The sequence below is a fragment of the Salmonella sp. SAL00653 genome (genome assembly GCF_046552515.1).
In the GTDB taxonomy this organism is placed as follows: domain Bacteria; phylum Pseudomonadota; class Gammaproteobacteria; order Enterobacterales; family Enterobacteriaceae; genus Salmonella; species Salmonella enterica.
The window spans coordinates 57,672-157,876 of the sequence record NZ_JBGDTY010000013.1 but is presented as its reverse complement, the minus strand read 5'-3'; the positions used below and the strand labels follow the sequence as shown (position 1 = coordinate 157,876).

General features: G+C 52.1%; 84 protein-coding genes, 1 tRNA gene and 7 pseudogenes (1 of these 92 only partly in view). 43 read left to right on the top strand and 49 right to left on the bottom strand.

The annotated features are described in order from the left end of the window. Positions 1–252: 252 nt before the first annotated feature. From ACLJRU_RS15985 to ACLJRU_RS15955, 7 genes and pseudogenes are all read right to left on the bottom strand, one after another. Positions 253–738 carry a GNAT family N-acetyltransferase gene (locus ACLJRU_RS15985; RefSeq protein ID WP_000533909.1) on the bottom strand — a complete coding sequence of 162 codons (486 nt, stop codon included), beginning with the start codon at positions 736–738 and terminating at the stop codon, positions 253–255. Then, complete coding sequence (locus ACLJRU_RS15980) at positions 726–1,013, bottom strand: DUF1778 domain-containing protein (RefSeq protein WP_000965886.1); 288 nt, start codon at positions 1,011–1,013, stop codon at positions 726–728. Before ACLJRU_RS15980 ends, ACLJRU_RS15985 begins: the two co-directional genes overlap by 13 nt. Before the next feature lie 177 nt (positions 1,014–1,190). Continuing rightward, entirely contained in the window at positions 1,191–1,658 is a 468-nt protein-coding gene (locus tag ACLJRU_RS15975) for a GNAT family N-acetyltransferase (protein ID WP_000702450.1), read from the bottom strand. Positions 1,659–1,829: 171 nt separating this feature from the next. Further along, positions 1,830–2,231 (bottom strand): annotated as a pseudogene (locus ACLJRU_RS15970) (transposase); the annotation flags it as partial. A gap of 261 nt (positions 2,232–2,492) precedes the next feature. Beyond that, on the bottom strand, positions 2,493–4,562 hold the full coding sequence (gene glyS / locus ACLJRU_RS15965) for a glycine--tRNA ligase subunit beta (RefSeq protein WP_001291737.1): 2,070 nt from the start codon (positions 4,560–4,562) through the stop codon (positions 2,493–2,495). Between the two features lie 9 nt (positions 4,563–4,571). Next, a complete protein-coding gene (gene glyQ, locus ACLJRU_RS15960; RefSeq protein WP_001168551.1) occupies positions 4,572–5,483 on the bottom strand; it encodes a glycine--tRNA ligase subunit alpha in 912 nt (303 codons plus the stop codon). 138 nt (positions 5,484–5,621) lie between these two features. Next, positions 5,622–5,924 carry a YsaB family lipoprotein gene (locus ACLJRU_RS15955; protein WP_000605590.1) on the bottom strand — a complete coding sequence of 101 codons (303 nt, stop codon included), beginning with the start codon at positions 5,922–5,924 and terminating at the stop codon, positions 5,622–5,624. A 165-nt stretch (positions 5,925–6,089) separates the two neighbouring features. Here ACLJRU_RS15955 and ACLJRU_RS15950 point away from each other — a divergent pair, with 165 nt between their 5' ends. Continuing rightward, on the top strand, positions 6,090–7,085 hold the full coding sequence (locus ACLJRU_RS15950; protein WP_001541101.1) for an acyltransferase: 996 nt from the start codon (positions 6,090–6,092) through the stop codon (positions 7,083–7,085). A 22-nt stretch (positions 7,086–7,107) separates the two neighbouring features. Here the strand turns inward: ACLJRU_RS15950 and ACLJRU_RS15945 are convergent, their stop codons facing one another. The 3 genes from ACLJRU_RS15945 to xylA all read right to left on the bottom strand — a co-directional run bounded on the left by ACLJRU_RS15945 (position 7,108) and on the right by xylA (position 10,512). Continuing rightward, positions 7,108–7,461 carry a YiaA/YiaB family protein gene (locus tag ACLJRU_RS15945; protein WP_000340932.1) on the bottom strand — a complete coding sequence of 118 codons (354 nt, stop codon included), beginning with the start codon at positions 7,459–7,461 and terminating at the stop codon, positions 7,108–7,110. Positions 7,462–7,635: 174 nt separating this feature from the next. Further along, the gene (xylB, locus tag ACLJRU_RS15940; protein WP_000275328.1) at positions 7,636–9,090 is read right to left on the bottom strand and encodes a xylulokinase; all 1,455 of its coding nucleotides are present in this window, start codon (positions 9,088–9,090) and stop codon (positions 7,636–7,638) included. A gap of 99 nt (positions 9,091–9,189) precedes the next feature. Beyond that, positions 9,190–10,512 (bottom strand): xylose isomerase, encoded by a 1,323-nt coding sequence (gene xylA, locus ACLJRU_RS15935; RefSeq protein WP_001149561.1) that lies wholly within the window; start codon positions 10,510–10,512, stop codon positions 9,190–9,192. A 362-nt stretch (positions 10,513–10,874) separates the two neighbouring features. Here xylA and xylR point away from each other — a divergent pair, with 362 nt between their 5' ends. After that, positions 10,875–12,053 carry a D-xylose utilization transcriptional activator XylR gene (gene xylR, locus ACLJRU_RS15930; RefSeq protein ID WP_001541102.1) on the top strand — a complete coding sequence of 393 codons (1,179 nt, stop codon included), beginning with the start codon at positions 10,875–10,877 and terminating at the stop codon, positions 12,051–12,053. 60 nt (positions 12,054–12,113) lie between these two features. On the opposite strand, the gene ACLJRU_RS15925 is transcribed toward xylR, so the two are convergent. Beyond that, complete coding sequence (locus ACLJRU_RS15925) at positions 12,114–12,938, bottom strand: protein bax (protein WP_001541103.1); 825 nt, start codon at positions 12,936–12,938, stop codon at positions 12,114–12,116. Between the two features lie 315 nt (positions 12,939–13,253). Between ACLJRU_RS15925 and ACLJRU_RS15920 the strand changes: the two are divergent. The 4 genes and pseudogenes from ACLJRU_RS15920 to araD all read left to right on the top strand — a co-directional run. Next, positions 13,254–13,850, top strand: a pseudogene (locus ACLJRU_RS15920) (alpha-amylase); the annotation flags it as partial. Positions 13,851–13,882: 32 nt separating this feature from the next. Then, positions 13,883–14,539: a 3-keto-L-gulonate-6-phosphate decarboxylase UlaD gene (gene ulaD, locus ACLJRU_RS15915; RefSeq protein WP_038394058.1), complete on the top strand. Its 657-nt coding sequence runs from the start codon at positions 13,883–13,885 to the stop codon at positions 14,537–14,539. After that, positions 14,532–15,392, top strand: a complete 861-nt coding sequence (locus ACLJRU_RS15910) for an L-ribulose-5-phosphate 3-epimerase (RefSeq protein ID WP_001244035.1) — start codon at positions 14,532–14,534, stop codon at positions 15,390–15,392. The genes ulaD and ACLJRU_RS15910 overlap by 8 nt, the downstream gene beginning before the upstream one ends. After that, positions 15,386–16,081, top strand: a pseudogene (gene araD / locus ACLJRU_RS15905) (L-ribulose-5-phosphate 4-epimerase). The gene ACLJRU_RS15910 and the pseudogene araD overlap by 7 nt, the downstream one beginning before the upstream one ends. A 160-nt stretch (positions 16,082–16,241) precedes the next feature. Here the strand turns inward: araD and ACLJRU_RS15900 are convergent. After that, complete coding sequence (locus ACLJRU_RS15900; RefSeq protein WP_000891803.1) at positions 16,242–17,057, bottom strand: helix-turn-helix domain-containing protein; 816 nt, start codon at positions 17,055–17,057, stop codon at positions 16,242–16,244. Between the two features lie 263 nt (positions 17,058–17,320). Here ACLJRU_RS15900 and ACLJRU_RS15895 point away from each other — a divergent pair. Then, positions 17,321–19,276: pseudogene (locus ACLJRU_RS15895) on the top strand (glycoside hydrolase family 127 protein). Positions 19,277–19,449: 173 nt separating this feature from the next. Here the strand turns inward: ACLJRU_RS15895 and aldB are convergent. Continuing rightward, the gene (gene aldB / locus ACLJRU_RS15890) at positions 19,450–20,988 is read right to left on the bottom strand and encodes an aldehyde dehydrogenase AldB (RefSeq protein WP_001541108.1); all 1,539 of its coding nucleotides are present in this window, start codon (positions 20,986–20,988) and stop codon (positions 19,450–19,452) included. Between the two features lie 168 nt (positions 20,989–21,156). Here aldB and ACLJRU_RS15885 point away from each other — a divergent pair, with 168 nt between their 5' ends. Continuing rightward, entirely contained in the window at positions 21,157–22,038 is an 882-nt protein-coding gene (locus ACLJRU_RS15885) for an ROK family protein (RefSeq protein ID WP_001188271.1), read from the top strand. 247 nt (positions 22,039–22,285) lie between these two features. On the opposite strand, the gene selB is transcribed toward ACLJRU_RS15885, so the two are convergent. From selB to ACLJRU_RS15870, 3 genes are all read right to left on the bottom strand, one after another. After that, positions 22,286–24,136: a selenocysteine-specific translation elongation factor gene (gene selB, locus ACLJRU_RS15880; protein ID WP_001541109.1), complete on the bottom strand. Its 1,851-nt coding sequence runs from the start codon at positions 24,134–24,136 to the stop codon at positions 22,286–22,288. Beyond that, positions 24,133–25,524 carry an L-seryl-tRNA(Sec) selenium transferase gene (gene selA / locus ACLJRU_RS15875; RefSeq protein ID WP_000200188.1) on the bottom strand — a complete coding sequence of 464 codons (1,392 nt, stop codon included), beginning with the start codon at positions 25,522–25,524 and terminating at the stop codon, positions 24,133–24,135. The genes selB and selA overlap by 4 nt, the downstream gene beginning before the upstream one ends. A 98-nt stretch (positions 25,525–25,622) precedes the next feature. After that, on the bottom strand, positions 25,623–26,231 hold the full coding sequence (locus tag ACLJRU_RS15870; protein ID WP_000766688.1) for a glutathione S-transferase: 609 nt from the start codon (positions 26,229–26,231) through the stop codon (positions 25,623–25,625). 475 nt (positions 26,232–26,706) lie between these two features. Here ACLJRU_RS15870 and mtlA point away from each other — a divergent pair, with 475 nt between their 5' ends. From mtlA to mtlR, 3 genes are all read left to right on the top strand, one after another. Further along, a complete protein-coding gene (gene mtlA / locus ACLJRU_RS15865; RefSeq protein ID WP_000093287.1) occupies positions 26,707–28,623 on the top strand; it encodes a PTS mannitol transporter subunit IICBA in 1,917 nt (638 codons plus the stop codon). A 220-nt stretch (positions 28,624–28,843) separates the two neighbouring features. Then, entirely contained in the window at positions 28,844–29,992 is a 1,149-nt protein-coding gene (gene mtlD, locus ACLJRU_RS15860) for a mannitol-1-phosphate 5-dehydrogenase (protein WP_023235377.1), read from the top strand. After that, complete coding sequence (gene mtlR, locus ACLJRU_RS15855) at positions 29,989–30,579, top strand: mannitol operon repressor MtlR (RefSeq protein WP_001541112.1); 591 nt, start codon at positions 29,989–29,991, stop codon at positions 30,577–30,579. The genes mtlD and mtlR overlap by 4 nt, the downstream gene beginning before the upstream one ends. 9 nt (positions 30,580–30,588) lie before the next feature. On the opposite strand, the gene ACLJRU_RS15850 is transcribed toward mtlR, so the two are convergent. Beyond that, positions 30,589–30,798 carry a hypothetical protein gene (locus ACLJRU_RS15850; RefSeq protein ID WP_001062558.1) on the bottom strand — a complete coding sequence of 70 codons (210 nt, stop codon included), beginning with the start codon at positions 30,796–30,798 and terminating at the stop codon, positions 30,589–30,591. A gap of 290 nt (positions 30,799–31,088) precedes the next feature. Between ACLJRU_RS15850 and ACLJRU_RS15845 the strand changes: the two genes are divergently transcribed. From ACLJRU_RS15845 to trmL, 7 genes are all read left to right on the top strand, one after another. Then, positions 31,089–31,451, top strand: a complete 363-nt coding sequence (locus ACLJRU_RS15845) for a YibL family ribosome-associated protein (protein ID WP_000665687.1) — start codon at positions 31,089–31,091, stop codon at positions 31,449–31,451. 487 nt (positions 31,452–31,938) lie between these two features. Next, positions 31,939–32,622 carry a DUF3251 domain-containing protein gene (locus tag ACLJRU_RS15840; RefSeq protein WP_001541113.1) on the top strand — a complete coding sequence of 228 codons (684 nt, stop codon included), beginning with the start codon at positions 31,939–31,941 and terminating at the stop codon, positions 32,620–32,622. A 43-nt stretch (positions 32,623–32,665) separates the two neighbouring features. After that, entirely contained in the window at positions 32,666–37,012 is a 4,347-nt protein-coding gene (gene sadA / locus ACLJRU_RS15835; protein WP_038394059.1) for a trimeric autotransporter adhesin SadA, read from the top strand. Positions 37,013–37,310: 298 nt separating this feature from the next. Then, complete coding sequence (gene lldP, locus ACLJRU_RS15830) at positions 37,311–38,966, top strand: L-lactate permease (protein ID WP_001055308.1); 1,656 nt, start codon at positions 37,311–37,313, stop codon at positions 38,964–38,966. Then, positions 38,963–39,739: a transcriptional regulator LldR gene (lldR, locus tag ACLJRU_RS15825; RefSeq protein ID WP_000636696.1), complete on the top strand. Its 777-nt coding sequence runs from the start codon at positions 38,963–38,965 to the stop codon at positions 39,737–39,739. The genes lldP and lldR overlap by 4 nt, the downstream gene beginning before the upstream one ends. After that, positions 39,736–40,926 carry an FMN-dependent L-lactate dehydrogenase LldD gene (lldD, locus tag ACLJRU_RS15820; protein ID WP_001541116.1) on the top strand — a complete coding sequence of 397 codons (1,191 nt, stop codon included), beginning with the start codon at positions 39,736–39,738 and terminating at the stop codon, positions 40,924–40,926. Before lldR ends, lldD begins: the two co-directional genes overlap by 4 nt. Positions 40,927–40,990: 64 nt before the next feature. Beyond that, on the top strand, positions 40,991–41,464 hold the full coding sequence (gene trmL, locus ACLJRU_RS15815; RefSeq protein ID WP_000932336.1) for a tRNA (uridine(34)/cytosine(34)/5-carboxymethylaminomethyluridine(34)-2'-O)-methyltransferase TrmL: 474 nt from the start codon (positions 40,991–40,993) through the stop codon (positions 41,462–41,464). 67 nt (positions 41,465–41,531) lie between these two features. Here trmL and ACLJRU_RS15810 read toward each other — a convergent pair whose 3' ends face one another. Next, a complete protein-coding gene (locus ACLJRU_RS15810) occupies positions 41,532–42,536 on the bottom strand; it encodes a LacI family DNA-binding transcriptional regulator (RefSeq protein ID WP_023235379.1) in 1,005 nt (334 codons plus the stop codon). Positions 42,537–42,854: 318 nt separating this feature from the next. On the opposite strand from ACLJRU_RS15810, the gene ACLJRU_RS15805 reads away from it, so the two are divergent. After that, a complete protein-coding gene (locus tag ACLJRU_RS15805) occupies positions 42,855–44,051 on the top strand; it encodes an L-talarate/galactarate dehydratase (RefSeq protein WP_001218249.1) in 1,197 nt (398 codons plus the stop codon). A 73-nt stretch (positions 44,052–44,124) separates the two neighbouring features. Further along, complete coding sequence (locus tag ACLJRU_RS15800) at positions 44,125–45,435, top strand: MFS transporter (protein ID WP_001092102.1); 1,311 nt, start codon at positions 44,125–44,127, stop codon at positions 45,433–45,435. An 82-nt stretch (positions 45,436–45,517) separates the two neighbouring features. On the opposite strand, the gene cysE is transcribed toward ACLJRU_RS15800, so the two are convergent. The 5 genes from cysE to ACLJRU_RS15775 all read right to left on the bottom strand — a co-directional run bounded on the left by cysE (position 45,518) and on the right by ACLJRU_RS15775 (position 48,715). Further along, entirely contained in the window at positions 45,518–46,339 is an 822-nt protein-coding gene (cysE, locus tag ACLJRU_RS15795) for a serine O-acetyltransferase (RefSeq protein WP_001112113.1), read from the bottom strand. A gap of 77 nt (positions 46,340–46,416) precedes the next feature. After that, on the bottom strand, positions 46,417–47,436 hold the full coding sequence (gene gpsA, locus ACLJRU_RS15790; protein ID WP_001076596.1) for an NAD(P)H-dependent glycerol-3-phosphate dehydrogenase: 1,020 nt from the start codon (positions 47,434–47,436) through the stop codon (positions 46,417–46,419). Further along, the gene (secB, locus tag ACLJRU_RS15785) at positions 47,436–47,903 is read right to left on the bottom strand and encodes a protein-export chaperone SecB (protein WP_000003370.1); all 468 of its coding nucleotides are present in this window, start codon (positions 47,901–47,903) and stop codon (positions 47,436–47,438) included. Before secB ends, gpsA begins: the two co-directional genes overlap by 1 nt. A gap of 43 nt (positions 47,904–47,946) precedes the next feature. Continuing rightward, positions 47,947–48,198: a glutaredoxin 3 gene (gene grxC / locus ACLJRU_RS15780; RefSeq protein ID WP_001273795.1), complete on the bottom strand. Its 252-nt coding sequence runs from the start codon at positions 48,196–48,198 to the stop codon at positions 47,947–47,949. Between the two features lie 85 nt (positions 48,199–48,283). Then, on the bottom strand, positions 48,284–48,715 hold the full coding sequence (locus ACLJRU_RS15775) for a rhodanese-like domain-containing protein (RefSeq protein ID WP_001156179.1): 432 nt from the start codon (positions 48,713–48,715) through the stop codon (positions 48,284–48,286). Positions 48,716–48,962: 247 nt separating this feature from the next. Between ACLJRU_RS15775 and gpmM the strand changes: the two genes are divergently transcribed. The 3 genes from gpmM to ACLJRU_RS15760 are packed head-to-tail and all read left to right on the top strand — an operon-like array spanning position 48,963 to position 52,766. Next, on the top strand, positions 48,963–50,507 hold the full coding sequence (gene gpmM, locus ACLJRU_RS15770) for a 2,3-bisphosphoglycerate-independent phosphoglycerate mutase (RefSeq protein ID WP_011264410.1): 1,545 nt from the start codon (positions 48,963–48,965) through the stop codon (positions 50,505–50,507). Between the two features lie 33 nt (positions 50,508–50,540). Next, positions 50,541–51,800, top strand: coding sequence for a murein hydrolase activator EnvC (envC, locus tag ACLJRU_RS15765; RefSeq protein WP_058814511.1), 1,260 nt, complete (start codon positions 50,541–50,543; stop codon positions 51,798–51,800). Between the two features lie 3 nt (positions 51,801–51,803). Further along, complete coding sequence (locus ACLJRU_RS15760; RefSeq protein ID WP_001135521.1) at positions 51,804–52,766, top strand: divergent polysaccharide deacetylase family protein; 963 nt, start codon at positions 51,804–51,806, stop codon at positions 52,764–52,766. Here ACLJRU_RS15760 and ACLJRU_RS15755 read toward each other — a convergent pair. The 3 genes from ACLJRU_RS15755 to kbl form a co-directional block, all read right to left on the bottom strand. Beyond that, positions 52,753–53,787, bottom strand: coding sequence for a glycosyltransferase (locus ACLJRU_RS15755; RefSeq protein WP_000798200.1), 1,035 nt, complete (start codon positions 53,785–53,787; stop codon positions 52,753–52,755). The genes ACLJRU_RS15760 and ACLJRU_RS15755 overlap by 14 nt on opposite strands. A 292-nt stretch (positions 53,788–54,079) precedes the next feature. Then, a complete protein-coding gene (tdh, locus tag ACLJRU_RS15750) occupies positions 54,080–55,105 on the bottom strand; it encodes an L-threonine 3-dehydrogenase (RefSeq protein WP_000645990.1) in 1,026 nt (341 codons plus the stop codon). A gap of 9 nt (positions 55,106–55,114) precedes the next feature. Then, complete coding sequence (gene kbl / locus ACLJRU_RS15745) at positions 55,115–56,311, bottom strand: glycine C-acetyltransferase (protein WP_001213790.1); 1,197 nt, start codon at positions 56,309–56,311, stop codon at positions 55,115–55,117. A gap of 202 nt (positions 56,312–56,513) precedes the next feature. Here kbl and rfaD point away from each other — a divergent pair, with 202 nt between their 5' ends. The 4 genes from rfaD to rfaL are packed head-to-tail and all read left to right on the top strand — an operon-like array spanning position 56,514 to position 60,702. Next, positions 56,514–57,446, top strand: coding sequence for an ADP-glyceromanno-heptose 6-epimerase (gene rfaD, locus ACLJRU_RS15740; protein WP_000587778.1), 933 nt, complete (start codon positions 56,514–56,516; stop codon positions 57,444–57,446). Between the two features lie 2 nt (positions 57,447–57,448). Continuing rightward, complete coding sequence (gene rfaF / locus ACLJRU_RS15735; RefSeq protein WP_000699197.1) at positions 57,449–58,495, top strand: ADP-heptose--LPS heptosyltransferase RfaF; 1,047 nt, start codon at positions 57,449–57,451, stop codon at positions 58,493–58,495. Further along, positions 58,495–59,448 carry a lipopolysaccharide heptosyltransferase RfaC gene (gene rfaC, locus ACLJRU_RS15730; RefSeq protein ID WP_001264611.1) on the top strand — a complete coding sequence of 318 codons (954 nt, stop codon included), beginning with the start codon at positions 58,495–58,497 and terminating at the stop codon, positions 59,446–59,448. Before rfaF ends, rfaC begins: the two co-directional genes overlap by 1 nt. Before the next feature lie 39 nt (positions 59,449–59,487). Further along, a complete protein-coding gene (gene rfaL / locus ACLJRU_RS15725; RefSeq protein ID WP_000958473.1) occupies positions 59,488–60,702 on the top strand; it encodes an O-antigen ligase RfaL in 1,215 nt (404 codons plus the stop codon). 57 nt (positions 60,703–60,759) lie between these two features. On the opposite strand, the gene ACLJRU_RS15720 is transcribed toward rfaL, so the two are convergent. The 10 genes and pseudogenes from ACLJRU_RS15720 to rfaQ all read right to left on the bottom strand — a co-directional run bounded on the left by ACLJRU_RS15720 (position 60,760) and on the right by rfaQ (position 70,127). After that, positions 60,760–61,905, bottom strand: coding sequence for a lipopolysaccharide N-acetylglucosaminyltransferase (locus tag ACLJRU_RS15720; RefSeq protein ID WP_001541120.1), 1,146 nt, complete (start codon positions 61,903–61,905; stop codon positions 60,760–60,762). A 99-nt stretch (positions 61,906–62,004) separates the two neighbouring features. Continuing rightward, positions 62,005–62,814, bottom strand: coding sequence for a 3-deoxy-D-manno-oct-2-ulosonate III transferase WaaZ (gene waaZ, locus ACLJRU_RS15715; protein WP_000536019.1), 810 nt, complete (start codon positions 62,812–62,814; stop codon positions 62,005–62,007). A 149-nt stretch (positions 62,815–62,963) separates the two neighbouring features. After that, on the bottom strand, positions 62,964–63,662 hold the full coding sequence (rfaY, locus tag ACLJRU_RS15710) for a lipopolysaccharide core heptose(II) kinase RfaY (protein WP_000582811.1): 699 nt from the start codon (positions 63,660–63,662) through the stop codon (positions 62,964–62,966). A 22-nt stretch (positions 63,663–63,684) separates the two neighbouring features. Next, positions 63,685–64,695 (bottom strand): lipopolysaccharide 1,2-glucosyltransferase RfaJ, encoded by a 1,011-nt coding sequence (rfaJ, locus tag ACLJRU_RS15705; RefSeq protein ID WP_000376861.1) that lies wholly within the window; start codon positions 64,693–64,695, stop codon positions 63,685–63,687. Positions 64,696–64,712: 17 nt separating this feature from the next. Next, complete coding sequence (gene waaO, locus ACLJRU_RS15700; protein ID WP_000088475.1) at positions 64,713–65,726, bottom strand: lipopolysaccharide 3-alpha-galactosyltransferase; 1,014 nt, start codon at positions 65,724–65,726, stop codon at positions 64,713–64,715. 5 nt (positions 65,727–65,731) lie between these two features. Beyond that, complete coding sequence (gene waaB, locus ACLJRU_RS15695; protein ID WP_000683982.1) at positions 65,732–66,811, bottom strand: lipopolysaccharide 1,6-galactosyltransferase; 1,080 nt, start codon at positions 66,809–66,811, stop codon at positions 65,732–65,734. 117 nt (positions 66,812–66,928) lie between these two features. Then, positions 66,929–67,090 (bottom strand): annotated as a pseudogene (locus ACLJRU_RS15690) (glycosyltransferase family 8 protein); the annotation flags it as partial. Positions 67,091–67,145: 55 nt separating this feature from the next. Next, a complete protein-coding gene (gene rfaP, locus ACLJRU_RS15685; RefSeq protein ID WP_000229825.1) occupies positions 67,146–67,943 on the bottom strand; it encodes a lipopolysaccharide core heptose(I) kinase RfaP in 798 nt (265 codons plus the stop codon). Then, a complete protein-coding gene (locus tag ACLJRU_RS15680) occupies positions 67,936–69,060 on the bottom strand; it encodes a glycosyltransferase family 4 protein (protein WP_001541122.1) in 1,125 nt (374 codons plus the stop codon). Before ACLJRU_RS15680 ends, rfaP begins: the two co-directional genes overlap by 8 nt. Next, positions 69,057–70,127 (bottom strand): lipopolysaccharide core heptosyltransferase RfaQ, encoded by a 1,071-nt coding sequence (gene rfaQ, locus ACLJRU_RS15675; protein ID WP_001541123.1) that lies wholly within the window; start codon positions 70,125–70,127, stop codon positions 69,057–69,059. The genes ACLJRU_RS15680 and rfaQ overlap by 4 nt, the downstream gene beginning before the upstream one ends. 408 nt (positions 70,128–70,535) lie before the next feature. Here rfaQ and waaA point away from each other — a divergent pair, with 408 nt between their 5' ends. Beyond that, on the top strand, positions 70,536–71,813 hold the full coding sequence (gene waaA, locus ACLJRU_RS15670; RefSeq protein WP_000891582.1) for a lipid IV(A) 3-deoxy-D-manno-octulosonic acid transferase: 1,278 nt from the start codon (positions 70,536–70,538) through the stop codon (positions 71,811–71,813). 8 nt (positions 71,814–71,821) lie between these two features. Continuing rightward, entirely contained in the window at positions 71,822–72,301 is a 480-nt protein-coding gene (coaD, locus tag ACLJRU_RS15665; protein WP_001171883.1) for a pantetheine-phosphate adenylyltransferase, read from the top strand. A gap of 26 nt (positions 72,302–72,327) precedes the next feature. Here the strand turns inward: coaD and mutM are convergent, their stop codons facing one another. The 4 genes from mutM to radC form a co-directional block, all read right to left on the bottom strand. Continuing rightward, positions 72,328–73,137 carry a bifunctional DNA-formamidopyrimidine glycosylase/DNA-(apurinic or apyrimidinic site) lyase gene (gene mutM / locus ACLJRU_RS15660; RefSeq protein WP_001114508.1) on the bottom strand — a complete coding sequence of 270 codons (810 nt, stop codon included), beginning with the start codon at positions 73,135–73,137 and terminating at the stop codon, positions 72,328–72,330. Between the two features lie 97 nt (positions 73,138–73,234). Beyond that, positions 73,235–73,402: a 50S ribosomal protein L33 gene (gene rpmG / locus ACLJRU_RS15655; RefSeq protein WP_001051798.1), complete on the bottom strand. Its 168-nt coding sequence runs from the start codon at positions 73,400–73,402 to the stop codon at positions 73,235–73,237. Positions 73,403–73,422: 20 nt separating this feature from the next. Continuing rightward, positions 73,423–73,659: a 50S ribosomal protein L28 gene (gene rpmB / locus ACLJRU_RS15650; RefSeq protein WP_001519051.1), complete on the bottom strand. Its 237-nt coding sequence runs from the start codon at positions 73,657–73,659 to the stop codon at positions 73,423–73,425. Between the two features lie 217 nt (positions 73,660–73,876). Beyond that, entirely contained in the window at positions 73,877–74,542 is a 666-nt protein-coding gene (radC, locus tag ACLJRU_RS15645) for a RadC family protein (RefSeq protein WP_000380129.1), read from the bottom strand. A gap of 175 nt (positions 74,543–74,717) precedes the next feature. On the opposite strand from radC, the gene coaBC reads away from it, so the two are divergent. The 3 genes from coaBC (at position 74,718) to slmA (ending at position 77,078) form a co-directional block, all read left to right on the top strand. After that, positions 74,718–75,938 (top strand): bifunctional phosphopantothenoylcysteine decarboxylase/phosphopantothenate--cysteine ligase CoaBC, encoded by a 1,221-nt coding sequence (gene coaBC, locus ACLJRU_RS15640; RefSeq protein ID WP_001541125.1) that lies wholly within the window; start codon positions 74,718–74,720, stop codon positions 75,936–75,938. Beyond that, on the top strand, positions 75,916–76,374 hold the full coding sequence (gene dut / locus ACLJRU_RS15635; protein ID WP_000976078.1) for a dUTP diphosphatase: 459 nt from the start codon (positions 75,916–75,918) through the stop codon (positions 76,372–76,374). Before coaBC ends, dut begins: the two co-directional genes overlap by 23 nt. A gap of 107 nt (positions 76,375–76,481) precedes the next feature. Then, positions 76,482–77,078 (top strand): nucleoid occlusion factor SlmA, encoded by a 597-nt coding sequence (slmA, locus tag ACLJRU_RS15630; protein WP_000818607.1) that lies wholly within the window; start codon positions 76,482–76,484, stop codon positions 77,076–77,078. A 77-nt stretch (positions 77,079–77,155) separates the two neighbouring features. Here the strand turns inward: slmA and pyrE are convergent, their stop codons facing one another. Further along, the gene (gene pyrE, locus ACLJRU_RS15625) at positions 77,156–77,797 is read right to left on the bottom strand and encodes an orotate phosphoribosyltransferase (protein ID WP_000806167.1); all 642 of its coding nucleotides are present in this window, start codon (positions 77,795–77,797) and stop codon (positions 77,156–77,158) included. A 77-nt stretch (positions 77,798–77,874) separates the two neighbouring features. Next, on the bottom strand, positions 77,875–78,591 hold the full coding sequence (rph, locus tag ACLJRU_RS15620) for a ribonuclease PH (protein WP_001247081.1): 717 nt from the start codon (positions 78,589–78,591) through the stop codon (positions 77,875–77,877). Between the two features lie 125 nt (positions 78,592–78,716). On the opposite strand from rph, the gene ACLJRU_RS15615 reads away from it, so the two are divergent. Then, positions 78,717–79,580 carry a YicC/YloC family endoribonuclease gene (locus ACLJRU_RS15615; RefSeq protein WP_000621352.1) on the top strand — a complete coding sequence of 288 codons (864 nt, stop codon included), beginning with the start codon at positions 78,717–78,719 and terminating at the stop codon, positions 79,578–79,580. Between the two features lie 49 nt (positions 79,581–79,629). Here ACLJRU_RS15615 and ACLJRU_RS15610 read toward each other — a convergent pair whose 3' ends face one another. Further along, the gene (locus ACLJRU_RS15610; RefSeq protein ID WP_001541126.1) at positions 79,630–80,532 is read right to left on the bottom strand and encodes a LysR family transcriptional regulator; all 903 of its coding nucleotides are present in this window, start codon (positions 80,530–80,532) and stop codon (positions 79,630–79,632) included. A 73-nt stretch (positions 80,533–80,605) separates the two neighbouring features. On the opposite strand from ACLJRU_RS15610, the gene ACLJRU_RS15605 reads away from it, so the two are divergent. Together ACLJRU_RS15605 and ACLJRU_RS15600 are read left to right on the top strand one after the other, a co-directional pair. Continuing rightward, positions 80,606–81,487, top strand: a complete 882-nt coding sequence (locus tag ACLJRU_RS15605; protein ID WP_001082962.1) for an HARLDQ motif MBL-fold protein — start codon at positions 80,606–80,608, stop codon at positions 81,485–81,487. A 250-nt stretch (positions 81,488–81,737) separates the two neighbouring features. Further along, a complete protein-coding gene (locus ACLJRU_RS15600) occupies positions 81,738–82,355 on the top strand; it encodes a trimeric intracellular cation channel family protein (protein WP_000924334.1) in 618 nt (205 codons plus the stop codon). Here the strand turns inward: ACLJRU_RS15600 and ligB are convergent. Next, positions 82,352–84,037, bottom strand: a complete 1,686-nt coding sequence (gene ligB / locus ACLJRU_RS15595) for an NAD-dependent DNA ligase LigB (RefSeq protein WP_001241849.1) — start codon at positions 84,035–84,037, stop codon at positions 82,352–82,354. The genes ACLJRU_RS15600 and ligB overlap by 4 nt on opposite strands. A gap of 256 nt (positions 84,038–84,293) precedes the next feature. Here ligB and gmk point away from each other — a divergent pair, with 256 nt between their 5' ends. The 5 genes from gmk to recG are packed head-to-tail and all read left to right on the top strand — an operon-like array spanning position 84,294 to position 90,158. Continuing rightward, on the top strand, positions 84,294–84,917 hold the full coding sequence (gmk, locus tag ACLJRU_RS15590) for a guanylate kinase (RefSeq protein WP_000046966.1): 624 nt from the start codon (positions 84,294–84,296) through the stop codon (positions 84,915–84,917). A 54-nt stretch (positions 84,918–84,971) separates the two neighbouring features. Continuing rightward, positions 84,972–85,247, top strand: a complete 276-nt coding sequence (gene rpoZ / locus ACLJRU_RS15585) for a DNA-directed RNA polymerase subunit omega (protein WP_000135058.1) — start codon at positions 84,972–84,974, stop codon at positions 85,245–85,247. Between the two features lie 18 nt (positions 85,248–85,265). After that, positions 85,266–87,377 carry a bifunctional GTP diphosphokinase/guanosine-3',5'-bis pyrophosphate 3'-pyrophosphohydrolase gene (spoT, locus tag ACLJRU_RS15580; protein ID WP_023235381.1) on the top strand — a complete coding sequence of 704 codons (2,112 nt, stop codon included), beginning with the start codon at positions 85,266–85,268 and terminating at the stop codon, positions 87,375–87,377. A 4-nt stretch (positions 87,378–87,381) separates the two neighbouring features. Next, positions 87,382–88,071 (top strand): tRNA (guanosine(18)-2'-O)-methyltransferase TrmH, encoded by a 690-nt coding sequence (gene trmH, locus ACLJRU_RS15575; protein ID WP_001068436.1) that lies wholly within the window; start codon positions 87,382–87,384, stop codon positions 88,069–88,071. Positions 88,072–88,076: 5 nt separating this feature from the next. Beyond that, positions 88,077–90,158 (top strand): ATP-dependent DNA helicase RecG, encoded by a 2,082-nt coding sequence (gene recG, locus ACLJRU_RS15570; protein ID WP_023235382.1) that lies wholly within the window; start codon positions 88,077–88,079, stop codon positions 90,156–90,158. A gap of 2 nt (positions 90,159–90,160) precedes the next feature. Here the strand turns inward: recG and ACLJRU_RS15565 are convergent, their stop codons facing one another. Together ACLJRU_RS15565 and gltS are read right to left on the bottom strand one after the other, a co-directional pair. Next, the gene (locus ACLJRU_RS15565) at positions 90,161–91,012 is read right to left on the bottom strand and encodes a hypothetical protein (RefSeq protein WP_000745466.1); all 852 of its coding nucleotides are present in this window, start codon (positions 91,010–91,012) and stop codon (positions 90,161–90,163) included. A gap of 2 nt (positions 91,013–91,014) precedes the next feature. After that, positions 91,015–92,220: a sodium/glutamate symporter gene (gene gltS / locus ACLJRU_RS15560; RefSeq protein ID WP_000462251.1), complete on the bottom strand. Its 1,206-nt coding sequence runs from the start codon at positions 92,218–92,220 to the stop codon at positions 91,015–91,017. Positions 92,221–92,447: 227 nt separating this feature from the next. Here gltS and xanP point away from each other — a divergent pair, with 227 nt between their 5' ends. Together xanP and ACLJRU_RS15550 are read left to right on the top strand one after the other, a co-directional pair. Beyond that, complete coding sequence (xanP, locus tag ACLJRU_RS15555) at positions 92,448–93,839, top strand: xanthine/proton symporter XanP (RefSeq protein WP_023235383.1); 1,392 nt, start codon at positions 92,448–92,450, stop codon at positions 93,837–93,839. 120 nt (positions 93,840–93,959) lie between these two features. Continuing rightward, entirely contained in the window at positions 93,960–95,669 is a 1,710-nt protein-coding gene (locus ACLJRU_RS15550; protein WP_000766652.1) for an AsmA family protein, read from the top strand. A 102-nt stretch (positions 95,670–95,771) separates the two neighbouring features. Here the strand turns inward: ACLJRU_RS15550 and yicI are convergent, their stop codons facing one another. Beyond that, on the bottom strand, positions 95,772–98,090 hold the full coding sequence (gene yicI / locus ACLJRU_RS15545) for an alpha-xylosidase (RefSeq protein WP_001541130.1): 2,319 nt from the start codon (positions 98,088–98,090) through the stop codon (positions 95,772–95,774). 11 nt (positions 98,091–98,101) lie between these two features. Next, positions 98,102–99,475, bottom strand: a pseudogene (locus tag ACLJRU_RS15540) (glycoside-pentoside-hexuronide family transporter). Between the two features lie 287 nt (positions 99,476–99,762). On the opposite strand from ACLJRU_RS15540, the gene ACLJRU_RS15535 reads away from it, so the two are divergent. Next, positions 99,763–99,857: transfer RNA gene (locus tag ACLJRU_RS15535), tRNA-Sec, on the top strand. Between the two features lie 35 nt (positions 99,858–99,892). Here ACLJRU_RS15535 and ACLJRU_RS15530 read toward each other — a convergent pair. Further along, positions 99,893–100,205: pseudogene (locus ACLJRU_RS15530) on the bottom strand (transposase) (its annotated part continues 27 nt past the right edge of the window); the annotation flags it as partial.

Genomic DNA, 100,205 nt, shown 5'->3' with positions numbered 1-100,205 from the left:
TGAAATACAAAACGCCCGATGATGTTCATCAGGCGTTTTACAGACAAAAAACTGTCAACCTATATCAGGACTAGTCACTGGCTATAACTAAATAACATTGTCCGCAATCGGATTATCCATTCCGTTGCTTTCTTGCATCACGCGGATTCCTGTCTCATCAATATTTTGTTCGTCGTATTCTTCCTGAATTTAACCTTAGACGTTCTATCAAATTATCGCTTATAGCGATTTGAACATAACAGTCTTTGCATTCTATTGAGGGAGCCTAAGGAACAATGTTCGCTGCTGAGTTTGTGATGATTTGAAACCATGGTGAATGTAGAAATTTTTGGCTTCTTCGGTAAGTGCATGAACCATGATTGCACGTACACCAATATTCTCGGCAACCCGATAGCAACGAAGCACTGCATCATGAAGTAAATCAGCACCAAGCCCTTTTCCATGGAATGAGAGATCGACAGCAAGACGGGCAAGTATAATGACAGGGATGGGATCTGGCATGTTACGCCGAAGGTTGCCTGTCGCTTCTGTATGGTTGACGCTACCGGTGGCCAGAGAGTAAAAACCGGCTACTTGCTTCGTGTCTTTCTTGCACACCACAAATGTTCTGGCCGCTCCGAGAGCCTGGTTTTTGAGGCCCTTTTGCTTCAACCAGTCATCGAGCACAGCTTCACCGCTGACGAACTCAGCGACCTGATGAAAAGCGGACAAAGGTTCTGGTGCTGTTACACGTCCCACTGAGGTTTCCTTGCCAGCAGTTTTTCGATAACGGGATCATCTGCGACCGGTGCATCAAGCAGATTGATGAACTCCTCATATTGCTCATCGTTAAAGTTAAATACACGGCGGTCAAGGATCACTTTCTCGGCTGCCTGGCAGGCCGTTTCCAGAATGAAATCTGTACGTGACTTGTGAAGGATTTCCGCAGCTGCATCAATGAGCGCCCGCTGCGATTCCTTAGCTCTAAGGTTAAGTTGAACATCTGATTTCATGAGACACCCTTTGTATAGCATTTGCTTTACAAGAATAGCACAACCACCATGTATAGCAAACGGTATACATCAAGTCGTCGTTTTTCATTTTTTGAATACTGATGTTCGCTTTGTGCCAGAAGCGGAAATTGCTCATTGTAGCGGTTTACTGAGTTCAACAAGGCAAAAGAACAATGCTGCCTTTCTGCAGGCTGACTATTATTTCGCCAAACATTTCCTCATCAGAGCATTTTGTAATGTCACTCCACGGCAAATAGGAAAGCCTCGCTCCACTATATGAAAGCCGTGTCGTAGAAAGAACACTTCCGCAGCCTTACTTACATTTGAAGTAAGTTCACTAATTCCACGCTGTCTGGCTTCCTCATGAATGCAATTCATCAGTAGTATCCCTACCCCCTGTCTTGAATAGGTTCCTGATACAAAGAAATGATCAATGTATCCATTTGGTTGAAAATCTGCATATCCAGCTATTTCACCATCCAGCTCTACAACAAAAGGTTGTAATTCCTTAATGTGATTGGCCCATCGCTCCAGGTCGATATCTGCTGGGGCCCAAGCATCAATTTGTTCACGTGTGTAGTAGTGTGATGCGATCGTATGTACAGATGAGAAAAAAACTCTGAATAACGATATTTCATCCCCATTACTGAACCTTCTGATTTTCATAAAACCTCATTGTGAGAGTTACTTGTAGAACAATACTAATTTTTGTGAAATAGGGCGTCCGTTCCTCGCTCATAGCAGACATTTACGTGAGCGTATCCACCAACGTTCAGGTTTCCTGATAGCATCCCTGTACAGACCTTGTTAATTTCTGCCTGGATAGCTCTTTAGGCGCTATTCAACCGGGCTGAGTCCGTTAAATTTAAGGCTAATTCGTCGGGTATTGTAGTATCGTATGTAATCCTCAATAGCTATCTTAAGTTCATCAATATCCTTAAATTTACTGGTGTAAAAACTTTCTGATTTTAAAGTCCCGAAAAAACATTCTGCACAGGCATTATCAAGGCAGTTGCCTTTGCGGGACATACTTTGGATGATGCCAAACTCTCGTAACTGATACTGGTACCATCAATGACGGTATTGCCAGCCCTGATCTGAATGAAGAACCGGATTGGTACCCGCATCAAGTCTGGCAAATGCCTTCATGAGTATGTCATCGATCATCGGCATGGTTGGACGTTCTGAAATACTGTAGGGGATAGCTTCGTTATTGAAGAGATCAATAATGGGTGCAATGCACTTTTGATTTATAGTCAGGTGGGGCTTTTCTCTCTCTGCCTTTTGGTGAATACCTGAGACAAACAGTCTCAAGCACCCGCAGCTATTCTAACGCCAATATCCGTACCGCCAGCGTTAATGTATTCCTGAAATAATTCTTGCCAATCAATAGAGATAACCGCGTCTATGAGTTACAGAATTATTAGCGAATCAACTAATACTATTTATGTTATAAAAAAACCTGCCCGAGAGCAGGTTTTTGTTTATTTAACTGAACGCTTATTGCAGTAACGAAATATCCGCAACCTGCAGGAACAGTTCGCGAAGTTTCGACAACAGCGTCAGGCGGTTGATACGGATATCTTTCTCTTTCGCGTTAACCATGACATTTTCGAAGAATTCATCCACCGGAGCGCGCAGAGCAGCCAGCTCAATCAACGCTTCCTGATAACGACCATCGGCAAAGTACGGCTGAAGCTTATCACGCAGCACAACCAGATGTCTGGCCAACTCAATTTCCGCCGCTTCTTTCAGTACGGAGGCGTGGACGATATCGTTCAGCGGCTCAGTGGCTTTCGCCAGGATGTTGGAGACGCGCTTGTTCGCCGCCGCCAGCGCAGAGGCTTCTTCCAGGGTGCGGAAATGAGACACCGCCTTCATGCGGGCATCAAAATCTGCCGGACGGGTCGGACGACGCGCCAGTACCGCCTGGATAGTGTCGACGGTGTAACCTTCATCCTGATACCAGGCGCGGAAGCGACCCAGCATAAAATCGATCACATCATCGACTACATTGGCATTGGTCAGCTTGTCGCCATACAGACGCACCGCTTCTTCGGTCAGCGTTTGCAGATCAAGAGCGAGGTTCTTCTCAACGATGATGCGCAGCACGCCCAGCGCGGCACGACGCAGCGCAAACGGGTCTTTGTCGCCTTTCGGATGCTGACCAATACCGAAGATACCCGCCAGAGTATCCATCTTATCGGCGATCGCCAGCGCGCAGGCCACCGGGTTAGACGGCAGGTCATCACCGGCAAAGCGTGGCTGATACTGTTCGTTCAGCGCCACGGCCACATCTTCCGCTTCACCATCATGGCGCGCGTAGTGCATCCCCATCACGCCCTGGGTGTCGGTGAACTCGAAGACCATGTTGGTCATCAGGTCGCACTTGGAGAGCAGGCCCGCACGAGTGGCGTGGTTGACGTCAGCGCCAATCTGACCGGCAATCCAGCCCGCCAGCGCCTGAATACGGTCGGTCTTGTCGCGCAGCGTGCCCAGCTGTTGCTGGAACAGCACGGTTTGTAGACGCGGCAGATGGTCTTCCAGACGTTTTTTACGGTCGGTATTGAAGAAGAATTCAGCATCTGCCAGACGCGGACGCACCACTTTCTCGTTACCGGAGATAATCTGGGTCGGATCTTTCGACTCGATGTTGGCGACGAAGATAAAGTTCGGCAGCAGCTTGCCCGCGTTGTCATAAACCGGGAAATACTTCTGGTCGCCCTTCATGGTGTACACCAGCGCTTCGGCAGGCACGGCGAGGAATTTCTCTTCGAATTTCGCCGTCAATACCACCGGCCATTCCACCAGCGAGGCCACTTCTTCCAGCAGGCTTTCGCTCAGGTCGGCATTACCGCCAATCTTGCGTGCCGCTTCTTCGGCGTCCGCTTTGATTTTGGCTTTACGCGCTTCGTAGTCGGCAATGACTTTACCGCGCTCCAGCAGAATTTGCGGGTACTGGTCAGCATTGTCGATAGTGAACTCCGGCTCACCCATAAAGCGGTGGCCGCGAATGACGCGGTCAGACTGAATACCCAGAATAGTCGCCGGAATGACCTTATCGCCCAACAGCAGGGTCACGGTGTGCACCGGACGCACGAAGTGTACGTCAGACGCGCCCCAGCGCATCAGTTTCGGGATCGGTAGTTTCGCCAGCGAGGTGGCTACCATGTTCGGCACCAGCGCTTCGGTACTTTCGCCCTTCACGTGGGCACGATACAGCAGCCATTCGCCTTTGTCGGTCTTCAGACGCTCGGCCTGATCAACGGTGATCCCGCAGCCGCGCGCCCAGCCTTCTGCCGCTTTGCTCGGTTTGCCTTCGGCGTCAAACGCCTGAGCAATCGCCGGACCACGTTTTTCGACTTCGCGATCGGGCTGAGATTCAGCAAGATTCGCCACTTTCAGCGCCAGACGGCGCGGGGCGGCAAACCATTCAACGTTACCGTGCGCGAGGCCGGCGTTATCCAGCTCCGCAGTGAAGTTCGCAGCAAAGGACTCAGCCAAACTGCGCAGTGCTTTTGGTGGCAGCTCTTCAGTGCCGATTTCCACCAGAAAAGTTTTCTCAGACATGGCCGCCTCTTACTTGTCTTTGTTGCACATCGGGAAGCCGAGGGCTTCACGGGAAGCATAATAAGCTTCTGCCACTGCTTTGGTCAGGGTGCGAATACGCAAAATGTAGCGCTGACGTTCGGTGACGGAGATAGCTTTACGCGCATCCAGCAGGTTGAAGCTATGGGCGGCTTTCAGAATACGCTCGTAGGCCGGCAGCGGCAGCGGGTTTTCCAGCGCCAGCAGCTGCTGGGCTTCTTTTTCATACTGCTCGAAGCAGGTGAATAAGAAATCCACATCGGCGTATTCAAAGTTATAGGTGGACTGCTCCACTTCGTTTTGATGGAACACGTCGCCGTAGGTGGTTTTACCCAGCGGGCCATCGCTCCAGACCAGGTCGTAAACGCTGTCCACGCCCTGGATATACATCGCCAGACGTTCCAGACCGTAGGTGATTTCACCGGTCACCGGCTTGCACTCCAGGCCGCCGACCTGCTGGAAGTAGGTGAACTGCGTCACTTCCATGCCATTCAGCCACACTTCCCAGCCGAGTCCCCAGGCGCCCAGAGTCGGGTTTTCCCAGTTATCTTCCACGAAACGGATGTCGTGAATGGTCGGGTCCATACCCAGCTCTTTCAGAGAACCGAGGTACAGCTCCTGAATGTTGTCCGGAGACGGCTTAATCACTACCTGGAACTGATAGTAGTGCTGTAAGCGGTTCGGGTTTTCGCCGTAGCGGCCATCGGTCGGACGACGAGAAGGCTGCACATAGGCAGTCGCCATCGGCTCTGGCCCCAGCGCGCGCAGGCAGGTCATTGGATGAGAAGTTCCCGCGCCGACTTCCATGTCCAATGGTTGAACAATGGTGCAGCCCTGGCGAGCCCAGTAATCCTGTAAGGTCAGGATCAAGCCCTGGAAGGTCCTGGTATCAAACTTTTGCATATTATTTCGTGCTGGATACGTGTGGATTTAAAGGAAGGAGCCAGTATACCCGCTGGATGCGAGATATACAGTATGAAACCGGTTTGTTTAGCGAAAATTGCCGGATTTCGCGGCATCACACCTCACCAGGCGCGGCTTTTACCGCATAGAAAGATGTAAAAACTGCCCATCTGCATCAAAAGAGCAGACAAAACTCTCTTTACGGAAGGTATTACCCCGCATCTCATAGCTCCCCTGAAACTGTTCGAAACCGGTAACAGCAATTTTCTGTGCGCCAGTATTGTAACGCTGCGCCGCCTGAGCTTTACACAATGCTTCCATATCCAGCGTGCGTGTTGGGCTCACTTTACTCTGCTGGGCTTTTTGCGTCGGTGGCGGTGTCGCTGTGCATCCCACCAGAGCGATGGCTATCATCACAGAACAGAAATACTTCATTATCATTTTTATTACCGTCTGGTTTGCTGGTCAGTCTTATTATTAAGGTTTGTGGGTAGCAGACACATTGTGCGAATCTCCTTACGCCATCACAAGATGTAGCGTAGAAAGTCGGATTTTTCCAGTGAGCCACCGCGCTGGAACTCTATTGAAACGGAAGCTGAGGAACTGATGCAGCCTAAAATTAACTGGATTGATAACCTGCGAGGGATCGCCTGTTTAATGGTAGTGATGATCCATACTACAACGTGGTACATCACCAACGCCCACAGCGTCAGCCCGCTAAACTGGGATATTGCGAATGTCCTGAATTCGGCTTCGCGCGTTAGCGTTCCCCTGTTTTTTATGATTTCAGGCTATCTTTTTTTTGGCGAGCGCTGCGCGCAACCGCGGCATTTTTTACGTATCGCCCTGTGCCTTATCTTTTACAGCGTTGTCGCCCTAGCTTACATTTCACTTTTTACTTCGATCAACGTCGAGCTTTCGCTAAAAAATGTGCTGCAAAAACCCGTGTTTTACCACCTGTGGTTTTTCTTTGCGATTGCGGTGATCTACCTGGTATCGCCATTAATCCAGGTAAAAAACGTGAGCGGCAAAATGCTCCTGATGCTGATGGTGATCATTGGTATTATTGCTAACCCAAATACTGTGCCGCAAAAAATCGGCGGCGTTGAATGGTTGCCCATCAATCTGTATATCAGCGGCGACACGTTCTACTACATTCTCTACGGTATCCTGGGCCGCTCCATTGGAATGATGGAGACGCAAAAGCCATCGCTGACGCTTATCTGCGCTGCCCTGTTCATCATCGCGGTATTTGTTATTTCTCGCGGCACATTGCATGAATTACGCTGGCGCGGAAATTTTGCCGACACCTGGTATCTGTATTGCGGTCCCATGGTGTTTATTTGCGCCGTCTCACTGTTCACGGTAGTTAAAAATAAGCTGAATGCGCGGACATTACCTGGACTGGGGCTTATCTCCCGCCACTCGCTGGGTATTTATGGTTTCCACGCGCTGATTATCCATGCGCTACGTACTAATGGTCTGGAGTTAAAACGTTGGCCGCCGTTAGACATCGCGTGGGTTTTTGCCGCGACGGTGACAGGAAGCCTACTACTTTCCATGCTGTTACAGCGTATTGATAAACGGAAATGGGTTAGCTAAACGACAATGATGGCTCCGGCCATCATTCATCATCACTGTAGGAAGCGTAAAGATCGGTTCCATATATACTGACCCCCAGCGCCACCAGACACAGTATTTTCAGCGCGCCCGCCAGCGCCAGGTTAAATACGCCGACCGCGACCATGCCGATGCCAAGCAACAGCAAAGATTTGCAACGAGAAAGCAAACGGTCATTCCCCGTGTGTTCCTGGCGAATTAAGACTGGAAAACCACACATGACGATTGCCGCAAAAAAATATCCCTTTTCGCTTAATGTATGACAGCCTGGCCACAGTCCCACCAGGTATACCACTGCACCGACAACTAACATTCCCAGGCCGAATATCCGTTTCCTGCGCGCAACGTGATCGTCCATCTCACTCTCCTTGTGGTTGTGTGAGACACATTAAGCGAAGAAATAGCGATGAAAAAGGCGCCTGCTCAGCAATAATATAAAAATCAGAAAACACACATACTTACTTCGATATAATTCAATAGAATTAATATTTACGGGAAATGCCTTTCAGCCAAAACTGAAAGGCATTCTGACTTATGACATCAACGGCAACAGCTGCTGATAAAGTCGACGGAAGGTTTCACGACGTTGTTGATAAACCGCATGACGCTGCGCATCAGGATAATGCGCCTGCTCCAGCGGCAACTGCGGCAATACATCGGCGAGCGGGGTCTGTTTATTCACCGCAATTTGCGCCAGACGCGCCGCGCCCAGCGCTGGCCCTACATCGCCGCCAGTACGATAATCAAGCTGTAGCCCGCTAATATCAGATAGCATCTGACGCCAATATTCGCTGCGCGCCCCGCCGCCGATAAGCGTCACGCTGGCGGGTTTGACGCCGCAGGCGTGAACCACATCCATACCGTCCGCCAGAGCATATCCCACGCCCTCCAGTACCGCCCGCGCCAGTTCCGCCGGGCCATGCTGATGGGTTAAACCAAAGAAAACGCCTTTTGCCTGCGGATTATTGTGCGGCGTGCGCTCGCCGGACAGGTACGGCAAAAACCAGATCGAATCGGCATGCTCATCCGCCTGCTGTGCGGCGGCAATCAGCGCCGGGACGTTCTCCTGCCCGGTGAGTTTAGCCGCCCAGTCCAGACAAGAGGCGGCGCTCAACATCACAGACATTAAATGCCAGCGTTCCGGCAGCGCATGGCAAAAACTGTGTACTGCGCTCTCCGGTTTACTCAGAAAGCCGTCGCTGACGGCAAAATAGACGCCCGATGTTCCGAGCGAGAGCATCGCCTGTCCGGCATCGATCATTCCTACGCCGACCGCGCCTGCCGCATTGTCGCCGCCGCCCGCCACCACGGGTACTGTTGGCATTCCCCATGCGCTGGCTACCTCCGGCAGCAACGTTCCGGTAATGTCACTACCTTCAAATAACGCTGGCATCTGCTGTCGGGTTAAATGACAGGCGTTGAGCATAACGTCGCTCCAGTCGCGCTTTTTCACGTCCAGCCACATCGTTCCCGCCGCATCCGACATATCGCTGGCAAAGACGCCTGTCATTCGCAGCCGCAGAAAATCTTTCGGCAGCAGAACCTTGTCTATCTGGTAGAAAATATCCGGTTCGTGGCGCTGCACCCAGACTAATTTGGGCGCGGTAAAACCGGGCATCATCAGATTACCGGTTATCGCACGCGACTGCGGCACCTGTTTTTCCAGCCAGGCGCACTCTTCGCTACAGCGTCCGTCATTCCATAAAATCGCTGGTCGCAGAACCTGCTGACGGCTATCAAGCAATGTCGCGCCATGCATTTGTCCGGCGATGCCCAACGCCCGGACGCCGCTTAACGACTGTTGCCGACCTAAACCTTTAACCGCACGATCCGTCGCCTGCCACCACTGCTCTGGTTCCTGTTCCGACCATAAGGGATGCGGACGCGATACGGTCAGTTTTTCAGTATGCGTAGCCAGCACATCGCCCTGCTCATTCAACAGGATAGCTTTTACACCCGATGTACCAAGATCGATCCCGATATACATAGTGTGGGTTCCTTTACTGAAAGCGCCCGGCAGCGCTACGCTTACCGGGCTAATCACGACTACAGGCCGGGCTAACGCGGAGTCGCCCGGTAGATAGGGTTATTTATCAAACAGATAACGGTTAACCAGATTTTCTAACAGCTCCTGATGACCGCTTTGATGTACTGGCGCCAGATTATGCTGCTCCGCATACTGCGCCAGTTCGCCTAAGGAGAGTTGTCCTTTCAGAATCTGCTGCCCCAGCTCGCCATTCCAGCCGGCATAGCGCTTCGCCACGCGTTTATCCAGCTCGCCGTCTTCAACCATTCGCGCGGCGATTTTCAGCGACAACGCCATCGTATCCATCGCGCCGATGTGACCGTAGAACAGATCGTATTTATCGGTGCTCTGGCGACGAACTTTGGCGTCGAAGTTGAGACCGCCCGTCGTGAATCCGCCCGCTTTCAGGATTTCGTACATCACCAGCGCGTTCTCTTCAACGCTAATCGGGAACTGATCGGTATCCCAGCCCAGTTGCGCATCGCCGCGGTTGGCGTCAACGGAGCCAAAAATACCCAGCGCGATAGCGGTCGCGATTTCATGGTGGAACGAATGGCCCGCCAGCGTCGCGTGGTTCGCCTCAATGTTCACTTTGATCTCTTTTTCCAGGCCAAACTGTTTGAGGAAGCCATAGACCGTTGCAACGTCATAATCATACTGATGTTTTGTCGGTTCCTGCGGTTTCGGTTCAATCAGCAGCGTGCCCTGGAAACCCATTTTATGTTTGTGCTCGACCACCATTTGCATAAAGCGGCCAATCTGTTCGCGCTCCTGGCGCAGATCGGTATTCAGCAACGTTTCATAACCTTCGCGCCCGCCCCACAGGACGTAATTTTCGCCGCCCAGTTTATGCGTGGCGTTCATTGCCGTAACCACTTGCGTCGCTGCCCAGCTAAAGACTTCCGGATCCGGGTTAGTGGCGGCGCCTGCGCCATAGCGCGGGTTGGTAAAGCAGTTCGCCGTTCCCCACAGCAGTTTTACGCCGCTCTGCTCCTGTTTCGCCGCCAGCACATCCACCATCTGCGCGAAGTTGTTTTTATATTCTTTCAACGACGCGCCTTCCGGCGACACATCCACGTCATGGAAGCAATAAAAAGGCACATTCAGTTTGTGGAAAAATTCAAACGCCACGTCCGCTTTGCGTTTCGCCAGCTCCAGCGCTTCGCCCGGTTGCTGCCACGGACGATTAAACGCGCCTACACCAAACATATCCGCGCCGTTCCAGCAGAAGGTATGCCAGTAACAGGCCGCGAAACGCAGGTGATCTTCCATACGTTTACCTAAAACCAGCTCGTCGGGATTGTAATGACGAAATGCCAGCGGGTTAGTCGATTGAGGGCCTTCATAGCGAACACGATCGAGTTGGTCAAAATAAGCCTGCATAGTGAGCTCCATAATCAGATAAGACGGCAAGTAAACGACATAACGTCATACTGGAATTTCCTGATTTATTGCTCAATTACGTTATTTCACACCGCTATTAAGAGAATCCCCAAATGTGCTCTGGCTCTCAAAAAAACGCTGGAAACCACAGAAGAAAAAAGCGATCGCGATCGAATCCTGGCAAATAAACAAAAAACCGTAATATATAGATAAGAAATGACAATTGTCATCCGCCGTTTGCTGTGATGAATTTCGCATAACGTTTCAGGCGCAAAATAATTTGTCATCATTCGCCAGACCGTTATGTCAGCCGTTTTGATAGTATCCATGAGTCCAGGTTCACTTTTGCAGGATATATCCTCATGTTTGATAAACGTCACCGTATCACTCTGTTATTTAACGCGAATAAAGCCTATGACCGTCAGGTAGTGGAGGGGGTGGGTGAATATTTACAAGCCTCGCAATCCGAATGGGATATATTTATTGAGGAAGATTTCCGTGCCCGTATCGATAACATTAAAGAGTGGTTAGGCGACGGCGTTATTGCCGATTACGATGATGACGATATCGCGCAATTATTGGCCGATGTCGACGTACCCATTGTCGGGGTCGGCGGTTCTTACCATCTTGCTGAAAATTATCCCGCCGTTCATTACATCGCCACCGATAATCATGCGCTCGTTGAAAGCGCTTTCCTGCATTTAAAAGAAAAAGGCGTTAACCGCTTCGCGTTTTACGGTTTGCCCGACTCCAGCCGCAAACATTGGGCGGCGGAACGGGAATACGCCTTTCGCCAGCTGGTCGCCGAGGAAAAATACCGCGGCGTAGTCTATCAGGGACTGGAAACCGCGCCGGAAAACTGGCAGCACGCGCAAAATCGCCTCGCCGACTGGCTTCAGACGCTGCCGCCGCAAACCGGCATCATTGCCGTAACGGATGCCCGCGCCCGTCACGTATTGCAGGCCTGTGAACACCTGCATATTCCGGTGCCGGAAAAACTTTGCGTTATCGGTATTGATAACGAAGAGTTAACCCGTTACCTGTCGCGCGTCGCGCTTTCCTCCGTCGCGCAGGGGGCGCGGCAAATGGGTTATCAGGCGGCGAAACTGCTGCACCGTTTGCTGGCGCGCGAAGAGATGCCGTTACAGCGCATTCTGGTGCCTCCGGTGCGCGTCATTGCGCGCCGCTCGACAGACTATCGCTCCCTGACCGATCCGGCGGTTATCCAGGCGATGCACTTTATTCGTAACCATGCCTGTAAGGGCATTAAAGTCGAGCAAGTGCTGGACGCGGTTGGGATTTCACGTTCAAACCTGGAAAAACGTTTTAAGGAAGAAGTTGGCGAGACGATACATGCGCTGATCCACGCCGAAAAGCTGGACAAAGCGCGTAGTTTGTTGATTTCCACCACGTTGGCGATAAACGAAATTTCGCAAATGTGCGGCTACCCGTCACTGCAATATTTCTATTCGGTGTTTAAAAAGGAGTACGTCGCTACGCCTAAGGAGTATCGCGACCAGCATAGTGAAGCGTTGTTGTAGTTTATCCAGCCTACAGACGCCTTGTAAGCCGGATAGCGTAGCGCCATCCGGCACACAGAATTACATATGCGCGGCGATCAGACGCTGGTTGTCCTGGTACATCGCGAACAAGTAGTTGTTATAGCGCGCCCCCTGGGTAGAGTAACCCTTCAGCTTATGAATCATCGCCGTGGCGGTGACTTCCTGATCCGCCTTACGCAGTTGGGCGCGCGACTTGCGGAAAGAGGAATAAGCCGGATGCGTGTTCAGGTTAGCGACATACGCGCTCACCGACTCCTCAACCGACGCGAATTGCGAGTAACCTTTCACCTTACCCGGCGTATTGGTACAACGCCCTTTCGTGCACTTCATGCCGAACAGGTTATTGTTGCTACGCGCCAGTTTAGAGGTTCCCCAGCCGCTTTCCGCCGCCGCCATCGTCGCCACCATGCTGGTTGGGATAATGTCGACGCGCTCCAGCAACGTATTCCACGGAATACGACGCGTGTTGCCGGACCAGCTCACTTTATAGCGCTTCGCGATATCTTTCATACGCGCGCGTTCAGACGGCGACCAGCGGTTCTGGTACTGTTTTGAGATCAGCCAATTACGGTCCGCGGTAATCGCGGCATTTTGGCTGGTGATGTAAGGCATAACGGTCCGGAGAAACGCTTTTTTTCTGGGGGTTCCGGAAGGGTATTTTCGCAAATCAGGAAGTGAACTGCTCTTTGCACTATTGCGAGAATACTCTTGTTTACTGCTAACCTGTTTATAACTTGTCTCAGTTATGTGGGACTTTTGACTCGTTTGTGTTGCGTGCGTCTTTGCCAGCACCTCACCCGAAAATGCGATGGTGAGTAACATAAGAATCATTGCCCCATATCGTCGCATGGGAGTCAATATCATTAGGTCTCCTGGTCGGATTGATACATTCCAACACCTTTTATTTTTCACGAAGTTGAGGTTTGAACCCCAAATTCTAGCAAAAATAGGCTTAAAAAGCACCTCAGGGAATAGTCTTAATCCGAAACTATGTCAAGTATTAACGATAACAGGCAGAAATAATGCCAATAAAATGTGGTGCTTATCGCAAATAGAGGCGTTTTTTTGCGCCTCGTCGCTCACCCTCGCGCCTCCTCCTGCGCGACTCTCTGCTGAGGAGGAGTTCATTCGCCTAAAAACCAGGCAAGCTGATGAATATTGCCCACAAAGGATAGCGTGATGAAACTTGCCGCCTTCGCTCTGACGCTGATACCCGGTATCGCGATCGCCTCATCATGGACCTCACCCGGTTTTCCGACGTTCTCGACGCAGGAAACCGGGCGCTTTACCAGCCATGCTGCATTAACAAAAGGTACACGCGCGTTAATGCTCCATATTGACCAGCAGTGCTGGCAGCCCTCCGGCGCCATAAAACTCAACCAGATGTTGTCGTTAAAACCCTGCGAAGGCGCGCCGCCGCAATGGCGTTTGTTTAAAGATGGCGACTATACGATAACGGTAGATACCCGCTCCGGTACGCCGACCCTGTTGTTATCGATAAAAACTGAACCTGAGCGCACCGCGCAGCTCGCCTACCAGTGTCCCGTCTGGGATGGTTCGCCGCTCACGCTGGATGTTCGCCAGACCTTTCCGGAAGGGACGGTAGTGCGCGATTATTACAGTGGTCAAACCGATACCGTCCAAAACGGGCAAATCACGCTGCAACCTGCCGACAGCCACGGGCTTTTATTGCTGGAACGCGCGGAAACCCATGCGTCAGCGCCTTTTAACTGGCGCAACGCCACCGTTTATTTTGTGCTTACGGATCGCTTTCGCAGGTGGAGGAGACCGGCTGCTTCGGCGCGGCGCTGGCTGCCCGCGTCGGCACCGGCGTATATCGCGATTTCCGCGAGGCCCAACGCGATGTCGCCCTGCTACAGGATCATGTCGATATCGTTGAGGCCGGAACCATCCTTTGTTTAACCGAAGGCCTTAGCGCGGTGAAAGCCCTGCGAGCGCAGTGCCCGGAAAAAATCATCGTCGCCGACTGGAAAGTGGCCGATGCCGGAGAAACCCTGGCGCAGCAGGCGTTTGGCGCTGGCGCTAACTGGATGACTATCATCTGCGCTGCGCCGCTCGCCACGGTCGAGAAAGGCCATGCCGTCGCGCCATCCTGCGGCGGTGAAATTCAAATGGAACTGTTCGGCAACTGGACGCTGGACGACGCCCGAGACTGGTATCGCGTCGGGGTTCGCCAGGCGATTTACCACCGCGGACGCGATGCTCAGGCCAGCGGGCAGCAGTGGGGAGAAGCGGACCTGGCGCGTATGAAGGCGTTGTCCGACATCGGCCTTGAACTGTCAATTACCGGCGGCATTACCCCAGCGGATCTGCCGCTGTTCCGCAACATTAACGTTAAGGCATTTATCGCCGGACGCGCGCTGGCAGGTGCCGCCCATCCGGCGCAGGTCGCAGCCGAATTCCACGCCCAAATTGACGCCATTTGGGGAGAAAAGCATGCGTAATCATCCATTAGGTATTTACGAGAAAGCGCTGGCGAAAGACCTCAGTTGGCCGGAGCGGCTGGTGCTGGCAAAAAGCTGCGGTTTTGATTTTGTTGAGATGTCGGTGGATGAAACCGACGAACGTCTCTCACGCCTGGAGTGGACCTCGGCCCAACGCGCTTCGCTGGTGAACGCGATGCTGGAAAGCGGCGTCGCCATCCCGTCGATGTGCCTCTCCGCCCATCGTCGCTTCCCTTTTGGCAGCCGCGACGAAGCGGTACGCCAGCGGGCGCGTGAAATCATGACCAAAGCCATTCGCCTGGCGCGCGATCTCGGTATCCGCACCATCCAGTTGGCAGGTTACGACGTCTATTACGAAGAGCACGACGAAGGCACCCAGCAACGTTTCGCCGAAGGGCTGGCGTGGGCGGTGGAACAGGCCGCAGCGGCGCAGGTGATGCTGGCGGTGGAGATCATGGATACCGCGTTTATGAACTCCATCAGCAAGTGGAAAAAGTGGGACGAGATGCTTTCGTCACCGTGGTTCACCGTTTATCCAGACGTCGGCAACCTCAGCGCCTGGGGGAACGACGTGACCGCCGAGCTGAAGCTGGGTATTGACCGTATCGCCGCTATCCACCTGAAAGACACGCTGCCGGTGACCGGTGACAGCCCCGGCCAGTTCCGCGACGTGCCGTTTGGCGAAGGATGCGTTGATTTTGTCGGCATCTTCAAAACGCTGCATGAGCTGAATTATCGCGGTTCATTTCTGATTGAGATGTGGACAGAGAAAGCCAGCGAGCCGGTGCTGGAAATTATCCAGGCCCGACGCTGGATTGAATCACGGATGCAGGAAGGAGGTTTCACATGTTAGAGCAACTGAAAGCCGAGGTGCTGGCGGCCAACCTGGCCCTCCCGGCGCACGGGCTGGTCACCTTTACCTGGGGCAACGTCAGCGCGGTCGATGAGACGCGCAAACTGATGGTCATCAAGCCTTCCGGCGTTGAATATGAGGTGATGACCGCCGACGATATGGTGGTGGTAGAGATCGCCAGCGGTAAGGTCGTTGAAGGCAACAAAAAACCGTCGTCCGATACCGCGACCCATCTGGCGCTCTATCGCCGCTATCCGCAGATCGGTGGGATCGTGCATACCCATTCCCGCCATGCGACAATCTGGTCGCAGGCCGGGCTCGATCTGCCCGCCTGGGGCACCACCCACGCCGACTATTTCTATGGCGCGATCCCCTGTACCCGACTGATGACCGTTGAGGAGATTAACGGAGAGTACGAGTATCAGACCGGCGAGGTGATTATTAAAACCTTTGAAGAGCGCGGTCTGGATCCGGCGCAAATCCCGGCGGTATTGGTTCATTCGCACGGCCCGTTTGCCTAGGGTAAAAATGCCGCCGATGCCGTCCACAACGCCGTGGTGCTTGAGGAGTGTGCCTATATGGGGCTGTTCTCGCGCCAGCTGGCCCCGCAGTTGCCGGATATGCAACCTGAACTGCTCGATAAACACTATCTGCGTAAACATGGCGCGAATGCCTATTACGGGCAGTAATATCGGCAGTCACAGCCTGTGTCGGATGGCGGCTGCGCCTTATCCGACCTACAAGATTTGCAATATCAATACGTTGTGATGAACTCTTGTAGGCCCGATAAGCAAAGCGCCATCGGGCATTCAGTTTGCAACCGCGTTGTCAGAGGGCCAAAGATTATACTCAAGAATTAACGTGTTCCTTACTGTAGCGCCGCTTCCAGGCGGTAGGCGTCAGGCCGGTGTGCTTGCGGAAGATCTGGCGAAAGTAACCAACGTCATTAAAACCGCACCGCTCCGCCACCTCTTTTAACGAACGCGCGTCGCTAATCAGCAACTTTTCCGCCTCGCGCACCCGCTGGCGGTGGATGGCTTCCGTTAGCGTAAGGTGAAATACCCGCCGATAAACGCGTCCCAGATAATCCACATTGCAATGCAGTTCTTTCGCCAGAACCGAGCTGGAAAGCGGCAGGTGATAGTGCGTTCGAATCAACTGCTGTACTTTCCAGGCCAGCGACACGCCAGCGACCTCGGCGTTTTCATTCTGTCGGGCGTCAACGGTGAGCTGCTGCAAAATCAGCAGCACGATGAACTCCAGCGCCGGGCTGCGCTGGTGCTTTTCCTGCTCGTTCATAAACTGGCGAAAAAGCGCAATCAGCGCCTGCGGATCGGCAACCTGGGTATGCTGCGGCACGGAAAGATGCGTCAGCCAGCGCGGGTCGCTGTCCGGCGCTTTGACCTCAAAATGGAGCCAGTAAAATTTAAGATCGGCGGGAAACTCCTCAACGCCAATATGGCGGCGATGCGGCCAAAGCAACAGGCTTTCCCCGGCGTCGACACAGAAAACACATTCTTCTTCCTGAATTTTCAGGCAGCCTTTTTCCACAAATATAATTTCCCACGATTGCAGACGCCTGGCAGGATGACGCCCAATGCCGCGAGAAATAAATAATCCGCCGTTTTGGACTTTAATCGGTAATGTTATGGATAATTCGAGCATTAATATGTCATTTCCCGCTCATTCAGCACCGTATTTCATATTACCTTTTGATTATTAACTAAAAATAGTCCTTTCACTCGATCCATCTCACATTTTTAAATACGGGTCGGAATCGTCATCTTTTTTTACTCTTTTATCGCCTTGTCGCTCACCGCTATCCGGGCAAAATGAATCAGGTCATAACGCGAAAATAAAAATTACTGCCATAAAATACCCCGTCAGCGAGGAATATCTATGACCCCTACAGCCTTAAGGAGCACGAAATGAACGTACTGGAAGTCGATCTGCATAAACTGACGGTCAGCGATCCGTTCCTCGGACAGTATCAACAACTGGTTCGCGATGTGGTTATTCCTTACCAGTGGGATGCGTTAAACGATCGTATTCCAGAGGCTGAACCCAGCCATGCCATTGAAAATTTCCGCATTGCCGCAGGCCAGCAGACGGGCGACTTTTACGGCATGGTCTTTCAGGACAGCGACGTGGCGAAATGGCTGGAAGCGGTTGCCTAGTCACTGTGCCAGAAGCCCGATCCCGCACTTGAGAAAACCGCCGATGAGGTGATTGAACTGGTGGCCGCCGCGCAGTGTGACGATGGCTATCTCAATACGTACTTTACGGCAAAAGCCCCGCAAGAACGCTGGAGCAACCTGGCGGAGTGCCACGAGCTTTATTGCGCCGGGCATCTGATTGAAGCAGGCGTCGCCTTCTTTCAGGCCACCGGCAAGCGTCGGCTGCTGGACGTCGTTTGTCGCCTGGCCGATCATATCGACAGCACTTTCGGCCCTGGCGAAAATCAGCTGCACGGCTATCCGGGCCACCCGGAAATTGAGCTGGCGCTGATGCGTCTGTATGAGGTAACAGAGCAGCCGCGCTATATGGCTCTGGCAAGCTACTTTATCGGGCAGCGCGGCGCCCAACCGCACTTCTACGACGAAGAGTACGAAAAACGCGGCCAGACCTCGTACTGGCATACCTACGGCCCGGCGTGGATGGTCAAAGACAAAGCCTACAGCCAGGCGCATCTGCCAATTTCGCAGCAGCAGACGGCCATTGGCCACGCGGTACGTTTTGTCTATCTGATGACCGGCGTGGCGCATCTCGCTCGCCTGAGCAACGATGAAGGCAAACGCCAGGACTGCCTGCGCCTGTGGAAAAATATGGCGCAGCGTCAGCTGTATATCACCGGCGGGATTGGCTCGCAGAGCAGCGGCGAATCCTTTAGCAGTGATTACGATTTACCGAATGATTCGGTCTATGCGGAAAGTTGCGCTTCAATCGGCCTGATGATGTTCGCCCGCCGGATGCTGGAAATGGAAGCCGATAGCCAGTACGCCGACGTGATGGAGCGCGCGCTGTACAACACCGTCCTCGGCGGTATGGCGCTCGATGGCAAGCATTTCTTCTACGTCAACCCGCTGGAAGTGCATCCAAAATCGTTAAAATTCAACCATATTTACGATCACGTTAAGCCCATCCGCCAGCGCTGGTTTGGCTGCGCCTGCTGCCCGCCGAACATCGCCCGCGTGCTCACCTCTCTCGGTCACTACATCTACACGCCGCGTGCGGATGCGCTGTATATCAATATGTACGTGGGTAACAGCCTGGAAGTACCCGTTGAAAATGGCGCGCTCAAACTGCGGATTTGCGGGAACTACCCGTGGCATGAGCAGGTGAAGATTGCCATCGACTCTGTGCAGCCGGTACGTCACACGCTGGCGCTACGCCTGCCGGACTGGTGCCCTGAGGCAAAAGTGACGCTCAACGGGCTGGAAGTGGAACAGGATATTCGCAAAGGTTATCTGCATATCCGTCGAACCTGGCAGGAGGGCGATACGATAACCCTGACGCTGCCGATGCCGGTTCGCCGCGTGTATGGCAATCCGCTGGCGCGTCACGTCGCCGGTAAGGTCGCTATTCAGCGCGGGCCGCTGGTCTATTGCCTTGAGCAGGCCGATAACGGCGAAGAACTGCATAATCTGTGGCTACCAAAAGAGAGTGAATTCCGGGTCTTTGAGGGCAAAGGGCTTTTTGCGCATAAGATGCTGATTCAGGCTGAAGGCGAGAAGCAAAGCGCCCCAGATGCGCAGCATCAGGCGTTGTGGCACTACGATAACGCACCGTCATCGCGCCAGCCGCAGACGCTAACGTTCATTCCGTGGTTTAGCTGGGCCAACCGTGGCGAGGGCGAAATGCGGATTTGGGTTAACGAGCGGTAATACTGTGCCGGATGGCGGCTGCGCCTTATCCGGCCTACAAGATTTGCAATATCAGTATATTGCGATGAATTTTTGTAGGCCTGATAAGCGAAGCGCCATCAGACATGACCACCAGGCTAATATCAACGCGGTAGGCCCGATAAGCGCAGCGCCATCGGGCATTACCTCTTGCGTCAGAACAGCCCCAGAGGCTTATCGGAATAGCTCACCAGCAGGCACTTGGTTTGCTGGTAGTGTTCCAGCATCATCTTATGCGTTTCGCGCCCGATGCCCGACTGCTTATAGCCGCCGAACGCAGCATGTGCCGGATAGGCGTGATAGCAGTTGGTCCATACGCGCCCGGCCTGAATGCCGCGCCCCATCTTATAGGCCAGATTGCCATTGCGGCTCCAGACGCCAGCGCCCAGGCCGTATTGGGTATCGTTAGCGATTTCCAGCGCCTCCTCCATGGTTTTAAAGGTGGTTACCGCCAGCACCGGGCCAAAGATCTCCTCCTGAAAGACGCGCATATTATTCTTACCAAACAGAATGGTAGGCTCAAGGTAATAGCCCTCTTTAAGTTCGCCATCCAGTTCCTTGCGTCGCCCACCGGTCAGAATATCGGCCCCCTCTTTTTTACCGATATCGATATAATTGAGGATAGTCTCAAGCTGGCCGTGAGAGACCTGCGCCCCCATCTGTGTACCGCTATCTAGCGGGTTCCCGCTGCGAATGCTCTCTACCCGGCGAATAGCGCGCTCCATAAAGCGCTCATAGATAGACTCCTGGACCAGCGCACGGCTTGGACAGGTACACACCTCGCCCTGGTTAAAGGCAAACAGGGCAAATCCCTCCAGCGCTTTATCAAAGAACGCATCTTCCTCATCCATCACGTCAGCAAAGAAGATATTGGGCGACTTGCCGCCTAACTCCAGCGTCACCGGAATAATGTTCTGCGTGGCGTACTGCATGATCTGTTGACCCACTTCCGTCGAACCGGTAAACGCCACCTTCGCGATACGTTTCGAGGTCGCCAGATATTCGCCGATCTCGCCGCCCGCGCCGTTCACGACGTTGACGACGCCCGGCGGTAACAGATCGCCAATGACTTCCATTAACAGCAGAACGGAAAGCGGCGTCAGGCGTGCCGGTTTAAGCACCACGCAGTTACCCGCCGCCAGCGCTGGCGCCATTTTCCAGCTTGCCATCAACAACGGAAAGTTCCACGGGATTATCTGTCCCACGACGCCAAGCGGTTCGTGAAAATGGTAGGCCACAGTTTCGCTATCAACTTCGCTGATCCCGCCCTCCTGCGCACGTATACAGGAGGCGAAATAGCGGAAATGATCGATCGCCAGCGGTACGTCGGCGGCGCTGGTTTCACGAATCGGTTTACCGTTATCCCAGGTTTCCGCTGTCGCCAACAGTTCGAGGTTTTGTTCCATCCGATCGGCGATCTTAAACAAGATAGCGGCACGGTCTTGTACTGACGTATGCGCCCACTTATCTTTCGCCTTATGCTCGGCGTCGAGCGCTAAATCGATATCTTTTTTACCGGAGGAAGCGACTTCACATAGCGGCTGGCCGGTCACTGGCGTCAGGTTTTGATAATATTCGCCGTCGGCGGGCACAACCCAGTCACCACCAATAAAATTGTCATAGCGGGCTTTTAACTTCAGTGGGTACCCGTATTCACCTGGCTGAATACGTGTTGAAGGGGGATTGTTCGTCATGACCAACTCCTTATTGTAAAGGTACTCCACAAGGGTAGACGGTGCTGGTGAATTTTTCGCCAATGATTTCCCGCTTTACGACAGCAATCACGAATTACTTTCCTTTACGTTTCTCCGTCTGGTTTTAGCCATACTAAACAGGTGCCTGTTTAACGTACGGAGAACACTATGCAGCAATATATCGGTATTGATGTGGGAGGAACTCACGTCAAATATGGCGTGATTAACAGTGACGGCGAAGAATTAACCCATCATCAATTCGATACGCCAGAGGACGCCTCCACGTTTACCCGCAAATGGCAGGATGTGGTGGCGCGTTGCCAACAGGACTATGACATTGCGGCAATCGGGGTTAGTTTCCCCGGCCATATTAATCCCCATAACGGTCATGCGGCAAAAGCGGGCGCGCTGGCTTACCTGGATGACGTCAACCTGATGGAGTTGTTCAGCGGGCTGACCGATCTGCCGCTGGTCGTGGAGAACGACGCGAACTGTGCGGCGCTGGGCGAAATGTGGCGAGGCGCCGGGCAGCATTATGACAATCTGGTCTGTATTACCATTGGAACCGGCATTGGCGGCGGTATTATCGTCGGACGAGAACTGTATCGCGGCGCGCATTTTCACGCCGGTGAATTCGGCGTCATGCCGGTCGGGAACAATGGCGAAAGTATGCATAAAATCGCGTCAACCAGCGGATTAATGGCGTCGTGCCGCCAGGCGCTGGCGCTGCCTGCCGAAGAGATGCCGCCTGCGGATGTGATCTTCGAACGAATGGCGACCGATGTTCATCTGCGTGAGGCGGTCAATGACTGGGCGCGTTATCTTTCACGCGGCGTTTACAGCGTGATCTCTATGTTTGATCCGGGCGTGGTGCTGATCGGCGGAGGAATAAGCGAACAGGAAAAGCTCTACCCGCTCCTGACGCGGCATCTTGAAACGTTTGAAATGTGGGAGGCGCTCCAGGTGCCGATTCAGCCCTGCCAACTGGGAAATCAGGCGGGCAGGCTGGGCGCCGTCTGGCTGGCGCAGCAAAAGCTCGATCGAAGCTAACGTGTTACGCCTTATCCGGCCTGCATCGTCTACGCAGGCCCGGTAAGCGTCCGCGCCACCGGGCAAGGGCGTTACATCGCCGTGCGATAAAGTTCCACAATCTCGTCGTGAGTCGCCTGAATAAGGCGCAAAGAATACGGGTGAAATTATCCTGATAACAGGTTCACGCTGGCTATTTTAAGAAGCCAGAAAAATAAAAAGCAACGCAATAATTGTATTGCTTCATTTGTTATTTAATTTAACCATTTCATTCTTTTTGCGGAAATAATAACGCATCACGTAATAAATGATCATTCCCACGACGTCGTGTAAATCCAATCCGGTCAAAATATTCAAGGATCTGAATGGCCAGTTTCCGCCCTACATTCAGCCTGTCGCGAAAATCCGCCGCACACGTTGATCCTCTCTCTTGATCCAGCTCGCGGATCATATTGGCGAAAGCGACAATCCGATCGTTACGATAGTACCGATCTTTTACGATCGCGGTAATGATGCCTTGCTGTGCCGCCTGCCGCAGCACCAGCCGCATCAATTGTTCTTCCGTTCCGGTCTCTTTCGCCAGATCGCGTACCCACCAGGGCTCATCGCCAAATAGCGGTTCGACTTTTTGCCAGACGGCCTGCTGCTCATCGCTAAATCCCGCTTTATGATCCGGCAGATGCAACCAACCGTGATGGCTATGAATCAGGCCCTCGTCGCGCATCCGCTCGATCAGCATCAGAACCAGCGCTTCATCCTCCATTGGCAGGGCCATGCGGCGTAAACGCTCGCGTCCCGGCCCCGGTTCATCGCGGTGCTGTTCGTGGTAGGTCGCCAGCGTATCAAGAATCTTACGCTGCCAGCGGGCGGCGACGGGCGCGCTTAACAGATTGTCTCCGGCCTGGATAAAACCATGTTGCTCAATAAGCTGACGCATACCGAGAGGATTAAGCTGACGCGCCCAACCGAAATCCGGCAGGTTGACGGCGCCGCGTTCCAGATGAATGGCCAACGCCGCGCTATCATCCTGCGCGGCGGCAAGCGTTGAAAGCCAGTGCAAATAATCTGGTTTACGTTTACCGCGACGCGGCGCCTTAAGCGTCACCACGCGTGCGCCGGCAAGGGTGGCGCGTGCGGAAATATCACGCAGTACCAGTCTGTCATTATCGGCCAGCCACAACGGCGTATCAAAGATCAGCTCGGCCAGCGCGCCTTCCAGCAAAGAGACGCGACCGGTCACATGGCTGGCGGCATGGTGAATATGTAGCGGTTGCCATTGGGAAAGCGGCGCATGAAGCGCCAGAGAAACGAGCACCCGGGAAAAAGCCTCCCCCGCCGGCGCATCAGAAAGCAGCCAGTCGCCGCGGTTAAGCTGCTCCTTCTCCGCATCGCCCGCAATATTGAGCGCAATACGCTGCCCGGCATACGCATGGTCGGTAGGCTGATTTTGCGCGTGTAGACTTCGTACGCGCATCGGCGTATTAACGCCGGTCAACCATAGCGTATCGCCCACGTTTGCCTCTCCGCTCAACGCCGTTCCGGTCACCACCAGTCCCGCCCCTTTCACCGTAAACGCACGGTCGATAGCCAGACGGAAGCGATGCTGCGCGGCGTGTAAACGTGCAGGAAGCTGCTGTAAATGAGCACGAAGTTCTGCAATACCGCGTCCTTCATTGGCGGCGGTGACAAATAAAACGGTATCGGCGAAGCCATAGTTGTCGAGCGCCGCCAGCACCTCTTCACGTACTTCACTGATACGCGCCTCGTCCACGCGATCGGCTTTGGTCAGCGCGACGGTGAGCTGGAGATTACCTGTCAGTTGTAGGATCTGTAAATGCTCGCGCGTTTGCGCCATGACGCCGTCATCACAGGCGACCACCAGCAAAGCGTGATCGATACCGCCTACGCCCGCCAGCATGTTAGAGAGGAATTTTTCATGCCCAGGCACATCGATAAAGCCCAGCACACGACCATCCGGCTGCGGCCAATAGGCGTAGCCCAGATCGATAGTCATCCCGCGTTTTTTCTCTTCCGGCAGGCGATCGGCATTGACTCCGGTAATCGCCTGGAGCAACGTCGTTTTACCGTGGTCTACGTGTCCGGCAGTTGCAATAATCATTTCAGCATCATCTCCATAAACCGGCTTTCGTCTTCAAGACAGCGCATATCCAGCCATAAACGGCCATCATAAATTCGGCCAATGACCGGTACAGGCAGCGTGCGCCAGCGGGCCGCCAGCGCCTCCAGCCGACTACCGCGCCCGTCGTGCGGGGTAAAGGTCATGGCGGCGCTGGGGAGGCGGTCTACCGGTAATGAACCGCTGCCGATTTGCGACAGACAGGGTTTAACCTCCAGCGCAAATTCATCGCCGTAACGTGCCGCCAGCCGCGCCTGTAACCGCTGCGCTTGTTCGCGAATCGACGCTTCGCTGCGGGTTAACAGACGCAGCGTGGGTAATTTCTCCGCCAACGCTTCCGGGTGCAGATACAGACGTAACGTTGCCTCCAGCGCTGCCAGCGTCATTTTATCCGCACGCAGGGCGCGTTTCAGCGGATGGCTTTGCAGTTGGGCAATCATCGCTTTTTTGCCGACGATGATCCCGGCCTGCGGCCCGCCCAACAACTTATCGCCGGAGAAGCTTACCAGGCTGACGCCTGCGGCAATGAGCTGCTGCGGCATCGGCTCTTTGGGTAAGCCATATTGGCTTAAATCCACCAGCGAACCGCTGCCCAGATCCGCCACCACCGGAATATCCAGCTCTCGCCCGATTTCCGCCAGTTCCGCTTCCTCTACCGTTTTGGTAAAGCCCTCAATGCTGTAATTACTGGTATGCACCTTCATCAACAGCCCGGTATTTTCATTTACCGCCTGACGGTAATCTTTCGCGTGCGTCCGGTTGGTGGTGCCCACTTCATGCAGCGTACAGCCCGCCTGGCGCATAACATCCGGAATACGAAACGCGCCGCCGATTTCGACCAGCTCGCCACGCGAAACCACCACCTCTTTGCCGCTGGCGGTCGCCGCCAGCATCAGCAATACCGCCGCCGCATTGTTATTGACGATACAGGCGTCCTCCGCCCCGGTGATACGGCATAACAGCGTCGCCAGCGCCCGGTCGCGATGCCCCCGCCCGGCGCCATCCAAATCGTATTCCAGCGTCACCGGCGCGCGCATCGCCTGCGTTACCGCCTCAATCGCTTCTTGCGCCTGCAATGCGCGGCCAAGATTGGTGTGCAACACCGTCCCCGTCAGGTTAATCACCGGGCGCAGCGCGCTTTGCGCCGCATTTTCCAGCCGGAGTTTCGCCTCTTGCGCCCAGTCTGCGTACCAGTCGGGAAGCGTTTGCGTATTCCGTATGACGTCGCGCGCGTCGTCAAGCATCCGCCTAAGCAGATCAACCACCTGGGTATGGCCATACCGATCGCGCAGAGAAAGAAAAGCGCTATCGTGCAATAAGCGATCGATAGCAGGGAGCTGGCTGTAGAGTGTACGCGTTTCGCTTGTCATGAAAATGCCTGGCTGTTGGTGGCCCTCTCCTGGCGGGAGAGGGATATCGACATAAGGGGGATTGTAACGTGAGTTTGCTCAGGCGGACATAATGCGCGTCAAGCCTTTGGCGCTTCGGTGCGGGCAAAGCTTTCGCGTTGAAAAAGCGTTTCGACCAGTTTGACCAGGTGGGGGCGGCTAACACACCAGCCGGGCGCGACCCGGCGGAAGTTGAGATAGCCTACCGCACAGGCAATCGCGATAGTCGCCAGATTGACCGTATCCGTTTTTAGCGTCCCGTCGCTCAGATAACTTTCGAGCATATCCAGGCTGCGGTTGATTTTTTCCCGCTGGCGCAGCAGTTCCGTTTCCGATTGTTGCGCCGCCGGACGCGCCTGTTCGCGTACAGAAACCAACGCAGCATCCATAATGCCGTCAGCCAACGCTTCGAGCTGGCGAACTTTAAGCGCTGCCATCGGGTCACGCGGGAGCATCGCTGGCGCGATATCCAGCAGCTCAATATATTCCGCGATGATCGGCGAATCGAACCAATACTCCCCTTTCTCCGTCACCAGCGCTGGCACCTTACCCAGAGGGTTGTATTGCGCCACGCCGTTATTCGCCTCGTAGGGTAGTTCATTAATAAATTCGAAGGTGATGCCTTTTTCGAGCAGCAGAACAGAGATTTTGCGCACAAAAGGGCTGGTGTAGCTACCGATGAGTTTCATGCCGTGTCCTTTTTGCCAACCAGTAAAAATCATAGTATGGCTCAAATAAGACGAAAAGAGACGCAAAAGGAGGTTGCTGAATGACATAACGTGAGAGGGCTCGCGACAAAATGTTTGCCGGATCGTATTGACGTTACCCGGGCTTAAAATTTCTTGTGAAGAGGATCACAAAAATTCAACAAAGCACCAAAATAAAAATGTGAAATATCTCACATAAAATGGCCTTTTAAGGGCTAAAAATTAGATTCGTTGTTTTTTTACACAGCCACTTTGTGATCAATATCACATCAATTACCTCTCTACCCCCTATATTTATGTGACGCAAATCACATAAATTGTCCCTGTCTGGACAGTTGAACGATTCAGTGCCAGATTGCGCAGTATCTACACTACAGGGTCCGGCTACCTCTGCCGCTACATTAACAAACCTCGGGCTTTCAGCCTGCGCGACAGCAACATAAGAAGGGGTGTTTTTATGTCATCCGATATTAAGATCAAAGTGCAAAGCTTTGGTCGATTCCTCAGCAATATGGTGATGCCTAATATCGGCGCGTTTATCGCGTGGGGTATTATCACCGCATTATTTATTCCAACAGGGTGGTTGCCTAACGAAACGCTGGCGAAACTGGTTGGTCCGATGATCACCTACCTGCTACCGCTGCTCATCGGTTATACCGGCGGTCGTCTGGTTGGCGGCGAACGCGGCGGCGTGGTGGGCGCTATCACTACCATGGGCGTTATTGTCGGCGCGGATATGCCGATGTTCCTCGGCTCGATGATCGCCGGTCCATTAGGCGGCTACTGCATTAAGAAATTCGACAGTTGGGTAGACGGTAAGATCAAATCCGGTTTTGAGATGCTGGTGAACAACTTCTCCGCTGGCATTATCGGTATGATCCTCGCCATCCTGGCGTTCCTCGGTATTGGTCCGGCGGTTGAAGTCCTGTCCAAAATTCTGGCGGCGGGCGTTAACTTCATGGTGGCGCACGATATGCTGCCGCTGGCGTCCATTTTTGTTGAACCGGCGAAAATCCTGTTCCTCAATAACGCGATTAACCACGGCATCTTCTCACCGCTGGGTATCCAGCAGTCCCATGAGATGGGTAAATCCATCTTCTTCCTGATTGAAGCTAACCCGGGTCCGGGGATGGGCGTCCTGCTGGCGTACATGTTCTTCGGTCGCGGCAGCGCTAAACAGTCTGCGGGCGGCGCGGCGATTATCCACTTCCTGGGCGGTATCCACGAAATTTACTTCCCGTACGTGCTGATGAACCCACGTCTGATCCTGGCCGTTATCCTTGGCGGTATGACTGGCGTATTCACCCTGACCATCCTGAACGGCGGTCTGGTTTCTCCGGCTTCTCCTGGCTCGATTCTGGCGGTACTGGCGATGACGCCAAAAGGCGCTTACTTCGCTAACATCGCTGCCATCGTGGCGGCAATGGCGGTCTCCTTCGTGGTTTCTGCAATTCTGCTGAAAACCAGCAAAGTGAAAGAAGAAGATGACATTGAAGCGGCCACCCGTCGTATGCATGACATGAAAGCGGAATCTAAAGGCGCCTCTCCGCTGGCGGCTGGAGATGTCACCAACGACCTGAGCCATGTGCGTAAAATCATCGTGGCTTGCGATGCCGGTATGGGTTCCAGCGCGATGGGCGCAGGGGTACTGCGTAAGAAAGTACAGGATGCGGGCCTGAGCCAGATCTCCGTCACCAATAGCGCCATTAACAATCTGCCGCCGGATGTGGATCTGGTCATTACTCACCGTGACCTTACCGAGCGCGCGATGCGTCAGGTACCGCAGGCGCAGCATATTTCGCTGACCAACTTCCTGGATAGCGGCCTGTACACCAGCCTGACCGAACGTCTGGTTGCCGCACAGCGCCACAATACTAATGAAGAGAAAGTACGCGACCATCTGAAAGACAGCTTTGAGGAGGGTGATAACAACCTGTTCAAACTGGGTGCGGAGAATATCTTCCTGGGCCGTAAAGCCGCTAACAAAGAAGAGGCGATTCGCTTTGCCGGTGAACAACTGGTGAAAGGCGGCTATGTTGAGCCGGAATACGTCGAGGCGATGCTGGACCGCGAAAAGCTGACGCCGACTTACCTCGGTGAATCCATCGCAGTACCGCACGGTACGGTGGAAGCGAAAGATCGCGTGCTGAAAACCGGCGTGGTGTTCTGCCAGTATCCGGAAGGCGTACGCTTCGGTGAAGAAGAAGACGATATTGCCCGTCTGGTCATCGGTATCGCTGCGCGTAACAATGAGCACATCCAGGTCATCACCAGCCTGACCAACGCGCTGGATGATGAATCCGTGATCGAACGTCTGGCGCACACCACCAGCGTGGATGAAGTGCTGGAACTGCTGGCAGGTAAAAAAGCTTAACAGTTAAGTATCCCCAAAATAGTTCGAGCTGCAGGAAGGCGGCAACGCAGTGAATCCCCAGGAGCGTACATAAGTACGTGACTGGGGTGAGCGAGGAGAGCCAACGCATCTGCAGTTCGAACTATGAAGGCGATATCCTCTCCCTTGTGGAGAGGGTTAGGTTGAGGGAAAAGCCTCACCCCAGCCCTCTCGGGTAAAAACATTAATGAAGGTTAATACTATGAAAGCATTACATTTTGGCGCAGGTAATATCGGTCGTGGCTTTATCGGCAAACTGCTGGCTGACGCGGGGATACAACTGACGTTTGCGGATGTAAATCAGGTCGTACTCGATGCCCTGAATGCCCGTCATAGCTATCAGGTTCATGTTGTGGGTGAAAATGAGCAGGTGGATACCGTTTCCGGCGTCAACGCTGTCAGCAGCATCGGCGATGATGTTGTCGACCTGATTGCCCACGTTGATTTAATCACCACTGCCGTGGGCCCGGTTGTGCTTGAGCGTATCGCTCCGGCCATCGCTAAAGGGCTGGCAAAACGTAAGGCGCAGGGCGTGGATGCCCCGCTGAATATCATCGCCTGTGAAAATATGGTGCGCGGCACCACGCAGCTGAAAGGCCACGTAATGAACGCGCTGGCGGATGGCGATAAAGCCTGGGTTGAACAGCACGTTGGCTTTGTCGATTCCGCCGTTGACCGTATTGTGCCGCCTTCCGCTTCCGCCACCCATGACCCGCTGGAAGTGACGGTAGAAACCTTCAGCGAGTGGATCGTCGATAAAACCCAGTTTAAAGGCGCATTGCCGACCATTCCGGGGATGGAGTTAACGGATAACCTGATGGCATTTGTCGAACGTAAACTCTTCACGCTGAACACGGGTCATGCTATAACCGCGTACCTCGGCAAATTAGCCGGTCATCAGACCATTCGCGACGCTATTCTCGATGAGAGTATTCGCGCGGTGGTGAAAGGCGCGATGGAAGAAAGCGGCGCGGTGCTGATCAAACGCTACGGTTTTGATGCCGACAAACATGCGGCATACATTCAGAAAATCCTCGGTCGTTTTGAAAACCCGTATCTGAAAGATGACGTCGAACGCGTAGGCCGTCAGCCGCTACGCAAACTCAACGCGAGCGACCGTCTGATCAAACCGCTGCTTGGCACCCTGGAATATGGTCTGCCGCATGTGAATCTGGTCAAAGGGATCGCGGCGGCGATGCATTTCCGTAGCGATGAAGATCCGCAGGCGCAAGAGTTGGCGGCACTGATTACCGAAAAAGGCCCGCAGGCCGCGCTGGCGCAAATTTCCGGGCTGGATGCCAATAGCGATGTGGTGGCGGAGGCGGTTAACGCATATAACGCGACCAAATGACGCAGAACCCGGCGCAGGTTAGCCTGCGCCCAAATAACAGATTGTCAGATATGCAGGCAATAATGGAACAAACCCAGGCCTTTGAAAATCGTGTGCTTGAGCGTCTGAATGCTGGCAAAACCGTACGGAGCTTCCTGATTACCGCCGTCGAGTTATTGACCGAGGCGGTGAACATTCTGGTGCTCCAGGTGTTTCGCAAAGACGACTATGCCGTGAAATACGCTGTGGAACCGTTGCTGGACGGCGACGGGCCGCTGGGCGATCTTTCGGTACGTCTGAAACTTATCTATGGCCTGGGCGTACTCAGCCGCACCGAATATGAAGATGCGGAGCTGTTAATGGCGCTGCGCGAAGAGCTGAATCACGATGGCAATGAGTACGCCTTTACCGACGATGAAATCCTCGGGCCGTTTGGCGAACTGCACTGCGTCATGGCGCTACCGCCGCCGCCGCATTTTGATACATCCGACGCGGCGCTATACGCCATGCAAATTCAGCGCTACCAGCAGGCGGTGCGTTCGACGATGATTCTCTCTCTGACCGAGCTGATTTCTAAAATCAGCTTAAAAAAGGCCTTTCAAAAGTAAATCCCGCCGTTAACCTCTTTCTTCTTCTTTTGGTCGGTACAGCCGCCGGTAATATTCCAGACGCTGCAAATAAATGGGCGCGCTCTCCGACGGCACCTCGGAAGGAACATAATCACGCGGCGGCGTTTTATTCAGGTATTCACGGAACGCCTGGCTGGACGCCATAAAATCGACGGCTTTATCAATAAGAAGTGGTACGTTCTCACCTATTTTTGCCATGATAGATCCTCCATGTGGGACCCGCGTCTGACTCCCGCGGTCGCTTATTTGAGTTTAGGATCAATTTAGCGTTGTCATTGAGGAAAATGTGCTTAATCGCTTTTCTTGTCGGCAAAAAGGCGCTTCATCTTTTCTTTCGAAAAAAAATAGTTTATTATCAATGAGATAAATAAATAATTAGCGATGTAATACTTGCCGTAATTGATTATCTTTACGTCATGAGTTGTGAAGAATCACTCACTGCGCGCATACTATAGGATATCTATCCCATTTCTATCAGAAGCTATCCCATGAAAGAAGTCGAAAAAAACGAAATTAAACGCCTGAGCGATCGTCTTGACGCTATTCGCCACCAGCAGGCAGGTCTCTCTCTGGTTGAATCCGCCGATAAATACGCGGAGCTGGAAAAAGAAAAAGAGACGCTAGAAGCAGAAATTATCCGTCTGCGCGAAGTACACAGCCAGAAACTGAGTAAAGAAGCGCAGAAGCTGATGAACCTGCCGTTTCGCCGCGCGATCACTAAAAAAGAGCAGGCCGACATGGGCAAGTTGAAGAAAAGCGTGCGTGGCCTGATTGTTGTCCACCCGATGACGGCGCTGGGCCGGGAAATGGGGCTCAAAGAGATGACAGGTTTCGCGAAGAGCGAGTTCTAAACCTTCCGCATCCCAGGCTCTCAGGACACCCGTTGTACGGAGGATGTCTTGAGAGCATCGGGCTATATTCCGAATTTTTCATGGAAGTATTTACACCGATTATATACAAGTTCATTTTTAACGGTAATCCCTGCTTTTTCAGGATGAAAAATCCCACTATCGTGCCTGTTTGTATTTATACAATGAATTTTTTCATCCTCTTTTCTCATACCCCGCAGAATATGATTGACCCGCAAAATTAAATAACATTATCATCCCTGAAAAAAATCCCCATACATAAACATTATAATTATATTTTTATAAAGCATTGCTATGAGCAATTGATAAATAACGTCGGGTTTTTGCGCGCTTCTATAGAAGCGACGAATGTTTTCATTCTAACCATACATTAATGAGTTATTGGCAATACTCGCTGAATGATGAGCTAGTTGTATAAATAACAGGTTAACTATTTATATTATATAAATTATTAACAAGGATATTTCATATGCACAAAAATGGAAAATTTATCCCCCTGCTTACGTTGGGATTCACATTCTTTTTATCTGGTTGTGATTACTTCGCAGATAAACACCTTGTTGAAGAAATGAAAGAACAACAAAAAGAACAAGAAACAAAGATAAACCTGTTAGAAAAACAACAAAAAGAACAAGAAGCAAAGATAAATCTGTTAGAAAAACAACAAGCTACGATTATCAACACAACCAAAAAGGTCACCGAAGTCGTTGGCCGCGTTGAACGCAAACAACGGCTATTCGACTATACAGAACTGGACCCATCACAAACGCACTATTTTATTATTAACAACGGCAATATCGGATTAGCCGGGCGTATTCTATCTATTGAGCCAATAGATAATGGAAGTGTTATTCATCTTGATTTAGTTAACTTACTCAGCATTCCGGTATCAAACCTTGCGTTTAATATGACATGGGGTACGAAAAAACCTTCCGAGGCAAAAGATCTGCCTCGCTGGAAACAACTCCTGCTCAACACGAAAATGGACTCGACAATCGAACTCTTACCGGGAGCATGGACAAACGTCACGCTAACATTAAAAGGCGTATCGCCCAATAATCTTAAGTATCTAAAAATAGGTATTGACATGGAGAATGTCATATTCGACAGCATACAACCTATTAACGATACAAAAAAGAAGCCAAAAAAATAATAGCCATTGATACAATCATTTTAGAAAAGGAAATTACTCATTCATGAGTAGAATATTTAAAGTCCTCTGGAATGCCGCTACGGGAACATTTGTTGTCACCAGCGAAACCGCAAAAAGCCGCGGCAAAAAAAACGGCCGCAGAAAGCTGGCGGTTTCCGCACTCATCGGTCTTAGCAGCATTATGGTTTCTGCGGATGCACTGGCCAACGCAGGAAACGATACAGGCGACGGCGTTACTCCAACGGGTACCCAGACTGGAGGAAAAGGGTGGATTGCAATTGGTACCGATGCCACAGCCAATACTTACACCAACGTTGATGGCGCAAGCGCCGCAATGGGTTATAAAGCCTCCGCGATGGGGAAATGGAGTACCGCCATTGGTTCCTACAGCCAGTCCACCGGCGACTCTTCGTTAGCGCTTGGCGTAAAATCGGTTTCTGCCGGTGACCGGGCCATTGCAATGGGCGCCTCATCCTCAGCCAGTGGAAGTTATTCAATGGCAATGGGTGTGTATGCCAATTCGAGCGGCGCAAAATCGGTTGCATTAGGTTATAGATCTGTCGCGAGCGGAGCAACTTCCTCTGCATTAGGTTATCAAGCTACTGCGAGCGGCGACGACAGCGCTGCTTTTGGTAATGGCGCAAAAGCGGTAGGCACCAACTCAGTTGCCCTTGGCTCGGGCTCTATCGCCCAAGAAGACAATTCCGTCGCCGTGGGTAACAGCACCACTCAGCGGCAGATCACCTACGTTGCTAAAGGCGACATCAATTCCACCAGTACCGATGCCGTTACAGGTGCGCAAATTTATTCTTTAAGTCAATCCGTCGCCGACCGACTCGGCGGAGGGGCTTCCGTTAATTCTGATGGTACAGTGAATGCGCCCCTCTACGAGGTAGGCACAGGCATCTACAATAACGTAGGCAGTGCATTAAGCGCACTTAACACGTCTATCACTAACACAGAGGCCTCTGTCGCAGGATTAGCCGAAGACGCGCTGTTGTGGGATGACAGCACCAGCACCTTTAGCGCTAGCCACACGGGAAACGCCAGCAAAATCACCAATCTGGCGGCAGGCACCCTGGCCGCAGACAGCACCGACGCCGTTAACGGCTCCCAGTTGTTTGATACGAACGAGAAAGTGGATCAGAACACTGCTGATATCACCGCCAATACCGACAGCATTAACCAGAACACCGCTGATATCACCGCCAATACCGACAGCATCAATCAGAACACCACTGATATCGCCGCCAATACGACCAGCATCAATCAGAACACTACTGATATCGCCACCAACACCACCAGTATCAACAGCCTGAGCGACTCCGTCACCACGTTCACCGATGATGCCCTGTTATGGGATGCTGACACTGGCGCATTCAGCGCTAAGCACAACGGAAGCGACAGCAAGTTAACCAATCTGGCGGCGGGTACCCTGGCTGCGGACAGCACCGACGCCGTTAACGGCTCTCAGTTGTTTGCCACCAACGAAAATGTGTCGCAGAACACAACCGATATCGCTGCCAACACCACCAGCATCAATCAGAACACCACTGATATCGCCACCAACACCACCAGTATCAACAGTCTGAGCGACTCCGTCACCACGCTCACCGATGATGCCCTGCTTTGGGATGCAGCCTCTGGCGCATTCAGCGCTAAGCACAACGGAAGCGACAGCAAAATCACCAATCTGGCGGCGGGTACCCTGGCCGCTGACAGCACCGACGCCGTTAACGGCTCCCAATTGTTTGCCACCAATGAAAATGTGTCTCAGAACACCACTGATATCGCCACCAACACCACCAGCATCAACAACCTGAGCAATTCCGTCACCACGCTCACTGACGATGCCCTGCTATGGGATGCAGCCTCTGGCGCATTCAGCGCTAGCCGCAACGGAAGCGCCAGTAAAATCATCAATGTCGCCGCCGGGGACCTTTCTGAAGACAGTACAGACGCGGTGAACGGCTCTCAGTTGTATGAAACCAACCAGAAGGTGGATCAAAACACCTCTGCTATTGCAGATATTAATACGTCCATCACCAATCTTAGCTCTGACAACCTGAGCTGGAATGAGACAACGAGTTCGTTCTCTGCCAGCCACGGAAGTAGTACGACAAACAAAATCACCAACGTTGCTGCCGGAGAGCTGTCTGAAGAAAGTACCGACGCCGTTAACGGATCGCAGCTGTTCGAAACCAATGAAAAAGTGGATCAGAACACGACCGATATCGCCGCCAATACCACTAACATCACTCAGAGCAGCACCGCGATTGAGAACCTGAATACTTCTGTCTCCGACATTAATACGTCCATTACCGGCCTCACTGATAACGCTCTGTTATGGGACGAAGACATCGGCGCTTTCAGCGCAAACCACGGTGGAAGCACCAGTAAAATAACCAATGTCGCCGCCGGGGCGCTTTCTGAGGACAGTACAGACGCGGTAAACGGCTCACAGTTGTATGAAACCAACCAGAAGGTGGATCAAAACACTTCTGCTATCGCGGATATCAATACGTCCATCACTAATCTTGGTACCGATGCACTGAGCTGGGATGACGAAGAAGGCGCGTTCAGCGCCAGCCACAGTACCAGCGGTACCAATAAGATAACCAATGTAGCAGCAGGTGAAATCGCCAGTGACAGTACTGACGCTGTTAATGGCTCTCAGCTCTATGAAACTAACATGCTGATTTCTCAGTATAGTGAATCTATTAGCCAACTAGCCGGCGATACCAGCGAAACCTATATCACGGAAAATGGTACCGGCGTGAAATACATCCGTACGAATGATAACGGGCTTGAAGGCCAGGATGCATACGCAACGGGTAACGGCGCAACGGCAGTAGGTTACGACGCCGTCGCCTCTGGCGCTGGCAGTCTGGCTCTTGGCCAAAACAGCAGCAGCATTGAGGGCAGTATCGCTTTGGGCAGTGGCTCCACCTCTAACCGCGCTATTACAACCGGTATACGAGAAACGAGCGCAACAAGCGATGGTGTCGTCATTGGCTACAATACAACAGACAGAGAGTTGCTGGGCGCGTTGTCATTGGGGACGGATGGAGAAAGCTATCGTCAAATTACCAACGTTGCTGACGGCTCTGAAGCGCAAGATGCGGTAACAGTTCGTCAGTTACAAAATGCCATTGGTGCGGTCACTACTACACCGACCAAGTACTACCACGCAAACTCAACGGAAGAAGATTCACTGGCTGTCGGAACTGACTCACTGGCAATGGGTGCGAAGACCATCGTCAATGCTGATGCAGGTATTGGTATTGGTATTGGTCTGAATACACTGGTGATGGCTGATGCCATCAACGGTATTGCTATCGGTTCTAACGCACGCGCCAATCATGCAAACAGTATTGCAATGGGTAATGGTTCTCAGACCACTCGCGGCGCACAGACTGACTACACCGCCTACAACATGGACACACCGCAGAACTCTGTCGGTGAGTTCTCTGTCGGCAGTGAAGACGGTCAACGTCAGATCACTAACGTCGCGGCGGGTTCGGCAGATACCGATGCCGTTAACGTTGGTCAATTGAAAGTAACGGACGCGCAGGTTTCCAGGAATACCCAGAGCATTACTAACCTGAATACTCAGGTATCGAATCTGGATACCCGCGTCACCAATATCGAAAACGGCATTGGCGATATCGTCACTACCGGTAGCACCAAGTACTTCAAGACCAACACCGATGGCGCAGATGCAAATGCCCAGGGTGCGGACAGCGTCGCGATTGGCTCTGGCTCTATTGCTGCCGCTGAAAACAGCGTGGCGTTAGGTACAAATTCCGTCGCAGATGAAGCTAATACTGTGTCTGTCGGCTCTTCTACTCAACAACGCCGTATTACCAACGTTGCCGCAGGGGTGAACAACACTGACGCGGTTAATGTGGCGCAACTGAAAGCCTCAGAAGCAGGCTCCGTGCGTTATGAAACCAATGCAGATGGCTCGGTTAACTATAGCGTGCTCAACCTGGGAGACGGGAGTGGCGGCACCACTCGGATCGGCAATGTTTCAGCGGCGGTGAATGATACGGATGCGGTTAACTATGCGCAATTGAAACGCAGCGTCGAAGAAGCAAACACCTATACCGACCAGAAAATGGGTGAAATGAACAGCAAAATCAAAGGGGTAGAAAACAAGATGAGCGGCGGTATCGCTTCAGCGATGGCGATGGCCGGTCTGCCACAAGCCTACGCCCCGGGCGCCAACATGACCTCGATTGCTGGCGGTACGTTTAATGGTGAAAGTGCCGTCGCCATTGGTGTCTCCATGGTAAGTGAAAGCGGGGGCTGGGTGTATAAACTGCAAGGAACCAGCAACAGCCAGGGCGATTACTCTGCAGCCATTGGCGCGGGCTTCCAGTGGTAATGAAGTAACAACACTCCCGACATCAAAGGCAATGGCATAATGCCATTGCCTTTTCACTTCCCTTTGTGGTCCTCTCCTCTCAATTGGCCCTACCAATTTTAGCCAGTTACCACAGCTTACTCACATTTCACTAAATTAACTCTACAATACCGTTGCCAATAAATAACATCTGGTTAACTATTTGTTGTCATTATCCATACACAACAATATTGGCAGGACCAATTTTACACATAATGTGACTTCAACGAGATGAGCAAAGATTCATCCCATTATGCGTGTGGTTCTCAGGAGACCTGCAATGAACCTCTGGCAACAAAACTATGACCCGGCGGGTAATATCTGGCTTTCCAGCCTGATCGCATCGCTCCCAATCCTGTTCTTCTTTTTCGCCCTGATTAAACTCAAGCTGAAAGGCTACGTTGCCGCTTCGTGGACGGTGGTTATCGCGCTCGCCGTTGCGCTGCTGTTCTATAAAATGCCGGTCGATCACGCGCTGGCATCGGTCGTGTATGGCTTCTTCTACGGGCTATGGCCGATAGCCTGGATAATCATCGCCGCGGTCTTTGTCTATAAAATTTCGGTCAAGACCGGGCAGTTTGACATTATTCGCTCGTCAATTCTGTCGATTACCCCCGACCAGCGTCTGCAAATGCTGATTGTCGGCTTCTGCTTCGGCGCGTTCCTTGAAGGCGCAGCAGGTTTCGGCGCGCCGGTGGCGATAACCGCCGCGCTGCTGGTGGGCCTGGGCTTTAATCCGCTGTATGCGGCAGGGCTGTGCCTGATTGTAAACACCGCGCCAGTCGCTTTTGGTGCGATGGGTATTCCGATTCTGGTTGCCGGTCAGGTCACGGGCCTGGACAGCTTTGAAATCGGTCAGATGGTCGGTCGTCAGCTACCGTTCCTGACCATTATCGTCCTGTTCTGGATTATGGCGATTATGGACGGCTGGCGCGGCGTGAAAGAAACCTGGCCTGCGGTGATGGTCTCTGGCGGTTCGTTTGCTATCGCCCAGTATCTCAGCTCCAACTTTATCGGGCCGGAACTGCCGGACATTATCTCTTCGCTGGTGTCTCTGGTGTGCCTGACGCTGTTCCTCAAACGTTGGCAGCCGGTACGCATCTTCCGCTTCGGCGATATGGGCGCGTCACAGGTCGATCAGACGCTGGCCCGTACCCGCTATACGACAGGACAAATTGTTCGCGCCTGGTCGCCGTTCCTGTTCCTGACCGCCACGGTCACTCTCTGGAGCATACCGCCGTTCAAAGCGCTGTTTGCCCCCGGCGGCGCGCTGTATGACTGGGTAATTAACGTTCCGGTACCGTATCTCGATAAACTGGTCGCCCGTATGCCGCCGGTTGTACACGAAGCGACCGCTTACGCGGCGGTGTATAAATTTGACTGGTTCTCCGCCACCGGCACGGCGATCCTGTTTGCCGCGCTGTTGTCTATCGTCTGGCTGAAAATGAAACCCTCAGCCGCAATCCAGACCTTTGGCAGCACGCTGAAAGAGCTGGCGTTGCCGATTTACTCCATCGGCATGGTGCTGGCGTTCGCGTTTATCTCGAACTATTCCGGGCTTTCCTCCACGCTGGCGTTAGCGCTGGCGCACACCGGCAGCGCCTTCACGTTCTTCTCGCCGTTCCTCGGCTGGCTGGGTGTCTTCCTGACCGGGTCCGACACCTCATCTAACGCGCTGTTTGCCTCTCTACAGGCTACCGCGGCGCAGCAAATCGGCGTCTCTGATGTGCTGATGGTGGCGGCGAACACCACTGGAGGCGTAACCGGGAAGATGATCTCGCCGCAGTCTATCGCCATCGCCTGCGCGGCGGTGGGACTGGTAGGGAAAGAGTCCGATCTGTTCCGTTTTACCGTCAAACACAGCCTGATCTTCACCTGTATGGTGGGCGTGATCACTACGCTTCAGGCCTATGTTTTAACCTGGATGATTCCGTGATTGTGATGCCAAAACGCCTGTCAGACGAGATTGCCTCTCGCGTGCGGGCGCTGATTGAAGAACAAAACCTGGAAGCGGGCATGAAATTGCCCGCCGAGCGCCAGTTGGCTCTACAGCTTGGCGTATCACGCAACTCTTTACGCGAAGCGCTGGCGAAGCTGGTCAGTGAAGGCGTGCTGGTGAGTCGTCGCGGCGGCGGGACATTTGTCCGCTGGCAGCACGAAACCTGGTCTGAACAGAATATCGTGCAACCGCTGAAAATGCTGATGGCGAACGATCCGGACTACAGTTTCGACATTCTGGAAGCCCGCCACGCCATTGAAGCCAGTACGGCCTGGCACGCCGCCATGCGTGCCACCGCTGCCGACAAAGAGAAAATCAGACTCTGCTTTGATGCGACGCTCAGCGAAGACCCGGATCTCGCCTCCCAGGCCGACGTGCGCTTTCATCTGGCGATCGCGGAAGCATCGCACAATGTGGTGCTGTTGCAAACCATGCGCGGTTTCTTCGACGTCCTGCAATCCTCCGTCAAACAGAGTCGCCAGCGTATGTATCTCGTTCCGCCCGTATTCTCAAAGCTGACGGAACAACACCAGGCAGTGATGGACGCCATTCTGGACGGTAACGCCGAGGGCGCGCGTAAAGCGATGATGGCGCACCTCAGTTTTGTCCACACCACGATTAAACGATTTGATGAAGACCAGGCCCGCCAGGCGCGTATTACCCGCCTGCCCGGCGACCATAATGAGATGACCAGGGAGAATAAATCATGATTATTTCAGCAGCCAGCGATTATCGCGCCGCAGCTCAGCGCACGTTGCCTCCTTTCCTCTTCCACTACATCGACGGCGGCGCGTATGCGGAATATACCCTGCGCCGAAATGTGGAAGACCTGTCGCAAGTCGCTCTGCGCCAGCGCGTGCTGAAAAATATGTCCGATTTAAGCCTGGAAACGACCCTGTTTAACGAAACGTTGCCGATGCCGGTGGCATTAGCGCCGGTAGGCCTGTGCGGCATGTACGCCCGTCGCGGCGAAGTACAGGCCGCCGCCGCCGCAGACGCAAAGGGCATTCCGTTCACCCTTTCCACCGTCTCCGTCTGTCCGATAGAAGAAGTTGCACCAACCATTCAGCGCCCGATGTGGTTCCAGCTTTATGTGCTGCGTGACCGGGGCTTTATGCGCAACGCGCTTGAACGTGCGAAAGCGGCGGGCTGCTCCACGCTGGTCTTTACCGTGGATATGCCGACGCCGGGCGCGCGCTACCGTGACGCCCACTCCGGGATGAGCGGCCCAAACGCGGCCATGCTCCGTTACTGGCAGGCGGTGATGCACCCTAAATGGGCGTGGGATGTCGGCCTGAACGGTCGCCCGCATGATTTAGGCAATATTTCCGCCTATCTGGGTAAACCAACCGGCCTTGAGGACTATATCGGCTGGCTGGCAAATAACTTCGATCCGTCCATCTCCTGGAAAGATCTGGAGTGGATACGCGAATTCTGGGACGGCCCAATGGTGATCAAAGGGATCCTCGATCCAGAAGATGCCCGCGATGCGGTACGTTTCGGCGCTGACGGTATCGTGGTGTCGAATCACGGCGGCCGCCAGCTCGATGGCGTGCTCTCTTCCGCCCGCGCCCTGCCCGCCATTGCCGATGCGGTGAAAGGCGATATCGCCATTCTGGCGGATAGCGGGATCCGTAACGGGCTGGATGTCGTGCGTATGATTGCGTTGGGGGCCGATACCGTACTGCTGGGTCGGGCCTATCTCTACGCGCTGGCGACGGCAGGAAAAGCGGGTGTCGCCAATCTGCTGGACCTGATCGAGAAAGAGATGAAAGTCGCCATGACCCTGACCGGCGCGAAAACCATTAGCGAAATCAGTGGCGATTCACTGGTGCAGGAACTGGGGAAAAGTTTGCCCGCCGCGCTGGCGCCAATGAGCAAAGGCGATGCCGCCTGAACGCCTGGCGCGTGAGAGCCCGGTAAATTTCTGCTATTCTGCCCCCCGCATTTAAGGGGGCATCATGCTTAACATCGTACTCTTCGAACCAGAAATCCCGCCGAATACCGGCAACATCATTCGTCTTTGCGCCAATACCGGCTTTCGTCTGCACATCATCGAACCGATGGGGTTTACCTGGGATGATAAGCGCTTACGCCGCGCAGGGCTGGACTATCACGAATTCGCCGCGGTTCAGCGCCATCACGATTATGCCGCCTTTGTCGCCGCCGAAAACCCGCAGCGCCTGTTTGCGTTGACGACAAAGGGCACGCCCGCCCATAGCGCCGTAAGCTATCAGGATGGCGATTATTTGATGTTTGGCCCGGAAACGCGCGGCCTGCCCGCCAGCATTCTCGATGCGTTGCCTAAAGAGCAGAAGATTCGCATTCCGATGATGCCGGATAGCCGTAGCATGAACCTGTCGAATGCGGTGTCGGTGGTGGTGTATGAAGCGTGGCGCCAGTTAGGATACTCCGGCGCGGTATTACGGTCGTAATATATTCAATGCCGGATGGCAGCTGACGCCTGATCCGGCCTGGCCGATCCCGATGGCATGTTCCCGTTTATGCGGACTCTCGCTCAATCAAATGAAAGCCAATATCCACAATAGCTTCTGCGCACGGTTTCTGTTCAATACGATCGGCCAACAGCGTAGCGGCGCGCTGACCAATGGCGCGTCTGTCAACGCTTACGGTAGTAATTGACGGTCGATTGCTGGCGGCAAAATCAAGGTCGCCAAAACCAATAACCGCTAAATCATGCGGGATGCGCAAACCACGGCTTTCCGCCTCCATCATCGCCCCCTGTGCCAGGGTATCAGAACTGCAAACAATGACATCAAACGTCCCTTCGTCAAAAAGCTGGCTTAAACCGCTGCGCCCCAGCGAAAGCGATGCCGGAAGGGGGGCACCTACCTGCGGTACGGCATGAATAGCGTGGCGTTGAAGAACACTACATAACCCCTGCTTACGTTGCGCGGCTCGGCGATCGGCGGTCCACAACAAGCCGGGACGACGATAGCCCTTACTCAGAAGATACTCCCCCGTCGCCTGCCCGACTTTTTCATGGGAAAAACCGACCAGCATATCAAGCGGCGTGGGCGTTAAGTCCCAAATTTCCACCACCGGAATAGCCGCGTTCAGGATGACCTTTTTCAGTTCTATCGTGTGATGGATCCCGGTAAGCACCACGCCATCGGGGCGGCGGGAAAGCAGTGTCGCCACCAACTCCGCTTCCGTTTGTTCGGTATATCCCGCCACGCACAGCAATATGTGATATCCGCGTCGGGCCAGTTCATCGCTCAGCGACTGGATGGTATCGACAAACATGTTGTTGTTAATTTGCGGCACGACGACAGCGATTAATTTACTCCGTCGCGACGCCAGACCACCGGCTAACGCGTTGGGTATGTAGCCTGTGACGCGAACCGCCTGCATGACTTTCTCAACCGTTTTGGGGCGAACCAGTTGTGGCGAATTCAATGCCCGGCTGACTGTCATCGGAGACAGCCCGGCGCTACGTGCTACATCTTCCAGCGTCGGCGCACGAGGTGATTTGGTTCTCTTCACGTCTGATGCCCCTGCAAAGATTGGCTGATTTATCCGCGCATTATTCATCATGCCTGCGGCTATTGCCAGCTTCGCATCAGGAAAGGCCGTAAATACAGTAGCTTATCAAGCTCAGTCATTACAAAATGATAGCGCTATCATTTTGTATTATGCATTTCCCCAGATATTTTTGGATCGTGATCTATTTTGCAATAAATTCTGCTTTTTATACGACATATGTGATCAAATGTTCAAATCAACATCAACTTTCTGGATCCTGCGCTCGCTTAATAATAAAAATGTTAGCGCAATCATTTTGTGATTATCAGGAGAAAAAAAATGGCTTTAAGCGCGAATTCCGACGCCGTAACGTATGCAAAAGCGGCGAATACCAGAACCGCGGCAGAAACCGGCGATCGTATCGAATGGGTGAAGCTATCACTGGCTTTTCTACCGCTGGCGACGCCAGTGAGTGACGCGAAGGTACTGACCGGTCGCCAGAAACCTTTGACCGAAGTGGCAATCATCATTGCCGAAATCCGCAGTCGCGATGGCTTTGAGGGCGTTGGTTTTAGCTACTCTAAACGTGCTGGCGGCCAGGGTATTTATGCTCACGCCAAAGAGATAGCCGACAATCTACTGGGCGAAGATCCCAATGATATCGACAAAATATACACCAAGCTGCTGTGGGCCGGAGCCTCGGTGGGGCGTAGCGGGATGGCGGTACAGGCTATCTCCCCTATCGATATCGCCTTATGGGATATGAAGGCTAAACGTGCCGGTCTGCCACTGGCAAAACTGTTGGGCGCGCACCGCGACTCCGTTCAGTGTTACAACACCTCAGGGGGGTTCTTGCATACACCGCTCGATCAAGTGCTGAAAAATGTGGTGATTTCCCGCGAAAATGGCATTGGCGGTATTAAGTTGAAAGTCGGACAACCCAACTGCGCTGAGGATATTCGCCGCTTAACCGCAGTACGTGAAGCGCTTGGGGATGAGTTCCCGTTAATGGTTGACGCTAACCAGCAGTGGGATCGCGAAACGGCTATCCGCATGGGGCGTAAAATGGAACAGTTCAATCTTATCTGGATTGAAGAACCATTAGATGCTTACGACATCGAAGGCCACGCCCAGCTTGCTGCCGCGCTGGATACGCCTATCGCCACCGGGGAAATGCTGACCAGTTTCCGGGAACACGAGCAGTTGATTCTGGGCAATGCCAGCGATTTCGTTCAGCCAGATGCGCCGCGTGTCGGCGGTATCTCTCCGTTCCTGAAGATTATGGATCTGGCGGCGAAACACGGGCGTAAGCTGGCACCGCACTTTGCGATGGAAGTACACCTGCACCTTTCCGCAGCGTATCCCCTGGAGCCGTGGCTGGAACATTTCGAGTGGCTGAACCCATTATTCAACGAGCAACTTGAGCTGCGCGATGGCCGCATGTGGATTTCCGATCGTCATGGTCTGGGTTTCACGCTCAGTGAACAAGCGCGCCGCTGGACACAATTAACATGTGAATTTGGCAAACGCCCTTAACCCGACTGGCGGGAATCCGTCCCGCCTCTCTTACCTTACAGGATGCATTCTGCCCTTATCTGAGGAGTAGATAATGAACACAATAATAAAGCGCACAAAAGTGCGTCATACCATTCTTATATTTTTATTTCTTGCTACCGTATTTAATTATGCGGATCGCGCAACTCTATCCGTAGTTGCCCCAATAATGAGTAAAGAATTAGGTTTTGATCCGGAAGCGATAGGCCTGGCCTTCTCCTCATTTGGTATCGCCTATGTCATTATGCAACTACCCGGTGGTTGGCTATTAGACCGCTACGGTTCACGACTGGTTTACGGTTGCGCATTGATTGGCTGGTCGTTAGTAACCATGTTTCAGGGAACGATCTATCTGTATGGCAGCCCATTAATTGTACTGGTTATTCTACGTCTGCTGATGGGCGCGATTGAAGCGCCTGCCTTTCCGGCGAACAGTCGTTTAAGCGTACAATGGTTTCCCAATAATGAACGAGGTTTCGTTACTTCAGTTTATCAGGCTGCGCAATATATCTCGCTGGGCATTATCACCCCGCTAATGACGATCATTCTGCATAATTTAAGCTGGCATTTTGTCTTCTATTATATTGGCGCTATTGGCGTGATGCTCGGTATATTCTGGTTAATGAAAGTCAAAGATCCGATGCACCATCCAAAAGTTAATCAAGCGGAAATTGACTATATTCGTAGCGGTGGTGGCGAGCCCTCTCTGGGCTGTAAAAAGGAGCCGCAGAAAATAACGTTCGCGCAGATTAAAACCGTCTGTGTTAACCGGATGATGATCGGTGTTTACATCGGGCAATTCTGCGTCACCTCTATCACCTGGTTCTTCCTGACCTGGTTCCCGACCTACCTGTACCAGGCGAAAGGCATGTCGATTCTGAAAGTCGGTTTTGTGGCCAGTATTCCAGCCATTGCCGGTTTTATTGGCGGCCTGCTCGGCGGCGTGTTCTCCGACTGGCTACTCAAACGCGGCTATAGCCTTACCGTCGCGCGGAAACTGCCTGTTATCTGCGGTATGTTGCTCTCTTGCGTAATTGTGATCGCCAACTACACCTCTTCAGAATTTGTGGTCATTGCGGCGATGAGTCTGGCCTTTTTTGCCAAAGGGTTTGGTAACCTGGGCTGGTGCGTACTCAGCGACACCTCGCCGAAGGAAGTTCTGGGTATTGCCGGCGGCGTATTTAACATGTGCGGCAATATGGCAAGCATCGTTACGCCGCTGGTCATCGGCGTGATTCTTGCCAATACTCAGTCGTTCGACTTTGCCATTTTATACGTTGGCTCGATGGGACTTATTGGTCTCATTTCGTATCTGTTTATCGTCGGCCCGCTGGATCGCATCACGCTGACATCATCCGCAGCCTGATTGTCCACATTGCGAATTCTTCGCTCCGCTGTTCCGGGATTGCACTCCATCGGAACAGCGTTTTTTAGTTGTACCGCGCAATTCAGATGCCGTCGCCATACTCAAACGTATGGTGTATCCCGTTGAAATGCTGGTCCATATCCATCGACGGCTTATCGCTGCCCGGCTTGCCGACAATACGCGCCGGAACGCCTGCGGCGGTAGTGTGCGGCGGGACAGGCTGTAAAACGACGGAACCTGCGCCAATTTTCGCGCCGCGCCCCACCTCGATATTGCCGAGAATTTTCGCGCCCGCGCCAATCATCACGCCTTCGCGGATTTTAGGATGGCGATCGCCGCTCGTTTTCCCGGTACCGCCCAGGGTGACGGATTGCAGGATCGACACATCATCTTCAATAACCGCCGTCTCCCCCACCACAATACCGGTGGCATGGTCGAGCATAATCCCGCGGCCAATTTTCGCTGCCGGGTGAATATCCACCTGAAACGAGACCGAAACCTGATTTTGCAGGAAGATAGCCAGCGCGCGGCGACCTTTATTCCACAACCAGTGACCAATGCGGTAGGCCTGTAGCGCATGAAAGCCTTTCAGATATAACAGCGGCGTGGAGTATTTATCCACCGCCGGATCGCGAGTGCGCACGGCCTGAATATCGCAGGCTGCCGACGCGATCATTTCCGGGTCGGCGGCATAGGCTTCTTCAACTACTTCACGGATAGCGATAGCGGGCATGATGGGCGAAGCCAGTTTATTTGCCAGCATATAGCTCAGCGCACTGCCCAGATTTTCATGCTTGAGTAGCGTGGCGTGATAAAAACTGGCCAACATAGGCTCACAGTCAGCTAAAGCGCGGGCTTCAGCTTTAATATTCTTCCAGACGATTTCCAGTTCTTCACACGGCATGGCTTACTCCAGACGGGCAGAAAACGACCAACCCGTTCTGTGCGGGTTGGGTCGTTTATGCAAACAGTTCCTTACGGCTAGTGGCGACTCAGCTCTTCCTTGCGGGCGCGACCTAATAACGTTAATGCTGCCTCGCGCGCGTTTTTTCCGCAATACAATACTTGATAAATTTCCTCGGTTATTGGCATTTCAACACCAAAACGGTGCGCCAATTCACGAACTTCTTTCGTATTGCGATAGCCTTCGACCACCTGGCCAATCTTATCCTGCGCGCCTTTAACGTCCATGCCCTGGCCAAGCATCATGCCAAAACGACGGTTGCGCGACTGGTTGTCGGTACAGGTCAGCACCAGATCGCCTAAGCCCGCCATCCCCATAAAGGTGGCGGGATCGGCGCCAAGCGCTGCGCCAAGCCGCGACATTTCGGTCAGTCCACGCGTGATTAGCGCCGTGCGGGCGTTCGCGCCGAAGCCGATGCCGTCAGACATCCCCGCGCCAATCGCAATCACGTTTTTCACCGCGCCGCCAAGCTGCACGCCGATAAAATCCGCATTGATATAGACGCGAAAACTTTTTCCGCAGTGCAACAGTTGCTGGAGATCGTCGGCAAAGGTCTCATCGGTTGAGGCTAGCGAGATTGCCGTCGGCAAACCCGCCGCCAGCTCTTTAGCGAACGTCGGACCGGAAATCACCGCCAGCGGGATTTGATCGCCTAACGCCTCGCGAGCGACATCCTGCAACAGGCGCCCCGTTTCCGCTTCCAGGCCTTTGGTCGCCCATACCAGACGCGCATCCGGACGCATCAGCGGTTTAATCTGCCGCAGCACGTCGCTGAAAACATGGCTTGGCACCACCACCAGAATGTTACGACTGGCCGCCAGCGCGGTTGCTAAGTCACTTTCCAGGTGTAACGTATCGGGAAAAGGCACATCGGGAAGGAACGCGACGTTGCAGCGATCGTGCTCCAGGGTCGCGATATGTTTTGGGTCGTGGCCCCACAGGACAACCTGGTGGCCGTTTCTCGCCAGAGTGATGGCAAGAGCGGTGCCGTACGAGCCGGCACCGATGACTGTCATTGACGCATTACTTTGGTTCATCAGGCATCCTGATGTTCTTCAGTACCTTCGCCAGCCTGCTGCTGCAAATAGTTCATGAACAGCGCATCAAAATTGACCGGCGCAAGGTTCAGTTGCGGGAACGTACCGCGTGAAACCAGGCTGGTGATGCACTCGCGAGCATACGGGAACAGAATGTTCGGGCAGTATGCGCCCAGGCAATGCGCCATCTGAGTACCTTCAATACCGCTGATGGAGAAAATACCGGCCTGCTGAACTTCGCACAGGAACGCGGTTTCTTCCCCCAGGGAAGCCGTTACGGTAACACGCAGCACAACTTCATAAACGTCATCCGCCAGTTGGGAAGATGCCGTATCAAGATCCAGTTTAACCTCTGGCTGCCAATCTTTCTGGAAAACATGCGGTGCGTTTGGCGCTTCGAAAGAAACATCCTTGGTATAGATACGTTGGATCTGGAAAGCCATTTCAGTGTTATTTTGTTCTGACATGTGTAAAACCCTTTAGTGTTGTCCTTAAATACTTGAGTACGCCTTAACGCAACAGCGGATCCAGTCCACCACGCGCATCCAGCGCATACAAGTCGTCACAACCGCCAATGTGCTGTGCATCAATAAAAATTTGCGGAACCGTCGTTCGGCCACTACGTTTGATCATCTCTTCACGCTTCACGGCGTCGCCGTCAATCGCAATTTCCTGGAAACTCACGCCCTTGCTGTTTAACAGCGCCTTTGCACGATGGCAAAACGGGCAGGTTGCTTTGGTGTAGATTTCAATATTGGCCATGACTTCGCTCCTGTTTTTTACCCGATGGATTTCATGTCGACGCAAGGGCAAGTCATTCCCCTTGCGCCATGAAAACGACGGGTAATCACTTACCGCGCACCAGAGGCAGATTCTCGCCGCTCCAGCCTGCTACGCCTTCTTTCAACACAAAGACCTTTTCAAAGCCGGCTTTTGTCAGCGCGTTAGCGGATTCCTGGCACTGCATACCAGAACCGTCGACCACGATAATCGGCTTGTCTTTGTGCTTTTCCAGTTCGCCAACATTGTTGGCTTTGATTTCGCTCGGCAGCAAATTGGTCGCGCCAGCGATATGGCCTTTACGGAAATCGTCACGTTGACGTAAATCCACAACAACGGCGTCCTCTTTGTTGATAAGGCGCGTGGCTTCGCCGCGTGTAATCACCTTAACTTTTGAAGTCAGACCTTTGAACGTGGTAAATAAAACCGCCACCAGTAACGCAATCCAGGCGATACTCAGTATGGGATGACGGCCAACAAATTGCATAATTTCTTGCATGGGGGGTAACAACTCCCGACGTAGTGATTAAAAAACCAGGAAAGGAGTATACCTGCGCAGTGGCGCAAATACAGCCAGAGCGTGCACTGGAATGCATTTTTGCGGGGCGCTACGAAAAAAAATCACGCTATTACTTGCCTTCTCACGCCAGCGCGATCCCTTTCTTTGATCTTCTGAGGCTATTTTATCGATTCAGCTGTAGTAAAATTACGCAATTATTTTGTCTATTGAGTATGAGGTTGTCGCAATGTCGGTTTCTAAAAAACCTATGGTACTGGTGATTCTGGATGGCTACGGCTACCGTGAAGAACAGCAGGATAACGCTATCTTAAACGCCAAAACCCCAGTGATGGATGCTCTGTGGGCAAAACGTCCGCATACCCTGATCGACGCATCCGGTCTGGAAGTGGGCCTGCCTGACCGCCAGATGGGCAACTCCGAAGTGGGCCACGTTAACCTGGGCGCAGGTCGCATCGTTTATCAGGACCTGACGCGTCTGGACGTTGAAATTAAAGAACGTACTTTCTTTGCTAACCCAGTCCTGACCAATGCGGTAGACCAGGCGAAAAACGCCGGTAAAGCGGTTCATATTATGGGTCTGCTGTCCGCGGGCGGCGTCCACAGCCACGAAGATCACATTATGGCGATGGTGGAACTGGCCGCAGAGCGCGGCGCAGAAAAAATCTATCTGCACGCCTTCCTCGACGGTCGCGACACGCCGCCGCGCAGCGCTGAAGCCTCGCTGAAAAAATTCGAAGACAAATTCGCCGCGCAGGGCAAAGGCCGCGTGGCGTCTATCGTCGGTCGTTACTACGCTATGGACCGCGACAACCGTTGGGATCGCGTGGAAAAAGCGTATGATCTGATGACCCTGGCCCAGGGCGAATTCCAGGCGGATACCGCTGTGGCTGGCCTGCAGGCCGCTTACGCTCGTGATGAAAACGATGAGTTTGTCAAAGCGACCGTTATCCGCGCCGAGGGCCAGGCTGATGCGGCGATGGAAGACGGCGACACGCTGATTTTCATGAACTTCCGCGCTGACCGCGCGCGCGAAATTACCCGCGCTTTCGTTAACGCTGATTTCGACGGCTTTGCGCGTAAGAAAGTGGTTAATCTGAACTTCGTGATGCTGACCGAATACGCCGCCGACATCAAAACTACCGTTGCCTACCCACCAGCGTCTCTGGCGAATACCTTTGGCGAATGGATGGCGAAAAACGACAAAACTCAGCTGCGTATTTCCGAAACGGAAAAATATGCGCACGTAACCTTTTTCTTTAACGGCGGCGTAGAAGAACCGTTTGCTGGTGAAGAGCGCATTCTGATCAACTCCCCGAAAGTGGCCACTTATGACCTGCAACCGGAAATGAGCTCTGCAGAATTGACTGAAAAATTGGTCGCGGCGATCGAAAGCGGTAAGTACGACACCATCATTTGTAACTATCCAAACGGCGATATGGTCGGTCATACCGGCGTGATGGAAGCCGCCATCAAAGCGGTGGAAGCGTTGGATAACTGCATTGACCAAGTAACAAAAGCGGTTGAGTCCGTTGGTGGACAACTGTTGATTACCGCGGACCACGGCAACGCGGAGCAGATGCGCGATCCGGCGACCGGTCAGGCGCATACCGCCCACACCAACCTGCCGGTGCCGCTGATTTATGTCGGCGAGAAAAACGTGAAGGCGGTCGAAGGCGGCAAACTTTCAGACATTGCGCCTACCATGCTGTCGCTGATGGGGATGGAAATCCCGCAAGAGATGACTGGTAAGCCGCTGTTCATCGTGGAATAATCCCTCCCCATGAGGGGAAAGGCGATTAACACCATTCAACAGGCCGTGAAACCAAGAACGTTTTCAGTCAGGCCTTTGTTCTACGCCAGCGTACTTAGCGCTGGCGTATTGTTGTGCGCCTTTTCCGCCCACGCGGATGACCGTGATCAACTCAAATCTATTCAGGCCGATATCGCCGCGAAAGAACGCGACGTACGCCAGCAGCAGCAGCAGCGCGCCAGCCTCCTGGCACAACTGAAAGCCCAGGAAGAGGCCATCTCGGCCGCAGCGCGTAAGCTGCGCGAAACGCAAAGCACTCTGGATCAGTTAAACGCGCAAATTGATGAGATGAACGCCTCAATTGCCAAACTGGAGCAGCAAAAAGCCAGCCAGGAGCGTAATCTCGCCGCGCAGTTGGACGCCGCTTTCCGCCAGGGCGAACACACCGGCATTCAGCTTATTCTTAGCGGAGAAGAAAGCCAGCGTGGGCAACGCCTGCAGGCCTACTTCGGCTATCTGAACCAGGCGCGCCAGGAGACTATCGCCGAACTGAAACAGACTCGCGAACAGGTCGCCACGCAAAAAGCCGAGCTGGAAGAGAAGCAAAGCCAACAACAAACGTTGCTGTATGAACAGCGCGCCCAGCAGGCGAAGCTGGAGCAGGCGCGTAATGAACGTAAGAAAACGCTTGCCGGACTGGAGTCGTCTATTCAGCAAGGCCAGCAACAGTTAAGCGAACTACGCGCCAACGAATCACGCCTACGCAACAGTATCGCGCGGGCGGAAGCGGCGGCCAAAGCGCGAGCGGAGCGTGAAGCCCGCGAAGCGCAGGCGGTACGCGATAAGCAGCAGGAAGCCTCGCGTAAAGGCAGCACCTATAAGCCGACGGAAAGCGAGCGTTCGCTAATGTCCCGCACCGGCGGTCTGGGCGCGCCTCGCGGTCAAGCATACTGGCCGGTACGCGGCCCGATATTGCATCGCTATGGCGAACGGCTGCAGGGTGAGCTACGTTGGAAGGGGATGGTGATCGGCGCGTCGGAAGGCACCGAGGTCAAAGCCATCGCCGACGGCAGGGTGATTCTGGCGGACTGGCTGCAAGGCTATGGCCTGGTGGTGGTCGTGGAGCATGGTAAAGGCGATATGAGCCTTTACGGCTATAATCAGAGCGCGCTGGTCAGCGTAGGCGCGCAGGTGCGCGCCGGACAACCTATCGCCCTTGTGGGCAGTAGCGGCGGTCAGGGCAGACCCTCGCTTTATTTCGAAATTCGTCGCCAGGGTCAGGCCGTCAATCCACAGCCGTGGTTGGGAAGATAAGTTTTGCCTCAGTTTCGTCGCTCCATTCTCACGCTGGCCACTTTGCTGGCGTTTGCACATCCCGTTTTCGCTGGCAAGCTCGCCATCGTGATTGATGATTTTGGCTATCGCCCGCATACGGAAAACCAGGTTCTGGCGCTGCCGCCAAACATCTCCGTCGCCGTACTGCCCAACGCGCCGCACGCGCGCGAAATGGCAACTAAAGCGCACAATAGCGGGCATGAGGTGTTAATCCATCTGCCGATGGCGCCGTTAAGCAAACAGCCGCTGGAGAAGGATACGCTGCGACCAGATATGAGCAGCGATGAGATCGAGCGCATTATCCGCGAGGCGGTAAACAACGTGCCGTATGCCGTTGGGCTTAATAACCACATGGGCAGCGCAATGACTTCCAGCCTGTTCGGTATGCAAAAAGTTATGCAGGCGCTGGAACATTACAATCTCTATTTTCTCGACAGCATGACGATTGGCAATAGCCAGGCGATGCGCGCGGCATCCGGTACGGGTGTGAAAGTGCTCAAGCGTAAAGTGTTCCTCGACGATACGCAAAACGAGGCGGATATTCGCCGTCAGTTTAATCGCGCTATCGAACTGGCCCGTCGCAACGGTTCCGCTATCGCGATTGGTCATCCGCATCCCGCAACGGTTCGCGTGCTGCAACAGATGGTTTATCGCCTGCCGGCGGATATCACCCTGGTACGTCCAGGCAGCCTGCTCAACGAACCGCAGGTAGATACGTCCCGACCGGGTGTGACGCCGCAGAAAATTGACGCGCCGCGCAATCCCTTTCGCGGTGTGAAGATGTGCAAGCCGAAAAAACCGCTGCAACCGGTCTACGCTACGCGCTTTTTCAGCGTCATCGGCGAGAGCATTACGCAAAGTTCCGTGGTTGTCTGGTTTCAGCATCAGTGGCAAGGCTGGGGGAAAATCGCCGCGCCTAAAAACGTGAGCGCTAAGACAGATTGAGCGCCTTACGGGCCATACGACGGTGCGACAAGGTTTTGTCGCGCCATTGCCACAGCCGGAAGGACCAGAGCAGCGTCTGATAAGCTGCTTTCGCGCTGCGGACGTTAGCCATCATCCGTCTATACATGCCAGAAGTAAAAATTTCGGCAATCATACGCTGACGGGTCAAAATATCAGGCTCTTTACGTACCGCATGACAAACGCGTAACGCTTCCCAGGTAATTTGCTGGCGAAACTCCGGGTAAATCGGAATACGACGGGCATAATCACGATTGAGCTTTTCTAATAACCGCGTAATTTTAATATAATGCCGCTGATAATTAAGATTTTTATTGCCTTGTCTTTGCAAACGGCTTACCGAATTATCATGCAGGAAATATTTATATAATGATTGTTCGGTATAACGTACGCGCGTGGCATTAAACATAACTTCCGTCGACCATAATATGTCCTGATGATGTAGTCCGGGAACGAAAGTAATATTGTTATCGGTAATTAACGCACGTCGATAAACGCCCATCCAGACAACATGCGTCCAGCGCCGCGAGGCCAACGCCATACGCAACCAATCCGGTCCGCTTAATACCCCGGTGGAGCGCAGACGATCGGTCGGAATAGATTGCCAGGCGTGCCCGGTTTTTCGGACGCACCAGTCCGCGTTGCACTGCGCAACGTCCAGATCATCGTTAAGCGCCATGGTCATCAGCGTTTCATACATCTTCGGGTAGACCAGGTCATCGGCATCGACAAAGGCGACATAATCGCCGGTCGCTGCTTGCAGGCCAAGATTACGGGCGACAGATGCGCCAGCATTGGCCTGATGAAGCAGTCGAACATGCGGGTAATGTTCCGCGTAATGTTTTGCTATCTCAACGGAATGATCCGTCGATCCATCATTCACAATAATAATTTCCAGCGCCGACCACGTTTGCGCGATTAATGACGCCATGCAAGCATTAAAATCCGCTCCCGCATTATATAACGGGACAATGATACTCACTTTGGTTTTACTATTTTTCATAACCATTACCAGAAAAACCTTAATTTACCCTGCCTTTATACTGTGGCTCTATTAAGAAACTATTAAGCCGCCATAATTAATTTTTACAGTAAAAAGCAAGCACAAAACTCAGAGTAGAGCGTGACGTTAGCGAGTAAAATAAGAGTAAAGCGCAATTACGAATGCTTGATGTCTATGACAATTCTTTACGGCTTTCCAGATTTTCCCTAACAAACAAGGTTGGCGAATGACACCAACCTTTTACGATGACACGTATATCAGACCCGATAAAATTATCGGGTCTCTATACATATTAATCCCAGCTCAGAATAACTTTTCCTGACTGGCCTGAACGCATGGCATCAAAACCTTTCTGGAAATCATCAATAGAGAAACGATGGGTGATAATCGGTGACAGATCCAGACCGGACTGGATCAGCGCCGCCATTTTGTACCACGTTTCGAACATCTCACGACCATAAATACCTTTAATAAACAAGCCCTTAAAGATAACTTTTGTCCAGTCGATAGACATATCTGATGGCGGAATCCCCAACATCGCAATACGACCGCCGTGATTCATGGTGTCCAGCATGGTACGAAACGCCGGCGGCGCGCCGGACATCTCCAGACCCACATCGAATCCTTCGGTCATTCCCAGCTCCGCCATGACGTCGTTCAGGCTCTCTTTCGCGACGTTGACCGCGCGGGTGACGCCCATTTTGCGCGCCAGCTCCAGACGGTATTCATTGACGTCAGTAATCACCACATGACGCGCGCCGACATGTTTCGCCACCGCGGCGGCCATTACGCCGATTGGCCCCGCCCCCGATACCAGTACATCTTCGCCGACCAGATCGAAAGACAACGCCGTATGCACCGCATTACCAAACGGGTCGAAAATAGAGGCTAAATCATCAGAAATGTTATCCGGGATTTTAAACGCATTGAACGCCGGGATGACCAGGTATTCCGCGAAGCAGCCGGGACGGTTGACGCCCACGCCGGTGGTGTTGCGACACAGGTGAGTACGACCGCCACGGCAGTTGCGGCAATGACCGCAGGTGATATGACCTTCGCCGGAGACGCGATCGCCGATTTTAAAGCCTTTCACTTCCTGACCGATGCCGACCACTTCGCCGACATATTCATGCCCCACGACCATCGGAACCGGGATGGTTTTTTGCGACCAGTCATCCCAGTTATAGATGTGAACGTCAGTACCGCAGATGGCTGTTTTACGGATTTTAATCAGCAAATCGTTATGGCCGACTTCCGGTTCCGGAACGTCGGTCATCCAGATGCCCTCTTCCGCTTTCAGTTTGGATAACGCTTTCATCTTACATCCTCAGGCAATCACGCCCAGTTGTTTACCAATACGCGTGAACGCATCTACCGCACGCGTAATTTGCTCAGGCGTATGCGCCGCAGACATCTGGGTACGAATACGCGCCTGACCTTTTGGTACGACCGGATAAAAGAAACCGGTAACGTAAATGCCCTCTTTTTGCAGTTCGCGGGCAAATTTCTGCGCGACAACCGCATCTCCCAGCATTACCGGGATGATGGCGTGATCCGCGCCTGCCAGCGTAAATCCCGCGGCAGACATCTGCTCACGGAACTGCCGGGCGTTCGCCCACAAGCGATCGCGCAGTTCTGCGCCCGCTTCCACCATCTCTAACACTTTAATAGAAGCCGCCACGATCGCCGGCGCCAGGGAGTTGGAGAACAGATATGGGCGGGAACGCTGACGCAACCACTCAACGACCTCTTTGCGCGCCGCGGTATAGCCGCCGGATGCGCCGCCTAACGCTTTGCCCAGCGTACCGGTAATAATATCTACGCGGCCCATTACGTCGCAGTATTCATGGGAACCGCGACCGTTTTCGCCGACAAAGCCTACCGCGTGAGAATCATCAACCATCACCAGCGCATCGTATTTATCGGCCAGATCACAGACGCCTTTCAGATTGGCGATGACGCCATCCATTGAGAACACCCCGTCGGTGGCGATCAGGACATGACGCGCGCCGGCTTCACGCGCCTCTTTCAGCCGCGCTTCCAGCTCAGCCATATCGTTGTTGGCATAGCGATAGCGCTTCGCTTTACACAAACGCACGCCGTCAATGATAGACGCGTGGTTCAGCGCGTCGGAAATAATAGCGTCTTCCGCGCCCAGCAACGTCTCAAACAAGCCGCCGTTAGCGTCGAAACAGGAGGAATACAGAATCGCATCTTCCATGCCGAGGAAGCTTGCCAGCTTTTGCTCCAGCGCTTTGTGGCTGTCCTGGGTGCCGCAGATAAAACGCACGGACGCCATACCGAAACCGTGGCTGTCCATGCCCGCTTTTGCGGCATTTATCAGCTCAGGGTGATTCGCCAGCCCGAGATAGTTATTGGCGCAAAAGTTAATAACGTGGCTTCCATCCGCCACGGTGATATCCGCCTGCTGCGCAGACGTAATAATGCGCTCTTCTTTAAACAATCCTTCCGCTCGGGCGGTTTCCAGATCGTTGGTTAACTGTTTGTAAAAATCCCCACGCATTGCGATTCTCCAGACTGGGCAAATTTCAGCACATATTACCCAAAGCGATACGTTGATACGAGATGACGCGTCATCACTTCTTTAAAATGCAGCATAAATCACGCGTATCCTCACGGGTTATCAGTGAATGGATGAATAGTGTTATGATAAGAGCATTCATGTCTGAGACAGTCTCTGACACCATAATTCAAAGGTTACAGTTATGATCATCGTTACCGGCGGCGCGGGCTTTATCGGCAGCAATATCGTTAAGGCCCTGAATGATAAAGGTATCACCGATATTCTGGTGGTGGATAACCTGAAAGACGGCACCAAGTTTGTAAACCTGGTGGATCTGAACATTGCTGACTATATGGATAAGGAAGATTTCCTGATCCAGATTATGTCCGGAGAAGAGCTCGGCGATATCGAAGCTATTTTCCATGAAGGCGCCTGCTCTTCCACCACCGAGTGGGACGGCAAGTATATGATGGATAATAACTATCAATACTCCAAAGAGCTGCTGCACTATTGTCTTGAACGCGGAATCCCGTTCCTCTATGCCTCTTCTGCCGCCACCTATGGCGGTCGCACGTCTGATTTCATCGAATCGCGCGAATACGAAAAACCGCTTAACGTTTACGGCTATTCTAAATTCCTGTTTGATGAATATGTGCGCCAGATCCTGCCAGAAGCGAACTCGCAGATTGTCGGTTTCCGCTATTTCAACGTCTATGGACCACGTGAAGGCCATAAAGGCAGCATGGCAAGCGTGGCATTTCATCTGAATACACAGTTAAACAACGGCGAAAGCCCGAAACTGTTTGAAGGCAGCGAAAACTTCAAGCGCGACTTCGTTTACGTGGGCGATGTGGCCGCCGTTAACCTGTGGTTCCTGGAAAGCGGCAAGTCCGGCATCTTTAACCTGGGCACAGGCCGTGCGGAATCTTTCCAGGCTGTCGCCGACGCGACGCTGGCATACCATAAAAAAGGCAGCATTGAATACATTCCGTTCCCGGATAAGCTGAAAGGTCGCTATCAGGCGTTTACGCAGGCGGATTTAACCAATCTACGCAACGCGGGCTACGACAAACCCTTTAAGACCGTCGCCGAAGGCGTCACGGAGTATATGGCCTGGCTGAACCGCGACGCGTAAGTATGAAAATTTTGGTCATTGGCCCGTCCTGGGTGGGCGACATGATGATGTCGCAAAGTCTCTATCGCACGCTTAAAGCGCGCTATCCCCAGGCGATAATCGACGTGATGGCGCCTGCCTGGTGCCGTCCGTTGTTATCGCGTATGCCGGAAGTTAACGAGGCGATACCCATGCCGCTGGGCCACGGCGCGCTGGAAATCGGCGAGCGTCGCAGATTGGGCCATAGCCTGCGGGAGAAGCGCTACGATCGCGCCTGGGTGCTGCCAAATTCGTTTAAATCGGCGCTGATTCCTTTCTTTGCCAATATCCCGCACCGTACCGGCTGGCGCGGCGAAATGCGCTATGGCCTGCTGAACGATGCGCGCGTCCTTGATAAAGACGCCTGGCCACTGATGGTAGAGCGCTACGTGGCGCTGGCCTATGACAAGGGCGTGATGCGCACGGCGAAAGATCTGCCGCAGCCGCTACTCTGGCCACAGCTCCAGGTTAGCGAGGGTGAAAAGTCGCTGATGTGCAGCGACTTTTCACTATCTTCTGAACGTCCTCTGATCGGCTTTTGCCCCGGCGCGGAATTTGGCCCGGCAAAACGTTGGCCGCACTATCACTACGCCGAACTGGCAAAGCAGCTCATTAACGAAGGGTACCAGGTCGTACTGTTTGGCTCGGCAAAAGACCATGAAGCCGGAAATGAGATCCTGGCGGCGCTGAATAGCGAGCAGCAGGCATGGTGTCGCAACCTGGCGGGGGAAACCCAGCTGGAACAGGCCGTCATTCTGATAGCCGCCTGTAAAGCCATCGTCACCAACGATTCCGGACTGATGCACGTCGCGGCGGCGCTCGACCGCCCGCTGGTCGCCTTGTATGGCCCAAGTAGCCCGGATTTCACGCCGCCGCTGTCTCATAAGGCCCGGGTGATTCGTCTCATTACGGGTTATCACAAAGTGCGTAAAGGTGATACGGCGCAAGGCTATCACCAGAGCCTGATCGATATCACGCCGCAGCGGGTTCTGGAAGAGCTTCGTTCGCTGTTGTCGGAAGAGGGCGTTTAATGCGGGTTTTGATCGTTAAAACATCATCGATGGGCGACGTATTACATACCCTGCCTGCGCTTACCGACGCGCAACAGGCGATTCCGGGGATTCAATTTGATTGGGTTGTCGAAGAAGGGTTTGCGCAAATTCCGTCCTGGCACAGTGCTGTCGATCGCGTGATTCCCGTCGCTATTCGCCGTTGGCGCAAGGCCTGGTTTTCCGCGCCCATTAAAGCGGAACGCATAGCCTTTCATCGGGCGGTATGCGCATACCAATACGACGCTGTGATTGATGCGCAGGGGCTGGTAAAAAGCGCGGCGCTGGTGACGCGTCTGGCGCATGGGATAAAGCACGGTATGGACTGGAGTACCGCCCGCGAACCGCTGGCCAGCCTGTTTTATAACCGTAAACACCATATCGCAAAGCAACAACATGCGGTTGAACGGACGCGCGAGCTGTTCGCCAAAAGCCTGGGATACGATAAACCGCAGTCGCAGGGCGATTATGCCATCGCAAAACATTTTCTGCATTGCCAGCAGGCGGTTAGCGATCCGTATGCGGTGTTTTTACATGCCACGACCCGCGATGATAAACACTGGCCGGAAGCAAACTGGCGCGAGCTTATCGGTATGGTGGGCAACACCGGATTACGGATAAAACTTCCCTGGGGCGCGCCTCATGAGGAGGCCCGGGCTAAACGACTGGCCGAAGGCTTTGACTATGTGGATGTGTTACCGCGCATGAGCCTGGAGGAGGTCGCCAGAGTGCTGGCTGGCGCAAAATTTGTCGTATCGGTTGATACCGGCCTGAGCCATCTCACCGCCGCGCTCGACAGACCGAATATTACGCTATATGGCCCAACGGACCCTGGGTTAATTGGAGGTTATGGGAAGAACCAAATGGCATGCTGCTCACCAGAACAGAACCTGGCGAATTTAGATGCCACAAGCGTATTTGGAAAGATTCATTAAAGAGACTCTGTCTCATCCCAAACCTATTGTGGAGAAAAGATGCTAACCACATCATTAACGTTAAATAAAGAGAAATGGAAGCCGATCTGGAATAAAGCGCTGGTTTTTCTTTTTGTTGCTACGTATTTTCTGGATGGTATTACGCGTTATAAACATTTGATAATCATACTTATGGTTATCACCGCGATTTATCAGGTCTCACGCTCACCGAAAAGTTTTTCTCCTCTTTTCAAAAATAGCGTATTTTATAGTGTAGCAGTATTATCATTAATGCTTGTTTATTCCATACTCATATCGCCAGATATGAAAGAAAGTTTCAAGGAATTTGAAAATACGGTACTGGAGGGTTTCTTATTATATACTTTATTAATCCCCGTACTATTAAAAGATGAAACAAAAGAAACGGTTGCGAAAATAGTACTTTTCTCCTTTTTAACAAGTTTAGGATTACGTTCGCTGGTAGAAATTGTCTTTTATATTCAGGACTATTCCAGGGGGGTGATGCCATTTACAAACTATGACCATCGACATATATCTGATTCAATGGTATTTCTGTTCCCGGCATTGTTGAATATCTGGCTATTCAGAAAAACATCGCTCAAACTCGCTTTCTTTGCGCTGAGCGCCGTCTACTTATTCTTAATGTTAGGCACCTTGTCGCGGGGAGCATGGCTGGCAGTTTTAGTGGTGGGCGTTTTATGGGCGATTTTGAACCGCCAGTGGAAACTAATGGGGATTGGCGCTGCTATCCTGGTTATTGCTGGCGTTTTAGTTATCACTCAGCAAAGCCATAAACCGGATCAGGAGCGACTACTATATAAATTACAGCAGACAGATAGCTCATATCGCTATACTAACGGAACCCAGGGCACCGCGTGGATACTGATTCAGGAAAACCCGATCAAGGGCTACGGCTATAGTAATGATGTTTATGATAGTGTTTATAATAAACGCGTTGTCGATTATCCAACGTGGACCTTTAAAGAATCTATCGGTCCGCATAATACCATTCTGTACATCTGGTTTAGTGCAGGCATATTGGGTCTGGCGAGCCTGGCCTATTTATATGGCGCTATCATCAGGGAAACAGCTAGCTCTACCTTCAGGAAAGTAGAGATAAGCCCCTACAATGCTCATCTCTTGCTATTTTTATCTTTCGTCGGTTTTTATATCGTTCGCGGCAATTTTGAACAGGTCGATATTGCTCAAATTGGTATCATTACCGGTTTTCTGCTGGCGCTAAGAAATAGATAAAAAAAACGCGCTGATACTTATTACGGTATCAGCGCGTTTTCCATCATCCGGACTCAATCACTTATCAAACCAGCTTTTCATTTGTTCCTCGAAACGCTGCGCTACATTTTCCCAACTGTATTTTGAAAACACCAGGGATTTTGCTTTTTCGGCAATCTGGTGGCGTTCCTTATCAGCAAGCGCACGGTTAATATCATTAATTATACTGTCGCTCGACATAGGTTCTGCGAGGTGATAGCCCGTTATGCCATCTAACACAAATTCGCTAATCCCCCCTTTTTTGCTGGCAAGAACCGCTTTTCCTGCTGCCATCGCTTCTACAGCCACCATGCAAAATGCTTCTTCAACCTGAGATGGCACAATAACCAGATCGGCTATATGATAGAAGTTATGCATCTGGTCAGGAGATTGCCCCCCAGCCATAATACAATCAGTTCCAATCTCTTTTGCGGCGTCCAGTACTTTCTTTTGATACTCTGCTTTTTCACCCTTGCGGCTTGCATAAGGGTCGCCAACAACGACAAGTTTAATATTACTTTTTAAGGTACGTAATTTTTTGAACGCCTGCAAAAGCAACAGGATGCCTTTATCAGGCGAAATTCTCCCGGCATATAAGAGAACGGTGGCCTCTTCCGCAATATTTAATTGCTGACGGAGGTTATTTTGTGGGTTTCTTTTATAAGTCTCAGCACAAAAACCATTAGGCACAATACTAACAGCAGCGGCGGGCAATCTTTCTTCATAAAACGCTTTAAGAAACTGACTGGGCACGATAATTTTTGCATCATTATCAGGCAGTTCTGGTTCAAATGCGTTATGCATGTGCATAACCAGTTTTGCATTTGGATTGCGCTCTCTGATCTGCCGATACAGTTTCATACTATTATGAATAACAATGACGCTATCTTCCTGGGTAGTCACTTTATCTCTAATATTAAGGACACGCTGGGAATAGGGTAGTGGGTCGAGACGAGTCCATTTCTGAAAAAGACGCTTATAAACTTTACTAAACCCAATGTAATGAATATCACAGTTATCGTTTATTTTATTATATTCAGGATAGCCAGCATTCTTTATACAAGCAATAGCACTCGGTATTGATAGTCGTTTTGCAACCTGGTAAATCCAGGTTTCTACCGCAGCCGCACCACGAGGAGGAATTGAAAATATAGGAGTAACAGTAAATATGATTTTTTTAATCATAATAGCTATAATCCAGAATAGTTAACTTTATAGAAAAAGAAATGTTATAGAAAAAGAAATGCGTGCCGAAGCAACGCAAAATAATGATTTATCTAGTGTCTAGACAATTTTATCGTAATATATTTCATCCTCAAGTTCCGAGGCTGTAATATATGGAATAACATCGTAATGAATTGCAGTATCATCTGATAAATTAAAGATATTTAAATCACTCACATTTTTTCTCATAAAAGTAAAAAATGGCAGTATTTTAAACAAGTCTTTACTAAGCTCAGATGGCATAGGGCTGGTAGATTCGTCATAGAAACGTGGGCAACTCCCTGTTAAGTCAAGCCCAGAACATATAATACGACCATACTTAAGGGAATAGGCAACTTGAATAGCGGTATAAGCAATAGTATGGCAAGAGCAATACCCGATGCTGATATCCTTGCAAAATCCAGCCAGTCGCCCTCTTTTCGAAAGAGGAACTGAAATAAGTAATGCTTTATGAACCCGCTTGAGGATATTAAATTTAATTTTCTTTAAAAAGCCCCCTTTTTCTCGGCGATAAAAGGAGCGAATAATTAAACAGTTTTCTTCAATATATTTTTGATCATCCACTGAAGCCTGTTCGTACACATCAAGATTGACGATAGTAAACTGACTGTTACGGCTAAAGTTATAAAAATCTTCGCGCCGGCGATGGAGGAAGCGAACATCCGTCAGAAGGTACAAAAATGGCTTGACGTTATTGTTTAGCAAATATTGAACAGAACCATTGACTGCAATGACATCTTTCATTCGTAACAAGGACAGCGGCGTCTTTCTGGACGTAGGACCAGAAAGAAAAATAATACAATCTTCAGCCGTTCTTTTCGCAATAAGTTGCAGAACATCGGCGTGAGTTATGAAGTTAACGCTGCCCATAAAAAACTCGTATGTTTATCATGCAACCTATAAATAAATGTTATATTCAATAACTAATATTACATCTCAAATTCTCTCAAGTATGTCATAACGCTGCAGCAAATAAAAGTCAGTCAGCCCCTTAAATTAAACCAAACGTGCTACATTGATCAGCGCTTTTCCTTACCCTTAATACGACGCAAGAAATTTCGAAGTTTTTTCTTATAAATCAATAAGTAAAATCCGATATCTCTCACATTATTTTTGATACCATAATGTCTTTCTAAATCAATACGATCCTTTGCTTTTCGTTGTCTGGAAGGTCTTTTTCCGGACAAATCGATAATTCTGATCTCATTGCCTTGCAGGATAAAGTTACCTTTATGGGGATCGCCCGAAACCATACCATGTTGATGCAGAGAATATATCGACTGTTTGATTTTCCCTCTCACCTCGTCAGAAATTTCTGGCATATCAACAAGTTCAATACCTTCAATATACTCAATTATCATCACGTATGTTTTTACATAGCGTAATGTTTTAATTTCCGCCAGCAGGTAAAAATCATTAAGCGCCGCAAACCCTTCACGCCGCACACGATCTGTCTGATGAAAAAGCTTTTCGTAGTAATCCCCTTTTACTAACGATTTAAAAAAGCGTTCAGTATTTTTTACTTTTGGGCTAAATACTTTGAGAATATATTTTCCGTAGTCTGTATTAATCAATACAACTTTTGTATCTTCTATATTACGGAAGACTTTAATAACCTGATGATTATAAGATAGAAAATCTTTGAATATCCCAATGTATTTTTCACCGTCTTTTTTGACAAAGACGGTATAGTTTTTAATCTTTTTTTCAATAATCATAATGGAGATTTAGGGAGGGGAATTATTTGTGGAAAAGTTTACGATAAAGATATGCGCTTCCAGCCAGCAGGCCTTTAAAATAATGGCCCTGCACGAGAAGATGTTTATATCGCTTCTTAAATTCGACTATGGTACGCGCATCTTTTGCAGGAGAATCTTTCCAGGGCGAGTTCAGTCGTGCATTTTTATAATAGATAACTGAAGGATAATTTGCCCAGGCATGCCATGGTTTTGTAGCGCCCGTATAATGAATTAAAACAGTATTATCATTAATTATATTGCTATATTTTTTATGTGACTTATCTTTCAACTCACTTTTGATAGTATAAATGGTATTATACGGTCGCGGTAGAAAAATGACTTTGTCCTGTAGGAGAATATTCAAAACATCCTGATCGGGATATTTAAAAGAGTCAGCTTCTTTACCTGCCAGAAGTAAAAATGCCTTTTCAGTTAAGGCATTCTCTTTCCATAATTTCAGGTTAACAAAAACCACGCCGGAGTTAAAATAACCACCTTGTAAATTAAATGCTCTTAATCTCTCATTTACCTTATTCTGGATGGAATCAACATCTTTTACGACCGCAGCAATCTTCTCTGTCAAATCAAGTTGTAGAAGATCTTGCAAAGATCCTTTGCATACAACATCGGCATCCAAATAAAGTAAGGTGTTTACCTTCTTGCTGAGATAATCGAAAGCAAATAAACGAAAATACATTGCTCTCGACCATACTTTAGTTTGAGGCAATACTTCAAGGCTTTCTACTTTAATAAGATAAAGAGAAATTTTTATGTGATGCTGTACGGCTAAACGCTCTATATATTTTACAAAACACGGAGAGTATGAGTCACAAATAATGTGAAAAGCGAGCGGGATATTATTGTTTAATACAACTGAAGCGATTGATACCCCCACACCATCAAGATAGTTTTCATCAACACCATAAGAAATGTTTAATACGTTATCATCATTATTATTACTTTCATCAAAAACTTTATATTCAGCTATTTCTATCTCAGGAAATGAATCCATTACATCACCTATGGGTTTTATTCAAGAAGTTTACGTTTAAAGTAGGCTATATAGTAATTTATACCCGAAGTATAATGCTTCTGATTAAACATATGCTTTGCCGCATAACGTAACTGATGGCTAGTGACTGGATTTAAAAGTGCACAATGAGACCACGGTGAGTTGCTCTTAGCCTGTAAAAAATATTGTGACACAGGGTAAGCCCCCCAACTATGCCAGGGCTTCGTTGGTCCGATATAATGAACAAATACAGTCTCAGCATCGACTGGATTAATAACTGAATCTTTTAATTCATAGTTAAGACTAAATTGTGTATTAAATTTTTTATCAACAAAACGCGCTTTATTCACTAACAATATATTTAATACATCCTGATCAAGGTGCGTTATGCGCTGTACTACCTCTGGATCTTTTAGCATTTCAATCGCTTTCTTAGAGATATTTTCTGCGGTCCAAAGAGGTATGTTAATTAAAATAAAACCGGCATTAAAATAGCCAGAAACCAGCCCAGGCGTTGCCAGGCTAACCGAGCGCTTAGTCCACCATTCCAACTCGCCTTCAGCAACGACAGCCGCAATCTCATTTTCAGCAAAATTAAGATCAATAAGTTCCTGAATACTCCCCTTACATGCAATATCTGCATCCAGATAAAGTACTCTATCTGTTTTATCTGAAAAATAATCGGCGATAATGAATCTAAAGTATGTTGCATAGGTCCAGTTTTTGGTACTGGGTAGCGATTTTAAGCGCTCACAGTCGATTAGGTAAACAACAATCTGCGTAGCGTACTGTTTTGCTAATGCCTCAAATCGCTGCTGGTCTTCAGAGCCAAAGAAATCGGTAAAAACATGGAAAGCTAACGCCTTCTCTGGGTTAGCGAGGAGAACCGATGCAATAGAGACACCACAGCCAAAAAGAAAGTTTTTATCAATCCCATAAGCTATATTAAATTTAGCAGCATCACTATGTTGTGCATAGTTATAATCTAAAGTCTGTTGAATGACTTCTTCTTCAAAATATTTTCTGCTCATAGTGATCACTTTTGTAATTTCGAGAATATTGCATTATTAAAATTTTTAAAATATAGCACATCGTAAAATCTCTCAATCGTGCCGGGAATAATATCATGCTGATATTTTACTTCACCAGAAATAACGCGATTAAGGTGTCCTACAAAATCATCTATAGCACCCGGAGTGTAAAGCTCACCATTCAAACCGGGTTTAATCATATCGCGCGGGCCAGACATACAATCAGAACTAATACACGGAATTCCATATGACATTGCTTCCAGCAGGGTCATAGGAAATCCCTCAAACGCAGAGGTAAGTAGTAACGCGGTGACATTTTTTATTTTTTGCTGTACGACTTGCCACGGCGCGCTTTGCCAACCATACCAGATCACACGCTGCTCAATACCAAGCTCCCGACTATAGGCCTGGCACTTTTCAAAATCTGAGCCATCACCAATAATATGTAGCTGCCATTCCCCTGTCGTACGAGCTAAGCCATCAAATAAATCTTTAACTCTTTTCTGCCCTTCAAATTTAAGACGCCCTACATAGAGAAATACAGCGGGTTTATCACGTTCAGGCGGCGGCACAATGATTGTTTTAATAGAGACAGGATTATAAACGACGCTAATATCTTGCGCTGAGATACCCCGTGCCATCATCTGTTCTTTAATACCACTACTGATGGCCAGATGATAATCCGCGTACGTTATACATTCTGCATGTTTTTTATGGTCGAGCGAAAAATGCGGCCACGAGAAAATAGTAAACTGTTTACCACTTTTCTTTCGTGCTTTATTGGCATAAAGACATGAGATGACATCAATACATATCACAATATCCGGTGACGTTTCTTTCAGCCATTGACTAAAATTATAAACATGCTTAGCTCGACGAAGAAAACTTAATTTTATATTTGAGAATGATTGCGCATATTTAATCTCTTTTAGCCATGCTTTATCCATTTTGTCATTACGACAAAAGAAAAACATTTCACAGTTGATTTTCGGAGAGCTATTTTCAAACGTATGGATAACGTTGCTAATAACGGTTTCCATCCCTCCAAAACCGGATACCGCTTCGCCAATAAAAGCTATTTTCATATATACCCCAGAGTTAAAACCTTAATCTAAAGACTTTAGATATTAAATAGCAAAAATAGTAATATAACCCTATAGAGTAATTTTTACCTGACATCTCTCTTTTTGCTTTAAGGCGTAGTCAATATCTTTATTATTTTCGATAATGGAATATATTGCCACACCTGCTGGCATTATAAAACCATGATCAAAGCAAAGAGCAATGTCCAGTCTTCCTCCAAAAAAATCATCATGTTGAATTATGTTTTTTTGGTTTGAAATATAACTTTTAATGTTAGACATTCTGTCTATCCTTGTCTCACTCATAAATTACTCACTGAGTGCATAATTATTATAATTACAGATTTTTTCTTATTGTTCTTTCTTTAATTCGAGCGGCTTTAACATCTGCCTGGTGAATCAACCCCGATTCTTTTTGCAAAATCTCTCGCAGGGGGAGAGAGAAATACTCACGCATAAACCGGAATATATCTCGCTGAGTCAGGCCAATATTCATTGAAGAAAAATAAAGCCCAATTAAATCTTTGTCACGCCAGCGAAGGGGAACGTGCTGGCGTATCTGCGCGCGATGCAGGTCGATTACGGAGATTTTTAAATCCTCTTCGCGACCAGTGAAAGGTAAATGCAGAAGAAAGTGGCAAATATAACAGTCGCGATGGTTAATTCCCCCGGCGTGCATTTTACGTACCATAGTCGCAACACGCTTAATGATCATCCACTTCACCTGCGCGTCCGGTGGATTAACAGCCCAGTCAGCACAGTAGTCTTCAAGGCTAATGGTAGGCGTTAAATCTTCGGTGATAATAAATGATGTTCTGGTTAGCGGGTTTACGCCTTTTTCACCAAAACCAACGCCGTGCATCGTATCAACGCCCAGCTCATGTAGACGATGAATGGCGTGCCATTCTCTGTCAGCGCCCAGAACAGGCATACGTAACGAAATCAGGTTCTTCACAATTTCTTTCAGCGAAGTGCCTTTATGCCACTTCAGGAAGTAACTTTTGCCGTCCAGCTCAAACCGCAATGTTCGACGCGTCTCCAGCTCTCTGAACACTTCGCCCTGTAACGTTTTCACTTCCTCAAAAGCATCTTTACCGCGCCATAGTGTGGTTAACGGAGCTTTCAGCTCAACCATCTAAATCACCTGTAATAATATCTGCAGCCTTCTCCGGTAAGCTGTATAAATCCTGGGTATCAGCATAATACCGCGCATTTTCAGCCCAGGCGTTGCGTAAGGAAGGCTGTGTCAGCGCTTTGAGTAAAACCTCATTTAGCGCATCCTGACGGAATGGTTCAGTCATCGCTTCGCCACAGTTGGCATCCACAATATAATGTGCATAACCGCACACCGCAGTTGTCAGCACCGGCAAACCAGCAGTAATGGCTTCCAGCAAAACAATACCTGCAGCTTCCTGATAGGCTGGATGCAGTAAAAGGTCGGCTGCCGCCATTAACTCCGCGATATCATTACGTCCGGAGAAAAAATGCACATTCGTGCCGACGCCGCTTCTTTCAGCCAGTGCTGCAAACTTCTTCGGCTTATCCTGCCCGACAACATAGAGCACCGTATTTTGCCGTAAAGATTCGGGTAGCGATGCCAGCGCTTCAATAGAGCGATCCACACCTTTACGGGTGAAGTCAGACCCTACTTGCAACAGTAATTTTTGCTGTTCTGAGATACCATTTTTCTGACGATAAATTTGACGACTGTTTGGGATCTGTTGGCTATATTTTCTGTCCGGGTAAATCCCCGGAGGAAGAATATGGAAACGCTCCGCTTCAGTCTGATAATGTTTTTGGAAGTCAGCAATCTGCTTATTCGTCAGCATTAATAGTTGTGTCTGCTTGCCGTGTTCAAACGTGGCGCGTTCAAAAGCAGCATAATGCCGATAGCGTGATGTCAGGCGATAGAAAAATCCTTTTCCCTGTGCGACTTTTTCGGCGTAACACACGTCTGCGGCGTAATACACATCAAGGCCCGGCATCTTATTGAATCCAACCACCCGATCGACAGGGTGGTCGCGCAAATGGTGTTGCACCCAGGCATAATATTCTGCGTTACGACCGTGGTTCGTCCGGGATTTAACCGGCACGCGGATTAATTCAAAGTTATCCGGGCATTCCCCTTCCCATGACTGAGTATAAACACGAACCTGATGACCTCGCGCCGCCACGGTTTGGGCAATGCGCATAAAATCACGCTGCAGACCGCCAAAAGGAAAATATTTATATAAGCAAAAGGCAACTCTCATAGCAGGCTGTCCAAATCTATGGTGCGTGCCTCATGCGGCAGCATTTTTTCCGTCGCGGCGATAACATCTTCAGCCGGAATCACAGAAAGGTATTTTTTATTACGATCAAGCTCATGCCGTTCAGGCATCGGCTGATAATTGCCTGCCCAAAACTGAATGATGTCGTCGGTCCAGGGACGCCAGAACACATGATCCGTCGCGCCGAAAAGGCAAATGACCGGCGTTTTGACTGCTGCGGCAATATGACCAGGGGCCGAATCAACGCCGATAAAGAGATCCGCATGGCCAATCAACGCGCCCAATTCAGGAAAGCGAGTTTTACCCGCCAGACCAGTAACCGGTTTTGTCTCACAGCCGCGTGCAATAGCATCCACGCAGGCCATCTCGTCTGCGGCCGGGCCTGACGTCAGTACAACTTGATAACCGCGGCGCTGCACGGCATCAATAACCTGCGAGAATTTATCATTATCCCAGCACTTAAATAGCTGCCGTGCCGTAGGCTGAATAACAACATATTGTCGGGTCACACCAAGTTGTTTGAGCTGTTGTCGCATGTTTTCCCAATGTTCCGGGCGATAGCTCATGGTGGTTTCCGTGACATACTGTTTTAGCGCTAACGGCTTTAGCGCGGATAATGTGCGCTCAACAGCATGTTCTCCCGCATAAGGTACTAAATACGTAAAGCTTTTTTTCCATAAAGCAGACTGACGATTACCGAAATCCTGCGAGATTTTTATTTTTGCGTTTAAAAAACGCACAATAAGCGCCACGCTCCACTGATCGGTGAGATTGACGACCAGATCATACGAGTTAGCACGCAATTTTTTGATTAACGATAGCGCGTTTTTGATCTTCTCTTTTGTTCCTGCGCCTTTGTTACTGATGCCGTAGAGTGCATTAATCTCCGGATTTTCCGACAATATCGGTATGGTGTTCTGGTAAAGAAGCACATCGATTTTTGCATCGGGATAATTCTGCTTCAGCGTACTGATGACAGGAGTGGTAAGTAACATGTCTCCATGAAAACGCATTTTTATAATCAGAATTCTTCGAAATGGCTTTTCCACAAGCGACTCTTTGGTTGAAATTGTCCGGATAAATAAGCAGAAAAAAGCACGCTACCGCCCCAGGCTTCACAGCAACCCGATGGCTAATACCGCACTCATTTTAGATGCGCTAGTGTAACACTTCTTTCGCAGCAATCCGATACGAATAATTTTCATACACAATCATTTTTTTAATCATAAATTCAAAGAGATATTAATTTATCCCTCTCTTGTGAATGGTCATTCCCATTGTCTGGGGCGACAAGGGCGGCAAATTTCAATGGATTGCGTAAAAATGCAAAAATAATGGGGTTCAGCGCCTGGAATCCTCGCTTCTGAGCCAATTTGGCGCAAAAATGGGAAAAGTAATGGTAAAGCCCAGGCTAAATACATAGAATCCCCAGCACATCCATAAGTCAGCTATTTACTATGCTCGAATTGCTTTACACCGCTCTTCTCTACCTTATTCAGCCTCTGATCTGGATACGGCTTTGGGTGCGTGGACGTAAAGCGCCGGCCTATCGTAAGCGCTGGGGTGAACGCTACGGATTCTACCGCCGTCCGTTGAAACCGGGCGGAATCATGCTGCATTCCGTCTCGGTGGGCGAAACTCTGGCGGCCATCCCATTGGTCCGCGCTCTACGTCATCGCTATCCCGATCTGCCTATTACCGTAACGACCATGACGCCGACCGGCTCGGAGCGCGTCCAGTCCGCCTTTGGCAACGATGTTCAGCACGTTTACTTGCCTTATGATTTGCCCGATGCGCTCAATCGTTTCCTCAATAAGATTGATCCTAAGCTGGTATTGATCATGGAGACTGAGCTCTGGCCAAATCTGATTGCTGCGTTGCACAAACGTCATATTCCGCTGGTTATCGCTAATGCGCGGCTTTCCGCCCGCTCCGCCGCGGGTTATGCGAAGCTTGGCAAGTTTGTCCGTACGCTCCTGCGCCGTATCACCCTGATTGCCGCGCAAAACGAAGAAGATGGCGAACGCTTTGTGGCATTGGGCGCGAAGAACAATCAGGTCACGGTCACCGGCAGTCTGAAATTTGATATTTCAGTTACGCCGCAGTTGGCGGCTAAAGCCGTTACGCTACGCCGCCAGTGGGCGCCGCACCGTCCGGTCTGGATTGCCACCAGCACCCACGATGGCGAAGAGAGTATCGTTATCGCCGCTCACCAGGCGTTATTACATCAATTCCCGAATTTATTACTGATTCTGGTGCCCCGCCATCCGGAGCGTTTCCCGGATGCTATCAATCTTGTGCGTCAGGCAGGGTTAAGCTACATCACTCGCTCTTCGGGTGAAGTGCCGTCCGCCAGCACCCAGGTCGTGGTAGGCGATACCATGGGCGAATTAATGTTGCTCTATGGCATTGCCGATCTCGCCTTTGTTGGTGGTTCGCTGGTTGAACGCGGCGGTCATAACCCGCTGGAGGCTGCCGCTCATGCGATTCCGGTACTGATGGGTCCGCATACCTTTAACTTTAAAGATATTTGCGCCCGTCTGGATCAGGCGAGCGGACTTATCACGATTACCGATGCGGCTACGCTGGCAAAAGAAGTTTCCTCTTTACTGACCGACGCTGATTATCGTAATTTCTACGGACGTCACGCAGTTGAAGTGCTGTATCAAAATCAGGGCGCGCTCCAGCGTCTGCTGCAACTGCTGGAACCTTATCTGCCACCGAAAACGCATTGAGGACTGTCATGCAAAAACGGGCGATTTATCCAGGTACGTTTGATCCGATTACTAACGGTCATCTCGATATTGTGACGCGCGCAACGCAGATGTTCGACCATGTCATTCTGGCTATCGCCGCCAGCCCCGGCAAGAAACCCATGTTCACCCTGGACGAACGTGTGGCGCTGGCGCAAAAAGCGACCGCACACCTGGGTAACGTAGAGGTGGTGGGCTTTAGCGACCTGATGGCCAATTTCGCCCGCGACAGACAGGCGAATATCCTGATTCGTGGTCTGCGCGCGGTGGCGGATTTTGAATATGAAATGCAGTTGGCGCATATGAATCGCCATCTGATACCGCAACTGGAAAGCGTTTTCCTGATACCGTCCAAAGAGTGGTCGTTTATCTCATCGTCGCTGGTCAAAGAAGTGGCGCGCCATCAGGGCGATGTGACCCACTTTCTGCCGGACAATGTGCATCAGGCGCTAATGGATAAGTTGAAATAAGTATCCTTCCTTGCCGGCCTGGCGTTTTACTTCTGACAGTGACGGCAATAGAACGTCGCACGCTGTGCGTGTTTCGTTGCGACTATCGGCGTACCGCATACCCGACACGGCTCGCCTTTGCGCCCGTACACCTGCAACTCCTGCGCAAAATAGCCCGGTTTCCCATCGCTTTGCAGAAAATCCTTCAGCGTTGTCCCGCCTTGTTCAATAGAGCGCAGCAAAACGGCTTTAATCACCCGCGCCAGCAGATCGCACTCCTCTGTCGAGAGTGACGACGCCAGGCGGTCAGGGTGAATACCAGCGGCAAACAGCGACTCGCTGGCGTAGATATTCCCCACGCCGACCACCAGCTTGTTATCCATCAGCCAGGGTTTAATCGCCGTCTTCTTCTTCGCGCATTTCTGCTGCAAATATTCGCCATTAAACTCATCGCTTAGCGGCTCCGGTCCCAGATGCGCCAGTACGTTATGCCCTTCCAGCTCTTTGGTCCATAACCAGGCGCCAAAGCGGCGAGGATCGGTATAACGTAGAATTTTGCCGTTGCTCATCACCAAATCGACATGGTCGTGCTTTTCCGCCGGCAGCGCTTCCGGCAGTATCCGCAAGCTTCCCGACATCCCCAGGTGAATAATTATCCAGCCGTCAGGCAGCTCCAGCAGTAGATATTTAGCACGACGCTGAACGCTAAGGACGGGTGTATCGCTCAGACGATAAATTTCATCTGAAACCGGCCAGCGCAGACGGCCGTTACGGATATGGGCGTGCAGGATAGTAGCGCCAACTAAATGGGGTTCAATACCCCGGCGGCTGGTTTCAACTTCGGGTAATTCAGGCATAACGTCTCCGGCTGTGTGGCAGGTCTCATTAATATGGGGACGGCCAGAAAACAAAAAACCCCGCCGAAGCGAGGTTTTTGTTACATCAAAGCGAGAATTATTTGATTTTCGCTTCTTTGTAGATCACGTGCTGACGGACAACTGGATCGAATTTTTTCAGTTCCAGTTTTTCCGGCTTAGTACGTTTGTTCTTCGTCGTGGTATAGAAGTGACCAGTACCAGCAGAAGAAACCAGCTTGATTTTCTCACGAATACCTTTAGCCATGATTTATTTCCTCTTAGTACTTAGTACTTTTCGCCACGGGCACGCAGTTCAGACAGAACTGTTTCGATGCCTTTTTTATCGATGATACGCATACCTTTAGCAGATACACGCAGGGTGACAAAACGCTTCTCGCTCTCAACCCAGAAACGGTGAGAGTGCAGGTTAGGCAGGAAACGGCGTTTAGTCGCGTTCAGTGCGTGGGAACGGTTGTTACCGGTCACCGGACGCTTGCCAGTAACTTGGCAGACTCGGGACATGTCTATTCTCCAAAAATCAAATTAGCTCGAGCTTCGTATGGGGTATCGGCGCCTCGTCAGGCTTTACAGCCTGGTCATCGCGCAGTTCTATTGAACTCTCGATTGCCAGGCCCAAATGCCAAACCCGAGATTCTCAAAGGTGGCGTAGTATACGCTGACCCGGCGATATGCTCAAGTCCCGAACAGACAAAGATCCCGATGGATCGCGCAAAGAATCTTAAATCCAGCCGCGTTCGGCAAAAGAAACGTACTCTCCGCGCCCAATTATCAGGTGATCGAGCACCCGGATATCCATAAACTGGCAACACTTTATCACGCGCTCAGTGATAAGTTTATCTGCTTTACTTGGCTCTGCGCAGCCTGAAGGGTGGTTATGCGCCAGAATGACCGCTGAAGCATTGAGTTTAATCGCTTCCCGAACAATCTCACGCGGATGCACCTCTACGTGGTTAAGCGTGCCGGAAAACAGGCGGCTGTGCTGAAGCACCCGGTGCTGGGCATCGAGGAAGATCACCAGAAAGATCTCACGCTCTTCGCCCGTCAGTTGGCTTTGCAGAAATTCCCGCGTCATTTCCGGACTCAGCAACGCACTTTCCTCATTCATGCGCACGCTGTAATAGCGCCTTGCCAGCTCAGCAATGCCTTTCAACTGCGCGAATTTCGCCAGGCCGATGCCGTTTACGCCGCGAAACTGCGCAAAGTCCGCCGACAGCAGGCCATACAGCGACCCAAAGTGCTGCAATATCTCTTTTGCCAACGTCATAACATCTTTTCCCGGCGTGCCGGTACGTAAAAAAAGCGCCAGCAACTCCACGTCGCTGAGGGAAGCAATGCCGGATCTGAGCATTTTTTCACGCGGTAATAATTCGTCCAACGTATCCATACGCGCACCTCCTTTTTTAAGGAAGCGGCATAGTGGCACAGCCTTTGGGAGAGATCGACGCCCCGATTTTGTTCTTGCGTAGCGCCTCGCAAAGTGGAGCGCAGGCAAAGACACGACGCCGTAGAGATTGTGATAAAATAGCCGCCTTTCAAAGTCACCCAACAGGAAAGACATGATGAGCCTGGCCGGTAAAAAAATTGTTCTCGGCGTTAGCGGCGGTATCGCTGCGTATAAAACGCCGGAGCTGGTGCGCCGTTTACGTGAGCGCGGCGCTGACGTGCGCGTGGCAATGACCGAGGCGGCAAAAGCCTTTATTACCCCCCTGAGCTTACAGGCAGTGTCGGGCTATCCCGTATCCGACAGTCTGCTTGACCCTGCCGCTGAAGCCGCGATGGGGCATATCGAGTTGGGGAAATGGGCCGACCTGGTGATTCTTGCCCCCGCGACCGCCGACCTGATCGCCCGTGTAGCATCGGGTATGGCTAATGATTTAGTCTCCACCATTTGCCTGGCGACGCCAGCCCCGGTGGCCGTGCTTCCGGCCATGAACCAACAGATGTACCGCGCTGCCGCCACGCAACATAATCTGGAGGTGCTCGCCTCTCGCGGCCTGTTCATTTGGGGGCCGGATAGCGGCAGTCAGGCGTGCGGCGACGTAGGCCCAGGCCGAATGCTGGACCCATTAGTTATCGTTGATAAGGCCGCCGCGCATTTCGCCGCCGTCAACGATCTGCGACATCTTAATATCATGATTACGGCAGGCCCGACGCGCGAACCGCTCGACCCGGTGCGTTATATTTCCAACCACAGCTCCGGTAAAATGGGCTTCGCTATTGCGGCGGCCGCAGCGCGTCGCGGCGCAAATGTCACGCTGGTCTCCGGTCCCGTTTCGTTACCGACGCCGCCTTTTGTAAAACGGGTTGATGTCATAACCGCGCTGGACATGGAAGCCGCTGTTCAGGCCGCCGTTCAACAGCAGCACATTTTCATTAGCTGCGCCGCCGTGGCTGACTATCGCGCAGAGACTATCGCCAGTGAAAAAATCAAAAAACAGGCGGCGCAAGGTGATGAATTACTAATAAAAATGGTCAAAAACCCGGACATTGTCGCCGGGGTGGCCGCACTCAGTGACAATCGACCCTACGTTGTTGGGTTTGCCGCGGAAACGAATAATGTGGAAGAATACGCCCGGCAAAAACGTATCCGTAAGAGCCTTGACCTGATTTGTGCAAATGATGTTTCTATTTCAAATCAGGGATTTAATAGCGATAAAAACGCTTTACACCTTTTCTGGCAGGATGGAGATAAAGTCTTACCGCTTGAGCGGAAAGAACTCCTGGGCCAATTATTACTCGACGAGATCGTGACCCGTTATGATGAAAAAAATCGACGTTAAGATTCTGGACCCGCGTGTTGGTCAGCAGTTTCCGCTGCCGACTTATGCTACTTCTGGTTCTGCCGGGCTTGACCTGCGCGCCTGTCTCGACGACGCCGTAGAACTGGCGCCTGGCGCAACAACGTTGGTGCCTACCGGACTGGCCATTCATATCGCCGATCCATCACTGGCGGCAGTCATGTTGCCGCGTTCTGGCCTGGGCCATAAACATGGTATCGTGCTGGGCAACCTGGTCGGGCTGATTGATTCCGATTATCAGGGGCAACTGATGGTTTCGATCTGGAACCGTGGTCAGGACAGTTTTACCATTGAACCGGGCGAACGTATCGCGCAAATGGTGTTTGTTCCGGTCGTTCAGGCCGAATTTAATCTGGTGGAAGCATTTGACGCCACCGAACGTGGCGAGGGCGGCTTCGGTCATTCTGGCCGTAAGTAAATTTTACGCATCCCCATAACGTCATAATACTGCCGCAAGCGCTGAGTTTGCGGTTATAGCGTGGGTGCTCGCCTGGCAAGTGCTTATTTTCAGGGGTATTTTGTAACATGGCAGAAAAACAAACTGCGAAAAGGAATCGTCGCGAAGAAATACTTCAGTCACTGGCGCTGATGCTTGAATCCAGCGATGGAAGCCAACGCATCACGACGGCAAAACTGGCGGCCTCGGTCGGCGTTTCCGAAGCGGCGCTATACCGCCATTTTCCCAGCAAGACCCGCATGTTCGATAGCCTGATTGAGTTTATCGAAGATAGTCTGATTACCCGTATCAATCTGATTTTAAAAGATGAAAAAAACACCAGCACGCGTTTGCGCCTGATTGTGTTGCTGATTCTGGGTTTTGGCGAACGCAACCCTGGCCTGACGCGCATTCTTACCGGGCACGCGCTGATGTTTGAACAGGATCGCCTGCAGGGGCGCATTAATCAGCTTTTTGAACGCATCGAAGCGCAGCTCCGCCAGGTGCTACGAGAAAAAAGAATGCGTGAAGGCGAAGGCTACACGACGGATGAAAATCTGCTGGCAAGCCAGCTGTTAGCCTTCTGTGAAGGTATGCTTTCACGGTTCGTGCGTAGCGAATTTAAATACCGCCCAACGGACGATTTCGACGCCCGCTGGCCGCTCATTGCCGCTCAGCTACAGTAACGCTGACTGGATAGTGGCTCACGCCTTATCCAGGCGACAGAAACATAAGCCCGGTAAAGCGCCACCGGGCAATTCGCTTACACGCCAAATTCTTCCCGGTATGCTCGCACAGCCGCCAGATGCTCAGCCATATCAGGTTTTTCTTCCAGATAGGCAATCAGGTCTTTCAGCGTAATGATGGAGATAACCTTACAGCCATAGTCGCGCTCCACTTCCTGAATCGCGGAAATCTCGCCGCGGCCACGTTCCTGACGATCCAGCGAAATCAGTACGCCAGCCAGCGTAGCCCCGTGCGCCTGAATAATCTCCATCGACTCGCGAATCGCCGTACCTGCGGTAATCACGTCATCCACCAGCATCACGCGGCCCTGTAGCGCGCTGCCCACCAGACTCCCGCCTTCGCCATGATCTTTTGCCTCTTTGCGGTTAAAGCAGTACGGCAGGTCTTTATCGTGATGTTCCGCCAGCGCAACCGCCGTCGTCGTCGCGATCGGAATACCTTTGTATGCGGGGCCAAACAGCAGATCAAATTCAATACCGGAATCCACCAGCGCTTCGGCATAAAAACGGCCTAATAACGCCAGGTCGCGCCCGGTATTAAACAGCCCGGCGTTGAAGAAATAGGGGCTTTTGCGCCCGGATTTCAGCGTAAACTCGCCAAACTTTAGTACCTGCTTGTTAAGCGCAAACTCAATAAACTGGCGCTGATACGGTTTCATGGATTCGCTCCTTTTCTTACTTTCATCATTTACGAAATTTACGGACAAAAAAAAGCGACTTTTCAGTCGCCTTAAAATCAATTTTCTAGCGCCGCCTTCTGCGTCGCCACAATGGATTCAATTCCCCCTCGGGCCAGCGCCAACAAAGTGAGAAGTTCTTCATGGCTGAACGGCTCGCCTTCCGCGGTACCCTGTACTTCAATAATGCGGCCGTCTTCAGTCATCACGACGTTCATGTCGGTTTCTGCGGCGGAATCTTCAACATATTCCAGATCGCAGATCGCTTCGCCGTTAACGATGCCTACGGAAACCGCCGCCACCATGCCTTTCATCGGATTGGTTTTCAGCTTACCGTTGGCAACCAATTTATTCAGCGCATCCGCCAACGCCACGCAGGCACCGGTAATAGACGCTGTACGCGTGCCGCCATCGGCCTGGACTACATCGCAGTCCAGCGTAATGGTAAATTCGCCGAGCGTTTTCAGATCGACCGCCGCACGCAGCGCACGTGCGATCAAACGCTGAATTTCCATAGTACGACCGCCCTGCTTACCCTTTGCTGCTTCACGCGCATTACGGGTATGGGTAGCGCGAGGCAACATGCCATACTCTGCGGTGATCCACCCCTGGCCTTGTCCTTTCAGAAAACGTGGGACGCCTTCTTCAATGGAGGCGGTGCACAACACTTTGGTATCTCCAAATTCGACCAGTACCGAGCCTTCAGCGTGTTTTGTATAGTTACGGGTCAGGGTTACGGGACGCACCTGATTAGCGCTACGGCCTGCTGGACGCATATTGAGATCTCCGGCTTAAAACGAATGTGGCTGCGCATTATACGGACTTCCTATGGTTATTCCTATCCTGACAAGGCCTGGATAGCTATAATCCCCTCATCTCTCCTTTAAAAACGGGAACATCTATGATCCGCAGTATGACCGCCTACGCCCGGCGTGAAATCAAGGGCGAATGGGGTAGCGCGACCTGGGAAATGCGCTCGGTAAACCAGCGTTATCTGGAAACTTACTTTCGTCTGCCGGAACAGTTCCGTAGTCTTGAACCCGTCGTGCGCGAACGCATTCGTACACGCCTGACACGCGGCAAAGTCGAATGTATGCTGCGTTTTGAACCCGATGCCAGCGCGCAAGGCGAGCTTATTCTGAATGAAAAGCTCGCGAAACAATTAGTTAGCGCCGCAAACTGGGTCAAAATGCAGAGCGACGAAGGGGAAATCAATCCGGTTGATATTTTGCGCTGGCCAGGTGTCATGGCGGCGCAAGAGCAGGATCTGGACGCGATTGCCGCAGAAATTTTAGCCGCGCTGGACGGTACGCTGGATGACTTTATCGTCGCGCGCGAAACGGAAGGCCAGGCGCTGAAAGCGCTGATTGAACAACGGCTGGAAGGCGTCAGCGCCGAAGTAGCGAAAGTCCGCGCGCATATGCCGGAAATCCTGCAATGGCAGCGTGAGCGCCTGGTCGCGAAGCTGGAAGATGCTCAGGTTCAGTTGGAAAACAACCGTCTGGAGCAAGAGCTGGTGATGATGGCGCAGCGCATTGATGTGGCGGAAGAGCTGGATCGTCTGGAAGCGCACGTCAAAGAGACTTACAACATTCTGAAGAAAAAAGAGGCGGTAGGTCGCCGTCTGGACTTCATGATGCAAGAATTTAACCGTGAGTCGAACACCCTGGCCTCCAAATCCATCAACGCTGATGTAACTAACTCCGCTATTGAATTAAAAGTGTTGATCGAGCAAATGCGCGAGCAGATCCAGAATATTGAATAATTCTGGCGCTCAATATGTCACAGAGCCCGCCTTATGCGGGCTCTCGCGTTTATCCGTAGTACGTTTTTAATTTCCGGCGAATAGCGTCGATAAGGCGCCGCTTCCACTCTACCGTCGAAGCCCGATACTGCATAAAAATAGCGCCTTCCGCCTGCTCCCCGGTAAGCGGCAGAACAAAAAGACCGCGCTTATCGGATAAATTTTCATACCAGGGGCGCGGTACAATCGCCATTAGCGGCGCCGACTGGACAGCAGGCGCAAGTTGACTGTAATCATGACAAACAAACGCCAGCGGACGTTCAAACCCGGCACGAGCCTGCTGCCTGTCCAGTTCGTTGTTCTCTTTTGTCCACGGCAAACAGTAAATGTGTTGATAATGCTGCAGATCAGCAAAATTCAACGCTGCGGCATTCTCCAGACGTGAACGCAATGGCGCGCCATAAACCGCGATCAAACGCGTCGTCCCCACCCGCTCGTAATGCAGAGCGCTGACCTGCTTTTGATGGTCGCCAATTGCCAGCACCAAATCAACCGAGCTATCCAACAGTTCATCACGCCAGGGTCGGCGGGCAAAAGGAAGGCACTCGATCACCGCCTGATGAAGATGACCTTTCTCTGCGAGAACGGGCGTAAGCAGCGCGTTCAATGCGGGAGGAAGTACCACCCGGAAACAACGGGAGCCGTTCTCTTTATCGCCAAACAGCTCCTCATTAAGCGAAACAAACACAGGCGCCAATTTGTCACGCAGCGCCTGCGCATAAGGCGTAGCAATCTGGCGGTTCCCTTCCCGTCGAAACAACGGATCGTTTAGCGCATCGCGCAATCTCATTAGCGCATGACTTACCGCAGAAGGCGACAAAGCCAGCTTTTGCGCCGTTTTCCCCGTAGAGCTCGTCTCCAGCAGCACATACAGTACTTTTAACAGGTTCATATCCATTTGCAGCAAGTTCATTAAACGTCTCTCTTATTGAACCTGGCTAAATTACTGCCAGGTATACTGCGGGCGCTTCAATCAGGAGAACATTATGAATCGCTATGCATTATTCTTTGTATGTATATTTTCAACATCAGCACTTCCTGCCATGGCGGCATTAGATCCTTCACAACCGTTATCACCCGCGCCTCCGTTATCACTGTTTAAAGCGTGGGCTAAGCCTATAAAGCCGTTTCAAATCACAGAAGGCGTGTGGTATGTCGGCACGAAAAATCTCTCTTCTATTCTGCTGACCACTCCGGCAGGGCATATTCTTATTGATGCGGGGTTGGATGAAAGCGCACCGCAAATTAAAGCGAATATTGAAGCGGCAGGATTCCGCCTCACAGACGTGCGCTATCTGTTGAATAGCCATGCGCGGCTGGATCAAGCGGGGGGCATGGCACGTTTGAAAGCGTGGAGCGGCGCACAATTGGTCGCCAGCCAACCCAACGCCGATCAGATGGCGAGGGGTGGACGAGAGGATTTTGCGCTTGGCGATGCGCTCCCCTTCCCGCCCGTCACCACCGATAAAATTATCCACCACCAGGAAAGCATCATCCTCGGAGGGATAACCGTGACAGCGCTATTCACGCCTGGACATCTACCCGGCTCAACCTCCTGGCGCGTAACGCTCCGCAACGGCAAGACGCTAATTTACGCTGACAGTCTCGCCACGCCCGACTATCTGCTGATTAACAACAAAAATTACCCTGACCTGGTTACTGATATTCAGGGTAGCTTTAAGACACTGGCCGCCCAGCATGTTGATATCTTTATTGCCAATAAAGGTGACCGCTTCGGGCTACTGGAGAAACGACAGCAACTTCGCAACGGCGATACACAGGCATTCTTTGATTCCAATGGCTTGCAACAGTATGTAGAACGCTCGCGTCAGCGCTTCATCACACAACTTACCGCACAGCAGCCATAATGAAATGACTCACCGGCGGCGCGTCCGGGGCGCCGTTCTTTTAAATTATCTAAGTCAAAACAGAAAAACCTCGCATACAATAAACCACAAAAATGATGCTCAATTTATTGATATTTATAATAAATAATTATTAATCATAAATTTAAAATCATTACTAAAATTTATTAATCGCGTAATGCCTTAGAAAATCTCAATCGTGATACAGCGCACAAATCGTTAATCTTCGCCCCCAGTAAATTAGGGGGAAATCATGCTGTTGCACGTTCTTTATTTAATTGGCATCACTGCCGAGGCCATGACGGGCGCACTCGCTGCGGGTCGTCGTCGCATGGATACATTCGGCGTAATTATTATTGCTACCGCCACCGCCATTGGTGGAGGCTCGGTTCGCGACATTCTGCTCGGTCACTATCCGCTGGGTTGGGTGAAGCATCCCGAATATGTCATTATTGTGGCGACTGCCGCTGTATTGACCACCATTGTTGCCCCCGTCATGCCCTATTTACGCAAGCTTTTCCTGGTACTTGACGCGCTGGGGTTGGTGGTTTTCTCTATTATTGGCGCTCAGATAGCCCTTGATATGGGCGAAGGGCCAATTATCGCCGTGGTAGCCGCCGTCACTACCGGCGTCTTTGGCGGCGTGCTCCGCGATATGTTCTGCAAACGCATTCCACTGGTGTTTCAAAAAGAGCTATATGCCGGCATTTCGTTCGCCTCGGCGGTGCTCTATATTGCGCTGCAACATTACGTCATGAATCCGGATGTCGTCGTTATCTCTACGCTACTGTTTGGCTTTACAGCAAGGTTATTAGCGCTACGTCTTAAACTTGGCCTGCCGGTATTTTATTACCGCCATGAAGGGCACTAAGACCCAAATCCGGGAATATGCTGAGCAGCCAGCCATCTGCTCAGCGTTTTGATCTGCGGATTATCCCGCCAGTCGATAACTCTCCCGGCACGGCGCTCGCCCGTCGCTGGCAACTGCCGCCAGTGTTGCTCTGTTCGCATTAATAACTGCTCCCATGAGCGATCGCCGCTGGCCTGTAATGCGGCCTGCGTTAAGGGGATATCCATCGCCATGATCCAGCGGGTAAACGGCTGCCGGCGCGCCAGGTTAAATTGCCGCCATATCTGCTCGCTTTTTCCTTTAGCAAAGCCTGGCGTGTTGGCTATTTGCGCTGACGTCAGGGCAAGCCAAGAGAAGATATGCTCAAAGCGATGCGTCTGATGCAAGGCCCGCCAGCTGGCTTCGCCCATTCCGTCCAGACCCAACGCCGACCGTGACCCCAGCCATACCAGCCTAGAGATAAACTGTTCCTGACACGTTGCCGACGCGTAAAAGCAGGTCAGCGAGTTGAAATGGCTATCAGGCGGTACAGGCTTACTCCGCTCACGACTCCGCCAGACGACCTCATCAAGCCGGGGAATGCCTTGCCCCGCCAGACTCACCAGGATCTGATCGCCCGGCGCGATATCCCACGCTTCCCAACGCTTCACAGAACCGATATTGACCCGCTGAACCCGCTTATCATCCAATATAACGGGGACAAGCGACGCTACTACGGTAATTTTGCCGCTTTTCCCCACCGAGAACTGAATAGCGCTCACTTGCGCGACCTGCGCTACTGGCGGATATTTCCATGCTGCCAGCCAGTCGCCCTGCCCGGGTCGCCAGTGTTGTGACGCAGGTTCTTTAGCCATGCGTATCACTACGCCATCCGTTACAAAGGGTAATGCTGACGTCAGCCATGACTGGCGCGCCCGCTCGACCTCGCTGGCATCTTTTACCGCCAGGGTATATTTATTCGTCAGACTGAATCCAGCCTTAGCAAGTTGGCTTAATCTTTCGGGCATATTTGCCGGACCGTCCGGCCACGCCCAAATAAAAATACCCAACGAATTTAGCGCGGAGGCGTTATCCTGGCGCATTAACATTCCTGCGACTTTCGAGCGCGCATTCATCCCGCCCATCCGTTGCTGGATATGTCCCTCGCGCTGTAGAAAGATTTCGCCCTGCAACACCGCGTTAGCAAGCGCGCCTTGTGTTGTCTGCGGTATAGAGGGGATCAGGCGAATTTTTGGCGTCCAGTCCTCGCCTTGTAGTCCGTTACCCCGGCTGATAGCCCTGGTCAGTTTACCGTTTTGATAAACCAGTGTTACCGCTACGCCATCCACTTTTGGCTGTACCCAAAGCTCGCTGCGCCCGCGCATCCACTGTTCTACCGCCTGTCGGTCCGCGAGTTTACGTACGCCCGTGTGCGCAACAGGGTGCATTGTTGTACCGTTTAACGGCGGTGAAACCGGAGTAGATGAAACATCCTGACCAACACAGCGTTGCCACTGAACCAGCCTTGCGCTGAGCTGGTCGTACACACTATCGTCAACCGCGCTAACACCTTGTTTCCAGTAGATGTCATTCCAGTCAGCGAGCTGTTGCTGTAAACGGGTGATTTCTTCAGCGGCCCTTGCTGGCGGCCAGGCCGGGCAAAGCGCCCCACTCTGCGAATGCCACAATAAAATTCCCCACGCCATACTTTTCCATAATCTCATCACGACCTCCTGCGCACATTGCCCGGCAGGTATAGCGCTTTAGTGAATAAAAACCGACAGGTAAAAATGCATCATCCGAGCCGCTTTCCAGATTTTTTGGTGGGTCGCTGCAACGACGCGATAAAAGCGGAAAAAGGGACGCAAAATGCAATAATCTGGCGCAAAAAGTGTGACAAAGACTACGTCGCATAACGGCGATGTGTATAATAAGCCCGTATCAAGGCTCTATTTCGATAATCACAGACGTAAGATACTCATGGCTCAAGGTACGCTTTATATTGTTTCTGCCCCCAGTGGCGCGGGTAAATCCAGCCTGATTCAGGCTTTATTAAAAACCCAACCGTTGTACGACACTCAGGTTTCCGTTTCACATACCACGCGCGCGCCGCGTCCGGGTGAAGTGCACGGTGAGCACTATTTCTTTGTAAATCATGATGAGTTTAAAACCATGATTGGCAGGGAGGCGTTTCTGGAGCACGCGGAAGTGTTTGGCAATTACTACGGCACTTCGCGCGAAACCATTGAGCAAGTGCTGGCAACCGGCGTTGATGTTTTTCTGGATATCGACTGGCAGGGCGCCCAGCAAATTCGCGAAAAGATGCCGCAAGCACGCAGCATTTTTATTTTGCCGCCATCAAAGATCGAATTGGATCGCCGTTTACGCGGCCGCGGGCAAGATAGCGAAGAAGTCATTGCCAAACGAATGGCGCAAGCGGTTGCAGAAATGAGCCATTACGCCGAATATGATTATCTTATTGTGAATGACGACTTTGATACCGCGTTAAGCGACTTGAAAACCATCATTCGCGCTGAACGTCTGCGTATGAGCCGCCAAAAGCAGCGTCATGACGCTTTAATCAGCAAATTGTTGGCAGACTGAACCCACTTTCAGTATCATGCCCAGTCATTTCTTCACCTGTGGAGCATTTTAAGTATGGCACGCGTAACTGTTCAGGACGCTGTAGAGAAAATTGGTAACCGTTTTGACCTGGTACTGGTCGCCGCGCGTCGCGCTCGTCAGATGCAGGTAGGCGGAAAGGATCCGCTGGTACCGGAAGAAAACGATAAAACTACCGTTATCGCGCTGCGCGAAATCGAAGAAGGTCTGATTAACAACCAGATCCTCGACGTCCGCGAGCGCCAGGAACAGCAAGAGCAGGAAGCCGCTGAATTACAAGCCGTTACCGCTATTGCTGAAGGTCGTCGTTAATCACAAAGCGGGTCGCCCTTGTATCTGTTTGAACGCCTGAATCAACTGATTCAAACCTACCTGCCGGAAGACCAGATTAAGCGTCTTCGGCAGGCGTATCTCGTTGCACGTGACGCTCACGAGGGCCAGACACGCTCAAGCGGTGAACCCTATATCACGCACCCGGTAGCGGTGGCCTGTATTCTGGCCGAGATGAAACTCGACTACGAAACGCTGATGGCCGCTCTGCTGCATGACGTGATTGAAGATACCCCCGCCACCTATCAGGACATGGAACAGCTTTTCGGTAAAAGCGTTGCCGAGCTGGTAGAGGGGGTGTCGAAACTTGATAAGCTCAAGTTCCGCGATAAGAAAGAGGCGCAGGCCGAAAACTTTCGCAAAATGATTATGGCGATGGTGCAGGATATCCGCGTCATCCTCATTAAGCTTGCTGACCGTACCCATAACATGCGCACGCTGGGCTCGTTACGCCCGGATAAACGTCGTCGTATTGCCCGTGAAACCCTCGAAATCTACAGCCCGCTGGCGCACCGTTTAGGTATTCATCACATTAAAACCGAGCTGGAAGAGCTGGGTTTTGAAGCGCTGTATCCCAATCGTTACCGCGTCATTAAAGAAGTGGTAAAAGCGGCGCGCGGCAACCGTAAAGAGATGATCCAAAAAATCCTCTCTGAAATCGAAGGACGTTTGCAAGAGGCGGGAATTCCGTGTCGCGTTAGCGGTCGCGAAAAACATCTTTACTCGATCTACTGCAAAATGGTGCTCAAAGAGCAGCGTTTTCACTCGATCATGGACATTTACGCTTTCCGCGTGATCGTTCATGACTCCGATACCTGCTATCGCGTACTCGGCCAGATGCACAGTCTCTATAAGCCGCGTCCGGGACGCGTGAAAGACTATATAGCCATTCCCAAAGCGAACGGCTATCAGTCTTTGCACACCTCGATGATCGGCCCGCACGGCGTTCCTGTTGAAGTCCAGATCCGTACCGAAGATATGGATCAGATGGCGGAAATGGGGGTCGCAGCGCACTGGGCGTATAAAGAACACGGTGAGACCAGCACCACGGCGCAGATCCGCGCCCAGCGCTGGATGCAGAGCCTGCTGGAGCTACAACAGAGCGCCGGTAGTTCGTTTGAATTTATCGAAAGCGTAAAATCCGATCTCTTCCCGGATGAGATTTACGTTTTCACCCCGGAAGGACGCATTGTCGAACTGCCCGCTGGCGCTACGCCGGTGGATTTTGCCTATGCAGTGCATACCGACATCGGCCACGCCTGCGTCGGCGCGCGTGTCGACCGGCAGCCTTATCCGCTGTCGCAGCCGCTTAGCAGCGGTCAGACCGTCGAAATTATTACCGCGCCGGGCGCACGTCCTAACGCCGCCTGGCTGAACTTTGTCGTCAGCTCTAAAGCGCGCGCTAAAATTCGTCAGTTGCTGAAAAACCTCAAACGTGATGACTCCGTAAGCCTGGGCCGTCGTCTGCTTAACCATGCTTTAGGCGGTAGCCGTAAGCTGGCGGAAATTCCGCAGGAAAATATTCAGCGCGAACTGGATCGTATGAAGCTGGCAACGCTTGACGATCTGCTGGCGGAGATCGGTCTCGGCAACGCGATGAGCGTAGTGGTCGCGAAAAATCTGCAGCAAGGCGAAGCCGTGGTGCCGACCGTTGCGCAATCGAATCACGGCCACCTGCCGATTAAAGGCGCGGATGGCGTGCTTATCACCTTTGCGAAGTGTTGTCGTCCGATCCCAGGCGACCCGATCATCGCTCACGTAAGCCCAGGTAAAGGACTGGTGATCCACCATGAATCCTGCCGTAATATCCGTGGATACCAGAAAGAGCCAGAGAAATTTATGGCGGTCGAATGGGACAAAGAGACGGAGCAGGAATTCATTACCGAAATCAAGGTGGAAATGTTTAACCATCAGGGCGCGCTGGCTAACCTGACGGCGGCGATTAATACCACCACCTCCAATATTCAAAGCCTGAATACTGAAGAGAAAGATGGTCGCGTCTATAGTACCTTTATTCGCCTTACCGCACGCGATCGCGTACATCTGGCGAATATCATGCGCAAAATTCGCGTGATGCCAGACGTTATTAAAGTCACCCGTAACCGAAACTAGCGCTATGAATCCAAAACGTTATGCGCGTATATGCGAAATGCTCGCCAGGCGTCAGCCTGATCTCACGGTCTGCATGGAGCAAGTCCACAAACCTCATAACGTTTCTGCAATCATTCGTACCGCAGATGCCGTTGGCGTCCATGAAGTCCATGCTATCTGGCCAGGTAGCCGGATGCGCACCATGGCTTCCGCGGCGGCGGGCAGCAACAGTTGGGTACAGGTGAAAACTCACCGTACCATTGGCGATGCGGTAGCCCATTTGAAAGGACGGGGAATGCAGATTCTGGCAACCCATCTTTCTGATAAGGCCGTAGACTTTCGCGAGATTGATTACACGCGCCCGACCTGTATTCTGATGGGTCAGGAGAAAACCGGTATTACGCAGGAAGCATTAGACCTGGCGGATCGGGATATCATCATTCCGATGATCGGTATGGTACAGTCGCTGAACGTTTCCGTCGCCTCCGCGCTCATTCTTTATGAAGCCCAGCGCCAGCGTCAGAACGCGGGCATGTATCTGCGTGAAAATAGCATGTTGCCGGAAGATGAACAGCAGCGCCTGCTGTTTGAGGGTGGTTATCCGGTGCTGGCGAAAGTCGCTAAACGTAAAGGTCTGCCTTATCCTCGCGTCAATCAGCAGGGCGAAATTGACGCCGATGCTGACTGGTGGGCGACGATGCAGGCGGCAGGGTAATCACCATGTCAGGCCGCTTGTTAGACGCTGTTCCGCTCAATTCCCTGACAGGCGTCGGCGCAGCGCAAAGCAGTAAACTGGCGAAAATTGGCCTGCATACCGTGCAGGACCTCCTGCTCCACCTCCCTCTGCGTTACGAAGACCGTACCCATCTCTACCCTATTGGCGAACTGCTGCCTGGCATCTACGCCACCGTTGAAGGTGAAGTGCTGAACTGCAATATCACTTTCGGCGGTCGTCGGATGATGACCTGCCAGATTAGCGACGGTTCCGGCATTCTTACCATGCGCTTTTTCAATTTTAACGCGGCGATGAAAAACAGCCTGGCGACGGGACGACGTGTGCTGGCCTACGGGGAAGCGAAGCGCGGCAAGTATGGCACAGAGATGATCCATCCGGAATATCGCCTGCAGGGCGATCTCAGCACGCCGGAACTTCAGGAAACGCTCACCCCCGTCTATCCAACCACCGAGGGCGTGAAGCAAGCGACACTGCGCAAGCTTACCGATCAGGCGCTGGAGTTGCTCGACACCTGCGCCATTGCCGAACTACTGCCGCCGGAACTGGCGCAGGGTATGATGAGCCTGCCGGAGGCGCTACGTACCTTGCATCGCCCGCCGCCGATGCTCCAGCTCGCCGATTTAGAAACCGGCAAACACCCGGCGCAGCGGCGGCTTATTCTTGAAGAGCTACTGGCGCATAATCTCAGTATGCTGGCGCTTCGCGCAGGCGCGCAGCGCTATCACGCTCAGCCGCTAAGTACCAACAACATATTGAAAGACAAGCTGCTGGCGTCGTTGCCGTTTAAACCCACCAGCGCGCAGGCGCGGGTGGTGGCAGAGATCGAACGTGATATGGCGCTGGATGTGCCGATGATGCGTCTGGTTCAGGGCGACGTCGGTTCAGGGAAAACGCTGGTTGCCGCCCTGGCGGCGCTACGCGCCATCGCTCATGGTAAGCAGGTGGCGCTGATGGCGCCGACCGAATTGCTGGCTGAACAGCACGCAAATAATTTCCGCAACTGGTTCGAACCGTTGGGCGTTGAAGTGGGTTGGCTGGCCGGTAAGCAAAAAGGTAAAGCGCGTCAGGCGCAGCAAGAGGCTATTGCCAGCGGTCAGGTGCAGATGATTGTCGGCACCCACGCTATCTTTCAGGAACAGGTGCAGTTTAACGGGCTGGCGCTGGTGATCATCGACGAACAGCACCGCTTTGGCGTCCACCAGCGGCTGGCATTGTGGGAAAAAGGCCAACAACAGGGCTTTCATCCGCATCAGTTGATTATGACCGCAACGCCCATTCCGCGCACCCTGGCGATGACTGCCTACGCCGATCTCGATACCTCGGTGATTGACGAGCTACCGCCGGGCCGTACCCCTGTCACTACCGTTGCTATTCCGGATACCCGTCGCCATGAAATCATTGATCGTGTGCGCAACGCCTGCACAACCGAAGGCCGTCAGGCTTACTGGGTCTGTACACTGATTGAAGAGTCAGACCTGCTGGAAGCGCAGGCGGCGGAGGCCACCTGGGAGGAACTCAAGCTGGCGTTACCGGAGTTGAATATCGGCCTGGTACACGGCCGCATGAAGCCCGCCGAAAAACAGGCGGTGATGCAGGCCTTTAAGCAGGGTGAACTGCATCTGCTGGTCGCCACTACGGTGATTGAGGTGGGGGTCGATGTTCCTAACGCCAGCCTGATGATTATTGAAAATCCGGAGCGACTGGGCCTGGCGCAGTTACACCAGCTCAGAGGACGCGTTGGCCGTGGCGCGGTCGCGTCGCACTGCGTGCTGCTCTATAAATCGCCGTTGTCGAAAACGGCGCAGAAGCGTTTACAGGTATTGCGCGACAGCAACGACGGCTTTGTGATTGCACAAAAAGATTTAGAGATTCGCGGCCCGGGGGAATTACTGGGCACGCGCCAGACAGGGAACGCCGAATTTAAAGTTGCGGATTTACTGCGCGATCAGGCCATAATCCCCGAAGTTCAGCGTATTGCCCGTCATATTCACGAACGTTATCCGCAGCAGGCACAAGCGCTGATTGAGCGCTGGATGCCGGAAACCGAACGTTATTCCAACGCCTAATCCTATTCACCGCGCGACAGAGCCGACAGAAGATCCTCAATCTGGATAGCGATAACGTCCTGGGCTGCCAGGGCATCGCGCGAGATACGCGTTGCCATCGCACTCTCCGGCTCGTCCCGCAGCATTGCCGCCGCCTTCTGCACCCCGTCGAGGATCATCTCCGGCGTTAACTGCCGGGTTAAAAACGCCAGATTATTTTCCAACCACGGTTCTTCCGTCGCACCTAATGGCGGTTGCCACTGCCACGAGCCTTCTGGCCAAAGCGGGTTAACCTCTACCGGATAAATTAAATGCGCGGCGTACTGCAACGCGCATACCGCTTTACCCGGCGTATCCAGTAACCACCACTGATTCCAGAGCGAACGGATAAACGGCGCAATGCCACCGAGAACATTGAAGGTGTCCAGCCAGGTCAGCGGAGAATTGAAACCGCGCTCGTGATTGATTCGCGCCAGCATGGTCTCCAGCAAAAAATGCCGTACCTGCTGGCGCTGAGCGGCATCCATCATTTCCCGCCAGAGATAAGGCCGCCGTAACGCGCGCAGGAAAGACTCCTCGAAGTGATCGCCATAGCCATGGGTTAACAGCGTTTCGCGCCAACAGGCAAGGCACAGCGGAAACAGATAACGAAACAATTCCGGCTGCATCGGCTCGTGGTAAACCAGATTCAGCACATAATAAACGCTCAGATGCCAATCGGTAATCTGCCGCCAGTCCGTCGCCGCCAGCGCCTGCAACTCAGCATCGGCATAGTCAAACTCCGCTTCCCATACGTTAAGAACCGGCGGCTCATCGCCAAAAATATGACGGCAGCGTTCACGCAGGGTTTCAGGTTGACGGCAACGTTTTTTCATCTTTATCCGGCAAACATTGGCAGCATCAGGTACAGCTTGATCACCAACGCATTGACGATATCGATAAAGAACGCGCCGACCATCGGCACCACCAGGAACGCCATATGCGAGGGGCCAAAACGATCGGTAATCGCCTGCATATTAGCAATGGCGGTCGGCGTTGCGCCCAGGCCAAAACCACAGTGACCCGCCGCCAGCACCGCCGCATCGTAGTTTTTCCCCATCATGCGCCAGGTGACGAAGATCGCGTACAGCGCCATGAAGATGGTCTGTACCACCAGAATCGCCAGCATCGGCAGCGCCAGTGACGCCAGTTCCCACAGCTTCAGGCTCATCAGCGCCATTGCCAGGAACAGTGACAAACTCACGTTCCCCAGTACCGAAACAGCACGCTCAAATACGCGATAAAAACCCACCAGCGCCAGGCCATTGCTGAGGATCACCCCAACAAATAGCACACAAACGAAGACCGGCAGTTCAAGCACCGTTCCCGCCAGTAGCTGCGCTACGATTTTGCCCACGGTCAGACAGATAGCAATCAGGGCGATAGTTTCGATTAGCACCAGAGAGGTGATCATACGGCCCACATCCGGCTTTTCAAAGGCTGTCGGCACGGCCTGATCGTCAGGCATTCCATCCGGCGTGGTGGAGTGTTTCACCAGATAACGCGCTACCGGGCCGCCAATCAACCCGCCCAGCACAAGGCCAAAGGTTGCACATGCCATCGCAACTTCGGTGGCATTGGCAAAACCATAACGTTCGACAAACAGTTTACTCCACGCCGCGCCGGTACCGTGTCCGCCGGACAGCGTAATTGACCCGGCAATCAGCCCCATTAACGGGTCCAGCCCCAACAGACTCGCCATGCCGATACCGATGGCATTCTGCATCAGCAGTAATCCGACCACGACGACCAGGAAGACGCCAACAACGCGTCCCCCCTTGCGCAGGCTGGCAAGGTTAGCGTTAAGGCCGATCGTCGCGAAAAACGCCAGCATCAACGGATCGCGCAGGGTCATATCAAAGTTGACCTCCCAACCGACGCTTTTTTTCAGTACCAGCAGAGCAACCGCGACCAGTAATCCCCCCGCCACCGGTTCCGGAATCGTATATTTCTTCAATAAGGAGACAGACTGGACCAGCTTGCGACCCAGTAGCAGCACCAGCGTGGCGGCGACAAGGGTCGATAAGGTATCGAGTTCAAACATTTAAAGCTCCTGTAATGCGCTGTGACATGTGCGCACAAATCATTTCCTGAGTCAGTTTTTTAGCTCTTTGCGAGTCTTCGGCATGGATTTTAAGCAGAAAAAGGCAAAAAGTTATATAAAAAGGTGCATTTATCTTTTTTAAATATTAAGAATATTCGCTCGCAATCGTTTGCTTTTACCACCTGGTCAGATAAAATCACCGCTTTTCCACCACGAGAATGTCCCTGATGTCCGTTAACGCCATCGAGCCGGCAGATGCGCAACCGGTTGCGCAGACGCAAAACAGCGAATTAATTTACCGTCTTGAAGATCGCCCGCCGCTCCCTCAAACCCTTTTTGCCGCTTGTCAGCATCTGCTGGCCATGTTTGTCGCGGTAATCACGCCAGCGCTGTTAATCTGCCAGGCGTTGGGTTTACCGGCGCAGGATACGCAGCACATTATCAGCATGTCGCTGTTCGCCTCCGGCGTAGCCTCTATTATTCAAATCAAAGCGTGGGGGCCGGTAGGATCGGGGCTGTTATCCATCCAGGGAACCAGTTTTAACTTTGTCGCCCCGCTGATTATGGGCGGTACCGCGCTGAAAACCGGCGGCGCGGACGTCCCGACGATGATGGCGGCGCTGTTCGGCACGCTGATGCTGGCAAGCTGCACCGAGATGGTGCTTTCTCGCATTCTACATCTGGCGCGCCGGATTATCACGCCGTTAGTCTCCGGCGTCGTGGTGATGATTATTGGCCTGTCGCTGATTCAGGTGGGGCTAACTTCCATCGGCGGCGGCTATGCCGCCATGAGCGGCAACACCTTTGGCGCACCGAAAAACCTGTTACTGGCCGGCGTCGTCCTGGCCATTATCATCCTGCTGAATCGGCAACGTAGTCCCTACCTGCGCGTGGCTTCTTTGGTTATTGCCATGGCGGCAGGCTATCTTTTGGCCTGGTTTATGGGCATGTTGCCTGAGAATAACGCGCCGGTCTCGCAGGACATCCTGATGGTGCCGACCCCGCTGTATTATGGTCTGGGCATTGACTGGAACCTGTTACTGCCGTTGATGCTGGTCTTTATGATTACGTCGCTGGAGACCATCGGAGATATCACCGCCACCTCTGATGTCTCCGAGCAGCCGGTATCCGGCCCCTTGTACATGAAACGGCTAAAGGGCGGCGTACTGGCTAACGGCCTGAACTCATTTGTTTCAGCGGTATTTAATACGTTCCCGAATTCCTGTTTCGGTCAGAACAACGGCGTAATTCAGTTGACTGGCGTCGCCAGTCGCTATGTGGGATTTGTTGTCGCGCTGATGCTGATTGTACTCGGCCTATTCCCGGCGGTAAGCGGTTTTGTGCAGCATATCCCGGAACCGGTGCTCGGCGGCGCCACGTTGGTGATGTTCGGCACCATTGCCGCCTCCGGGGTGCGTATTGTCTCGCGTGAGCCGCTGAACCGCCGCGCGATTCTGATTATCGCCCTGTCGCTGGCCGTGGGTCTTGGCGTCTCGCAACAGCCGCAGATCCTGCAGTTCGCGCCGGAATGGGTGAAAAATCTGCTCTCATCCGGAATTGCCGCTGGCGGCATCACGGCTATCGTGCTGAACCTGATTCTCCCGCCGGAAAAACCGTAAAAACCCTGCGGCGGCGACACGATTCGCCGCTGCTGTAACGCTCTTTCACCATTCCTGTCTTGAGGATTGCACGCAAATCGTGCATAAATCCCCTATGTGCATTTCACGGGATGGAAGACCATGAAATTGATTGGGAGGTTGCTTCTCTATGTGCTGATCGCCTGTTTAGTGGTGATTTTCGGCTTTTATTTTCTGCTGCAAACGCGCTGGGGCGCAGATCACATCAGCAACTGGGTATCAGAGAACAGCGGTTATCACCTCACATTCGACGTGATGGATCATCGTTTTTCCGCCCCATCCCATCTTTTACTGGAGAATGTGACCTTTGGTCGTGATGGTCAGCCTGCTACCCTGGTCGCGAAAACCGTAGATATCGGTCTGAGCATTCGCCAGTTAACCGCGCCGCTGCATGTCGACACGATCCTGTTACAGGACGGCACGCTGAATATTTCAGTGCAAACCGCCCCTTTCCCGTTTGAGGCCGACCGCCTGCAACTTCGCAATATGGCGCTCAATAGTCCCGGCAGCGAATGGCGGTTGAGCGCCCAGCGCGTTAACGGCGGCGTTATGCCCTGGCGCCCCGAAGCCGGTCGGGTATTAGGCAATAAAGCCCAGATCCAACTGAGCGCCGGTTCGCTGACGTTAAACGACGTTCCCGCCACTAATGTGCTTATTGAAGGCAGTATCGACCATAATCAGGTGATGTTAAACACCGTCGGCGCCGATATGGCGCGCGGAGCGTTAACCGGCGTCGCCCGACGTAACGCTGATGGTAGTTGGGTCGTTGAAAATCTGCGGCTGAATGATATTCGGTTACAAAGCGATAAATCCCTGAGCGAGTTTTTCGCGCCGCTAACTACGGTTCCATCTTTGCAGATTGGTCGTCTTGAAGTGACGGACTCCAGCCTGCAAGGACCAGGCTGGGCAGTCACCGATCTTGACCTGAGTTTGCGCAATCTGACTCTGCGCAAAGAAGACTGGCAAAGTCAGGAAGGTAAATTATCGATGAACGCCAGTGAGTTTATTTACGGCTCACTGCACTTGCTCGATCCAATCCTGAACGCCGAATTTTCACCACAGGGCGTTGCGCTACGCCAGTTCACCACCCGCTGGGAAGGCGGTATGGTCAGAACCTCCGGCGCCTGGTTACGCGAGAGCAAAGCGCTGATTCTGGACGATACCGCTATCGCCGGGCTGGAGTATACGCTGCCGGAAAACTGGAAGCAGTTATGGATGAAGCCGTTGCCCGACTGGTTGAACAGCCTGACGCTGAAAAAATTCAGCGCCAGCCGCAATCTGGTGATCGATATCGACCCGGCCTTCCCGTGGCAAATCACCGCTCTGGACGGCTACGGCGCAAACCTGGAGCTGGTACAACATCATCAATGGGGCGTCTGGAGCGGCAATGCGACCCTCAACGCCGCAGCGGCAACCTTTAACCGTGTGGACGTGCGCCGCCCGTCGCTGTCGTTGACGGCTAATGCCAGCACGGTCAACATCAGCGATCTGAGCGCGTTTACTGGAAAAGGGATACTGGAAGCCACTGCCAGCGTATCGCAACTGCCGCAGCGTCAGACGCAAATCAGCCTGAACGGACGCGGCGTACCAATGGATGTGCTACAGCAGTGGGGCTGGCCGGCATTACCGATTGCTGGCGATGGCAATATTCAGCTCACGGCCAGCGGCAATATTCAGGCCGATGCGCCGTTGAAACCGACGGTAAACGGGCAATTACACGCGGTCAACGCACAAAAGCAGCAGATAACACAGACGATGCAAGCGGGCGTGGTGTCCGGCGGTGAAGTTACGTCAACGGAGCCAGCGCTGTAATTGAGGGCTTGCCCGGTGGCGATGGCGCTTACCGGGCTTACGGTTCTTGCTCATTTGTAGGCCGGATAAGCGCAGCTCACGGCGCCATCCGGCGATTCAGATTTAAAGCGTAATCACCACTTCATTTCCCTGCGGGGTGACCACTACGCCCAGTTCACTTCCCGCATATGAGTCGCATTTGGTACCGCTAATCTGCGTAATATTACGCAGACACAGCGTCCAGTTGCGCGCCTTGCCTTCGCCGCTCACCGTAATAGTATTGCCTGTGCGTTTCGCCTGCAGCGTAAAGATTGTCGAACCATCCGTAGCAGGGACTTCGCAGACCGCTTCGCAGCCGTCATCCAGATGGAATAACTGGAAGGCCGTACCCTCATGCCAGGCGTAATCGGGCTTCTGGCTATTGTTGCCCAGCGCCAGTAGTGTATTGTCACGCACGTACACTGGCAGACTCAGGAAGTCATGCTGCTGTTTATGCCAGCGGCTGCCCTGCACTTCATCGTTGCGCCACAGGTGCGTCCAGCGGCCTTCTGGCAGGTAGAACTCCACGTCGCCCGCTTCACTAAATACCGGCGCTACCATGACTGCATCTCCCAGCATGTACTGGCGATCAAGATAATCACACGCCGGATCGTCCGGGAACTCCAGCATCATCGCCCGCATCATTGGCGTACCGGCTTCGTTGGCACGCGCCGCTTCCCGATACAGATATGGCATCATCCGGCACTTCTGTTCGGTGAAGAAGCGCACTACGTCACAGGACTCGTCGTCATAGGCCCACGGAACCCGGTAGGATTTGCTACCGTGCAGGCGGCTGTGGCTGGAGAGCAAGCCGAATGCGCACCAACGCTTGTAGACATGCGCCGGCGCGGTATTCTCGAATCCGCCAATATCATGACTCCAGAAGCCAAACCCTGACAGGCCGATGGACAGCCCGCCGCGCAGGCTTTCCGCCATCGATTCGTAGTTGGCGTAGCAGTCGCCGCCCCAGTGCACCGGGAACTGTTGCGCGCCCACCGAGGCGGAACGGGCGAACAGCACCGCCTCTTCAACGCCCACGGTCTCTTTCAACACGTTCCATACCAGTTCGTTGTAGATGTAGGCATAATGGTTGTGCATTTTCTGTGGATCAGAACCATCAAACCACTGCACATCCGTTGGAATGCGTTCGCCGAAGTCAGTTTTGAAGCAGTCCACTCCCATCTCCAGCAGGCCCTTCAGCTTGTCGGCATACCATTCGCAGGCTTGCGGGTTGGTGAAGTCATAAATCGCCAGTCCCGGCTGCCATTTATCCCACTGCCACAAGGAGCCGTCCGGGCGTTTTAGCAAATATCCTTTCTCTTTTAGCTCCTGGAAGACCGGGGATTTCTGGCCGATGTAGGGGTTAATCCACACGCAGACTTTCAGCCCTTTCGCTTTCAGGCGGCGAATCATCCCTTTCGGATCGGGGAAAGTCACCGGGTCCCATTCAAAATCGCACCACTGGAAGGCCTTCATCCAGAAACAGTCGAAGTGGAAGACGTGCAGCGGCAGATTGCGCTCGGCCATACCGTCGATAAAACTGTTAACGGTCGCTTCGTCGTAGTTGGTGGTGAATGAGGTGGTCAGCCACAGGCCAAACGACCAGGCGGGCGGCAGCGCCGGACGACCCGTAAATTGGGTATAGCGGTTCAGCACGTCTTTCGGGGTCGGGCCGTCGATGACGAAGTATTCCAGATACTCGCTCTCGACGCTGAACTGAACTTTGGAGACTTTCTCGGAGCCAATTTCAAACGACACGCACTGCGGATGATTCACCAGCACACCGTAGCCACGGTTGGTGATATAGAACGGGATATTCTTGTACGATTGCTCGGTGCTGGTGCCGCCGTCGCGGTTCCAGGTCTCCACCGTCTGACCGTTACGCACCAGCGCGGTAAAACGCTCGCCAAGCCCGTAGACGGTTTCGCCCACGCCGAGATCCAGACGCTCGAACATGTAGTTGCGCCCGCTATTGGTGTCCTGCACATAGCCGTTATTTTTCAACTGACTACCGGTGATACGTACACCGTTACGCAGAAAATCCAGAGACCAGAGCTCGCCTTTGGTGACGCGCACGCTCAGGCTGCCGCTCTTGAGTTCGGCAAATTCGGCGTTGTTCTGCATCTCCACGTTGATATCTTGCAAGACATTGAGCGGATAATGTGGGCCGTTATCCAAAGCGCCCTGGAAGTGTTCCATCCGTACACCTATCACTCCTTCCTGCGGCGAGAAAAAGCGCAGGGTAAACAACGGGGTATCCAGTTGCCAGGTTCGTTCGCGGACATCGCGCGGCGCGGCATAGACCACCATCTCATTCCCGTGCTGTTCAACGTCGAACACCTGAACCGGGTGAATCAAATTAAGGCCAGGCTGGATCAGCCAGTTTCCGTCGCTAATTTTCATAGTCTGTTCCTTTAGTTCTGCAATTCTTTATGGGTAAATTCTTGTTCGTTGCGGTGTGCGCCCTGCGCCAGTTGTTCCAGAATGGTTTTCAGGAACGGGCTTTTCAGGGTGTAGTAGCGTTTAGCGATCGCGGCGCTCAGCAGATAACAGATGGCCGGGACGATAGTGAACAGAGCGATGATGATGCTGATCGTGGCGCTGTTTTGCGTTTTCGCCGCCGCGTCGTAACCGCCGCCTGCCAGCATCCAGCCAATCAGCGCCCCGCCGAGGGCAAGACCCAGTTTCAGCACGAACAACGTGCCGGCAAAACTGATCCCCGTCAGGCGTTTGCCGTTACACCATTCGCCGTAGTCGACGGTGTCAGACATCATCACCCACTGGATAGGCGTGACTAACTGGTGCAATACGCCAATCACGAAGATAAAGACGAACATAGCGATCGTGGCGTGCATCGGTACGAAGAACATCGCCACACTGATTACTGCGAGTAAAGCGTTGGTCCACCAGTTTGCATTTCCAGTCGGTCAACGGTTTTGCCAGCGCCGAGCCAATCAGGTTGCCGACGCAATAGGTGGTGAGGAAGGCGACAAACACGCCCGGTTTGCCCAATATCCAGGTGACGTAATACATCATCGCCCCGCCGCGCACGCATACCGCCAGAATATTCAGGATGGTGAGCAGGCCGACTATGCGCCACTGGTCGTTGTGCCAGATATCACGCAGGTCTTCACGCATGGAGGTATGGGTGGCAGGCGCTTCAACGCGCTCTTTGGTGGTAAAGAAACAGAACGCCAGCATCAGGAACGCCACCACCGAGAGCGCCGCGATACCCCCCTGGAAGCCCAGCGCCTTATTCTCGCCGCCAATCAGTTTCACCAGAGGCATCATCAGTACGGTAGAGAGCATTCCGCCCGCCGTTGCCAGCACAAAGCGCCAAGATTGCAGGGAGATACGCTGCGTTGGGTCATTGGTTATTACCCCCCCCCCAACGCGCAGTAAGGGATGTTGACCACAGTGTACAGAAGGGTGAGCAACGTGTAGGTGATGGCGGCATAAATCATTTTGCCGTTCAGACTGAGATCCGGCGTGCTATAAGCCAGCACACAAACGATACCAAACGGCAACGCGCCAAACAGCACCCAGGGTCGGAATTTGCCCCAGCGAGAGCGGGTGCGGTCGGCCAGCAGGCCCATGCAAGGGTCGGAGATGGCATCAAGCGCACGCGCCAGTAAAAACATGGTGCCAACAAAACCAGCGGGAATGCCGAAAATATCGGTATAGAAGAACATCATATATAACATGACGTTATCAAAGATGATGTGGCTCGCGGCATCGCCCATACCATAGCCAATCTTCTCCTTAACGGAGAGAATCTCACTTTTCATTACGCATCCTTAACGCTTACAACGCTCACTGATACCGGTTACAGTTTTTGTAAACCTTCCCTGCGAGCGTGAATATTCCGTTATTTGGTTATCAAATTACGATTCTTGTTTTCTGTGATCAGGGTAGCGTCAAAAAGTGTGATGAAATGTAACTAATGGATTTTATGGGGGTTTATATGAAACCGATCATGGCAGAAGGAAAGGGAAGTTAAAAAAGCACGGGAGGGGATGTGGAAACGCCAGGAAGTAGCTATAATGCGCGCGCCTCCATGTAGCAATCGAGGCGCGGAAGATCGTCGTCTCCGGTGAGGCGGCTGGACTTCAAATCCAGTTGGGGCCGCCAGCGGTCCCGGGCAGGTTCGACTCCTGTGATCTTCCGCCAATTAGCCTCTTCTGACCTCAATAAAATGAATCGCCACGCGTCCGTGGACTTCGGTATCCGACCTGAGCCTTTATCTCCACACGTTGCATCAACCACCAGACTTTGTTTACACCGCATTGTTCCCGATATCCAGCAGATCGAGACAGATCTTGCGATAACCATAAACACAGCCCGATTCCAGCCAGAACTGCCTGTATGCCCCGTCAGATTCAGGTCAACATGATGCCGTCGTGAATGTGGCGGCTTTATCCAGGCGTAAAGACTATGGATAGTAATATCAAGACGTGTTGCGACGCTGGAAACAGAATGGCTGCGCTCAATAACCTGTTTTACCACTTTAATTTTAAA

Excerpts from the sequence above, each read along its gene's own strand:
- gpsA (WP_001076596.1), bottom strand. The coding sequence starts at position 47,436 with ATGAACCAAAGTAATGCGTCAATGACAGTCATCGGTGCCGGCTCGTAC.
- selA (WP_000200188.1), bottom strand. The coding sequence starts at position 25,524 with ATGACAAGCGAAACGCGTACACTCTACAGCCAGCTCCCTGCTATCGAT.
- rfaY (WP_000582811.1), bottom strand. The coding sequence starts at position 63,662 with ATGATTATTGAAAAAAAGATTAAAAACTATACCGTCTTTGTCAAAAAA.
- ACLJRU_RS15610 (WP_001541126.1), bottom strand. The coding sequence starts at position 80,532 with ATGAACTTGCTGCAAATGGATATGAACCTGTTAAAAGTACTGTATGTG.
- radC (WP_000380129.1), bottom strand. The coding sequence starts at position 74,542 with ATGGATACGTTGGACGAATTATTACCGCGTGAAAAAATGCTCAGATCC.
- gpmM (WP_011264410.1), top strand. The coding sequence starts at position 48,963 with ATGTCGGTTTCTAAAAAACCTATGGTACTGGTGATTCTGGATGGCTAC.
- rpoZ (WP_000135058.1), top strand. The coding sequence starts at position 84,972 with ATGGCACGCGTAACTGTTCAGGACGCTGTAGAGAAAATTGGTAACCGT.
- grxC (WP_001273795.1), bottom strand. The coding sequence starts at position 48,198 with ATGGCCAATATTGAAATCTACACCAAAGCAACCTGCCCGTTTTGCCAT.
- ACLJRU_RS15925 (WP_001541103.1), bottom strand. The coding sequence starts at position 12,938 with ATGATATTGACTCCCATGCGACGATATGGGGCAATGATTCTTATGTTA.
- rfaJ (WP_000376861.1), bottom strand. The coding sequence starts at position 64,695 with ATGGATTCATTTCCTGAGATAGAAATAGCTGAATATAAAGTTTTTGAT.
- rpmG (WP_001051798.1), bottom strand. The coding sequence starts at position 73,402 with ATGGCTAAAGGTATTCGTGAGAAAATCAAGCTGGTTTCTTCTGCTGGT.
- rfaD (WP_000587778.1), top strand. The coding sequence starts at position 56,514 with ATGATCATCGTTACCGGCGGCGCGGGCTTTATCGGCAGCAATATCGTT.
- trmH (WP_001068436.1), top strand. The coding sequence starts at position 87,382 with ATGAATCCAAAACGTTATGCGCGTATATGCGAAATGCTCGCCAGGCGT.
- ACLJRU_RS15805 (WP_001218249.1), top strand. The coding sequence starts at position 42,855 with ATGGCTTTAAGCGCGAATTCCGACGCCGTAACGTATGCAAAAGCGGCG.
- ACLJRU_RS15950 (WP_001541101.1), top strand. The coding sequence starts at position 6,090 with ATGCAGCCTAAAATTAACTGGATTGATAACCTGCGAGGGATCGCCTGT.
- rfaP (WP_000229825.1), bottom strand. The coding sequence starts at position 67,943 with ATGGTTGAGCTGAAAGCTCCGTTAACCACACTATGGCGCGGTAAAGAT.
- coaD (WP_001171883.1), top strand. The coding sequence starts at position 71,822 with ATGCAAAAACGGGCGATTTATCCAGGTACGTTTGATCCGATTACTAAC.
- ACLJRU_RS15600 (WP_000924334.1), top strand. The coding sequence starts at position 81,738 with ATGCTGTTGCACGTTCTTTATTTAATTGGCATCACTGCCGAGGCCATG.
- sadA (WP_038394059.1), top strand. The coding sequence starts at position 32,666 with ATGAGTAGAATATTTAAAGTCCTCTGGAATGCCGCTACGGGAACATTT.
- coaBC (WP_001541125.1), top strand. The coding sequence starts at position 74,718 with ATGAGCCTGGCCGGTAAAAAAATTGTTCTCGGCGTTAGCGGCGGTATC.
- ACLJRU_RS15980 (WP_000965886.1), bottom strand. The coding sequence starts at position 1,013 with ATGCTATACAAAGGGTGTCTCATGAAATCAGATGTTCAACTTAACCTT.
- recG (WP_023235382.1), top strand. The coding sequence starts at position 88,077 with ATGTCAGGCCGCTTGTTAGACGCTGTTCCGCTCAATTCCCTGACAGGC.
- ACLJRU_RS15885 (WP_001188271.1), top strand. The coding sequence starts at position 21,157 with ATGCAGCAATATATCGGTATTGATGTGGGAGGAACTCACGTCAAATAT.
- ACLJRU_RS15945 (WP_000340932.1), bottom strand. The coding sequence starts at position 7,461 with ATGGACGATCACGTTGCGCGCAGGAAACGGATATTCGGCCTGGGAATG.
- ACLJRU_RS15910 (WP_001244035.1), top strand. The coding sequence starts at position 14,532 with ATGCGTAATCATCCATTAGGTATTTACGAGAAAGCGCTGGCGAAAGAC.
- ACLJRU_RS15720 (WP_001541120.1), bottom strand. The coding sequence starts at position 61,905 with ATGATTAAAAAAATCATATTTACTGTTACTCCTATATTTTCAATTCCT.
- ACLJRU_RS15800 (WP_001092102.1), top strand. The coding sequence starts at position 44,125 with ATGAACACAATAATAAAGCGCACAAAAGTGCGTCATACCATTCTTATA.
- cysE (WP_001112113.1), bottom strand. The coding sequence starts at position 46,339 with ATGCCGTGTGAAGAACTGGAAATCGTCTGGAAGAATATTAAAGCTGAA.
- mtlA (WP_000093287.1), top strand. The coding sequence starts at position 26,707 with ATGTCATCCGATATTAAGATCAAAGTGCAAAGCTTTGGTCGATTCCTC.
- gltS (WP_000462251.1), bottom strand. The coding sequence starts at position 92,220 with ATGTTTGAACTCGATACCTTATCGACCCTTGTCGCCGCCACGCTGGTG.
- ACLJRU_RS15955 (WP_000605590.1), bottom strand. The coding sequence starts at position 5,924 with ATGATAATGAAGTATTTCTGTTCTGTGATGATAGCCATCGCTCTGGTG.
- glyQ (WP_001168551.1), bottom strand. The coding sequence starts at position 5,483 with ATGCAAAAGTTTGATACCAGGACCTTCCAGGGCTTGATCCTGACCTTA.
- ACLJRU_RS15605 (WP_001082962.1), top strand. The coding sequence starts at position 80,606 with ATGAATCGCTATGCATTATTCTTTGTATGTATATTTTCAACATCAGCA.
- secB (WP_000003370.1), bottom strand. The coding sequence starts at position 47,903 with ATGTCAGAACAAAATAACACTGAAATGGCTTTCCAGATCCAACGTATC.
- slmA (WP_000818607.1), top strand. The coding sequence starts at position 76,482 with ATGGCAGAAAAACAAACTGCGAAAAGGAATCGTCGCGAAGAAATACTT.
- glyS (WP_001291737.1), bottom strand. The coding sequence starts at position 4,562 with ATGTCTGAGAAAACTTTTCTGGTGGAAATCGGCACTGAAGAGCTGCCA.
- dut (WP_000976078.1), top strand. The coding sequence starts at position 75,916 with ATGATGAAAAAAATCGACGTTAAGATTCTGGACCCGCGTGTTGGTCAG.
- mutM (WP_001114508.1), bottom strand. The coding sequence starts at position 73,137 with ATGCCTGAATTACCCGAAGTTGAAACCAGCCGCCGGGGTATTGAACCC.
- mtlR (WP_001541112.1), top strand. The coding sequence starts at position 29,989 with ATGACGCAGAACCCGGCGCAGGTTAGCCTGCGCCCAAATAACAGATTG.
- ACLJRU_RS15565 (WP_000745466.1), bottom strand. The coding sequence starts at position 91,012 with ATGAAAAAACGTTGCCGTCAACCTGAAACCCTGCGTGAACGCTGCCGT.
- lldP (WP_001055308.1), top strand. The coding sequence starts at position 37,311 with ATGAACCTCTGGCAACAAAACTATGACCCGGCGGGTAATATCTGGCTT.
- xylR (WP_001541102.1), top strand. The coding sequence starts at position 10,875 with ATGTTTGATAAACGTCACCGTATCACTCTGTTATTTAACGCGAATAAA.
- rfaF (WP_000699197.1), top strand. The coding sequence starts at position 57,449 with ATGAAAATTTTGGTCATTGGCCCGTCCTGGGTGGGCGACATGATGATG.
- xanP (WP_023235383.1), top strand. The coding sequence starts at position 92,448 with ATGTCCGTTAACGCCATCGAGCCGGCAGATGCGCAACCGGTTGCGCAG.
- aldB (WP_001541108.1), bottom strand. The coding sequence starts at position 20,988 with ATGACGAACAATCCCCCTTCAACACGTATTCAGCCAGGTGAATACGGG.
- ACLJRU_RS15845 (WP_000665687.1), top strand. The coding sequence starts at position 31,089 with ATGAAAGAAGTCGAAAAAAACGAAATTAAACGCCTGAGCGATCGTCTT.
- ACLJRU_RS15755 (WP_000798200.1), bottom strand. The coding sequence starts at position 53,787 with ATGAAAAATAGTAAAACCAAAGTGAGTATCATTGTCCCGTTATATAAT.
- ACLJRU_RS15680 (WP_001541122.1), bottom strand. The coding sequence starts at position 69,060 with ATGAGAGTTGCCTTTTGCTTATATAAATATTTTCCTTTTGGCGGTCTG.
- ACLJRU_RS15840 (WP_001541113.1), top strand. The coding sequence starts at position 31,939 with ATGCACAAAAATGGAAAATTTATCCCCCTGCTTACGTTGGGATTCACA.
- xylA (WP_001149561.1), bottom strand. The coding sequence starts at position 10,512 with ATGCAGGCTTATTTTGACCAACTCGATCGTGTTCGCTATGAAGGCCCT.
- tdh (WP_000645990.1), bottom strand. The coding sequence starts at position 55,105 with ATGAAAGCGTTATCCAAACTGAAAGCGGAAGAGGGCATCTGGATGACC.
- rpmB (WP_001519051.1), bottom strand. The coding sequence starts at position 73,659 with ATGTCCCGAGTCTGCCAAGTTACTGGCAAGCGTCCGGTGACCGGTAAC.
- ACLJRU_RS15615 (WP_000621352.1), top strand. The coding sequence starts at position 78,717 with ATGATCCGCAGTATGACCGCCTACGCCCGGCGTGAAATCAAGGGCGAA.
- ACLJRU_RS15900 (WP_000891803.1), bottom strand. The coding sequence starts at position 17,057 with ATGCTCGAATTATCCATAACATTACCGATTAAAGTCCAAAACGGCGGA.
- lldD (WP_001541116.1), top strand. The coding sequence starts at position 39,736 with ATGATTATTTCAGCAGCCAGCGATTATCGCGCCGCAGCTCAGCGCACG.
- ACLJRU_RS15975 (WP_000702450.1), bottom strand. The coding sequence starts at position 1,658 with ATGAAAATCAGAAGGTTCAGTAATGGGGATGAAATATCGTTATTCAGA.
- waaA (WP_000891582.1), top strand. The coding sequence starts at position 70,536 with ATGCTCGAATTGCTTTACACCGCTCTTCTCTACCTTATTCAGCCTCTG.
- ACLJRU_RS15550 (WP_000766652.1), top strand. The coding sequence starts at position 93,960 with ATGAAATTGATTGGGAGGTTGCTTCTCTATGTGCTGATCGCCTGTTTA.
- ACLJRU_RS15850 (WP_001062558.1), bottom strand. The coding sequence starts at position 30,798 with ATGGCAAAAATAGGTGAGAACGTACCACTTCTTATTGATAAAGCCGTC.
- trmL (WP_000932336.1), top strand. The coding sequence starts at position 40,991 with ATGCTTAACATCGTACTCTTCGAACCAGAAATCCCGCCGAATACCGGC.
- ACLJRU_RS15775 (WP_001156179.1), bottom strand. The coding sequence starts at position 48,715 with ATGCAAGAAATTATGCAATTTGTTGGCCGTCATCCCATACTGAGTATC.
- rfaC (WP_001264611.1), top strand. The coding sequence starts at position 58,495 with ATGCGGGTTTTGATCGTTAAAACATCATCGATGGGCGACGTATTACAT.
- ligB (WP_001241849.1), bottom strand. The coding sequence starts at position 84,037 with ATGAGATTATGGAAAAGTATGGCGTGGGGAATTTTATTGTGGCATTCG.
- kbl (WP_001213790.1), bottom strand. The coding sequence starts at position 56,311 with ATGCGTGGGGATTTTTACAAACAGTTAACCAACGATCTGGAAACCGCC.
- waaO (WP_000088475.1), bottom strand. The coding sequence starts at position 65,726 with ATGAGCAGAAAATATTTTGAAGAAGAAGTCATTCAACAGACTTTAGAT.
- rph (WP_001247081.1), bottom strand. The coding sequence starts at position 78,591 with ATGCGTCCAGCAGGCCGTAGCGCTAATCAGGTGCGTCCCGTAACCCTG.
- xylB (WP_000275328.1), bottom strand. The coding sequence starts at position 9,090 with ATGTATATCGGGATCGATCTTGGTACATCGGGTGTAAAAGCTATCCTG.
- mtlD (WP_023235377.1), top strand. The coding sequence starts at position 28,844 with ATGAAAGCATTACATTTTGGCGCAGGTAATATCGGTCGTGGCTTTATC.
- ACLJRU_RS15870 (WP_000766688.1), bottom strand. The coding sequence starts at position 26,231 with ATGAAACTCATCGGTAGCTACACCAGCCCTTTTGTGCGCAAAATCTCT.
- rfaL (WP_000958473.1), top strand. The coding sequence starts at position 59,488 with ATGCTAACCACATCATTAACGTTAAATAAAGAGAAATGGAAGCCGATC.
- selB (WP_001541109.1), bottom strand. The coding sequence starts at position 24,136 with ATGATTATTGCAACTGCCGGACACGTAGACCACGGTAAAACGACGTTG.
- waaZ (WP_000536019.1), bottom strand. The coding sequence starts at position 62,814 with ATGGGCAGCGTTAACTTCATAACTCACGCCGATGTTCTGCAACTTATT.
- gmk (WP_000046966.1), top strand. The coding sequence starts at position 84,294 with ATGGCTCAAGGTACGCTTTATATTGTTTCTGCCCCCAGTGGCGCGGGT.
- waaB (WP_000683982.1), bottom strand. The coding sequence starts at position 66,811 with ATGAAAATAGCTTTTATTGGCGAAGCGGTATCCGGTTTTGGAGGGATG.
- yicI (WP_001541130.1), bottom strand. The coding sequence starts at position 98,090 with ATGAAAATTAGCGACGGAAACTGGCTGATCCAGCCTGGCCTTAATTTG.
- pyrE (WP_000806167.1), bottom strand. The coding sequence starts at position 77,797 with ATGAAACCGTATCAGCGCCAGTTTATTGAGTTTGCGCTTAACAAGCAG.